The 115,343-nt window shown below is 35.9% G+C and carries 118 protein-coding genes and 1 tRNA gene (2 of these 119 only partly in view); 61 read left to right on the top strand and 58 right to left on the bottom strand.

The window, feature by feature from the left end; genetic code table 11:
* The 6 genes from AEQSU_RS11560 to AEQSU_RS11585 all read left to right on the top strand — a co-directional run.
* On the top strand, nucleotides 1-1,247 hold the 3' portion of the coding sequence (locus AEQSU_RS11560; protein WP_014783040.1) for a M1 family metallopeptidase. Its footprint begins 814 nt before the window's first position; only the last 1,247 of its 2,061 coding nucleotides appear in the window; its start codon lies beyond the left edge, outside the window; the stop codon is at nucleotides 1,245-1,247.
* Nucleotides 1,244-2,158, top strand: coding sequence for a patatin-like phospholipase family protein (locus AEQSU_RS11565; protein WP_014783041.1), 915 nt, complete (start codon nucleotides 1,244-1,246; stop codon nucleotides 2,156-2,158). The genes AEQSU_RS11560 and AEQSU_RS11565 overlap by 4 nt, the downstream gene beginning before the upstream one ends.
* 214 nt (nucleotides 2,159-2,372) lie before the next feature.
* Nucleotides 2,373-3,053 (top strand): hypothetical protein, encoded by a 681-nt coding sequence (locus AEQSU_RS11570; protein WP_014783042.1) that lies wholly within the window; start codon nucleotides 2,373-2,375, stop codon nucleotides 3,051-3,053.
* Between the two features lie 13 nt (nucleotides 3,054-3,066).
* Nucleotides 3,067-3,717: a hypothetical protein gene (locus AEQSU_RS11575; RefSeq protein ID WP_014783043.1), complete on the top strand. Its 651-nt coding sequence runs from the start codon at nucleotides 3,067-3,069 to the stop codon at nucleotides 3,715-3,717.
* The gene (locus AEQSU_RS11580; protein WP_042491965.1) at nucleotides 3,696-4,448 is read left to right on the top strand and encodes a sensor histidine kinase; all 753 of its coding nucleotides are present in this window, start codon (nucleotides 3,696-3,698) and stop codon (nucleotides 4,446-4,448) included. The genes AEQSU_RS11575 and AEQSU_RS11580 overlap by 22 nt, the downstream gene beginning before the upstream one ends.
* A gap of 37 nt (nucleotides 4,449-4,485) precedes the next feature.
* Nucleotides 4,486-5,118, top strand: a complete 633-nt coding sequence (locus AEQSU_RS11585) for a response regulator transcription factor (protein ID WP_014783045.1) — start codon at nucleotides 4,486-4,488, stop codon at nucleotides 5,116-5,118.
* A gap of 126 nt (nucleotides 5,119-5,244) precedes the next feature.
* Here the strand turns inward: AEQSU_RS11585 and AEQSU_RS11590 are convergent, their stop codons facing one another.
* Nucleotides 5,245-5,769: a DUF7935 family protein gene (locus AEQSU_RS11590; protein ID WP_014783046.1), complete on the bottom strand. Its 525-nt coding sequence runs from the start codon at nucleotides 5,767-5,769 to the stop codon at nucleotides 5,245-5,247.
* 316 nt (nucleotides 5,770-6,085) lie between these two features.
* Here AEQSU_RS11590 and AEQSU_RS11595 point away from each other — a divergent pair, with 316 nt between their 5' ends.
* Nucleotides 6,086-7,966, top strand: coding sequence for a T9SS type A sorting domain-containing protein (locus AEQSU_RS11595; RefSeq protein ID WP_014783047.1), 1,881 nt, complete (start codon nucleotides 6,086-6,088; stop codon nucleotides 7,964-7,966).
* A gap of 262 nt (nucleotides 7,967-8,228) precedes the next feature.
* Here AEQSU_RS11595 and AEQSU_RS11600 read toward each other — a convergent pair whose 3' ends face one another.
* The gene (locus AEQSU_RS11600; protein ID WP_014783048.1) at nucleotides 8,229-9,845 is read right to left on the bottom strand and encodes an FMN-binding glutamate synthase family protein; all 1,617 of its coding nucleotides are present in this window, start codon (nucleotides 9,843-9,845) and stop codon (nucleotides 8,229-8,231) included.
* 211 nt (nucleotides 9,846-10,056) lie between these two features.
* On the opposite strand from AEQSU_RS11600, the gene AEQSU_RS11605 reads away from it, so the two are divergent.
* Nucleotides 10,057-12,378 (top strand): ATP-dependent helicase, encoded by a 2,322-nt coding sequence (locus AEQSU_RS11605; RefSeq protein WP_014783049.1) that lies wholly within the window; start codon nucleotides 10,057-10,059, stop codon nucleotides 12,376-12,378.
* Nucleotides 12,379-12,437: 59 nt separating this feature from the next.
* Here AEQSU_RS11605 and AEQSU_RS11610 read toward each other — a convergent pair whose 3' ends face one another.
* Nucleotides 12,438-13,307, bottom strand: a complete 870-nt coding sequence (locus tag AEQSU_RS11610; RefSeq protein WP_014783050.1) for an alpha/beta hydrolase — start codon at nucleotides 13,305-13,307, stop codon at nucleotides 12,438-12,440.
* 113 nt (nucleotides 13,308-13,420) lie between these two features.
* Between AEQSU_RS11610 and AEQSU_RS11615 the strand changes: the two genes are divergently transcribed.
* Nucleotides 13,421-14,038 (top strand): L-threonylcarbamoyladenylate synthase, encoded by a 618-nt coding sequence (locus AEQSU_RS11615; protein ID WP_014783051.1) that lies wholly within the window; start codon nucleotides 13,421-13,423, stop codon nucleotides 14,036-14,038.
* On the opposite strand, the gene AEQSU_RS11620 is transcribed toward AEQSU_RS11615, so the two are convergent.
* The 5 genes from AEQSU_RS11620 to AEQSU_RS11640 all read right to left on the bottom strand — a co-directional run bounded on the left by AEQSU_RS11620 (nucleotide 14,035) and on the right by AEQSU_RS11640 (nucleotide 17,486).
* A complete protein-coding gene (locus AEQSU_RS11620; RefSeq protein ID WP_342626288.1) occupies nucleotides 14,035-14,526 on the bottom strand; it encodes a nuclear transport factor 2 family protein in 492 nt (163 codons plus the stop codon). The two genes, AEQSU_RS11615 and AEQSU_RS11620, sit on opposite strands and share 4 nt — an antisense overlap.
* A gap of 15 nt (nucleotides 14,527-14,541) precedes the next feature.
* Entirely contained in the window at nucleotides 14,542-14,880 is a 339-nt protein-coding gene (locus AEQSU_RS11625; RefSeq protein WP_014783053.1) for a hypothetical protein, read from the bottom strand.
* Between the two features lie 129 nt (nucleotides 14,881-15,009).
* Complete coding sequence (locus AEQSU_RS11630; protein WP_014783054.1) at nucleotides 15,010-15,873, bottom strand: OmpA/MotB family protein; 864 nt, start codon at nucleotides 15,871-15,873, stop codon at nucleotides 15,010-15,012.
* A 96-nt stretch (nucleotides 15,874-15,969) separates the two neighbouring features.
* The gene (locus AEQSU_RS11635) at nucleotides 15,970-16,962 is read right to left on the bottom strand and encodes a glycosyltransferase family 2 protein (RefSeq protein ID WP_014783055.1); all 993 of its coding nucleotides are present in this window, start codon (nucleotides 16,960-16,962) and stop codon (nucleotides 15,970-15,972) included.
* A gap of 80 nt (nucleotides 16,963-17,042) precedes the next feature.
* Entirely contained in the window at nucleotides 17,043-17,486 is a 444-nt protein-coding gene (locus AEQSU_RS11640) for a type I restriction enzyme HsdR N-terminal domain-containing protein (RefSeq protein ID WP_014783056.1), read from the bottom strand.
* A gap of 138 nt (nucleotides 17,487-17,624) precedes the next feature.
* Between AEQSU_RS11640 and holA the strand changes: the two genes are divergently transcribed.
* On the top strand, nucleotides 17,625-18,629 hold the full coding sequence (holA, locus tag AEQSU_RS11645; protein ID WP_014783057.1) for a DNA polymerase III subunit delta: 1,005 nt from the start codon (nucleotides 17,625-17,627) through the stop codon (nucleotides 18,627-18,629).
* Between the two features lie 45 nt (nucleotides 18,630-18,674).
* Here the strand turns inward: holA and AEQSU_RS11650 are convergent, their stop codons facing one another.
* Nucleotides 18,675-19,052 (bottom strand): DoxX family protein, encoded by a 378-nt coding sequence (locus AEQSU_RS11650; protein WP_014783058.1) that lies wholly within the window; start codon nucleotides 19,050-19,052, stop codon nucleotides 18,675-18,677.
* Between the two features lie 134 nt (nucleotides 19,053-19,186).
* On the opposite strand from AEQSU_RS11650, the gene menA reads away from it, so the two are divergent.
* From menA to AEQSU_RS11675, 5 genes are all read left to right on the top strand, one after another.
* Nucleotides 19,187-20,122 carry a 1,4-dihydroxy-2-naphthoate octaprenyltransferase gene (gene menA, locus AEQSU_RS11655; RefSeq protein WP_014783059.1) on the top strand — a complete coding sequence of 312 codons (936 nt, stop codon included), beginning with the start codon at nucleotides 19,187-19,189 and terminating at the stop codon, nucleotides 20,120-20,122.
* A 12-nt stretch (nucleotides 20,123-20,134) separates the two neighbouring features.
* Nucleotides 20,135-20,815, top strand: a complete 681-nt coding sequence (locus AEQSU_RS11660) for a metal-dependent hydrolase (protein ID WP_014783060.1) — start codon at nucleotides 20,135-20,137, stop codon at nucleotides 20,813-20,815.
* 79 nt (nucleotides 20,816-20,894) lie between these two features.
* Nucleotides 20,895-21,935 (top strand): o-succinylbenzoate synthase, encoded by a 1,041-nt coding sequence (locus AEQSU_RS11665; RefSeq protein ID WP_014783061.1) that lies wholly within the window; start codon nucleotides 20,895-20,897, stop codon nucleotides 21,933-21,935.
* A gap of 27 nt (nucleotides 21,936-21,962) precedes the next feature.
* Nucleotides 21,963-22,934 carry a CPBP family intramembrane glutamic endopeptidase gene (locus AEQSU_RS11670; protein WP_014783062.1) on the top strand — a complete coding sequence of 324 codons (972 nt, stop codon included), beginning with the start codon at nucleotides 21,963-21,965 and terminating at the stop codon, nucleotides 22,932-22,934.
* Nucleotides 22,934-24,001, top strand: coding sequence for an AMP-binding protein (locus AEQSU_RS11675; RefSeq protein ID WP_014783063.1), 1,068 nt, complete (start codon nucleotides 22,934-22,936; stop codon nucleotides 23,999-24,001). The genes AEQSU_RS11670 and AEQSU_RS11675 overlap by 1 nt, the downstream gene beginning before the upstream one ends.
* A 28-nt stretch (nucleotides 24,002-24,029) precedes the next feature.
* Here AEQSU_RS11675 and AEQSU_RS11680 read toward each other — a convergent pair whose 3' ends face one another.
* From AEQSU_RS11680 to AEQSU_RS11690, 3 genes are read right to left on the bottom strand one after another with little or no spacing between them, the layout of a single operon-like run.
* Nucleotides 24,030-24,527, bottom strand: a complete 498-nt coding sequence (locus tag AEQSU_RS11680) for a hypothetical protein (RefSeq protein ID WP_014783064.1) — start codon at nucleotides 24,525-24,527, stop codon at nucleotides 24,030-24,032.
* Nucleotides 24,528-24,565: 38 nt separating this feature from the next.
* Complete coding sequence (locus AEQSU_RS11685) at nucleotides 24,566-25,321, bottom strand: glycosyltransferase (protein ID WP_014783065.1); 756 nt, start codon at nucleotides 25,319-25,321, stop codon at nucleotides 24,566-24,568.
* Between the two features lie 29 nt (nucleotides 25,322-25,350).
* A complete protein-coding gene (locus AEQSU_RS11690; RefSeq protein WP_014783066.1) occupies nucleotides 25,351-26,994 on the bottom strand; it encodes an acyl-CoA carboxylase subunit beta in 1,644 nt (547 codons plus the stop codon).
* A gap of 237 nt (nucleotides 26,995-27,231) precedes the next feature.
* Here AEQSU_RS11690 and AEQSU_RS11695 point away from each other — a divergent pair, with 237 nt between their 5' ends.
* The 3 genes from AEQSU_RS11695 to AEQSU_RS11705 all read left to right on the top strand — a co-directional run bounded on the left by AEQSU_RS11695 (nucleotide 27,232) and on the right by AEQSU_RS11705 (nucleotide 29,651).
* Nucleotides 27,232-27,414, top strand: coding sequence for a CAL67264 family membrane protein (locus AEQSU_RS11695; protein WP_014783067.1), 183 nt, complete (start codon nucleotides 27,232-27,234; stop codon nucleotides 27,412-27,414).
* 92 nt (nucleotides 27,415-27,506) lie between these two features.
* On the top strand, nucleotides 27,507-29,198 hold the full coding sequence (ettA, locus tag AEQSU_RS11700; protein WP_014783068.1) for an energy-dependent translational throttle protein EttA: 1,692 nt from the start codon (nucleotides 27,507-27,509) through the stop codon (nucleotides 29,196-29,198).
* Between the two features lie 3 nt (nucleotides 29,199-29,201).
* On the top strand, nucleotides 29,202-29,651 hold the full coding sequence (locus AEQSU_RS11705) for a hypothetical protein (protein WP_014783069.1): 450 nt from the start codon (nucleotides 29,202-29,204) through the stop codon (nucleotides 29,649-29,651).
* A 116-nt stretch (nucleotides 29,652-29,767) separates the two neighbouring features.
* Here AEQSU_RS11705 and AEQSU_RS11710 read toward each other — a convergent pair whose 3' ends face one another.
* From AEQSU_RS11710 to AEQSU_RS11750, 9 genes are all read right to left on the bottom strand, one after another.
* Nucleotides 29,768-30,742, bottom strand: coding sequence for an NAD(P)H-quinone oxidoreductase (locus AEQSU_RS11710; protein ID WP_014783070.1), 975 nt, complete (start codon nucleotides 30,740-30,742; stop codon nucleotides 29,768-29,770).
* Between the two features lie 8 nt (nucleotides 30,743-30,750).
* A complete protein-coding gene (locus tag AEQSU_RS11715) occupies nucleotides 30,751-33,303 on the bottom strand; it encodes a T9SS type A sorting domain-containing protein (protein WP_014783071.1) in 2,553 nt (850 codons plus the stop codon).
* A 67-nt stretch (nucleotides 33,304-33,370) separates the two neighbouring features.
* On the bottom strand, nucleotides 33,371-34,171 hold the full coding sequence (locus AEQSU_RS11720) for an MBL fold metallo-hydrolase (protein ID WP_014783072.1): 801 nt from the start codon (nucleotides 34,169-34,171) through the stop codon (nucleotides 33,371-33,373).
* A gap of 61 nt (nucleotides 34,172-34,232) precedes the next feature.
* The gene (locus AEQSU_RS11725; protein ID WP_014783073.1) at nucleotides 34,233-35,234 is read right to left on the bottom strand and encodes a formimidoylglutamase; all 1,002 of its coding nucleotides are present in this window, start codon (nucleotides 35,232-35,234) and stop codon (nucleotides 34,233-34,235) included.
* Complete coding sequence (gene hutI, locus AEQSU_RS11730) at nucleotides 35,231-36,469, bottom strand: imidazolonepropionase (protein ID WP_014783074.1); 1,239 nt, start codon at nucleotides 36,467-36,469, stop codon at nucleotides 35,231-35,233. Before hutI ends, AEQSU_RS11725 begins: the two co-directional genes overlap by 4 nt.
* Nucleotides 36,470-36,551: 82 nt before the next feature.
* Entirely contained in the window at nucleotides 36,552-37,979 is a 1,428-nt protein-coding gene (locus AEQSU_RS11735) for a cadherin repeat domain-containing protein (protein WP_014783075.1), read from the bottom strand.
* 19 nt (nucleotides 37,980-37,998) lie between these two features.
* Nucleotides 37,999-39,210 carry a hypothetical protein gene (locus AEQSU_RS11740; RefSeq protein ID WP_014783076.1) on the bottom strand — a complete coding sequence of 404 codons (1,212 nt, stop codon included), beginning with the start codon at nucleotides 39,208-39,210 and terminating at the stop codon, nucleotides 37,999-38,001.
* Between the two features lie 97 nt (nucleotides 39,211-39,307).
* Nucleotides 39,308-40,756, bottom strand: a complete 1,449-nt coding sequence (locus AEQSU_RS11745; RefSeq protein ID WP_014783077.1) for a glyceraldehyde-3-phosphate dehydrogenase — start codon at nucleotides 40,754-40,756, stop codon at nucleotides 39,308-39,310.
* Nucleotides 40,757-40,972: 216 nt separating this feature from the next.
* Complete coding sequence (locus tag AEQSU_RS11750) at nucleotides 40,973-42,361, bottom strand: trypsin-like peptidase domain-containing protein (protein ID WP_014783078.1); 1,389 nt, start codon at nucleotides 42,359-42,361, stop codon at nucleotides 40,973-40,975.
* Nucleotides 42,362-42,624: 263 nt separating this feature from the next.
* On the opposite strand from AEQSU_RS11750, the gene dapF reads away from it, so the two are divergent.
* The 4 genes from dapF to AEQSU_RS11770 all read left to right on the top strand — a co-directional run bounded on the left by dapF (nucleotide 42,625) and on the right by AEQSU_RS11770 (nucleotide 45,791).
* Nucleotides 42,625-43,398, top strand: coding sequence for a diaminopimelate epimerase (gene dapF, locus AEQSU_RS11755; RefSeq protein ID WP_014783079.1), 774 nt, complete (start codon nucleotides 42,625-42,627; stop codon nucleotides 43,396-43,398).
* Nucleotides 43,395-43,925 carry a GNAT family N-acetyltransferase gene (locus tag AEQSU_RS11760; RefSeq protein WP_014783080.1) on the top strand — a complete coding sequence of 177 codons (531 nt, stop codon included), beginning with the start codon at nucleotides 43,395-43,397 and terminating at the stop codon, nucleotides 43,923-43,925. The genes dapF and AEQSU_RS11760 overlap by 4 nt, the downstream gene beginning before the upstream one ends.
* 14 nt (nucleotides 43,926-43,939) lie before the next feature.
* Nucleotides 43,940-44,983: an endolytic transglycosylase MltG gene (gene mltG / locus AEQSU_RS11765; protein ID WP_014783081.1), complete on the top strand. Its 1,044-nt coding sequence runs from the start codon at nucleotides 43,940-43,942 to the stop codon at nucleotides 44,981-44,983.
* Between the two features lie 160 nt (nucleotides 44,984-45,143).
* Nucleotides 45,144-45,791, top strand: a complete 648-nt coding sequence (locus tag AEQSU_RS11770; RefSeq protein ID WP_014783082.1) for a hypothetical protein — start codon at nucleotides 45,144-45,146, stop codon at nucleotides 45,789-45,791.
* A gap of 3 nt (nucleotides 45,792-45,794) precedes the next feature.
* On the opposite strand, the gene AEQSU_RS11775 is transcribed toward AEQSU_RS11770, so the two are convergent.
* From AEQSU_RS11775 to AEQSU_RS11785, 3 genes are read right to left on the bottom strand one after another with little or no spacing between them, the layout of a single operon-like run.
* A complete protein-coding gene (locus AEQSU_RS11775) occupies nucleotides 45,795-46,508 on the bottom strand; it encodes an SAM-dependent methyltransferase (protein ID WP_014783083.1) in 714 nt (237 codons plus the stop codon).
* Between the two features lie 7 nt (nucleotides 46,509-46,515).
* On the bottom strand, nucleotides 46,516-47,898 hold the full coding sequence (locus AEQSU_RS11780; RefSeq protein ID WP_014783084.1) for a PQQ-dependent sugar dehydrogenase: 1,383 nt from the start codon (nucleotides 47,896-47,898) through the stop codon (nucleotides 46,516-46,518).
* Nucleotides 47,899-47,951: 53 nt separating this feature from the next.
* A complete protein-coding gene (locus tag AEQSU_RS11785; protein WP_014783085.1) occupies nucleotides 47,952-48,386 on the bottom strand; it encodes a low molecular weight protein-tyrosine-phosphatase in 435 nt (144 codons plus the stop codon).
* A gap of 374 nt (nucleotides 48,387-48,760) precedes the next feature.
* Between AEQSU_RS11785 and AEQSU_RS11790 the strand changes: the two genes are divergently transcribed.
* Complete coding sequence (locus AEQSU_RS11790) at nucleotides 48,761-49,207, top strand: cold-shock protein (RefSeq protein ID WP_014783086.1); 447 nt, start codon at nucleotides 48,761-48,763, stop codon at nucleotides 49,205-49,207.
* A 66-nt stretch (nucleotides 49,208-49,273) separates the two neighbouring features.
* Here AEQSU_RS11790 and AEQSU_RS11795 read toward each other — a convergent pair whose 3' ends face one another.
* Complete coding sequence (locus tag AEQSU_RS11795; protein WP_014783087.1) at nucleotides 49,274-49,507, bottom strand: YtxH domain-containing protein; 234 nt, start codon at nucleotides 49,505-49,507, stop codon at nucleotides 49,274-49,276.
* Nucleotides 49,508-49,735: 228 nt separating this feature from the next.
* Here AEQSU_RS11795 and AEQSU_RS11800 point away from each other — a divergent pair, with 228 nt between their 5' ends.
* The 12 genes from AEQSU_RS11800 (at nucleotide 49,736) to AEQSU_RS11855 (ending at nucleotide 62,585) form a co-directional block, all read left to right on the top strand.
* A complete protein-coding gene (locus tag AEQSU_RS11800; RefSeq protein WP_042492465.1) occupies nucleotides 49,736-51,307 on the top strand; it encodes an SDR family NAD(P)-dependent oxidoreductase in 1,572 nt (523 codons plus the stop codon).
* A 55-nt stretch (nucleotides 51,308-51,362) separates the two neighbouring features.
* The gene (locus AEQSU_RS11805) at nucleotides 51,363-51,593 is read left to right on the top strand and encodes a VF530 family protein (protein ID WP_014783089.1); all 231 of its coding nucleotides are present in this window, start codon (nucleotides 51,363-51,365) and stop codon (nucleotides 51,591-51,593) included.
* A 203-nt stretch (nucleotides 51,594-51,796) separates the two neighbouring features.
* Entirely contained in the window at nucleotides 51,797-53,350 is a 1,554-nt protein-coding gene (locus AEQSU_RS11810) for a DEAD/DEAH box helicase (RefSeq protein WP_014783090.1), read from the top strand.
* A gap of 235 nt (nucleotides 53,351-53,585) precedes the next feature.
* The gene (locus AEQSU_RS11815) at nucleotides 53,586-54,818 is read left to right on the top strand and encodes a peptidoglycan-binding domain-containing protein (RefSeq protein ID WP_014783091.1); all 1,233 of its coding nucleotides are present in this window, start codon (nucleotides 53,586-53,588) and stop codon (nucleotides 54,816-54,818) included.
* Between the two features lie 86 nt (nucleotides 54,819-54,904).
* On the top strand, nucleotides 54,905-56,248 hold the full coding sequence (locus tag AEQSU_RS11820) for a DEAD/DEAH box helicase (RefSeq protein WP_014783092.1): 1,344 nt from the start codon (nucleotides 54,905-54,907) through the stop codon (nucleotides 56,246-56,248).
* Nucleotides 56,249-56,284: 36 nt separating this feature from the next.
* A complete protein-coding gene (locus AEQSU_RS11825) occupies nucleotides 56,285-57,190 on the top strand; it encodes a ribonuclease Z (protein WP_014783093.1) in 906 nt (301 codons plus the stop codon).
* 155 nt (nucleotides 57,191-57,345) lie between these two features.
* Nucleotides 57,346-57,990 carry a pyridoxamine 5'-phosphate oxidase gene (pdxH, locus tag AEQSU_RS11830; protein ID WP_014783094.1) on the top strand — a complete coding sequence of 215 codons (645 nt, stop codon included), beginning with the start codon at nucleotides 57,346-57,348 and terminating at the stop codon, nucleotides 57,988-57,990.
* A gap of 61 nt (nucleotides 57,991-58,051) precedes the next feature.
* Complete coding sequence (locus AEQSU_RS11835; RefSeq protein WP_014783095.1) at nucleotides 58,052-58,537, top strand: SixA phosphatase family protein; 486 nt, start codon at nucleotides 58,052-58,054, stop codon at nucleotides 58,535-58,537.
* A complete protein-coding gene (gene ppk1, locus AEQSU_RS11840; protein WP_014783096.1) occupies nucleotides 58,537-60,633 on the top strand; it encodes a polyphosphate kinase 1 in 2,097 nt (698 codons plus the stop codon). Before AEQSU_RS11835 ends, ppk1 begins: the two co-directional genes overlap by 1 nt.
* Before the next feature lies 1 nt (nucleotide 60,634).
* Entirely contained in the window at nucleotides 60,635-61,546 is a 912-nt protein-coding gene (locus AEQSU_RS11845) for a Ppx/GppA phosphatase family protein (RefSeq protein ID WP_014783097.1), read from the top strand.
* A gap of 251 nt (nucleotides 61,547-61,797) precedes the next feature.
* Nucleotides 61,798-62,262, top strand: coding sequence for a DinB family protein (locus AEQSU_RS11850; RefSeq protein ID WP_014783098.1), 465 nt, complete (start codon nucleotides 61,798-61,800; stop codon nucleotides 62,260-62,262).
* Nucleotides 62,263-62,270: 8 nt separating this feature from the next.
* Complete coding sequence (locus AEQSU_RS11855) at nucleotides 62,271-62,585, top strand: DUF6122 family protein (RefSeq protein WP_014783099.1); 315 nt, start codon at nucleotides 62,271-62,273, stop codon at nucleotides 62,583-62,585.
* A gap of 92 nt (nucleotides 62,586-62,677) precedes the next feature.
* Here the strand turns inward: AEQSU_RS11855 and rlmH are convergent, their stop codons facing one another.
* Nucleotides 62,678-63,151, bottom strand: coding sequence for a 23S rRNA (pseudouridine(1915)-N(3))-methyltransferase RlmH (rlmH, locus tag AEQSU_RS11860; protein WP_014783100.1), 474 nt, complete (start codon nucleotides 63,149-63,151; stop codon nucleotides 62,678-62,680).
* 97 nt (nucleotides 63,152-63,248) lie between these two features.
* On the opposite strand from rlmH, the gene nadC reads away from it, so the two are divergent.
* The 4 genes from nadC (at nucleotide 63,249) to priA (ending at nucleotide 68,055) form a co-directional block, all read left to right on the top strand.
* Nucleotides 63,249-64,109: a carboxylating nicotinate-nucleotide diphosphorylase gene (gene nadC / locus AEQSU_RS11865; protein ID WP_014783101.1), complete on the top strand. Its 861-nt coding sequence runs from the start codon at nucleotides 63,249-63,251 to the stop codon at nucleotides 64,107-64,109.
* Nucleotides 64,106-65,023: a YihY/virulence factor BrkB family protein gene (locus AEQSU_RS11870; protein WP_014783102.1), complete on the top strand. Its 918-nt coding sequence runs from the start codon at nucleotides 64,106-64,108 to the stop codon at nucleotides 65,021-65,023. The genes nadC and AEQSU_RS11870 overlap by 4 nt, the downstream gene beginning before the upstream one ends.
* Nucleotides 65,024-65,040: 17 nt before the next feature.
* A complete protein-coding gene (locus tag AEQSU_RS11875; protein ID WP_014783103.1) occupies nucleotides 65,041-65,469 on the top strand; it encodes a DUF2147 domain-containing protein in 429 nt (142 codons plus the stop codon).
* 135 nt (nucleotides 65,470-65,604) lie between these two features.
* On the top strand, nucleotides 65,605-68,055 hold the full coding sequence (priA, locus tag AEQSU_RS11880) for a replication restart helicase PriA (RefSeq protein WP_014783104.1): 2,451 nt from the start codon (nucleotides 65,605-65,607) through the stop codon (nucleotides 68,053-68,055).
* Here the strand turns inward: priA and AEQSU_RS11885 are convergent.
* The gene (locus tag AEQSU_RS11885; protein ID WP_014783105.1) at nucleotides 68,052-68,765 is read right to left on the bottom strand and encodes a LytR/AlgR family response regulator transcription factor; all 714 of its coding nucleotides are present in this window, start codon (nucleotides 68,763-68,765) and stop codon (nucleotides 68,052-68,054) included. The two genes, priA and AEQSU_RS11885, sit on opposite strands and share 4 nt — an antisense overlap.
* A 213-nt stretch (nucleotides 68,766-68,978) precedes the next feature.
* On the opposite strand from AEQSU_RS11885, the gene rpsF reads away from it, so the two are divergent.
* The 4 genes from rpsF (at nucleotide 68,979) to AEQSU_RS11905 (ending at nucleotide 70,796) form a co-directional block, all read left to right on the top strand.
* A complete protein-coding gene (rpsF, locus tag AEQSU_RS11890; protein ID WP_014783106.1) occupies nucleotides 68,979-69,317 on the top strand; it encodes a 30S ribosomal protein S6 in 339 nt (112 codons plus the stop codon).
* Between the two features lie 3 nt (nucleotides 69,318-69,320).
* Nucleotides 69,321-69,617: a 30S ribosomal protein S18 gene (gene rpsR / locus AEQSU_RS11895; protein WP_014783107.1), complete on the top strand. Its 297-nt coding sequence runs from the start codon at nucleotides 69,321-69,323 to the stop codon at nucleotides 69,615-69,617.
* A gap of 16 nt (nucleotides 69,618-69,633) precedes the next feature.
* Nucleotides 69,634-70,176 (top strand): 50S ribosomal protein L9, encoded by a 543-nt coding sequence (gene rplI, locus AEQSU_RS11900; RefSeq protein ID WP_014783108.1) that lies wholly within the window; start codon nucleotides 69,634-69,636, stop codon nucleotides 70,174-70,176.
* A gap of 146 nt (nucleotides 70,177-70,322) precedes the next feature.
* On the top strand, nucleotides 70,323-70,796 hold the full coding sequence (locus AEQSU_RS11905; RefSeq protein ID WP_014783109.1) for a DUF6495 family protein: 474 nt from the start codon (nucleotides 70,323-70,325) through the stop codon (nucleotides 70,794-70,796).
* Between the two features lie 118 nt (nucleotides 70,797-70,914).
* On the opposite strand, the gene AEQSU_RS11910 is transcribed toward AEQSU_RS11905, so the two are convergent.
* The gene (locus AEQSU_RS11910) at nucleotides 70,915-72,156 is read right to left on the bottom strand and encodes an ABC transporter permease (protein WP_014783110.1); all 1,242 of its coding nucleotides are present in this window, start codon (nucleotides 72,154-72,156) and stop codon (nucleotides 70,915-70,917) included.
* Between the two features lie 162 nt (nucleotides 72,157-72,318).
* Here AEQSU_RS11910 and hisS point away from each other — a divergent pair, with 162 nt between their 5' ends.
* A complete protein-coding gene (gene hisS, locus AEQSU_RS11915; RefSeq protein WP_042491978.1) occupies nucleotides 72,319-73,692 on the top strand; it encodes a histidine--tRNA ligase in 1,374 nt (457 codons plus the stop codon).
* A 13-nt stretch (nucleotides 73,693-73,705) separates the two neighbouring features.
* Here hisS and AEQSU_RS16650 read toward each other — a convergent pair whose 3' ends face one another.
* From AEQSU_RS16650 to AEQSU_RS11925, 4 genes are all read right to left on the bottom strand, one after another.
* The gene (locus AEQSU_RS16650; protein ID WP_014783112.1) at nucleotides 73,706-73,849 is read right to left on the bottom strand and encodes a hypothetical protein; all 144 of its coding nucleotides are present in this window, start codon (nucleotides 73,847-73,849) and stop codon (nucleotides 73,706-73,708) included.
* Nucleotides 73,849-74,112 carry a hypothetical protein gene (locus AEQSU_RS11920; protein ID WP_157429279.1) on the bottom strand — a complete coding sequence of 88 codons (264 nt, stop codon included), beginning with the start codon at nucleotides 74,110-74,112 and terminating at the stop codon, nucleotides 73,849-73,851. Before AEQSU_RS11920 ends, AEQSU_RS16650 begins: the two co-directional genes overlap by 1 nt.
* A gap of 259 nt (nucleotides 74,113-74,371) precedes the next feature.
* Nucleotides 74,372-74,527, bottom strand: coding sequence for a hypothetical protein (locus tag AEQSU_RS16655; RefSeq protein ID WP_014783114.1), 156 nt, complete (start codon nucleotides 74,525-74,527; stop codon nucleotides 74,372-74,374).
* A 191-nt stretch (nucleotides 74,528-74,718) separates the two neighbouring features.
* Nucleotides 74,719-74,792: transfer RNA gene (locus tag AEQSU_RS11925), tRNA-Met, on the bottom strand.
* Between the two features lie 252 nt (nucleotides 74,793-75,044).
* Here AEQSU_RS11925 and AEQSU_RS11930 point away from each other — a divergent pair.
* Together AEQSU_RS11930 and AEQSU_RS11935 are read left to right on the top strand one after the other, a co-directional pair.
* Nucleotides 75,045-75,431, top strand: a complete 387-nt coding sequence (locus AEQSU_RS11930; protein ID WP_014783115.1) for an START-like domain-containing protein — start codon at nucleotides 75,045-75,047, stop codon at nucleotides 75,429-75,431.
* A gap of 57 nt (nucleotides 75,432-75,488) precedes the next feature.
* Nucleotides 75,489-76,334: an aminotransferase class IV gene (locus AEQSU_RS11935; RefSeq protein ID WP_014783116.1), complete on the top strand. Its 846-nt coding sequence runs from the start codon at nucleotides 75,489-75,491 to the stop codon at nucleotides 76,332-76,334.
* On the opposite strand, the gene AEQSU_RS11940 is transcribed toward AEQSU_RS11935, so the two are convergent.
* From AEQSU_RS11940 to AEQSU_RS11960, 5 genes are all read right to left on the bottom strand, one after another.
* Nucleotides 76,331-76,891 carry a YqgE/AlgH family protein gene (locus tag AEQSU_RS11940; RefSeq protein ID WP_014783117.1) on the bottom strand — a complete coding sequence of 187 codons (561 nt, stop codon included), beginning with the start codon at nucleotides 76,889-76,891 and terminating at the stop codon, nucleotides 76,331-76,333. The two genes, AEQSU_RS11935 and AEQSU_RS11940, sit on opposite strands and share 4 nt — an antisense overlap.
* A gap of 207 nt (nucleotides 76,892-77,098) precedes the next feature.
* Complete coding sequence (locus AEQSU_RS11945; protein WP_014783118.1) at nucleotides 77,099-77,371, bottom strand: HU family DNA-binding protein; 273 nt, start codon at nucleotides 77,369-77,371, stop codon at nucleotides 77,099-77,101.
* A gap of 181 nt (nucleotides 77,372-77,552) precedes the next feature.
* Nucleotides 77,553-78,503 carry a methionyl-tRNA formyltransferase gene (fmt, locus tag AEQSU_RS11950; RefSeq protein ID WP_014783119.1) on the bottom strand — a complete coding sequence of 317 codons (951 nt, stop codon included), beginning with the start codon at nucleotides 78,501-78,503 and terminating at the stop codon, nucleotides 77,553-77,555.
* Nucleotides 78,504-78,507: 4 nt separating this feature from the next.
* On the bottom strand, nucleotides 78,508-80,406 hold the full coding sequence (locus tag AEQSU_RS11955) for a RecQ family ATP-dependent DNA helicase (RefSeq protein ID WP_014783120.1): 1,899 nt from the start codon (nucleotides 80,404-80,406) through the stop codon (nucleotides 78,508-78,510).
* An 84-nt stretch (nucleotides 80,407-80,490) separates the two neighbouring features.
* Nucleotides 80,491-81,024, bottom strand: coding sequence for an AAA family ATPase (locus AEQSU_RS11960; protein WP_014783121.1), 534 nt, complete (start codon nucleotides 81,022-81,024; stop codon nucleotides 80,491-80,493).
* Nucleotides 81,025-81,107: 83 nt separating this feature from the next.
* Here AEQSU_RS11960 and AEQSU_RS11965 point away from each other — a divergent pair, with 83 nt between their 5' ends.
* The 4 genes from AEQSU_RS11965 to AEQSU_RS11980 all read left to right on the top strand — a co-directional run bounded on the left by AEQSU_RS11965 (nucleotide 81,108) and on the right by AEQSU_RS11980 (nucleotide 83,932).
* Complete coding sequence (locus AEQSU_RS11965; protein ID WP_014783122.1) at nucleotides 81,108-81,398, top strand: DUF493 family protein; 291 nt, start codon at nucleotides 81,108-81,110, stop codon at nucleotides 81,396-81,398.
* Nucleotides 81,399-81,471: 73 nt separating this feature from the next.
* Nucleotides 81,472-82,143: a DUF4290 domain-containing protein gene (locus tag AEQSU_RS11970; RefSeq protein WP_014783123.1), complete on the top strand. Its 672-nt coding sequence runs from the start codon at nucleotides 81,472-81,474 to the stop codon at nucleotides 82,141-82,143.
* 23 nt (nucleotides 82,144-82,166) lie between these two features.
* The gene (gene murA, locus AEQSU_RS11975) at nucleotides 82,167-83,480 is read left to right on the top strand and encodes a UDP-N-acetylglucosamine 1-carboxyvinyltransferase (RefSeq protein ID WP_014783124.1); all 1,314 of its coding nucleotides are present in this window, start codon (nucleotides 82,167-82,169) and stop codon (nucleotides 83,478-83,480) included.
* A gap of 113 nt (nucleotides 83,481-83,593) precedes the next feature.
* Entirely contained in the window at nucleotides 83,594-83,932 is a 339-nt protein-coding gene (locus tag AEQSU_RS11980) for a hypothetical protein (RefSeq protein ID WP_014783125.1), read from the top strand.
* Between the two features lie 53 nt (nucleotides 83,933-83,985).
* On the opposite strand, the gene AEQSU_RS11985 is transcribed toward AEQSU_RS11980, so the two are convergent.
* The 4 genes from AEQSU_RS11985 to AEQSU_RS12000 form a co-directional block, all read right to left on the bottom strand.
* The gene (locus tag AEQSU_RS11985; protein WP_042491982.1) at nucleotides 83,986-84,573 is read right to left on the bottom strand and encodes a hypothetical protein; all 588 of its coding nucleotides are present in this window, start codon (nucleotides 84,571-84,573) and stop codon (nucleotides 83,986-83,988) included.
* 126 nt (nucleotides 84,574-84,699) lie between these two features.
* Nucleotides 84,700-86,004: a cryptochrome/photolyase family protein gene (locus tag AEQSU_RS11990; RefSeq protein WP_014783127.1), complete on the bottom strand. Its 1,305-nt coding sequence runs from the start codon at nucleotides 86,002-86,004 to the stop codon at nucleotides 84,700-84,702.
* Nucleotides 86,005-86,007: 3 nt separating this feature from the next.
* Nucleotides 86,008-86,703 carry an SDR family NAD(P)-dependent oxidoreductase gene (locus tag AEQSU_RS11995; protein ID WP_014783128.1) on the bottom strand — a complete coding sequence of 232 codons (696 nt, stop codon included), beginning with the start codon at nucleotides 86,701-86,703 and terminating at the stop codon, nucleotides 86,008-86,010.
* A gap of 18 nt (nucleotides 86,704-86,721) precedes the next feature.
* A complete protein-coding gene (locus AEQSU_RS12000; protein WP_014783129.1) occupies nucleotides 86,722-87,183 on the bottom strand; it encodes an SRPBCC family protein in 462 nt (153 codons plus the stop codon).
* A gap of 563 nt (nucleotides 87,184-87,746) precedes the next feature.
* Between AEQSU_RS12000 and AEQSU_RS12005 the strand changes: the two genes are divergently transcribed.
* From AEQSU_RS12005 to AEQSU_RS12035, 7 genes are all read left to right on the top strand, one after another.
* A complete protein-coding gene (locus tag AEQSU_RS12005) occupies nucleotides 87,747-88,076 on the top strand; it encodes a hypothetical protein (protein ID WP_042491985.1) in 330 nt (109 codons plus the stop codon).
* A 276-nt stretch (nucleotides 88,077-88,352) separates the two neighbouring features.
* Complete coding sequence (locus tag AEQSU_RS12010; protein WP_014783132.1) at nucleotides 88,353-88,700, top strand: hypothetical protein; 348 nt, start codon at nucleotides 88,353-88,355, stop codon at nucleotides 88,698-88,700.
* 142 nt (nucleotides 88,701-88,842) lie between these two features.
* Nucleotides 88,843-89,865 (top strand): hypothetical protein, encoded by a 1,023-nt coding sequence (locus AEQSU_RS12015; protein ID WP_014783133.1) that lies wholly within the window; start codon nucleotides 88,843-88,845, stop codon nucleotides 89,863-89,865.
* Nucleotides 89,858-90,763: a hypothetical protein gene (locus AEQSU_RS12020; protein ID WP_014783134.1), complete on the top strand. Its 906-nt coding sequence runs from the start codon at nucleotides 89,858-89,860 to the stop codon at nucleotides 90,761-90,763. The genes AEQSU_RS12015 and AEQSU_RS12020 overlap by 8 nt, the downstream gene beginning before the upstream one ends.
* Nucleotides 90,764-90,769: 6 nt before the next feature.
* Nucleotides 90,770-91,075 (top strand): hypothetical protein, encoded by a 306-nt coding sequence (locus AEQSU_RS12025; RefSeq protein ID WP_014783135.1) that lies wholly within the window; start codon nucleotides 90,770-90,772, stop codon nucleotides 91,073-91,075.
* A 66-nt stretch (nucleotides 91,076-91,141) separates the two neighbouring features.
* Nucleotides 91,142-91,486: a hypothetical protein gene (locus AEQSU_RS12030; protein WP_014783136.1), complete on the top strand. Its 345-nt coding sequence runs from the start codon at nucleotides 91,142-91,144 to the stop codon at nucleotides 91,484-91,486.
* Between the two features lie 385 nt (nucleotides 91,487-91,871).
* Nucleotides 91,872-92,717, top strand: coding sequence for a DUF2911 domain-containing protein (locus tag AEQSU_RS12035; RefSeq protein ID WP_014783137.1), 846 nt, complete (start codon nucleotides 91,872-91,874; stop codon nucleotides 92,715-92,717).
* Nucleotides 92,718-92,768: 51 nt separating this feature from the next.
* Here AEQSU_RS12035 and AEQSU_RS12040 read toward each other — a convergent pair whose 3' ends face one another.
* From AEQSU_RS12040 to AEQSU_RS12070, 7 genes are all read right to left on the bottom strand, one after another.
* A complete protein-coding gene (locus tag AEQSU_RS12040) occupies nucleotides 92,769-93,212 on the bottom strand; it encodes a hypothetical protein (RefSeq protein ID WP_014783138.1) in 444 nt (147 codons plus the stop codon).
* Nucleotides 93,209-93,706, bottom strand: coding sequence for a hypothetical protein (locus AEQSU_RS12045; RefSeq protein WP_014783139.1), 498 nt, complete (start codon nucleotides 93,704-93,706; stop codon nucleotides 93,209-93,211). Before AEQSU_RS12045 ends, AEQSU_RS12040 begins: the two co-directional genes overlap by 4 nt.
* Before the next feature lie 24 nt (nucleotides 93,707-93,730).
* Nucleotides 93,731-94,285 carry an RNA polymerase sigma factor gene (locus AEQSU_RS12050; RefSeq protein WP_014783140.1) on the bottom strand — a complete coding sequence of 185 codons (555 nt, stop codon included), beginning with the start codon at nucleotides 94,283-94,285 and terminating at the stop codon, nucleotides 93,731-93,733.
* A 135-nt stretch (nucleotides 94,286-94,420) separates the two neighbouring features.
* A complete protein-coding gene (locus AEQSU_RS12055) occupies nucleotides 94,421-96,247 on the bottom strand; it encodes an ABC transporter ATP-binding protein (protein WP_014783141.1) in 1,827 nt (608 codons plus the stop codon).
* Complete coding sequence (locus AEQSU_RS12060; protein WP_014783142.1) at nucleotides 96,247-97,962, bottom strand: phospho-sugar mutase; 1,716 nt, start codon at nucleotides 97,960-97,962, stop codon at nucleotides 96,247-96,249. The genes AEQSU_RS12055 and AEQSU_RS12060 overlap by 1 nt, the downstream gene beginning before the upstream one ends.
* A 128-nt stretch (nucleotides 97,963-98,090) precedes the next feature.
* The gene (locus tag AEQSU_RS12065; protein ID WP_014783143.1) at nucleotides 98,091-99,032 is read right to left on the bottom strand and encodes a glycosyltransferase family 2 protein; all 942 of its coding nucleotides are present in this window, start codon (nucleotides 99,030-99,032) and stop codon (nucleotides 98,091-98,093) included.
* Nucleotides 99,033-99,040: 8 nt separating this feature from the next.
* Complete coding sequence (locus AEQSU_RS12070; RefSeq protein ID WP_014783144.1) at nucleotides 99,041-99,574, bottom strand: DUF4199 domain-containing protein; 534 nt, start codon at nucleotides 99,572-99,574, stop codon at nucleotides 99,041-99,043.
* A 191-nt stretch (nucleotides 99,575-99,765) separates the two neighbouring features.
* Between AEQSU_RS12070 and AEQSU_RS12075 the strand changes: the two genes are divergently transcribed.
* The 3 genes from AEQSU_RS12075 (at nucleotide 99,766) to AEQSU_RS12085 (ending at nucleotide 101,678) form a co-directional block, all read left to right on the top strand.
* On the top strand, nucleotides 99,766-100,047 hold the full coding sequence (locus AEQSU_RS12075; RefSeq protein ID WP_014783145.1) for a type B 50S ribosomal protein L31: 282 nt from the start codon (nucleotides 99,766-99,768) through the stop codon (nucleotides 100,045-100,047).
* Nucleotides 100,048-100,157: 110 nt separating this feature from the next.
* Nucleotides 100,158-100,475: a hypothetical protein gene (locus tag AEQSU_RS12080; protein WP_014783146.1), complete on the top strand. Its 318-nt coding sequence runs from the start codon at nucleotides 100,158-100,160 to the stop codon at nucleotides 100,473-100,475.
* Between the two features lie 27 nt (nucleotides 100,476-100,502).
* Nucleotides 100,503-101,678 carry a GlmU family protein gene (locus tag AEQSU_RS12085; protein WP_014783147.1) on the top strand — a complete coding sequence of 392 codons (1,176 nt, stop codon included), beginning with the start codon at nucleotides 100,503-100,505 and terminating at the stop codon, nucleotides 101,676-101,678.
* Here AEQSU_RS12085 and AEQSU_RS12090 read toward each other — a convergent pair.
* The 9 genes from AEQSU_RS12090 to AEQSU_RS16660 form a co-directional block, all read right to left on the bottom strand.
* Nucleotides 101,675-101,956, bottom strand: a complete 282-nt coding sequence (locus tag AEQSU_RS12090) for a hypothetical protein (RefSeq protein ID WP_014783148.1) — start codon at nucleotides 101,954-101,956, stop codon at nucleotides 101,675-101,677. The two genes, AEQSU_RS12085 and AEQSU_RS12090, sit on opposite strands and share 4 nt — an antisense overlap.
* Before the next feature lie 71 nt (nucleotides 101,957-102,027).
* Nucleotides 102,028-103,608, bottom strand: coding sequence for a DHA2 family efflux MFS transporter permease subunit (locus AEQSU_RS12095; protein WP_014783149.1), 1,581 nt, complete (start codon nucleotides 103,606-103,608; stop codon nucleotides 102,028-102,030).
* 49 nt (nucleotides 103,609-103,657) lie between these two features.
* Nucleotides 103,658-104,740 carry an HlyD family secretion protein gene (locus tag AEQSU_RS12100; RefSeq protein WP_014783150.1) on the bottom strand — a complete coding sequence of 361 codons (1,083 nt, stop codon included), beginning with the start codon at nucleotides 104,738-104,740 and terminating at the stop codon, nucleotides 103,658-103,660.
* Between the two features lie 5 nt (nucleotides 104,741-104,745).
* Nucleotides 104,746-106,011: a TolC family protein gene (locus AEQSU_RS12105; protein WP_245529073.1), complete on the bottom strand. Its 1,266-nt coding sequence runs from the start codon at nucleotides 106,009-106,011 to the stop codon at nucleotides 104,746-104,748.
* Between the two features lie 37 nt (nucleotides 106,012-106,048).
* A complete protein-coding gene (locus AEQSU_RS12110; RefSeq protein WP_042491990.1) occupies nucleotides 106,049-106,669 on the bottom strand; it encodes a TetR/AcrR family transcriptional regulator in 621 nt (206 codons plus the stop codon).
* Nucleotides 106,670-106,790: 121 nt separating this feature from the next.
* The gene (locus AEQSU_RS12115) at nucleotides 106,791-108,410 is read right to left on the bottom strand and encodes an ABC transporter substrate-binding protein (protein ID WP_014783153.1); all 1,620 of its coding nucleotides are present in this window, start codon (nucleotides 108,408-108,410) and stop codon (nucleotides 106,791-106,793) included.
* A 165-nt stretch (nucleotides 108,411-108,575) separates the two neighbouring features.
* Nucleotides 108,576-109,919 (bottom strand): adenylosuccinate lyase, encoded by a 1,344-nt coding sequence (purB, locus tag AEQSU_RS12120; RefSeq protein ID WP_014783154.1) that lies wholly within the window; start codon nucleotides 109,917-109,919, stop codon nucleotides 108,576-108,578.
* Nucleotides 109,920-110,786: 867 nt separating this feature from the next.
* The gene (locus AEQSU_RS12125; protein ID WP_014783156.1) at nucleotides 110,787-111,806 is read right to left on the bottom strand and encodes a helix-turn-helix domain-containing protein; all 1,020 of its coding nucleotides are present in this window, start codon (nucleotides 111,804-111,806) and stop codon (nucleotides 110,787-110,789) included.
* 194 nt (nucleotides 111,807-112,000) lie between these two features.
* Nucleotides 112,001-112,177, bottom strand: a complete 177-nt coding sequence (locus AEQSU_RS16660) for a hypothetical protein (protein ID WP_014783157.1) — start codon at nucleotides 112,175-112,177, stop codon at nucleotides 112,001-112,003.
* 261 nt (nucleotides 112,178-112,438) lie between these two features.
* Between AEQSU_RS16660 and AEQSU_RS12130 the strand changes: the two genes are divergently transcribed.
* The gene (locus tag AEQSU_RS12130; RefSeq protein WP_014783158.1) at nucleotides 112,439-113,191 is read left to right on the top strand and encodes a hypothetical protein; all 753 of its coding nucleotides are present in this window, start codon (nucleotides 112,439-112,441) and stop codon (nucleotides 113,189-113,191) included.
* Between the two features lie 146 nt (nucleotides 113,192-113,337).
* Here the strand turns inward: AEQSU_RS12130 and clpB are convergent, their stop codons facing one another.
* A protein-coding gene (gene clpB, locus AEQSU_RS12135; RefSeq protein WP_014783159.1) for an ATP-dependent chaperone ClpB crosses the window boundary here: on the bottom strand, nucleotides 113,338-115,343 show its 3' portion. Its footprint extends 595 nt past the window's final position; 2,006 of the gene's 2,601 nt are visible here — the last part of the coding sequence; its start codon lies off the right edge, out of view; the stop codon is at nucleotides 113,338-113,340.

Genomic DNA, 115,343 nt, shown 5'->3' on the forward strand with positions numbered 1-115,343 from the left:
TGGTTGATTCCACAGGTTTTAACGATAGAAATTACGTAAACGTAAACGCCCACGAACTCGCACATCAATGGTTTGGAGATATGGTTACGGAAAAATCTAGTGAAGACCATTGGCTACAGGAAGGGTTTGCAACTTATTACGCTTTGCTTGCCGAAAAAGAAATTTTCGGCGATGATTATTATTACTGGCAGTTATACCAAACTGCTGAACAGTTAAAGACTGCGAGCGATGAAGGGAAGGGAGAATCACTTTTAAACCCTAAGGCTAGTTCGCTTACATTTTACCAAAAAGGTGCTTGGGCGCTTCATATTTTAAGGGAGAAAATAGGGGATGAGGCTTTTAAAACTGCTATCAAGAATTATTTAGAAAAATATAAATTCAAAAACGTTTCCACCGAAGATTTTTTGAATGAAGTGAAAGCGGTTGCACAAGCAGATATTTCAGCTTTTGAAAGGGATTGGTTGCAACAGACTGCTTTTCAAAGTGAAGAAGCCTATCAATCTTTGCTGAAATCTTCCTTCGTAAATAAATATTTTGAAGTTGCTGCTCTTCGCGCTGTTCCAATTTCTGATAAAAAGCTTCAGTTGAAGACGGCGCTCACGTTTCCGAATGATTTTATTGGCCAGGAAGCCGTTTATCAGTTGGTGGATGAACCGCTTTCTGAAACGCTCCCGCTGTACAAAACTGCTTTTGAAAGTAATAATCTCTATGTTCGGCAGGCTGTAGCACTTTCGTTACAAACCATTCCGAAGGAACTTCAAAAGGAATATGAAACTTTGTTAAATGACGAATCTTATGTAACGATGGAAGCTGCATTGTATCAAACATGGACACAGTTTCCAGAAAGAAAATCGGAATATCTCAACAAAACAAAAGCTGTTGAAGGTTTTCAGAATAAAAACATAAGGCAATTGTGGCTCGCTTTGGCACTAATTACTGAAGATTATAACAATACTGAGAAGGAAAATTATTTAAAGGAACTGAAAAATTACACATCAACCGAATATAGTTTCGAAATTCGTGAGAAATCTTTCGAATACGTAAATGAGCTTCAACTTTGGGATTTGGAAACGATTAAAAATCTTGCAGAAGCCTGTGTGCATCCCACTTGGCGATTTTCTAAGCCTTCAAAAGAAATGTTGAACAAGCTGCTTCAGGAGAAAAAACACTATGAACAAATTAAGGTTTTGGGGAGACAAGTTTCAGACAAGGCAGCGAATTATTTGAATTCAATAATAAAGGAATGAGAGCATTAGTAATATCTGGAGGTGGTAGTAAAGGCGCGTTTGCGGGCGGTGTGGCGCAATATTTAATGGATGAGCTGCATCACGAGTACGACCTTTTTGTGGGCACATCTACTGGAAGTTTGCTCATTTCGCATTTGGCGTTAGATAAGATTGCCGATATTAAAGATGTTTTTACTTCGGTGAACCAAAAGAGTATTTTTAACAGCTGTCCGTTTGTTATTAAGGAAGATAAATTTGGCGGAAAGCAAATAGCAATAAACCATTACACGGTTCTAAAGAATTTTTTTAAAGGAAAAAAAACCTTCGGCGAAAGCCTGAATTTGCGAAAACTCATTGAAAAAACCTTTACCGAAAATGAATTTAATACGCTTAAAGCTTCAGAAAAAGAAGTAGTGGTTACGGTTTCAAACCTTTCGCTAAACCAAGTGGAATACAAATCTGTAAATGATTTTGAATATCAGGATTTTCTGGATTGGATTTGGATTTCTTCGAACTACACTCCATTTATGAGTCTAGCTAAAAAAGATGGTTGCGAATATGCCGATGGTGGTTTTGGAAGTATGGTTCCTATTGAAGAAGCCATAAACCGAGGTGCCACAACGGTCGACGTGATTATACTTGAAACAGAAGTGATGTATTACAATAGGCTCCCTTCAAAAAATGTGTTTTCGTTGCTGACCAATATGCATAGTTATATGGCAGACCGTATTGAAAAACAAAACATTCGCATTGGTAAGTTTGTGGCTGCCAATAAGGACGTTATTATCAATCTTTACTACACACCTACGGTGTTAACCACCAATTCCTTAATTTTTGATAAGGAAATGATGAAAAAATGGTGGGAACGTGGCTATGAATATGCATACCAAAAAAACGAAGAGCTGAACGAGATTCGGGTTATGGAGGATTGATTTTATACTTTTTCTTGTCCAAAAAGCATAGTAAAAGCTTAGGGGGAAATCCCCCAGGTTTTAAGTGTTTTCCCTGTATTTTTTTTGAAACTTGATATTAATTGGCTAATTATCAGTTGTTATGACGTATCTTTCCTTTAAGATTATGAATGTCCATTTTTAAATTAGCGCATTTGTAATTACATTTATACCTCAACCCTAAAATCTTTTAGTTATGACAACAAAAATGACCAACCGATTCTTGTTACTGATTTTTACTAGCTTGTTGTTTATTGCTTGTGAAAACCCAACTCACACCGAGCCACCTTATGAAGGCCCACCAAAGGACAATATAATTTCTGTTGAGCAAGCTCAGGAAATGTATGATGCTTATTCAGAAAGACGTTCTGGCATTATTCAAAAATACGAGGACAGCGTACTTCCAAGCCCAGAGAAATTTACACCCACACGTTACGCAGAGTATGACTTAAAAACCATAAAACAATACATTGCATACATAGAACACGAAGCAAAAGAAGCCAATGTAGATATTAACACATTGCGCTTTTATCTTTCCAATTACCCAAATAGCGATAAATTTCCGAATGGCGATGTAGTAAAATATCCAAGAAGAAATAGCTTTTTTGTAGTTCCTACAATGTCTTATAAAGGTGAAAACGTTGGGTTTTCAATTGAAGATATTGATGGAAAATATACAGCTGTACCATTAAAAGGGCGCAACTCGAATGAAGAAAGAACCCAAGATAATGATCAAACGGATTCTACTGGCCAAATGAATGAGGCTGGATTTTTTATGTCTAATAATGCTACAGTTGGTGAAACTACTAGTTTGATTTTAAATGATGGAACTATCACACCACCACCAGGAAATAATCCTTTTGATCATGGAAATTAAATACTAATCATTCTTGGAAACAATTTTATCTAATCTACAAACCATCTTTTTGGCTTTATATGTTATTGTATTTATTTTGTCGATTTTTAAATATCCGCTTTATAAAAACACACCTTTAAAGTTATTGCCGATAATTTTGTTTTTAAGCTTATTTGCAGAATTTTTCGGAAAGTTCATTAGCGAGACATATGATGTGCCAAATATTGTGATATTCAACATATATTACTTTTTTTATTTTACGTTGTTTTTTTACCTTTTTATGAAGGCTATTGAAGAAGTGAAATTCAAAAATTATATTAAAATAGGTATTGGAATTTTTTGGATATTTTATTTAGGTGATTTAATATTTACCGATATTATTAATGAATCTTTTACAAAATCCTACATTGCTGGTGCAGGAGTATTAATATTCAGTATAACACTTTATTATATAAGTATTTTGCAGTCATCATTAGTTCTGGTGGTTAGAAACGACCTATTGTTTTGGATAAGTGTTGGTTTGTTTTTGTTTTATATTGGGTATCTTCCAATCAAAATAATTCGTTCTTGGTATTATAATTTCAATAGTTTTTTTGAGCTTTTACAGCTTATTCAGTTTTCGCTCATTATCATTATGTATTTGTGCTTTTTGACAGGGTTTTTATGGATGAAAAAGAGGTCATAATAATAATGGCGATAGCCATTCCGGTAACGTTGGTTATTATTGTTATCGTTCTGTTCAGCGTTTTTTCCCGCAGGAAAAACCGGTTGCTTCGGGAACAAGCAGAGACCAAAAAAGCGTATGATCGGGAACTTGCAGAATCGCAAATAGAGATAAGAGAAGAAACCCTGAGAAACATAAGCTGGGAATTGCACGACAATATTGGTCAGCTAATGACCTTGGCAAAAATACAAGCCCAAATGTCATTAGAAAAACCAGAAATGATGCCAGAGGTTTGTGAAACTATTGGCTCAGGAATTGATGAGCTAAGGGCGCTTTCAAAATTGATAAATCCAGAAGCACTGAAAAGCCTTAGTTTAAAAGAAGCAGTGAGTCTGGAAATTGAACGGTTTAATAGATTGAAATTTATAGCGGCAAAATTAAAAGTTGTTGGAACTATAGCGCCAATAGAAGGAAATACCCAAATTATACTTTTTAGAATTTTGCAGGAGTTTTTTTCAAACACTATAAAGCATTCCAAAGCGGCATCTTTAAATGTTGTTCTTGATTATTCTGAAAAGCACCTAACCATATCAGCAATTGACGATGGAGTAGGGTTTTCAAAAGATGACGATTTTATGGGAATTGGTTTGAAAAATATGAAAACAAGAGCAAAACTTATCAATTCAACCTTAAGGATAGAGTCAACTAAAGGAGAAGGAACGTCGTTGCACTTAAAATATAACATGGTTTAATATATAAGCTTTCAATAATTTTAAATAGAAGATTCTAATGAAATATACAGTAGTAGTAGTTGACGATCATTTTTTACTCTCTCAGGCCATAGGGGGTTTGGTTCAGGATTTTGAAAACTTTGAAGTGCTTTATCTATGTAAAAATGGACAGGATCTTCTAGATAGATTGAAAGAGCCAAAAAACATCCCAGATTTGGTACTTATGGATATTAAAATGCCCATTTTGAACGGAATAGAAACCACAGAAAAACTTAGAACGCAATATCCAAAGATAAAGGTACTCGCGCTTTCAATTGAAGAAGATGAATACACAATACTAAAAATGCTTCGCGCTGGTGCCAAAGGTTATTTAATGAAGGATACCAAAAAAGAAATCCTTAAAGAAGCATTGCAAAAAGTAATGGAAAGTGGTCATTACTATACAAGCACCGTTTCGCAAATACTTATGGAGTCTTTGGAAAAAAACATTCAAACCGAAATAAAAGATAAAGAATTGGAATTCATAAAACTAGCTTGTACAGATATGAGCTATAAAGAAATTGCCGAAGCCATGATCTGTAGTTACAAAACCGTAGAAGGTTACAGGGATTCCCTCTATAAAAAACTCGGGCTAAAAAACAGAATTGGTCTTATGCTTTTTGCGATTCGAAATAATCTATTTACTACTTAAAAAGAGACTAAGGACGAAAGGATGTATGACTTAAGACTAAAAAAATAATTTATACATCTAAAAAATCTTTTGAATCATTAGGCCATCACCTGCCTTACGTCCTGATTCTTTTGGTCATAAGTCATTCTAAAAAAGCTCACTCACTTCTTTTTTTATGTATGCCAAAGCCTTTTGTGAAGGTGTAATTTCTTCCATAAAATTTTGTAAAAGCCACTCTCGCATTTTATCTACATTGCCTTCCTTTTCGTGCATAGCACCTTGTCTAATGATATGAATTGTAGCGTTTTTGGCCGCACTCACCAAATTCCAACATTCTGGAGTAACATATATTTGTTGCGTAAGATTGTGCTCAAACTCCTGCTCAATATTCTTTACTAATAAGTTTTCATAATCGTCTTTTGAGTCTGAAAACGGTTTTACCCGAATCAATAATTTATTCAAATCTATTCGCTCTAAAAGAAGCGTGATGCGTTCATAAGCTTGCAAACGAAGCGGTAATACTTGTTTTTGTGCTTCCTTCTGAATTAAATATCTTCTACGACCTTCTTCATTTGCAGTGTGGCCTTTAAAGAAAAAATATGCTACAAGACCTACCACAATTGCAGGTAATAAATAAGCTACATAACTAATAATTTGGGTTGCTTCTTCCATAGAATTTTTAATAGTGAACAAACTTAAGCTCTTTTTGGTTTATGAACAAAAAAACTCCTCCATATCCCCCTATTTCAAAAGATTTTTACATTTATATCTTATCCTTTGAAATCCCTTTGTTTTAATTCTAAAAGGATTTTTTTGATAAAATCATAATAAAATTTTTAAAAATTCCGAAAATTAGGTAACAAAAGTTGAATCCGGTTGATATAAGCATAGAAGACAATAATTATATGTCTTTTAAAATATTGAAAACACTAAGGAGGAAACTGAAAATCCTATAATAAATAGAGTAGGTAAACTAAATAACTTTATTATGAAAACAATTAGACACACAATTGTAATGTTTTGCTTACTTATGATAGGTCTATCTTATGGGCAAAATGAAATCTGCACTAACTTTGAAAGTGGTTCATTTGATGGATGGCAAAACAGATATTCGACCTCATCAATCAATAGCCCAGCTCTTGACGGCACCAATTATCTCAGGGTAAGAGATGGATCTGGAGGTTCATGGGTTTATAATAGTACTTCCTATCCCAAAGATTGGAAACGGTTTATAGACCATTGCCTGTGCTTTGATTACAAGGTATTTAATGATGGTATTGCGAGTTCTTCAGCTAACATCAATCCAAAAATAGTTTTGTATGACGGTGCTTCCCCGCAAGCTTCAACTGTTTATGCAGTATTTGTGGCTACTAACACGGTTACGGAAAATGACGATTGGGTGCATGTTTGCGCACCTATTTTGCCAAGTGACGGCGTAACTTTGCCAGGAAATGGTGATGGTCAATGGACCAATGTTACGCCTGCTCAGTGGAATGCTTTACTCTCGAATGTAGGCGGAGTTGCATTTGCTATAGATATTGCAGGATCAAGTGCCCAAACTGAAATTATTGGAGTAGATAATATCTGTATTCAAGATTGTAACAATGTAGAACCGCCAAGTAATGAAGGTTCATACTGCTGCGATGGGGAAAACCTTGTGGTAAACGGTAACTTTGAGTTTGGTAATAGCGGCTTTAATAGTAGTTATTCTAACAATCCAGCGGTATATCCTGGCCAATATGATGTTACAAATTCTGCAAGTGCCTTTGGAGCTACTGTAACAGATCATTCTTTCTGTGCAGATCCAATAGCCTACGCAACAAATGATGATTTTATGATTGTAAATGGAAAAACCCAACAATCTGGAAATGCTGTAATTTGGCAGCAAACAATCTCTGGTCTTGAAAGAGGCGCTAGATATAAATTTTGTGCAAACTTCAAAAACATGCCTCAATGTACTTTTGATATTCTTCCGAGAATTAACATGATAGTATCTGGCTCTGGCGCTACCGGCTTTAGTGCTGTATCTGTAAATCCAGCAGATCCATGTGATTGGGATAGTAGAGAGTATAACTTTACGGCTTCCAGCAGTTCAGTATCTTTGAGAATTGTACTTGATCAAACTGGAAACGGAGATGGTAATGATTTAGCAATAGATGATATTGCGGTAACTAAATTGATTGATCCAAATCTTAGTATCACCGTGCAGCACCAAGGTAATCCACAAGAGATAACAGGTTCTATTAATACAATAAGTCCTTCGGATGATTCTTTACACGGATCAGATTGTGAATACTATTGGTTTGTTTCTGAAGTAACAAGCTATCCTCCAATTGTAGTATCAGGACCAGCTTTCGCTTCTGGAAATGCCTCTGGGAATAGCCTTGGTGCCTCTCCGTGGAATTTAACAACTACTTTCCCTGATTATAATTTCAACCAAAATACAATGTATATTGTTGGAATGTACACACCAGAATGTGGCTGTTATGATGAAGGTTTTACTTATCAATTAACCTACAACAATCGTCCAATGGGAGACGATATGACCGAAGAGCAAAAACAGTTAATTATATATTGGATTCTCAATGGTTACAAAGGGCCTGCCAATACCAGTCAAGATGTAGGTTCAAATAATCTATTAATTTACCCTAACCCAGTTGAAAATAGTTTTAATGTTTCATTGATAGGTGATAGCCTGAAAAGTGTAGAGATTTTATCACTAACTGGTCAATCTATCCTGTCCAAAAAATTTAAGGATGGAAAAACTGAAGAAACTTTGGACATCTCTTCGTTTGCAGCGGGTATTTATCTCGTAAAAGCTTACGGATTAGATAATAAACAGTTTACTGCCAAGTTGGTTAAAAAGTAGAATTTTTTATAATATCTGAAATTATTAGGCTCTTCAAATTTCTTGAAGAGCCTAATTTTTTTCAGAAAAGGTATTATAATTTTAAGAGGAAATATTATAAGAAGAATATCTTCTCAATATTTGATAAAGAGATAAAATTAACGTTCTTACAATTAAAATTTCCGAATTGAAAGTTGAAACTATTTATTGTAAATATTCTGGAACGAGGGCACGCAATAAACTGCGAGCTGACTGAAAACTGAGACTAAATACTGAACACTAATTAATACCTCACCTTATTCTCCTTCTTCATTGCTTTAACTTCCTTTTTAGCCTCTTTCTCGTGAAAGTTTCCACCTAAATGCTCACAGTGCAATAATGCTTTCATGCTTTCAAAAGGAACTTCGTGTTTATGATACATAAAAGATTCCGCCAAGGTTTTGATTAGGTTTTTATCGCCCACCGTTAAATCTACATCGTCCATCGTAAACTGGCATGGATGTTCATAACCACATGCGTGTGTCATTTCTAACAATTCTTTTCTAAAGTTTTTAAAGTAAAAATGTGCTCTAACAGATTTATCCTGAATATCTATTCCTCTTTGGAGCCATTTACTTTGTGTTGCAACACCACTAGGGCAACGGTTGGTATGACATAATTGTGCTTGTATACAACCAATGCTCATCATTGCTTCGCGCGCAACATTCACCAAATCTGCGCCCATAGAAAATGCCATTGCAGCTTTTGCAGGAAAACCTAATTTTCCACTACCAATAAAAACAATTTGATCGCAGATGTCGTGTTTTTTAAAGATTTTATAAACCGCTGCAAAACCGAAAAGCCAAGGCAATGAAACGTGGTCTGCAAAACTTGGAGGGGATGCTCCAGTTCCACCTTCACCACCATCTATAGTAACAAAGTCAGGACCTTTACCGGTTTCCTTCATTATTTTGGCCAACTGTTCCCATTCACCCAAACGACCAACAGCAGATTTAATTCCAACAGGAAGTCCAGTTGCTTCAGCAATACTTTCTACAAATTCAACCATACCTTTAACGCCTTCAAAAGCAGAATGGTTTGGTGGTGAAAGCACATCTTGGCCCAAAGGTACGTGGCGAATTTCAGCAATTTCAGATGTAATTTTAGCTCCTGGAAGAACTCCTCCTTTTCCTGGTTTAGCACCTTGCGAAAGCTTCACTTCAATTGCGCGTACTTGTGGATTGTCTTTAACAAGCTGCACGATTTTCTCCATTGAAAAATTTCCGTGTTCATCGCGAACTCCGAAATATCCAGTTCCAAAGTGAAAAACAACATCAGCACCAGTTTTATGATAGGGTGAAAGCCCGCCCTCACCTGTATTATGGTAGCAATAAGCAAGCCCGCAACCTTTGTTCAAAGATTCCACAGCTCTTGCAGAAAGCGACCCGAAACTCATTGCCGAGACATTTATAACGGAAGTGGGACGATACGGACGACGACGTTTGTGAAAATCGCCCATCAATTTTGCACAAGGCAAGAAATAAGGATTTTTATAATTTGGATTATCCTTTTCTACTTTAAAAGGAAGCATCGCATTATTTATGAAAATATAGTTAGGTTCATAAATATCGCGGTCTGTTCCAAAACCTTCATAATTGTTTTCGTTCTTAGCGGATGCATATATCCAACCTCGCTCAATTCGATTAAAAGGAAGCTCTTCACGGTTGTTGGCTACAATATATTGCCTTATTTCTGGCCCAATACTTTCCAACATATACCGAATGTGACCAACAATAGGAAAGTTATGGCTAACGGCGTGATGCTTGTTGAAAAAGATGTCGCGAATGGCAACAAGTAATAGAAAAATGAGGATCCAGGCCCACCAAGGGATTGCTGAAATAAAGTTTATAATTCCATCCATAATGTGTAGGCGCGCGATTCATCACGCGCATTTTTTTAATGTTTAAGAATTGAATTTAAGTTAGATATTATCTATCCATTATTCAACATCAGACTTTAAAGATATTTATTTTCAGTCAATCAAAAATGAAAAGATGTTTATAATTTGCCAAAAATCTATTTAAATATTCCTTTCATAATAACTATTTTCACAGCTTGAAGAAAATGAAGTTTTGGAAACATATTTAGAACAACTTAACGATGCTCAGCGTGCACCAGTGCTGCAAAAAGATGGCGCGATGATAGTTATAGCTGGAGCTGGTTCGGGCAAGACACGCGTGCTTACATTTCGTATTGCATACTTAATGTCGCAAGGTGTTGACCCATTTAATATTTTGTCGCTGACCTTTACCAACAAGGCGGCACGTGAAATGAAAAACCGTATTTCAAAGATTGTAGGTTCTAGTGAAGCCAAAAATCTTTGGATGGGAACTTTCCACAGTATTTTTGCGAAAATCCTTCGGTTTGAAGCTGATAAGTTGGGCTATCCTTCAAATTTTACAATTTATGATACTCAAGATTCCCAAAGTGTGATACGTGCAGTCATCAAGGAAATGCACTTAGACAAAGATGTATATAAATACAAGCAGGTTTATTCGCGGATTTCTTCCTATAAAAATAGCTTGATTACCGTAAAGGCATATTTCAGCAATTCAGATTTAATGGAAGCCGATGCAATGGCAAAAATGCCACGTTTGGGCGATATTTATAAATCTTACGTTGACAAATGCTTCAAAGCTGGGGCTATGGATTTTGATGATTTACTTTTGAAAACCAACGAACTTTTAACTCGTTTTCCAGAAGTCTTAGCAAAATATCAAAACCGTTTCCGCTACATTTTGGTGGACGAGTACCAAGATACAAATCACAGTCAGTATTTGATAGTAAGAGCACTTTCAGATAAGTTTCAAAATATATGTGTTGTAGGCGATGATGCGCAGAGTATCTATGCTTTCCGAGGCGCGAACATCAACAATATCCTGAATTTTCAGAAGGATTATGATGAAGTAAAAGTATTTCGATTGGAACAGAATTACCGTTCCACAAAAAACATCGTAAATGCCGCAAACAATATTATTGAAAAGAATAAAACCAGACTCGAAAAAGTAGTTTGGACGGCGAATGACGAAGGCGCTAAAATTCTCGTAAACCGAACAATGACTGATGGTGACGAAGGTCGTTTTGTTGCGAGTTCCATTTTTGAAAACAAAATGAACCATCAAATGAAAGATGGTGATTTTGCAATTTTATATAGAACAAACGCCCAAAGTCGTGCAATGGAAGATGCCCTTCGGAAGAAAGACATTCCATACAGAATTTACGGCGGACTCAGTTTTTATCAACGAAAGGAAATAAAGGATGTCCTGTCTTATTTACGATTGGTTTTAAACCCGAAAGACGAAGAAGCCCTTAAACGCGTAATCAATTATCCCGCACGTGGAATTGGAGGAACTACAATTGATAAATTGATTGTTGCTGCAAATCATTACAATCGTTCAATTTTTGAAGTGATGAAAAACATAGATAAAATTGATTTGAAGATAAATTCTGGAACCAAAACCAAGTTACAGGATTTCGTGACGATGATTGAAAGTTTTCAGGTTTTGAATCAAAATTATGATGCTTTTACAATTACTGAGCACGTTTCCAAAAAAACTGGTTTACTTCAAGAACTGAAGAAAGACGGCACGCCAGAAGGAATCGCTCGCATTGAAAATATTGAGGAATTATTAAACGGAATGCGCGATTTTGTTGAAGAACAAAAAGAAATCGCCGATGCCACAGGCTCGCTTTCAGAATTTATGGAAGATGTTGCCCTCGCCACAGATGCAGACAGTGATAAAGGCGATAGCGACCGTGTAGCACTGATGACCGTCCATTTGGCGAAAGGTTTGGAATTTCCGTACGTTTATATCGTTGGGATGGAAGAAGATCTTTTCCCAAGCGGGATGAGTATGAATACCCGCAGCGAACTTGAAGAAGAACGAAGACTTTTCTACGTTGCCGTAACTCGTGCCGAAAAGCAAGCCTATTTAACTTACACCCAATCCCGCTATCGTTGGGGAAAATTGATAGATGCCGAACCCAGCCGTTTTATTGAAGAAATTGATGAGAGTTTTTTGGAGTATTTAACGCCAATCACTGAAAATCGTTACAAACCATTACTTGATGCGGACATTTTTGACGATGTGGACCACAGCAAACTCAGATTGAAAAAACCAGTTTCAAGCAAAGCGCCGATGGGACCGACGGAAGATCAGCTTCGGAAACTGCGAAGATTAAAACCCGTAACTAGTGACACCGACAAAAATTTCAATGCCGAAGATGCAAATCTAAATGTTGGAACAATAGTGGAACACGTTCGTTTCGGAAAAGGAAAAATTAAAAGTATAGAAGGCCTAGGCGCAGACACAAAAGCTGAAATAGATTTCGAAAATGGTGGTTTAAAGAAATTACTGCTTCGTTTCGCGAAGCTAAAGGTTGTTAATTCGTGATCCGTTAATTCGGGATTCGTTACATCCAATTAACAAATCCCGAATTAACGGATCACGATTCAGTTCACTCCCAAATAAGTATCAACAAAAGCACTCAATTGCGCTTTTACATCTTCAATATCATTTGGAGCCCAATCTCCGTGACCACCATTGTAAACCGTGAAATTATGGTCTATTCCCGCATTGTTTAACTTTGAGTTTAGCGTAGTTGCATTGGAAAGCGGCACCAATGGATCCGCATTTCCGTAGAAAAGTAGGGTAGGACTGCTAGCATTTGAAACTCGAAATGCAGGGCTCAAAACAGTTGCATAATCTGTTCCAGTAGGGTAAGCACTCTCATCAACCAAAGCCGCCATATAAGCTGGAAACGCAGGATTTTCACTATAAAATGGATCCGTAAAATCTGAAGGTCCCACAATATCACCCACCATTTTTACTTGGTCGTCTGGATCATAGGCATAATCATACATTAAAGAAATATGTGCGCCAGCACTCACGCCAATTAGTCCAAATTGTGGTAAAATGTTTAATTCATTTTTTTCAGTAGTCAGTTTGTTTATTACCGCATCCAAATTTAAAAATTGGTTAGGGAATGCAGGGGTATTTGCATCAGCTAAAACATAGTTGATGTTAACTATTGCGTGGTTCGGGTGTCTCAGTTTTATATAAGGAATAAAAAATTCCATTTCCGCTTTGTCGCCTTCAACCCAACCACCACCGTGAACCAAGACGATAACCTTCGTTTTTTCAGTGGATCGATCTGCGGGTAAATAAAGATCGTATTTTTGTTGCGCATTACTTCCGTAGGAAACATTCATAAATGTTTCAGCCATTAAAATTTGTTCATTGATAGAATCGCTGTCTTTTGAACAGGAAACGAAAGAAAATTGAATTCCGAAGAAAAGAACAATTACGAGGATTTTTTTCATAAAAAAGATTTGTTGTTACCCATAACGATGAAAAACTATTTTTATGTTATAACAATTTGTGTGAAGTTGTTAATTTCTATAAATTCATTTATATTTAAAACAAAAAGAGTGCGATGGCTGAATTCATAAAAATTTACGAAGAAAACCCGAATCCGAAAGAAATTAAACGTGTAGTAAAAATCCTTCGCGATGGCGGCGTCATAATTTATCCAAGCGATACCGTTTATGCCTTGGGTTGCGATATAAAAAGTAATCGAGCAATGGAACGGGTTGCGCAACTTCGGGGCGTAAAACTTGAAAAGGCTAATTTCTCTTTTGTTTGTGAAGATTTAAGCAATTTAAGCGATTATGTAAAGCAAATTGATACACCTACTTTTAAATTATTAAAACGAAATTTGCCAGGACCTTATACCTTTATCCTTCCAGGAAACAACAATCTTCCCTCCGTATTTAAGAAAAAAAAGGAAGTGGGAATTCGGGTTCCAGATAACTCCATAACACGTGCCATTGTTCAGGAATTGGGCAATCCCATTATTTCAACTTCTATAAAAGATGAAGATGAAGTGATAGAGTACACCACAGATCCAGAACTTATTTTGGAGAAATGGGACAACTTAGTGGATCTTGTAATTGACGGTGGTTATGGTGGAAATATACCTTCAACGGTAATTGATCTTACTGGTGATGAACCAATTGTAGTAAGAGAAGGGAAGGGGAGCTTGGAGCTTTAATTTTTAGGAATTTGTTTTTTGTGAAATTCAGAAAGTAAAAATCTTGTTTGAGAATTCATCTTTTTTCTGAAGAATGCTGTCCAACCCACCAAAAATCCTTTGAATCCTATTGCTTGTTTAGACCATTTGTAAAGGCTGAATTTATCAATATGGTTAATGATTTTTCCATCTTTAAATTTGAAAGTAGCATTAATCACGTTATGAATCTTTCTACCTGTTTTGGAAAAAGTGTAGTAAGCTTCCCAACGCGCTTTTCCGGCTTCGGGAGTATATTCTATTTTTGAAGTAATAACTTTAAAATCCTTTCCTTGCTGGGTTTCGCAAAGCATGCGCCACATGTTTTTAGCTTCTTCACCTTTTAAAACTCCGAAAGCGGGATCTTCAAAAGTAACATCGTCGTGGTACCATTCTAACATTCGCTCTGCATCCAAGTCTGCAAAGGCTTCGTAGAAATTTTCGATGATATTAATTTCTTCTTTTTCGATGATTTTAGTGTTTTCGAATTATTTCTTCAGTAAATGTTTTAATCCACGATACAGATTTTGTTCCAAAATATCCATTTCGCCATCTGCTAAAAATAACTTTTTTATGCTTTGGAAAGCTTCGTCTATTTCTTCCTTGGAATATTCAAATCTTTCGATAGCGGCATTTATTTTTTGAATTTGTTGATAGTCATTATCCTCATCAAATTCCTTACGAATTTTACGGTATTTTTCTTCTCCTACTCTAGATTTTATATATTCTTTTTCTTCGTGAGAAACATTAAAATCTGCGTGGGCGCAATATAATAACATATAACCTTTTAATTCTTCGTGGCTCCAATTGGTGGTGAATTCTTCCATTTTACTAAAATTTTGGGTTGGTTTAATCGCTATACAAGATACAAAAAGCTTGGTGATAACCTTATAAATTGTGAAAACAAAAAACCCGGCCTTGTGGGGCCGGGTTTAAGAATTATAAGCTTTCAGAAATTATTTTCCGCCAGTTTCAAGGTTTTTCATTTCCTTTTCAATCATATCATAGAATTGATCGATTTTTGGAAGAACCAAGATACGTGTACGTCTGTTGGTAGCTCTGTTTTCAGCAGTAGTATTCGGTACTAATGGTACATATTCTGAACGACCTGCAGCAACCAAACGTGATGGCGCAACACCAAGGTTTTGAAGTTCTCTAACAATTGCAGTGGCTCGTTTTACACTCAAATCCCAGTTGTCTAACAATTCTCCTCTTTTTCCGTAAGGAACGTTGTCGGTGTGACCTTCAACCATTGCTTCAAAATCAGGCTTACCGTTGATTACTTTAGCAACTTTAGTTAATATTTCGGTAGCTCTGTTTGAAATTTGGTAACTTCCGCTCTTGAAGATTACTTTATCTGAAAGAGAAATATAAACAACTCCTTTTTCAACATTTACTTCAATATCTGGATCGTTCATCCCAACTTCTCTTTTGAGACTTGTAACAAGTGCAAGTGTAACGCTATCTTTTTTGGTAAGCGCATCCTGCAAGCGTGTAATCTTCAAATCTTTTTCTTTTAAACTTTCCAAAGACTTTTCAAGATTAGTTGCTCCTTTAGAGGTTAACATTGTAAGGTCTTTTGAACTTTGAATCAAGTCTGAATTTGTCTTTTTCATATCTGCTAGACGCTCTTCAAGTTCTTTAGCACGTGCCATAGAGGCTGCTCTATCAGAAAGACAATCGTTAAGTTTAACGGTTGCCGTGTTCAATAAATCTTGTGTATTTTTTTGTTTTGTTTCCAACTCGGTATATTTTTTCTTGGACACGCAAGAAGTAAATACCAAACCAGAGCACATTGCAAGAATCAATAGTTTCTTCATAATTTGTAAGTTTTATATTAGATTGTTTGTTTCAATAATTCCGACCAAAATTATAAAATTGGCTATGAGCCAAGAAACGATTAACAATACTTTATGTTATAGTTTGTTAAAATATTTCTTTTTTCGCATAAAATATTGAAATACAATAGATTTGATCTTGAAATATTTAAAATTTGAAGAATATTTCTTTCTTTTCTTTAGAAATTTGGGAAACAAGCCATAAAAACTAAAGTGTGCTTTTAGAATAGCAACGAAGTGTTTGGGTTTTCCTTGAATTAAAAATTGAAATGCTGCAATTCCATCCAATAGCATTCGTGCAAAAATAGAGCTGAAAGTGCTGAATCCACTTGTGTTTTTTAAAATATTTAAAAGTGAATTTCGGAAGTTGAAGAAGGTTTTTTGAGGATTTAAAGCTGCTAAAGTAGCACCGCCAACATGATACACTTTTGAGGTTCCGATATAAAATATTTTTCCACCTTTAGATTGCAAACGCCAGCAAAGATCGATTTCCTCTTGATGAGCGAAGTAGTCTTCATCCAGTCCGCCAGCTTTCCAAAAAGCTTGAGCTTTCACAAAAAGACAGGCTCCCGAAGCCCAAAAGATTTCAGAAATATCATTGTATTGACCTTCATCTTTTTCCAAAGTATCAAAAATGCGTCCACGGCAATAAGGGTAGCCGTATTTGTCAATGAATCCGCCAGCTGCTCCTGCATATTCAAAATATTCCTTGTTTTTATAATCAAGGATTTTTGGTTGAGCGGCAACTACCGAGTTATCTTTTTCGAATTCTGAAATGATTGGTTGTAACCAGTTTTTAGTTACTTCAACATCACTGTTAAGAAGAACGAAGATTTCTTCGGAAAGATTTTTTAGTGCATCGTTATAACCTTTCGCATAGCCGCCATTCACTCTGTTTTGAATGATTTGTACCGTCGGAAAAAATTCTGAAATAAAAGAAACGGAATCATCTGTAGAATCATTATCTGCAACATAAATGGTAGCTTCGGAAGAAAAATTTACCACTGAGGGTAGGAATTTTTCGAGCAAATCCTTTCCGTTCCAATTGAGTATGACCACTGCTACTTTCACGCTGCAAACTTAATCAAAAGTAGTTAATTCGGGATTTGGGATTTGGGATTTGTTAAGCCGAATCCCAAATCCCGAATTACCTAATCCCTAACCGGAATATCTTTCAGAAAATTATAGCGTTTATTTTCAAAATCTATTTGACAATAAAAGTGTTCCAAGCCGTTGGTAACCATTAGATATTCAGCATCTAACGCAAGGTTGTATCTGGCAATTTGATCAAAAGTGAGCTGGGTAATCGGTATTGACGGCGCTTTGCATTCCACAATCAAAAATATACTGCCGTCGTTGTTGAAAACCACAACGTCATATCTTTTTATTGTGTTGTTAAGTTTCAATTGTTTTTCAACGTTTATAAGGCTTTTGGGATATTTTTTTTCTTTCAAAAGAAATTGAACAACGTGCAATCGAACCCATTCCTCTGGTGCGAGTACCACGAATTTTTTTCGAATTTCATCAAAAACCAACGTTTTATTTTCGCTACTTTTGAAGCGGAAGGAATATTTGGGGAAGTTGAGGTTTTGCATCGAGTAAAAGTAATAAATTCCGAATTTCAAGTGCCAAATCCTAAATAAATCTCAAAAATTCAAAATTTAAAAATAACTCAGAAACTAGAAACCAAAAACATTTTCTTTTTCTAAACTCATAAACTTTTAAACCTTTTCATGCCTTTAGACAAAGTTAAATCCATCATCAACGATATTAAAAACGGAAACACTAAACCAATCTACTTTTTGATGGGTGAGGAGCCGTATTATATTGATGGCATTTCAAAATACATTGAACAGCAGGTTTTGTCTGAAGAAGAAAAGGGTTTCAACCAGATGGTGCTTTACGGTCGTGATGTTACTATTGAAGATATTATCAGCAACGCCAAGCGCTACCCTATGATGGCTGAAAAACAAGTTGTGATTGTTAAAGAGGCGCAAGACCTTTCCAGAACTATAGAAAATTTGGTGAGTTATGCCGCTAATCCGCAACCTACAACCATTTTAGTGCTTTGCTACAAATATAAAACCTTAGATAAGCGAAAGAAACTTGCTAAAACAGCCGCCAAAACAGGTGTTCTTTTTGAAAGCAAAAAATTATACGACAATCAAGTTCCAGATTGGATAAAGCGAGTTTTGGCGGGTAAAGGATATACAATCACTCCAAAAGCCGCGCAAATGTTGGTGGAGTTTCTAGGGAATGATTTAGGAAAAGTAAACAATGAGCTTGAAAAGTTGCAGCTAATTTTAAAACCTGGAGAGCAAATCACACCACAAATAATTGAAGAAAATATTGGAATCAGCAAGGATTTCAACAACTTTGAATTACAGAATGCCATTGGTGCAAAGGATATAAAAAAGGCATTTGCCATTATTCAATATTTTTCGCAGAACCCAAAAAACAATCCGTTGGTGGTGACGGTATCTTTGCTTTACAGTTTCTTTTCAAAATTGTTGAAATATCACGCACTAACCAACAAAGGCGATGCAGCAAAAGCATTGGGAGTTCATCCTTTCTTTATAAAAGATTACCAAACTGCAGCCCGCAATTATCCTATGAAAAAAGTTAGTGCGATTATATCTGCAATTCGTGAAGTAGATATGAAAAGTAAAGGAGTAGGCGCTGCTAACCTTCCACAAGGCGATTTGTTGAAAGAATTGTTGGTTAATATTTTTAATTAATATCATTACAATTTGTACTGCCAACTGCAACTGCCAACTAAAAACTTATTTCCTATCAACCGAATACTTTCCAGGACCCAAAAACGCAATTGCAAGAAAGCCGACTAAAAACAGTATTGCTTTTTCTTTTGTTCCCAAAGGATCAGCGGCATGAACTATAAAAGCAGCAACTGCCATTGTAATTATTACGGGAATTGAAGTTAATCGAGTTTTGAATCCAACAATAACAAGTATAGGAAAAAGAACTTCACCCATATTGACCAAAATTAAGGATGCGGTAGCTCCAATACCAATAGGATCGCCAAAAGATAAATCGCCAGAAAGCAATTTCAACAGTTTTGGTATTCCGTGAGTTAGCATCATTCCACCAAAACCTATGCGAAGTAATAGTAATCCTAAGTTATGACTAGATGTGTTGTTCATAATTATTTATATTTTGAAAATTTTAAAAAACGAATATAATAAAACTAAACTTTCAAATTAAAAAATAACCGATTTTCAAAAAATTGGAACAGCCCTTTTTTAAATGTATTTTTGCAGCTTCAAAGAAATCTTGAATGAAAAAAATTACAGCTTGGTTTGCCGCGGCTAGATTGCGAACATTACCGCTTTCGGTTTCGGGGATTATTGTGGGAGCGTCTTTTGGCAATGAGCATTCGCTAATTGAAAGACCTTTGGCTTTCGGTTTTGGAGGTTCATCTGTTTGGCAATCTGGTCTTTTCTGGTTGGCAATATTCGTTACTGTTGGCTTCCAAGTACTTTCAAATTTCGCAAACGATTATGGCGATGGCATCCGTGGAACCGATACTATAAGACACGGAGAAAAACGAATGGTCGCTTCGGGAATTATTTCACCCAAAGAAATGAAAATCGGGATGTTCATTATAGGAATCATCACTTTCATTCTAGCTTCAATTTTAATCTTTATGGCTTTTGGAAATGAAAGTCTTATAATTTCATTTATATTTTTCAATCTTGCTATTGTTTCAATAATTGCCGCCGTAAAATATACTGTTGGTAAAAAAGCATACGGCTACTCTGGCTTGGGCGATGTTTTCGTGTTTCTGTTTTTTGGATTGGTAAGTGTTTTGGGAAGTTATTATTTATTTACACATTTCATCAATTGGCAACTCATTTTACCGGCAATTGCAATTGGATGTTTTAGTGCTGCTGTATTAAATCTTAACAATATGCGCGATATCGAAAATGACGCGGCTGCCGGAAAAAACACGTTAGTTGTAAAATTGGGAAGTGAAAAGTCAAAACGATATCACACTTTTCTATTAATTTTTGGGATGTTGAGCGCTGTTTTATTCACATTCCTAAACTATGTTGAGCCATTGCAATTTGTATATCTCATTGCTTTTGTTCCGTTCTTATTAAACATTAAAACAGTATTCAAAAATAAAGAACCTAAATTGTTAGATGCAGAATTGAAAAAGGTTGCCTTGAGCACTTTTTTGTTTGCAATCTTGTTTAGTATATTTATGTAATAAAAAAAAGCTATGAAAATTACATTCTACGGTCAAAATTGCCTCGGTATTGAAATAAAAGGAAAACACATTATAGTAGATCCTTTCATTTCCGGAAATGACTTGGCAAAAGACAAAATAGACGTTGACAGTCTGAAAGCCGATTATATTCTGCTAACGCACGCACATCAAGATCATACCTTAGATGCTGCAAGAATAGCGAGAAGAACTGGTGCTATTATTGTTAGCAATTTTGAAATTGCAAATCATTATGAAGCAAAAGGCATTGAGGTTCATCCAATGAATCACGGTGGAAGCTGGAAGTTTGAGTTTGGAAAGGTGAAGTTTGTAAACGCCATTCACACCAGCAGTTTTCCTGATGGCAGTTACGGCGGCCAGCCTGGCGGTTTTGTAATTGAAGGCGAACACAAAAACATCTACATTGCAGGCGATACTGCCTTAACGATGGATATGAAATTAATCCCAATGCATACAAAACTGGATTTGGCGATTCTTCCCATCGGCGATAACTTTACTATGGGAATAGACGACGCGATTATTGCCAGCGATTTTGTGCAGTGCGATAAAGTGCTAGGCGTACATTATGATACGTTCGGTTATATAGAAATTGACCACGAAGAAGCAAAGCGTAAGTTTTATGATGCCAATAAGGATTTGATGTTATTAGAAATAGGAGAGTCTATTGAACTATAAATAAACAATCAATTTGTAGGCTCGCGATTTATCGCGTGCCAAACAGAATACAGCAACTTTGCGTCTTTGTGAGAAAAAAATGAAAGCTGAATTTCAAAAACATATCCTAATCTTCAAACGTCCCAGCGGAACTTCTCGAGGGGTTTTGAACACGAAAGAAACGTATTTTCTTGTTCTTAAAAACGAAGAAAGTTTTGGAGTGGGAGAGTGTGGCTTGCTTCGCGGACTGAGCATAGATGATCTTCCAGAATATGAAGAAGAGTTGAAAGGAGTATGCGAGAATATTGATTTAGGCGTAAATGAAGCAAATTTATACGAAGCCTTACAAGAATTTCCATCAATTCAGTTTGGCTTGGAAACCGCCTTCAAATCTTTAAATTCAAAAAACCCGTTTGAAATTTTTTCTTCGGAATTTACGCGTGGCGAAGCTTCAATCCCAATAAATGGTTTGGTTTGGATGGGTGATAAAGTTTTTATGAAGGAACAGATTTCAGAAAAACTGAAACAAGGTTTCACTTGCATCAAAATGAAGATCGGCGCGATTGATTTCAAAACCGAATTGGAGCTTTTAAAATCAATACGCAAAGAATTTTCAGCTTCAGAAGTAGAATTACGCGCAGATGCAAACGGTGCTTTTTCACCCAAAGAAGCGCTAGAGAAATTGAAAGTACTTTCAGATTTACAACTTCATTCCATAGAACAACCCATAAAACAAGGACAATGGCAAGAAATGGCGCGACTTTGTGAAGAAACGCCACTTGCAATAGCATTGGATGAGGAACTTATCGGCGTTTTTTCAGAAGAAGAAAAAAACAACTTGCTCAACACTATAAAACCACAATTCATCATCTTAAAACCCTCGTTAATTGGCGGTTTTCGCGGAAGCGATAGGTGGATAAACCTCGCAGAAAAGCACAATGCCGGTTGGTGGATTACTTCGGCCTTGGAAAGCAATGTAGGTTTGAGTGCTATTTCGCAATATACCTTCACAAAAAACAGTAAATTGCCGCAAGGTTTGGGCACGGGTAGCCTTTACACAAATAATATTGAAAGTCCACTGAGAGTTTCCAATGGAGCACTACATTATAATCAAAATGCTAATTGGAATTTTCAGTTTTAAATTTTATCTCATAACTAAAATCAAAAAATGTACATAAAACAAGCCTTTAAATCCCTGCACGAATGGTGGCGCTATCTAGTAGGTTTTATTGTAATTTTTCTTGCTAGTCAGTTTGGGTCTATTCCATTACTTATGGCAGTTATGTTTAAAGTGATGGCTGATGGTGGAGACATAGAATCCATTCAAGATCCGAATGTAATGATGACAGTTTTGGATTCTAACCTCACGCTGTTTTTGATGTTGCTCAGTTTTGCAGTTGGTTTATTAGGCGTTTATTTTGTGGTTCGCTACCTTCATAGACAACCATTTGTTGAACTAACAACCTCACGAAAAAAAACCGATTGGGGCCGTATTTTTTTCGGTTTTGGACTTATAACAATAACCACACTTGTGGTAACTGGTTTAGATTATTATAGCAATCCAGAAGATTACGTTTTGCAATTCGATTTGGTTCCTTTTGTAATTCTAGCGGTTATTGCTGTAATTATGATTCCATTGCAAACAAGTTTTGAGGAATATCTCTTTAGGGGTTATTTAATGCAAGGAATTGGTGTAATGGCAAAAAATAAATGGTTGCCTTTAATTATTACATCAGTAGTTTTTGGTGGACTGCACCTCGCTAATCCAGAGGTGGATAAGTTTGGAAACATAATAATGATTTATTACATAGGTACAGGTTTTTTCTTAGGAATAATGACTTTGATGGACGAAGGAATGGAACTAGCGCTAGGTTTCCACGCTGGAAATAACTTGATTACGGCGCTTTTGGTAACTGCGGATTGGACCGTTTTTAAGACTAATTCAGTTCTTAAAGATATTTCAGATCCTTCTGCAGGATTTGATGTAATTGCTCCGGTGCTAATTCTATATCCAATTTTCTTACTCCTTATGGCTTGGCGCTACAAATGGTGTGATTGGGGTGGGAAACTCTTTGGGAAAGTGGAAGAACCAGTTGTTATTGTAGAAGAAAACAATCCGAATTCAACATTTATTGAATAGTGAAACAGTTGTTGCATCCAAATTTTAAATTAAACAGCGAGGCTTTTTCTTCTTCGGAAGCGTTAAAGAAACATGCGAAATTTCTATGCGAAAAAGGGAAGAATGATGAAACCACCATTGGGAAATTTATTTCTGAATGGTTAGATGAAAATGATTTCATTACTGTAAAAACCTCAGGTTCTACAGGAGTTCCAAAAGAAATTAAACTTCAAAAAAACCACGTTTTTAACAGTGCAGAAGCTACGACAACTTACTTCGATTTAAAGGAAGAAACTAAAGCATTACTATGCCTTCCTTCAGAATATATTGCTGGAAAGATGATGTTAGTCCGTGCAATGACGGGGGGTTGGGATTTACACACGGGGGCGCCAGATAAGAATCCTTTGGAAAATGCTAACGACGATTTTGATTTTACGGCAATGGTTCCATACCAAGTTTTTCATTCTTTATCAGATTTACATAATGTGAAAAAACTTATTGTTGGTGGAGGAGCAATTCCGTGGAAGTTGGAGGAACAACTACAAAAAATCAAAACGCAAGTTTTTGCAACCTACGGAATGACTGAAACCATCAGTCATATCGCGGTTCGACCTGTTAATGGAGTTGGTAAATCTGTTGTTTTTTCGGCACTTCCGAAAGTGAATTTTTCACAAACTGAAAATGGTTGTTTGCAGATTCACGCTTCAGAAATCTCGGAAGAAATGGTTGTTACCAATGATGTAGTTGAATTAATTTCTTCAACTTCATTCAAGTTTTTAGGAAGAATTGATAATGTGATAAATACTGGCGGCGTAAAAGTGCATCCCGAAACAGTTGAAGAAAAGCTTTCTCAACACATAAATCAGCAATTTTTTATCGCTTCAGAAAAAGATGATGCTTTAGGAGAACAAGTAATTTTAATTGTTGAAACGGATGAAAATATATCGCTAGAAAACTTTTACGAAGCATTCCAAAACATTTCTAATTTCGAAAAACCTCGAAAAATCTACACTTTGTCTAAATTTCATTACACTGAAACTGGTAAAATAAAACGGGCGGAAGTATTGAAAACTCTTTTCGGAAATTAGTTTTTCAGAAATTTCTCAAAGCCCAACTTTAAACTAAAGGGTGGTCTCCTTGTTGAAATTCATATTTTAAACTTCCTTCCAACTTTAAATCGCTTTCAACTTTGTCTTTAGTAGGTCTTTGCATAATGAGCCAGCCTAGAAGTAGTACGGAAAAAATTAAGTAGTACTGATTCCCTTCATTCATAAATGCCACAATTCCCAAGAAAGCGGGGCCTTCTAAAAGCGCATACCTTATGACGGAAGCAGATTGAAAACCGTTGAGTTTTTCCCTTAACGTTTTCATTGAGGCTAATCCTTTAAGCATATTTCCGTAAAGATAATTGCCCGCCAATATTCCTGCAACGGCCATAAATGGAACTACAAAATACATTACATCGCCAGTATAATTCAAATTCAATTGTTGGTTTTTGGTTTGTAAAAACATCATTACACCAAACACTAGCACTCCAGCGGTCAAGGCGGTATGAATAAGTTTAAAAGTTCTTAAAAATGATTTTGGGGTAATTGAAGGTGTATCTTTTTCCATGCTTTTTATAGAATATAATATTGCTGAAAAGTTTCCTATTAAAGTTTCCTATATTTATTCCAAATTATAAACAACTCAATCGGAGCGTATAAAAAATTCCCTAGTTTTAATTTTGAACCAGGAATATCAGTCCATTTAGATAATGGATGTTCGTAAATCATATTTACATTATTTGGGAAGTACGCTTTCCATCTAAAAAGCAATTCTACATCAAAAAGCCATTTACTTATAAACTCTTCTTTGAAAAGCTCAAAAACCACAGATTTATGAATTAATTTAATTCCGCATTGGGTGTCGTACACAGGCTCATTGAGTAAGGAACTTACAAATGTTGCGAAAATTCTTCCTAAATAATGTCTTCTTTTTTTCCGCTTAATATTCGCTCCCAAACGCGCAAGTCTAGCACCCATCAAAAATTTGATGTTTTTATTTTTTTGAAGAATGCTTAAAAAATCAGATATTTCAGCAAGTGGAACGGACAGATCTGCGTCCAAATAACCTATAAACTCATAATTTTCTGTATTGCCTTTGTTTGCTAGTACGCCACTTCTTATAGCTTCAGCTTTGCCAACATTTTTTTCAAGAGAAAGAAAAGAAAAGTGTTGCATTTTCTTAGAAAGCTCTTCAATCACTTTTATCGTCTGATCTTGACTTCCGTCATTTACAAATAGAAAATGCACATTTGGGTTGTCCTTTCCGAATTGTAAAAATGCTTCCGATTTTAACCTGAATTCTTCATTATAACAGGGTATAACGAGTAAAACCTTTATTGTTGACAGATAGCTATTATCCAATACTTTGTTATTTATTGATTTGGATGATTTTAAACCTGAATAACCCCCATATTAAATGGCTTTTCAATAGGTGCGTGATTAGCGGCTTCAATACCCATAGAAATCCATTTTCTAGTGTCCAAAGGATCAATTACTGCATCAGTCCAAATTCTAGAAGCTGCGTAATAAGGGGAAATTTGCCTGTCGTAGCGCGCTTTAATTTCTTCGAACATTGCTTTTTCAACTTCGGGAGTGATTGTTTCACCTTTCTTTTTAAGCGAAGCAGTTTCTATTTGAAGCAAAACTTTGGCAGCGCTGTTTCCGCTCATTACGGCAAGTTCAGCACTTGGCCAAGCTACAATTAATCGTGGGTCGTAAGCTTTTCCACACATTGCATAATTACCTGCACCGTAACTGTTTCCTAGTATAACTGTGAATTTTGGAACCACACTGTTACTAACGGCATTCACCATTTTAGCACCGTCTTTTATAATTCCGCCGTGCTCGCTTTTACTGCCCACCATAAATCCAGTAACATCTTGCAAAAAGACAAGTGGAATTTTCTTTTGATTACAATTTGCTATAAAACGAGTGGCTTTGTCCGCACTGTCGCTATATATAACTCCGCCAAACTGCATTTCGCTAGGTTTGGTTTTTGCCTTTGTGGTTTTTACCAAAGTACGTTGATTAGCTACAATTCCCACAGCCCAACCGTCAATACGAGCGTAACCTGTTAAGATTGTTTGTCCATATCCTTCCTTGTATTCTTCAAAATCACTATCGTCAACGAGGCGTTTTATAATTTCACGCATATCGTATTGTTCGGCTCTAGACTTTGGCAGAATTCCGTATATGTCATCTTGTTTTTCTTTTGGCTTTAAAGCTTTTTCACGGTTGAAGCCAGCTTTGTCATAATCTCCAATTTTAGAAATAATATTTTTTATTTTGTCGAGTGCATCTTTATCGTCCTTTGCTTTGTAATCCGTAACGCCACTTACTTCGCAATGAGTTGTTGCGCCGCCAAGTGTTTCGTTATCGATGGTTTCACCTATTGCTGCTTTTACTAGATAGCTTCCTGCAAGGAAAATACTTCCGGTTTTATCAACGATTAAAGCTTCATCACTCATAATTGGTAGATATGCACCACCAGCAACACAACTGCCCATAACGGCGGCAATTTGGGTGATTCCCATACTGCTCATCACGGCGTTATTTCTAAAAATTCTTCCGAAGTGTTCCTTATCGGGGAAAATTTCGTCTTGCATAGGAAGGTAAACTCCAGCACTATCCACCAAATAAATAATTGGCAAACGGTTTTCAATTGAAATTTCCTGCGCACGAAGATTTTTTTTCGCAGTAATAGGAAACCAAGCGCCTGCTTTTACAGTGGCATCATTAGCAACAACAATACATTGCTTTCCTTTCACATAACCAATTTTCACAACCACGCCGCCACCTGGTGCGCCGCCGTGTTCTTCATACATTCCGTCGCCAGCAAAAGCGCCGATTTCTATACTCGGTTTCTTTTCGTCGAGCAAATATGCAATGCGTTCACGGGCCGTTAATTTGCCTTGAGAATGCTGTTTGTCAATTCTTTTCTGACCTCCGCCAAGTTTTACTTTGGCCAGTCTGTTTCGCAAATCGGAAACTAAAAGTTTATTGTGATCTTCGTTTTTGTTAAAGTTTAAATCCATTGAAAATATATATTTAGGCTAAAATACGAAATGCAACAAAGTTTTAAGTTTAAAGTTCAAAGTTTTAAGTTTAAAGTTATAAGTCAACCATATCAAGGGCATACGACTTCCGTCACCCGTCACCTAACACCCGTCAAAAAACTATGACATTTTGTTAACGAAAATCCATTATATATTGCCGATATTTGTTTTTGCACTTAAATTTGCACCGTAAAATCAACTAAAGAATATTAGACTATGGGAATGAATAAAAATACTGTACTGGCTTGGGCCACTTTTATAATGATGGTTGTTGGCGTAGTCCTGATTGCCTTGGGAGCTTTCCGATATGACGATGTTGCAGGTTGGGGTTTTGCCGCCGTAGGCATTGGTTTCTTCGCTATCGCTTGGGTTTTTAACGCATTAAAAGGCAGGGTATGAGCAAGATAACTGCCATTAATCACATATAAATATGATTTATTTGGCTTCCTCACAAACTAATAGATTCACAAACTCACAAATTACCACATAAAATGTCCGACGATAAAAAAGTAATTTTCTCAATGTCTGGGTTGACTAAAACCTATCAGAATGCCCAGACTCCAGTACTTAAAAATATATATTTAAGCTTCTTCTACGGTGCCAAAATTGGTATTCTCGGTCTTAACGGAAGTGGTAAATCCACGTTATTGCGAATCATTGCAGGCGAAGAAAAAAACTATCAAGGTGATGTGGTTTTCGCTCCGGGATATACAGTTGGTTATCTAGAACAGGAGCCAAAGTTGGACGAAACTAAAACAGTTCTTGAAGTTGTAAAAGAAGGCGTACAGGAAGTGGTTGATATTCTTGATGAATACAACAAGATAAACGATATGTTCGGCTTGCCAGAAGTTTATGAAAATCCAGCAAAGATGGATGAACTTATGGAAAAACAAGCGAAACTTCAAGATAAAATTGATGCCACAAACGCTTGGGAACTTGACACTAAACTAGAAATAGCTATGGATGCCTTGCGAACTCCAGAACCTGATAAACTTATTAGCGTTCTTTCAGGAGGAGAAAAACGTCGTGTTGCACTTTGTAGACTTCTTCTAAAAGAACCAGACGTACTATTATTAGATGAGCCAACAAACCACTTGGATGCTGAAAGTGTTCATTGGTTGGAACACCACCTTTCCGAATATAAAGGAACCGTGATTGCTGTAACCCACGATAGATATTTTCTAGATAATGTGGCAGGTTGGATTTTGGAATTGGACAGGGGAGAAGGCATTCCTTGGAAAGGGAATTATTCTTCTTGGTTAGATCAAAAATCGAAAAGATTAGCACAAGAATCCAAAATAGCTGGAAAACGTCAAAAGACATTAGAGCGAGAGTTGGAATGGGTTCGTCAAGGTGCGAAAGGTCGTCAAACAAAACAAAAGGCGCGTTTACAGAATTACGACAAACTTTTAAGCCAAGACCAAAAACAATTGGACGAAAAGCTGGAAATATACATTCCGAATGGACCACGTTTGGGAACCAATGTTATTGAAGCCAAAGGCGTTTCAAAGGCATTTGGAGATAAACTACTTTATGAAGATTTGAATTTCAAACTTCCGCAAGCAGGAATTGTTGGAATTATTGGACCAAATGGTGCTGGTAAAACCACCATTTTCAAAATGATTATGGGTGAAGAAGCACCTGATAAAGGAACTTTTGAAATGGGTGAAACTGCCCAAATAGCCTACGTTGACCAAGCACATTCAAATATTAATCCTGATAAAACTATTTGGGAAAACTTCAGCGATAGCCAGGAATTGATTATGATGGGAGGTCGTCAAGTTAATTCACGCGCATATTTAAGTCGATTTAATTTCAGCGGAAGTGAGCAGAACAAAAAAGTTTCTATGCTTTCGGGTGGGGAACGAAATCGTTTGCATTTGGCGATGACTTTAAAAGAAGAAGGAAACGTGCTTTTATTGGATGAGCCAACAAACGATTTGGACGTAAACACGCTTCGTGCTTTGGAAGAAGGTCTTGAAAACTTCGCAGGTTGTGCAGTTGTTATTAGCCACGACCGTTGGTTTTTAGACAGAATTTGTACACACATTCTTGCTTTTGAAGGCAATAGTGAAGTATATTATTTTGAAGGAGGTTTTAGCGAGTATGAAGAAAATAAAAAGAAACGTTTGGGCGGAGATTTAATGCCAAAACGAATTAAATACAAAAAATTGATACGTTAAATTATGTGGAAAAATATTGCAATTTTATCTTTATTAATCATAGTTTCTTCCTGCGGAAGTAAAAAAACATTGGTTAATTCTGAAAAAAATAAAACTGATAACGTAACCACCCTTGAAGGTGTTAACATGGCTTACAAAAGTCTAGGAAATGATATGGGTTCAATACATCTTCAGCTTTTCGAAAACAATACTTTCAAATTCAACATGAAAGTATTTGCTTCTGAAGATGACGATGATGGAAAATCTACCAACATTGATACCAAAGGGACCTATACAAATGATGGCGATTGGAAAATACTGAGCTTTAAAAATCCTAAATTTTCACTTGCCGCAATTTTTGATTCCCAATATGGAGATGCTTCATATTTTAAAGTTTTAGACAACCAAACTGTTAAGATAAATACTTCGAAAGAAGCGCTGCCGGTTTGGGGTATAGTTTGTGAAAAACAATAAAATGTATTTTTAACAAAGTACTTTTTTTCGATCTTAAAGCTATTTGGCATTTTAGTTTCTCTAATTTAGAGAAGATTAAAATGCCAAATTTTTTTTCTACTATAACTTAAAATAGACTAATCCATCGTTAATAAAATTTTCCCGATGTGCTCGCTGCTTTCCATTAATTTATGTGCTTCTGAAGCATCTTCCAAAGGGAATTTTTTATAAATAATAGGTCGTATTTTTTCTGAATGAAAAAGTGGCCAAATGTTTTTTTCAACTTCTTTGGCAATTTGTGTCTTTACTTGCGCTGATTGAGGTTTTAGAAAACTTCCGGTTAGGATTAGATTTTTTGCCATAATGGTGCGCAGGTTTATATTTACCTCATTACTTTTCATTCCATTTATATTAATGAGGCGTCCTTTTGTGTTCAGGATTTCGAGATTTTTTTGAGTATAGTCTCCACCCACCATATCTAAAATGACATCAATTTTCTCGTCTTTTAAAACATCCTCAAAAGCTTCTTTTTTGTAGTTTATTACACTTCCAAGATCCATATTATTTAGAAAATCAACTTTCTTGTCCGTTCCTGCGGTGGTATAAATTTTTGAACCCATTGCTTTTGCCATTTGCAAACCCATAGTGCCAATGCCACTAGTGCCACCGTGAATTAGCAGTTTTTCACCTGGCTGAAGTTTACCCAACTGAAATACATTAAACCAAACAGTGAAAACGGTTTCAGGAAGTGCAGCTGCATCCGTGAGACTTATTCCTTCAGGTATAGTAAGGCAGTGCGAGCTTTCTACGGCAACATATTCAGCATAGCCGCCCCTTGTGATGAGTGCGCAGACTTTATCACCAATTTTTTTATCTGAAACGTCCTCGCCAATTTCTATAATTTCTCCTGAAACTTCCAGCCCTGGAATTATTGTTCCATTAATTTCTTTGCCGTATGTACTCGTATTTTTGCGCGTTATAACATCGCTCCGATTAACTCCTGCTGCTTTTACCTTAATAAGAACCTCGCTTTTCTGTGGTTTTGGCCGAGGTGATTCCTTGATTTGCAACACTTCGGGTCCACCGGATTTTGTAATGTGAATGGCTTTCATAAGTGTATTTATCTTGCGATAATAAGTTTTTTGGTTATAGATTGATTGCCAAGATTTACTTTTACTAAATAAACTCCCGCGGGAATCCCTTCAGTTTTTACAATAATATTTTTATCGTTACTGAAATTTCCACTGAACAAATCCTTTATCTTTTTTCCTGAAATATCAAACAATTGAACCGTTCCTTCCGAAGAAAGACTTTGCGAAATAGTAAATTCTGAAGTCGCTGGATTCGGATAAATTTTAATTGAATTTGAAGCCAATTCATTTTCGCCAATATCTAAAATATCGCTTACATCATAACTGTGCATTGCTCTTCCGAAAGTTCCTGCAAAAAGTGTTTTGGTAGGTTCGTGGAATTTTAAATCCATCACGACAGTAAGAGGAAGATTATTTCCTAAGATTGTCCAATTCGCCCCATCGTCTTTGGAATACCAAACGTTTAGATCAGTTGCAACGAAAAGAATATTTTCTGCTGGATAGGTAATAATATCATTCACAGGAATGTTTGGTAAGTTTGATGAAATATCTGTCCAATTCTGTCCGCCATCGGTCGTTTTGAAAATATGCGGAGTATAATCCAAATATTTAAAGCCCGAAACAGCTACGTAAGCAATCATATCATCACTCGGCACCATCGCGATGGAAGTGATGTATTGATCAGGCAAACCAGCGCTTACGTCCGTCCAAGTTGCGCCGCCGTCAAAGGTTACGTTTACGTTCCCATCGTCACTTCCTGTGTAAATTACATCAAGATTATTATATGAAGCTGCAATCGCAGTAAGTGTTCCAAAAGCCAAAGAACCACTTGGGTGAAGACCATCCGTTAAATCTGGGCTAATGGCTGTCCAAGAAACTGCGCGAGTAGATGTGTATAGTTTATTGCTACCATAAAACATTTTTTCTGGACTAAAAGGCGAAAGAATTACGGGAGTATTCCAGTTTACACGGTCGCTACCATTAATTCCATTCGTTCCATTTTGAAAAGAATTTCCGCCGTTGGTTGACCGTCTTAGGTTTCCGTATTGTGATTCCGCATAAACATATTTATTATCAATTGGATCCACATTTACGTGAAATCCATCACCACCAATAATTGATTGCCAATCGCTCAAACCGCCCGTTAATGTGCGAATGGTGTTGTTATCTTGGGTTCCACCATAAAGTCTTTCTGGGTGCTGATAATCAACTTCAATATTATAAAATTGAGTAATAGGAAGATTTTCAAAATGCGTCCAACTATTTCCGCCATTTTCAGAAAAATAGGCGCCACCATCATTTCCGGCGAGCATAAAATTGCTGTTTGTTCTAGAAAAATCCAATGCATGATGGTCAACGTGCATTCCGCCCAAGGTGCTCCAGGACGAACCGCTATTAGTAGATTTTGCTATATCAAAACCTATAATATAAACTTCGGAAGAATTTGTAGGGTTTACCCGAACATTGCCAAAATACCAACCAAAATTAGCATCTATTCCGCTCAGTGCTCCGGCTGAAGTTACTAAAGTCCAATTGTCACCATTATTAGTAGACTTATAAAGCCCGTCGAATTCATTAGTGATTTGATTTGTTGTAAAACGTGCATAAACAGTAGCAGGATCTGATTCTGAAACTGCAATACCAATTCTTCCAGTTTGTGCATTTGGAGCAGGTAATCCGTTGGCAGTTCCTAATTCAGACCAAGTAGTTCCACCATCCATAGAACGATGAATTGCTGAAGATAGTCCGCCATAATCGCGTTCCCAAGGTTTGCGGGTGCGTTCCCACATTGCAGCATAAATAATGTTTGTGTTGGATACATTCATTGCTACATCTATTGCGGCTGTAGAGTCGGTTACAAAAAGAACTTGTTCCCAGTTTGTGCCGCCGTTTGTGGTTCTATAAACTCCACGCTCGTTGTTTTTTCCGTAGAGCTGTCCCGTTGCTGCTACAAAAACGCGGTCTGGATTTGTAGGATCAACTACAATTCGGCCAATATGATTACTTTCTGGTAAGCCTACGTTTGTCCATGTATCTCCAGCATTATTACTTTTGTATATTCCATCGCCAAAATAGGCTCCGTCTGTTGCGCTTCCGTTGGCTTCTCCGGTTCCTGCATAAATTATTTGTGGATTTGATTGCGCAATTGCAATATCGCCAATGGAAAGTTTGGATTCGTTGTCAAAAATTGGAGTCCAATTGACGCCGCGATCGTAGCTTCTAAAAATCCCGCCAGTTGCAGTCGCCAAATAGAGATGGTCGTCGTTATCTGGAGCTATTGCCGCATCGGTAATCCGTCCACCAGTATTTAATGGACCAACAAAAGTCCATTCTCCAGCAGCTTCTGGAGATCTGTTGGCAAGAATCTGTTTGGACTGCGCAATAGCTTCCTTATAAGCATCCTTATTGATGTAATTGTTTGGATAGGCGCGTTGGTTGTACATCCACTCTGCGGGATATTCCATTTTTCCAGTTTCCTTTTCAGCTACTTTTTCTTCTGAAGAGTTTTTACAATTTATAAAAAGAAGTGCTGAAAAGAATGAAAGCACAATTAAGTTGAAGGGGAGTTTGTAGTTTTTCATCACGGACGGTTTAGAGTTTGTTTTTTTGAAGACGTTTTATATAATTCATTGATTGTAAATGTCGTAATTATTTTTTTGGATACCAATCCAATTGGATTACCTTAATATTAGGATCTCCAGCTTCCACCAGAGATTTAAACTTTGAAACATCGCTCAAACCCTCCGTTCCTCTATAGTGATAAGGGTAAACGGTTTTTGGTTTGAAAGCCAAAACTGCTTCTGCAGCTTTTTCAACGGTCATTGTGTAGGGTAAATTCATACAGACAAAGGCGATATCAATATTTTTCAGATTGCGCATTTCTGGAATATCTTCTGTGTCGCTAGAAATATAGATTCGCTCACCATTTTTCTCAAGCACATAACCATTTCCTCTTCCTTTTTCGTGAAATTTTAAAGCTTCTGGTCGTAGATTATACATTGGTATGGCTTCAAAAGCAATGTCAAAATCTGAAATTTTTTCGCCATTGCTCATTACTTTCGATTTGCTTTGTAGGTTTTTTGGTAATTTGTCAAAGACCGCTTTGGGAGCAATCAATTTTGTTTTAGCTACCACAATAGATTCAAGCGTTGGAATGTCCATATGGTCGCGGTGAATGTCAGTAATCAAAACAAGATCGGGCTCGCGGAATTTTGAAAATAGATCTTTTCCGCCTACTGGATCAACATAAATGGTTGTTTCGCCCCAGTTCAGAACCATTGATGCGTGTTCTACAGGGTTGATTGCGAGTTCTTTATTTGTTACGACTTCCTCATCATCCAAATCAGTTGCAGGAGCTATTACAGATGCCTCGGATTCGGTTTTTTCTGTTGTGTTTTTGCAACTAATTAGTGCAACGGAAAAGAAAATGGTAAGAGCAATACCTTTCATAAAAAATAATTTTGAATGAAGATACTAAGAAAGAAATGTTTAGAAAGGTATTTTTAAGATTTTATGAAATAGAATCACTTACTAAATAAGTAATTGCCTTCCCAACTTGATTCGGAAACACTCCCGCCGATGGCGAACCTTCACAAATATGAAGGTAACTAGCATTTTCGTTTTTTGTGAAATAGGAAACAAATTGTCGAGCTTCATTTAAAGAAAATCCACTTGGCGAAATGGCGCTACTTCCCATCATTTCAATTGCATCCATATCTAGCTCAATTCCGAAGTTTTCGTTGCAGCAGAAGTTTTCAGCATCTTTTAAAGCTACAGAAAAGGACAGTTTTTGGTTTACTGAAATATCTTCAAAAAGATTGAAGTTTACTCTGTGTGAATTTTTTTCCATTGAATTGAAAACCGCTGCAGAAGAATAATTTCTATGAAGTCCGAAGATGAAATATTTCGCCAAAAAACCATCCACAAAAGCATACGAAAATCCGTTGCCACTATGACGATGTTCCAAACTCCGGAAATCTGTATGCGCATCAAAATTGATGCAGTTTATGGGTTTTTTTAATGCTTGCGAAGTTCCTTTTAAATTTCCAAAACTGTTGTTATGACCGCCACCAATGATAATGGGAAACTTACCAGCTTCAACAATTGCTTTTATAACTAAAGAAATTTTATCATCAATCTGACTCACCAAACCGCCTAGTTCTTCGGCATAATGAATTTCTTCTTTTGAAATACTTTCGGCCTGCTTCATTTGGGTTTCGCAATCAATTTCGCCTAAAAGAATTACATTTTCAGCATTCGTTAAATGATTATGCTGAATATTCAAAAGGCTTCCTAGCGCGGCTTCCCAAGCTTTTGAAGTTCCGGGATTACCAAAATTTGCCCGAACGCCAATATCTTCGGGTATTCCTAAAAGCACATATTTTGCAGCATGGTTTTTTAAATCTTCTAGCGATTTAACAAAGGACACTTTTTCGCCAAACTTGGTTTCTCCAGCTCTCTTTTTTAGGAAGGAAGTACTATTTTTTTCAGAATAAATTTTCAGTAGGCTCATTTCACTTCTTTTCCGCCAATAATCACTGAATCAATCAAATTACTTCCAAAAGCGTATGGTAAATAACCATACGATGGAATTGGTTTTGTGATAATGAGATTTGCTACTTTTCCTCTGCATATACTGCCGTGAGTTTCGCTCAATCCCATTGCGTATGCACCGTTGATGGTTGCGGCATTTATTGCTTCTTCGGGAGTTAAGCGCATTTTTATACAGGCTGTAGCAACTACAAAATTCATATTTCCACTTGGTGTGGAACCTGGATTGTAATCTGTGGCTAGTGCCAAAGGTAATCCGGCATCAATTATTTTTCTTCCTGGAGTATAGGGAATACTCAAAAAGTATGAGCAGGAGGGAAGTGCCACAGGCATTGTTTCGCTGTTTTTTAAAGCTGCCAAGTCTTCATCTGTAAAAACTTCCAAATGATCCACGCTCAGGGCTTTGTGCTTGACGGCAGAGGCAATCCCGCCAATACTGTTGAATTGATTTACGTGTACTTTTGGGATGAGGTTGTATTTTTTTCCTTCAGAAAGAACGCGATCCATATCTGCCACAGAAAAATAACCTTCTTCACAGAAAATATCTATGTATTCCGCTAAACTTTCTTCAGCAACTTTTGGAAGCATTTCGTTGCAGAGCAAATCTAAATAACCGTCTTTATTTCCTTTGTATTCCGTGGGAATTGCGTGCGCGCCTAAAAATGTTGTTTTAATGGTAATAGGATATTCTTCAGCAAGTTTTTTTGCAACGCGGAGCATTTTCAGTTCGGCATCTGTAGTGAGACCGTAGCCGCTTTTAATTTCTATTGCACCAGTGCCAAGTTTCATTACTTCTTCTAGGCGTGCAGCAGATTGATGGTACAAATCTTCTTCCGAAGTTTCTTGTAGTTTTTTTGCACTGTTTACGATCCCACCCCCTTTTTCGGCGATTTCTTGATAACTAAGACCGTTGATTCTATCTACAAATTCCTGCTCACGATTGCCTGCGTAAACGATATGGCTGTGGCTATCGCACCAAGCGGGAAGAACCGTTTTTCCGCTGCAATCTATGGTTTTGAAACCTTGGTGTGGGCCCATTTTGGCCATAATTCCGTAATCTTCAATAATTCCGTGGTTGATATATAACCATGCGTTTTTGAGTGTTGGGAGTTCTGCCATTTCTTTTCCGCTGAGTTTTGTTGGGAAGTTTTCGCGGACTTGGAGTAGTTCTTTTATGTTAGTGAGTAGTAGTTTCATTGTAATTGTGTTTTAAAACTCAATTAGTTTCAGTGGTTTTTTTGTATTCGAGTTGTTTTTTAGTCTTGTTTATTCTGAAAAATTACAAACTGCAATTGCCGTCTATGATGTCTTGTTTTGTTGGGTTGTAGGCGTTGCTAAAAATTGATAAACCGATTATGCTTCCATTGGTGACTAAATTTCGAATAGCACATAGATCGGTAAGATTTTTATTCGTAGAAATTTCTAAATGTTTCACGTCTGTTAGATTCTCAAAACCATTTAAACTCATTAAATTATTATTTTGAGAAATTTTGATAGGATACCCAACAATCGTCAAATTATTAAGACCACTTAAATCGGTTAAAGAACTGTTGTTACTAATTTCTAAATAAGAGGTCAAGGTTGTTACTTTCAAAAGACCATTTAAATTTACTAATTGAGAATTATTACTTATAACAATACTGCCAGTAACGTTCATATTTTCAAGACCTATTAAATTTTTTAAAGAATTATTTTTTCCAATTTTTAAAAACTCTATGCTTTCTTTTAAGTTCTGAAGGCCATCGAAATTTTTTAAAGAAGGATTGTTATTCACAATCAATTCCTTGATTGTTTCAAGTTTAGCTAAAGAATTAAAATTTTGAATATCTGCTAAATTTGAAAGAGTAAGCGTTCTTTCTATAGAAACAAGATTGCCTAAAAAGTCTAAGTTTGGAATTTTCACGTTGGAGGTTATAAACAACTGTCCACCAACGGTAGTTACATTATTGATTCCATCCAAATTGTTTAAAACAGGATTGTAATTAATTATTAAATTCCCGACAATTCCCGATGCTATATTATTAAATCCTTCAATTTTTAGCAATGATGCATTATCTATAAATGCGAGATCATTTCCCAAAGAAGTAAGATTATTAAGACCTGCTGTAGTGTTTAAAATTTCATTGTATTGAATATAAAGATGTCCGCCAATACGCTCTAAAGTAAGTAGAGGTGATAAATCTGTAATATCACTATAGCCACTATTTGGTAATTTACCAATTATTAAATCTCCAGTAATTTCAACATAATTGTGGGTTCCAAAATCATTAACTTCTGCTTGAGAAGATAACACTACATTTCCCTGAAATATATTTTCTTCAACCACATCATTCAAATTAATAGTAACCGAAGCGTTTTTAGAAATAATTCCATTATATACTTTTATAGTTCCAGTGATGGTTGGATTTTTCTCAAAATCGAATAGAATTGCATTCAACACCTTCAATTCGCCCGTAGTTTCATTAATTGTGAATGCATTTGCCGGAGTTTGTTCCAGTAATAAAAATGTAACTGATCCTGAACTTGTACTTCCAGAGACAGTGCCAATAACTTGTCCATTCACTGGATTCTCGTCCATCATTTTTGAGAAATTTGTAGTTGTTACCGTTATTTCAAAAGGATTAGGATCATTACTTTCTTTTGAGCAGGAAACCAAGCCTAAAATAACAAGTGCTAATACTATTCTGGATTGGAGGATCATTTTCATTTTTTTCATTTTTCACGAATTATAAACGGCAATTTCCGTCTTTAATATCTTGTACTGTTGGATTGTAAGCGTTAAAGTTTACAGTGTATGAACCTTCTAATCCATTCCCTAATAGTAAGTTTTTTAATCCACAAAAATCAGTTAAGGCATTGTTAGAACTGATTATTAAATTATCTATAACGATTGAAAGATTACTTAAACCGTCGAGATTCATTAATGCCTCATTATTTTGAATTTTTATTCTTCCTAAAACGCTTTGGAGGGATTGTAAACCACTTATTGTTTCCAACAAAGGATTATAGTCAATCGTTAAAGCTTCTTCAACATTAGTAATATTACTCAGTCCATCTATATTTTTTAAAGAATTGTTTTTAGAAACTTTTAGTTGGGTAACTGTAGTTATATTACTAAGCGCATTTATATTAGTTAATGAATTATTCTGTGCAACTGTCAAATATTTGCAAGTTTTTATATCGTTTAATCCTTCAAGGTTTACTAAAGATTCGTTATCAGTAATAAGTAGTGTATTAAGGTCAATATTTGTTAAATTAATTAGACCTTCAATATTTAAAAGAGATTTATTAAAATTTATCCATAACTCTTCTTGTATAGTTGTTAATCCACTAATACCATCCAGATTTTCTAAGGCATCATTTTCACTAATATATAAACTACGACCTATAATTTTTAGATTTTGAAGCGCATTAATATTTTTTAATAAAGGACTTCCTACAATCGCAAAATCTCCATCTAAACTTACCAAATTTTCTAATCCATTTAAATTCAGTAAAGAAATATTACCTGAAATTTCTAAAGTTGCCGAAATAGTAGTTAAACCATTTAACCCTTCCAAATTTTGAAGAAGATAATTATCCCAGATAGATAAGAGCCCTGTTACTTCTTTAATATTCTCTAATCCTGTGAGTTTTGGAAGATTTTCATTATTAATAACTTGTAAAATACCTCCAACACTTGTAACGGTGTTTAGAACGCTTAAGTTAGAAATTTCGCCATTCATAATTACTTGATCTCCAATGATTAAGTTGCCAGTTATTGCTGTGTACTTATTACTGCCAAAGGTTTCAACTTCTTGTTGTGTACGTAATTGAACATCTCCAACAAAAATTTTATCTACAACGGGATCATCAATGTCGTCTTCGGAACAGGAGCTAAAAGTAAAAACTGAAAAAAGAAACAGAATTAAAAAGCGATGGTTGAGTGAGAATTTCATAATTGATACATTTTAATGGATAATGCTTTTCAAATATAAAGAAAAAATCCCGCCGCTTTGGCGACAGGATTTTCTATAATTGAAGTATTACCAATTATTAATAGTAAGTAAATCTTCTAACTTGTGCAATATATTTCGCCAAGCGTATTACTTGATGGCTATAACCATATTCATTATCATACCAAATATAAAGTACTATGTTTTTGCCGTCTTCTGTTACGATGGTAGCATTGCTATCATAAATTGCTGGAGCAGAAGAGCCAACAATGTCACTAGAAACTAATTCATTGCTTAAGGAATATTTAATTTGTTCAACCAAATCGCCTTCCAAAGCATATTTTTTCATTGTAGCGTTAATGTCTTCAATAGAAGTTGGTTTTGCAACTTCAAGACTCAAAACTACCAATGAACCGTTTGGAACAGGAACGCGAATTGCGTTGCTCGTAAGTTTGCCAGCCAAAACAGGCAATGCTTTTGCAACGGCACTTCCGGCGCCAGTTTCAGTAATAACCATGTTCAAAGCTGCAGCGCGACCACGACGGTATTTGCTGTGCATATTATCTACCAAATTCTGGTCGTTTGTATATGCGTGAATGGTTTCCAAATGCCCACGAACTACACCAAAAGAGTCTTCAACTGCTTTCAAAATAGGAGTGATGGCATTGGTAGTACAGGATGCTGCTGAAAAAATATCAACCGTGTTTGGGTCGTAATCGTTTTGGTTTACACCGTGAACGATGTTTGGAACCCCTTTTCCAGGAGCCGTAAGCAATACTTTTGAAGCGCCTTTAGACTGTAAATGTCTGCTCAATTCTTTATCATCGCGGAAAGCGCCTGTGTTGTCTATTACCAAGGCATCTTCAATTCCGTATTGCGTGTAATCAATATCTTCAGGATTGTTTGCAGAAATTATATGAACGGTAGTTCCGTTAATAATCAATGCGCTATTTTCAATGTCTGTACGTACAGTTCCTGGGAAATCGCCGTGAACAGAATCATACTGTAGCAAGGATGCTCTTTTGTCCAAAACTGTTTGGTCCATTTTTCCGCGAACCACGATAGCGCGAAGACGAAGCTGATTGCCCTGTCCTGTTCTGGTCATAAGCTCACGAGCCAATAAACGCCCAATACGTCCAAAACCATAAAGAACTACATCTTTAGGAACTACTGTTTTTGCCTCTTTGGCGTTTTTCAATTTATCTGAAACAAAAGCCAAAGCGTTTGAATATTTATCGTCTTCTAAATGAAACTCATAGGTAAGTTTACCGATGTCCAACTTTGCTGGTGGAAGATCTAAGGTTTTGATAGCCTGCGCAATTTCAACAGAGTCGAAAATTGAGATTGGTTTGTTTACAAATTCGCCTGCATATTCGTGAAGGTTTAAGATTTCACTCACGTTGCGATCTATAAGTTGGTTGCGGAAAAGCACCAATTCAATAGACTTGTCGTACCAAAGGTCACTAATGATTTTAATAAATTCTACTGAAGCTTTACGGCGGTCAGTTTGAAAAGACAGTTCTTTTTCATAAACGTCATCTAAACTCATAAGGAAGTATGTTTAAGGGTTTTAAATTTGGTGCAAAAGTAGTCCTTTTCATCCTTGTAATGAAATATATAATGAAAATTAAAGTGCTTTCTTAGATGCAAAAAAAGGAACCGAATAGATATTTGGGAATATTTAAAAACTAAACCACAAACACACGATTGTTTAAGTTTTAAAACATTCGTGTATTCGTGGTTAAAAAATAGATAAGAAAAATTTCTACCTAAATATAAATGAATTGATATTTCCTGCGCCATCCATAAACGTCATTTTTATAGGTGTGCGGTAATCGCGTTGCGACATTATTCTTTTTACATCTTCAGTGTCTTTAACGGATTCATCGTTAATTTTGGTAATGATTATCCCTTCCAATTTATACTGAGCCATATCTGGCGTAAGAGCGCGAGTAACGGTGACACCATTTTTAAGACCACGTTGTTTTAGTTCTTCGGAAGAGGTGTTTTTTACTTCCAGCCCCAAATCGTCAATAGAAAATGTCTCTAATTTTTCAAGTGTAACGGGAATTTTCTTTTCGCTGCCTTCACGAAGCACGGTAACTTCAACTACATCTTTCGGTCTCTTAGAGCCTAAATATCCTGAAAGATCTGCAAATTTTGAAACTTTGTATCCGTCAAGTTGTTTGATGATGTCGCCTTCTTTTATTCCAGCTTTATCTGCGCCGCTTCCTTTTTCAATTCCGCCAACAAAAACGCCTTCAGTATCATTGATTCCGTATTTTTCAACAACTTGCTGATTTATGTTACCTACTTGAATCCCTAAAATTCCGCGTTGCACGTTTCCGTATTCCATAATGTCTTCAATCACTTTTCTGGCATTGTTTGAAGGAACTGCGAAGGAATAACCCACATAACTTCCAGTTTCCGAAGTAATCGCAGTATTAATACCAATCAATTCGCCTCGGGTGTTTACCAAAGCGCCGCCACTATTTCCACGGTTTACGGCTGCATCAGTTTGGATAAAAGATTGTGGGTTGCCATCAAATTGGTTTAAATCCCGCGCTTTCGCACTAATAATTCCCGCGGTTACGGTGGAAGTTAAATTGAAAGGATTCCCCACTGCAAGCACCCATTCGCCAATTTTCACATTGTTTGAATCGCCAAAGGGTATAAATGCGAAGTCGTCATCTCCGTCAATTTTTATCAAAGCGATGTCAGTGGCTGGGTCGGTGCCAATCAATTTGGCGGTGTACGTTTTGTTATTATTTAAGGTAACTTCAAGGTTTGAAGCATTCGCAATAACGTGGTTGTTGGTCACTATATAACCATCTGGCGAAATAATCACGCCACTCCCACTACCAACCATTTCCCGAGGTTGGCCGCCACCTTGAAAATATTCCATAATATTTGAAGGTTTTCTGCTGACGGTCGTATTTTTTACGTGAACCACAGCGTGCACCGTTTTTTCAGCGGCTTGGGTGAAATCTGTATTCATTTCAGCACCCGTCGAAGAAAAACTAGTGGGTATAAAATTTGAGTTTTGTTGAGGGGCAAAAGAAGTAAATTCTTTTTTTTCTAAATACTTGTAGCCTCCAAGTGTAACTGCTCCGGCAAACAATGCTACCAGAAATAAACGGACTGTTTGTTTCATTGTGTTGAAATTTTAATTAATGATACTTTAGAATAATTCAAAAACGTTGTACTCAATTTTTGCATTTTTAATGTGTTTTAAGCATTTCGTTTCAGAGAAGAACAGAGAAAGGAAACACTTTTTTGAAGAAACATTATTTCAATACTTCTACAAATTTAACAACGATAGCCTTAAAAAAGTATGCCATAAAGTGGTATTTAACTTGTATTTAACGTGAAAACAATCCTGAAACCTGTTACGGCTTTTTATATCTTTGCGCACGTATGGAATTCACTTTTTATAAATATCAAGGCACGGGCAACGATTTTGTAATAATCGACAATCGGGAAAATTTTTTTCCGAAGGAAAATACAGAACTCGTAGCCAAAATTTGCGACCGTCGTTTTGGCGTGGGTGCAGATGGATTGTTATTGCTAGAAAACCATCCTTCTGCAGATTTCAGGATGGTATATTACAATAGTGATGGCAATTTGAGCTCTATGTGCGGAAATGGTGGAAGATGCATTTCACATTTTGCAAAATTTCTGGGAATTATTTCAGAAAAAACAACTTTTGAAGCGGTGGACGGAATGCACGAAGCTACAGTTGAAAAAGACTGGGTTTCCCTAAAAATGAACGATGTTGAAAGAGTAAACGTTTCTGAAAGTCACACTTTTTTAAATACAGGTTCACCACATCACGTTCAAATGGTTACACAACTTCAGGATTTTGATGTTTTTGCAAATGGAAGGAATATTCGCAATAAAATCTACGGAAAAGAAGGCGCGAACGTGAATTTTGTAGAACAACAAGACGACGCGACATTTTCAGTAAGAACATACGAACGCGGTGTAGAAGACGAAACCCTTTCCTGCGGAACTGGCGTTACTGCCGTTGCAATCGCGATGTTTGAAACTGGTAAAACCTCTGAGAATAAGGTAACACTTAAAACACCAGGCGGACAATTACAAGTCCGTTTTGAAAAAGATGACTCAGCATATAAAGATGTATATTTGGAAGGACCAGCAACCCTTGTCTTTAAAGGAATTTGGAAATGAAAACACTAAAAGGAGAACAATTATTTTTACGCGCTTTAGAACCTTCCGATTTGGATTTTCTTTATAATTTGGAAAATTTTGAAAAGCTTTGGGAAGTAAGTAACACTACAACACCTTTTTCAAAATATATCTTGAAAAAATATTTGAGTAACAGCCATCGCGATATCTACGACGTAAAGCAATTAAGACTTGTAATCTGTAAAAACGAAGATGAAAGTCAGGTAGGGTTTATCGATTTATTCGACTTTGATCCAAAGCACAAAAGAGTAGGAGTGGGCATCGTTATTTTTTCTGAGGAAGATAAAAGAAAAGGTTTTGCATTAGAAGCATTAAATCTAACCTGTAATTACGCTTTCACACATCTAAACGTGCATCAAATTTTTGCAGGAATTACTGAAGATAACCAAGGAAGCATAAATTTATTCGAAAAAGCTGGCTTCGAAAAAAGCGGCGTTAAAAAGGACTGGATTTTTTCCGAAGGAAATTTTAAAAACGAATACTTCTACCAATTAATTCCCAATTCCTAATCCCTAAATTCAAAATGTACATTAAAAAAATATTGCTAATTATTGTTTTACTTGGCGCCGTTGGGATGGGCGCTTTTGCTTGGTATGTTTACAATACAGCCTTTTCTGGAAACACAGCCTTCAACAATAATGAAGCACATGTTTATATTCCTAGCAATGCCTCAATAGATGCCGTCGTCGCTGAGTTGGAGCCACTTTTGAAAGACACGGAAACGTTTTATGCAGTTGCAAATCAGAAGAAATATACTTCGAATTTAAAGCCGGGACATTTCATAATTACGAAAGGAATGACTAATAATGATATCATAAATACATTGCGAAGCAGAAATATTCCAATTGACATAAAATTCAACAATCAAGAACGTTTAGAGGATTTGGCAGGTCATATTTCTAAACAAATTGAAGCGGATAGCACTTCTCTTATAAAAGCAATGCGCGACCCAGAATTTTTGAAGGAAGTTGGTTTAGACGAAGAAACCGCGCTTTCATTATACATTCCAAATACGTACGAATTTTATTGGAACAGTTCTGCAGAAACTTTCCGAAATAGAATGAAAACCGAATACGAACGTTTTTGGAACGAGTCAAGAACCAAAAAAGCAAAAAACCTAAACCTTACCAAAGAACAGATTATGTCTTTGGCGGCAATAGTTCAAAAGGAAACGGCGAAAGTTGATGAAAGGTCAAGAGTTGCAGGCGTTTATATTAACCGATTAAAAGTTGGAATGCTACTTCAAGCAGACCCAACGGTTATTTATGCCCTAAAACGCGAAAGTGGCGATTACAACCAAATAATTAAAAGAGTTCTCTATGTAGATTTGGAGTTGGATTCGCCATACAACACTTATAAGTATGCAGGTGTTCCACCAGGACCAATCACGATGCCCGATATTTCTTCAATAGATGCCGTTCTAAATCCTGAAAAGCACGATTATTACTACTTTGTGGCGGATGTTACCAACTTTGGGTATCATAAATTCGCTAAAAACTTGGCGCAGCACAATTCAAATAAAGTGGAATATGTGCGTTGGGTAAATAGTCAGGGATTAAATCGTTGATATTTTAAAAATGAATTGAACTCTCTTGTAACTCCTATGAATAAAGGGGCGTTTTTGTTTTCACATTAATTTAACAGCCTATAAATCAGATTTTTAAAAAAAGCTGTATCTTTGCGCGCTGAAACTAAGATGTAATTATACATCCGAATTTTAAAAATTGATGAAAAAAAACATATATCTAATTGCAGTATTACTTGTTGTTACCTTACTGGTAGGGACGGGTTTCATTACAAAAGATGGCTTCGACTTCTCTGATTTTAGTACAGAAGGGTTGGAGTTAGATTACAACGTTCCCACAGAAGCTGAATTTACTCCTTTATTGGCTCCTGTGACCCCGAAATTTTATTTGTTTTTGGGGAAATCCTATGTTGGATTTAAAGAGGCCCTTGGTTTTAAAGAGTCAAGAGGTAATTATCATATCGTGAATGATTATGGTTATATGGGTAAATATCAGTTTTCTGCTGCTACCCTTAGAATGATGGGACTTAAGGATACAGATAATTTTCTTTACAATACACGTCAACAAGAATCGGCTTTTTTGGCTTACACTTCTTTAAACAAGTGGGTTCTTAGAAAAGACATTAAGCGTTCTGTTGGAAAAACGATTGGTGGTGTAAAAATTACCGAATCTGGAATTTTAGCTGCTGCGCATCTTGCGGGAGCAGGAAATGTTCAAAAATTTCTTAGAAGTGGTGGTGAAAATGGTTTCGAAGATGCCAATGGCGCTTCAATCCGTTATTACTTGAAAAAGTTTTCGGGTTATGACACTTCGCACATTATTCCAAACAAGAAACCGAGGATAATGTAAATTTTATCCTTGAATGATAAATAAGGTGGGTCTTTTATGAAGGTCCACCTTTATTTTTTTCCATAGTTCCGCTGGCGCCGTTTTTATGTATTCTGTTGGCAGGGTTATATCACAAGCCACGCAGATTCTTGTTTTAGCGTTTAGGTTTTCCGTTAAGCTTTGCAGCATTTGGTTGTTTCTATATGGCGTTTCAATAAACAATTGCGATTGGTCAAAGTCTTTTGATAGTTTTTCCAAACGTTTCAATTCTGATTTTCTTTCGCCTTTATCAATCGGCAAATAACCGTTAAACGAAAAATTCTGACCATTAAAACCGCTGGCCATCATAGCCAACAAAATCGATGACGGCCCAACCAAGGGAATTACTTTAATTCCAGATTCGTGCGCATAATGTACAGCACGAGCACCAGGATCCGCAATTCCGGGGCAACCGGCATCGCTAATTATACCTACATCAAAACCTTCAAGACACGGATTTAGCATTGGTGGAATTTCTTCCGGCTTGGTAAACTTATTTATTTCTTGAATATTCAGATCAGCTTGACTTTTTTCAGGAATAATACTTTTTATAAATCGACGTGCATTTTTTTCGTGCTCTACAATATAATGGTCAATTTTTTCAACCGCATTTTTTACTGAAATTGGTAATACGACCAATGGCGACACATCTCCCAACGGACAAGGGATTAGGTATAGGTTTCCTTTCTGAACAGTCATTGCTTAATTATTGAACGATTAATTTTTTAACTGCGGTTTGTCCTTTTTCTGAAGTTACTTTTGTGAAATAGATTCCTGAATTCAATATTTCAATTGAAATTGTTTTTTCGTTGCTGGAAATATTTTCCTCGGAAAAAACCAAACTGCCTCGAATATCAAAAATCTGAATATTTTGAAGATTTTCATCTTTCAAGCTGAAAACAACATTACCCGAAGCTGGATTTGGATGCATCCGAAGCGAATTTTCAATAGAAAAATCTTCAATACGTACTATTTGCCCTCCTTTAACCTTGTAAATGTCACCGCCATTTATGTCTATTATATAAAGTTCCTTGTTTATGTCTTCACCAAAAGAAACCCATCTTGCTGAAAAATTACCGTGTTCCATTATATTGCCAGCACTATCCACCGTTCCAATCAAACCGCTGCAATAATCGGCAAAAAAGTAAAATCCTGCAATATCTGAATATTTTGAACCTCTGTAAACAAAGCCGCCCGTTATGGAGCAATTTCCGTTAGCGTGTGTATATTCTGCAATAGGAAAGGTTAATTCGGACTGTGGCGGACAATTTTCTGTGTTAAAGGGTTGTGAGCCTTCGTAACAGCGCCAGCCATAATTTAGTCCTGCATTACCAATATCAACTCGATTTATTTCCTCCAAATTTCCTTGACCAACATCAGCAATCCAAAGTTTATTACCAATAAAATCAAAAGAGAAACGCCAAGGGTTTCTTAAACCGTAAGCATAAATTTCTTGTTTTGCATTTACATTTCCAAAAAAAGGATTGTCTGTTGGAATACCATAATTATTCCCTCCACTTGGGTTGTTTATATCAATCCTCAATAATTTACCTAAGAGCGTATTTATATTTTGAGCCCGATTTCCTGGGTCGCCGCCGCTACCGCCATCACCAGAAGATATGTATAAATAGCCTTCTGGGCCAAAAACCAGATTGCCTCCATTGTGGTTTGCAAATGGCTGTGAATAGCCGATAATAGGTAATTCAGAGTTAGGGTTTGCTAAATCTGGGTTTGTGGGATCTACAGAAAAGCGCGAGATTTGTGTATCACCGTTAGGTTTTACGTAATTCACAAAAAAATAGCCGTTATTGGCATAATCTGGGTGAAAAGCCAAACCTAGCAATCCTTGCTCATTTCCATTGGCAATCTGTCCAGAAATGTTTAAAAAGGGCGTAGCATTTACAGTTCCATCAGCCTGAATTATTTTTATTTTTCCGCCTTGTTCAACAATAAAAAGACGGTCATCATTAGCATTTTGTAAACTTAAGGGATCTGAAAATCCACTTTTAAAAAGTTCAATAGATACATTCTGAGCCAAAACAAATCCTGACAGAAATAGAAATAAAAGTGAAGGTAGAAATTTTTTCATAACATTTTTTTTAGGGAAAGCACTAATGTAAAGAAATCAGTCGGATAACTTAGTTAAAGTCGTTTCGCAATTTCATCACAAGCTTCGTCCAGCATTTTAAAAACATTTTCGAAACCTTTATCTCCACCAAAATAAGGATCTGGCACATCTACGTTTTCTCCTGGAAAAATTTCATCTAGAATCAATTTCACTTTTATTCTTTGTGAATCTTTTTCTGCAAGCGCCAACACATTTTCCTTGTTGCTATTATCCATTACGTAAATCCAATCAAAATCATCAAAATCTTTTTTACTGAATTGTCTTCCGCGTTGTTGAGTGATGTCTATATTATATTTTTTTCCAACGGCAATACTTCTTTTATCTGGTTCGTCACCAACGTGCCAATCACCAGTTCCGGCGGAATCCACAACTATTTTAGACGGATCAATCTTAGATTTTAATATTCCTTCTGCCAAAGGAGAACGACAAATATTGCCAAGGCAGACCATTAATATTTTTTGTTTCTGCAAAATGAAATGTATTAGAGTTTTATAGGAATTATGGTTTCTGAGAAATATTAAAGCGAAACATTTAGTCACTCCATTCTCAAAAAGCAGTATATTTTAAGTTTCGATAAAAATAATGAAAATTGACAAACTTGGAAGGTTTATGTTTGGATTTAGGAACGCTCTAGCCGAATACAAATAAAACCTTTTAACCGTTTTTTATGACTTTAGGAAGATAAATTACTGTATCTTTGTACCATCAGGGCAGAAAACACTAAAACCCCAGTAAAGTAAAACAATAACAACATTAGAATCATATAACTCATTTAAAAGTCATCTGCCTATCGTGGATGGCTTTTTTTATTTAAAAAACACAAATGGCAAAATCGCAACAAACGTATAGTAAAAAAGAAAAAGAAAAAGCAAAACTGAAAAAACGGGAAGACAAGCAAAAGAAAAAAGAGGCCCGCAAATCGGAAAAAACTCCTGGTATAGATTTCGTTTACGTAGATTACAATGGAAATTTGGTGGATACTCCGCCAGATCCTTCTATGAAAGTTGAAATTGAAGCTGAAGATATTATATTAGGTATTCCTCCAAAAGAAGAAGGCGACCGCGAAGCTTTTGATCCTGTAAGAAAAGGAAAAGTATCATTTTATGACTCTTCCAAAGGTTTTGGTTTTATTATAGACAATGAAAACAACGAAAAATATTTTACTCACGTAAGTGGTATTATTGACGAAATCACCGAAAATGATAATGTTTCCTTTGAACTTGAAAAAGGCCAAAGAGGAATGAATGCAGTGAAGGTTACGAAAATTTAATTCTTTCTTACACTCATGAAAAAATCCCGCAATTTGCGGGATTTTTCATTTTTAATAACGAAAATATTAATTTGCAAGATCGTTTGCTTCTCTTTTAGCAGCATTTTTAAGCTGATCATATTTTTCAGAGATGGTATCTTCAACTTCCCCAGCTTTTTCTTTAATTTTTCTGCCAGTTTCGTTTGCTTTATCTTTAAGATTTTGTTTTTCTTCGGGTGTCATGTTTTTGTATTTCCAAAATGCAAATGCACCACCTGCTAAACCTAGCAATGCTAATAATCCTTTTCCTTTATTGTTCATGATTGTTTTTTTTTGTTTGTGTGAAGATACGCCTTTGTTGTATTCCCGAAGAATTTTGAAATGACTTTAGTATATATTTAATACTTAACAGGTTAATTTTTTAAAAACCTTCACAGTTTTCTTGAAGAAAAACAAATTTAGCTACAAACTAAAACTGTGACTATATTTGCCGAAAATTAAAATATGTCACAAAAGGTTTCTGAAAAAGAAACTTCAAAGAAGGAAGAAATGGAGAATCTGAACAAAACTGTGTCGATAGATGAAGCCCACCAAGAAATTAGCGCTGAAGAAATAGCGAAGTGTATCGCCATTCTTGAACATCTAAACAACAATACAGACCATATTTTTGAAATACCAAAAAACCAGCGCACCGCTTTAATAAAAGCTTCAGGCCAATTTTCGCGACCAAATCGTGAAGAGTTTTCCCGAAGAAAAAAGGATGCCAAAAAAGCTAAAAAACGCAAGCAAGCCAATAAAGACAGAACCGCTAGAAAAGAAACTGGCATCAGAAGCGCTAGAGAAAACGTGGTGTTCGTAGCTCCAAAACTATTACAAGTAGCAGATTTGTCTTCAGAAGAAATGCAAGAGTTAGAAACCCCACGCAATTGCTACGTCTGCAAAACGCTATTTACTAAAATGCATCATTTTTATGATACAATGTGTACGGAATGTGGTGATTTTAACTACGCAAAACGTTTTCAAACTACTGATTTAACTGGCCAAGTTGCTGTAATGACTGGTTCTCGCCTAAAAATCGGATATCATATTTCACTAATGTTGCTTAGGGCGGGAGCGACTGTTGTGGCTACTACAAGGTTTCCGGCAGACTCTGCTTACCGTTTTGCGCAAGAAGAAGATTTCCATCAATGGGAAGATCGCTTGAAAATTCACGGTTTAGATCTTCGCCATATTCCGAGTGTTGAAATTTTCTGCAACTACATTGAGCAAAAATATGAAAACCTCGACATCCTCATCAACAACGCCGCACAAACCGTTCGCAGACCCGCAGGTTTTTACCAACATTTAATGGCGAAAGAGGAAATGCCTTTTGAAGAGCATCCGCAATTCGTAAAACATTTGTTGCACGATCACATGAATTGCTTGCAAGAACTAAAAACCCTAACCGCGGATATTGGCAAAAACCCAAACAAAAATCTTCCAGTTACTTGGCACGGTTCTGAACCTGGAATTGGAATACGCGCTTCAGCGAAACTTTCGCAGATTCCATATAGTTTTGACAATTCTTTAAGTGCGAAAGAAGTGTTCCCCGAAGGAAAATTAGATGCAGATTTACAACAAGTAGATCTCAGAAAAACAAATAGTTGGCGTTTAAGGCTTGGTGAAATTGAGACTACTGAAATGATTGAAGTTCAGTTAGTAAATTCAATCGCGCCATTTGTTCTTTGCAATCGTTTAGGCGAAATTATGAAGAAGGAAAACACAGGTAAAAAACACATTATAAACGTTTCGGCAATGGAAGGAAAGTTCCATCGTTTTTTTAAGGAAGACCGTCATCCGCATACCAATATGGCCAAAGCTGCGCTAAACATGTTGACACATACAGCCGCAGGAAGTTTAGCCAAAGAAGGGATTTATATAAACGCCGTGGATACAGGTTGGGTGACTGATGAAGATCCCGTAGAACTAGCAAAGCGCAAAATGGAACTACACGATTTTCAACCGCCATTGGATATTGTTGATGGCGCCGCTCGTGTTATGGATCCATTGATTGATGGTATAAATACGGGAAAACATTGGAGCGGTAAGTTTTTGAAGGATTATAGACCGATTGATTGGTAGGTTTTTTTTAGAAGAAAGAAGAGAGAATAAAGAGAAAAGACTTTAAAGTTAAATTATGAACAACGAACAACCCAACAACCCACTACATGGAATAAAACTAGCAGATATTCTGGAATATATTGTGGAATATTACGGATGGGAAACTTTGGGAGAAAAAATTAAAATCAATTCCTTTAACAGCAATCCTTCCATAAAATCGAGCCTTACTTTTCTTCGGAAAACACCTTGGGCACGTGAAAAAGTGGAACAACTTTATTTGAAAACAAAATCAAAACAAAACCCATAAAACAAACCCGCTGCGCCCTTTGTGTATCCCGATAGCTATCGGGATTGTGCCCTTTGTAGTTAAAATCCAGAACTTTTCATCGTTTTCGAGATATACAACACATTAAAAGTTAAAGTTTTTTCCAAAATAAATAAATCAGCCAATTCTTCGTCCAAAACCTAGAAAAGGACGTAGTTTTGCAAACCTACACAAATGGGGATTTTATGGCTGAGATTCAAGACGCAATTCAAGAGAAAAAGACTGACAAAGAACTATATAGCTACCAAAAAGGCGCTATTGACATCATATTTGACAAGTTTGAAACTGCTCCCGATGATTTTCATTTACTATATCAACTCCCAACTGGTGGTGGAAAAACGGTTATTTTTTCTGAAATAGTTCGCCAATATCTTAGAAACCACAACAAAAAAGTACTTGTAATGACCCACCGCGTGGAACTTTGCAAGCAAACTTCAGATATGCTTACCAGTTTTGGCGTGGTGAACAAAGTGGTTAACAGCACTGCAAACCTTGCCGATCAAGCCAAATATAGCTGCTTTGTGGCGATGGTTGAAACTTTGAACAATCGTTTGAACGACGATAAGTTGGATATTTCAGACATTGGTTTGGTTATTATTGATGAAGCGCATTACAATTCTTTCACCAAACTTTTCAAATTCTTCGAAAAATCGTTCATTCTTGGAGTTACTGCAACACCATTAAGCTCCAACCGAAACCTTCCTATGAAGGATAATTACCAAGAATTGATTGTTGGCGAAAGCATAGAATCGTTGATTGAAAACGAATTTTTGGCGGAAGTTGAAGTTTTCCAATATAATATGGGTCTTACTTCCCTGGAAATTGGTTCCAATGGCGATTATACCGTAAAATCTTCTGATGATCTATATTCCGCAGTTGGAATGTTGGATCAATTGTATCAGGCCTATTTGAATCATTCAAAAGGAAAGAAAACCTTGATTTTCAACAATGGTATAAACACTTCCATTCAAGTGTATTATCATTTAAAAGCCGAAGGTTTGCCCGTAGCACATTTGGACAATACCGCAACAAAAAAGCAACGGAAACAGATTTTGAAATGGTTTCGCGAAACGCCAGATGCAATTTTAACCTCGGTAAGTATCCTAACTACTGGTTTTGACGAACCTACCATAGATACCATAATCCTAAACAGAGCAACCCGTTCCTTAACGCTCTACTTCCAAATGATTGGTCGTGGTTCACGAATTTTGAACAACAAATCTAGATTCTCGGTTATCGATCTTGGTAACAACTATCAACGTTTTGGTCCTTGGGAAGCACCGCTAGATTGGCAGGCAATTTTCCGTTCGCCAGACTATTATATGGATCGCCTAATTAGCGATGATGAGTTGGAAAGTAATTTCCGTTATGAAATGCCTGAAGAGCTTCGGGCTGAATTTTCAAAAAGTAAAGAAGTGTTTTTTAATATAAAAACTACTTATCAAGATGCAACTTTTAAAGGTGAATCTTCAAAAGTAGTTTTGGAGCGTTCCATTGCGCAACACGCTTACATTTGTGTAGAAAATAGCGAAGATGTTTATGACGCTTTAGGTCTGGCAAAAATGTTGGGTGACGACATAGATTACCGTATTGAAAGGTACTCACAATGCATCAGCAAAAGCACCCACAACTTTATAAGTTGGCTAAAAGATGATTACCGACTAAAACTTCGCAGTTATCTACGTGATAACTTTGATACTGTTTTTGAAGAAATTAATGGTTTTCCACCAGAAGATTAATTTTATTTTCAGCTTAGAGAATCAATTTTTTAAATTTTAATACTTACATTTATAGTTGAATACTTTGTCTATAACAAAATAACTTTCAGAAGTTGAAAGTGTTTTGTTTGTAAAACTTAGTTTTTATCCTCACTAGATTATCCTCATTATTAGTATTCGTTTAATCGAATTTATTTATGCTAAAGCTTCTAGGCTAGGCATTATTTATATTTAATTTAACTTAAAACGAATAATTATGAGCACTCTTTTTCTTGGAAGTTGCGACACGGGCAAAGTTCCCGCAGATCGCAAAAGATTTTTATCACCTTATCACAAAGATGGATTAACAGCAAACGCCGTTTCCTTTCGCGATGATGACCGAACCACTTGGCGTTCCTTTAGAGAAGGAACGACAAAAGAAGTAGCGGAACTTCAGCAATTTCTTTATAAAGCAGGCTTTATGCCAAGAGGTGTAATTGATGGAATTTTTGATTATGTAACCCAAGCCGCGGCTAGATTGTTTCAAGAGTATATCCGTACCATGGATCCAGAGGGCGATAAAACAATGGTGCCAGACGGTATTGTGGGTAACGGAACGATGCAACATGTGCAGCGCTGGAAAAGCCAAGGCAAAGTTGCAGATTGGGGCAAAGCGGCTATAAACCCTTCTAAAGAATACAATGATTGGATAAAGCTTCTCAATGAATCCAAAGCGCATTACATAAGTAATCCAGGACCTATTATGCAGGCTGTAAACAGCTTGAACAAAACCTATTCAACCGTTAAAGCGAAGGATTGGAATGTTTCTACAGATGAAGTTCACTTAATTGGAATCCGTCGAAAACAAGACAATGCAGCTGCCGTTTCTCGTGCAAATGATGACTTTTTTGTTCTTCTCGTTAACGGAATGGTTTTTAAGTTTTGGGGCTCTACAGATCCCAATAAGAAAATGGTAAGTGTTTCAAATGCTCCATCTTTAGTTGAAGGACAACATAAATACAGATTCGGTTGGCATAAAGTTTCCGTGGAAACGAAGATTTATCGTGCCCTAAAACCGTATGATCCTTCCGGAGTAATCATCCTTCGCGACTTGAATAAGGATAGTTCCATGACAGCTGCAGATCTTGTAAGAGGAAGCAATAGTCTAGAAGTAAATAATAGCATCAACATTCACTGGTCTGGAGTTGGATCGTCCAATTGGTCTGCAGGTTGCCAAGTTATTGCAGGTAAAAATTACATCAACAGCCGCGATGAATTGGTAGATTGTTCCAAATTCGCATCTTCGGCATATAGCCAATTAAACAGTAATTCCAAAATGACCAAAGGAGCCTACAACGTACTTGCAGATTTGATAGTTTGCTATTCAAAAGCAGGAATAGATCACGTTTATTACACTTTGGGTCGCGAAGAATCACTAAATCTTGATGCCAACTTTGGAGCAAATTATGCAATAAATGCCTTAAAAAAGATGAATCCTAGCGTAATTTGAGTTTGAGACGGGCTTTCAAAAGTCAATAAATCTATATTAGTGAATTATTTGCGCTTGAAAGCCTATTTTTGCAGCAAATAGAAGATATGGAATCATTTGACGAGCTTAACATTTCCAAACAACTGCAATACGCCGTTGCCGATTTAGGTTTTGAAAAACCTACGCCCATACAGGCGCAGTCGTTTTCGGTAATTATGTCTGGAACAGATATGGTTGGGATTGCCCAAACGGGAACTGGAAAGACATTTGCCTATATGCTTCCAATTCTTCAGGATTTGAAGTTTTCAAAGCAAGTCCATCCGCGCGTTATGGTTTTGGTGCCAACGCGCGAATTAGTGCTGCAAGTAGTTGAAGAGATTGAAAAGTTCGGAAAATATTCGTCCATTCGTGTTGTGGGTATTTATGGTGGCACAAACATCAACAATCAAAAAGAAGCCGTTGCACAAGGAACCGACATACTTGTAGCAACTCCAGGGCGTTTGTATGATCTGATTATTAGCCGCGCCATTCAGTTGAAATCTATCAAAAAAGTGGTGATAGATGAAGTAGATGTAATGCTCGATCTGGGTTTCCGTTTTCAGCTCACAAACATTTTAGAACTGCTTCCTACAAAACGACAAAACATTATGTTTTCCGCAACAATGACGGATGATGTTAATGTTTTTATCCACGATTTTTTTATTGCTCCAGCCACGGTTTCGGTTGCAGTTAGTGGAACACCTTTGGAAAATATTTCACAATTTGCGTATGCTGTTCCCAATTTTTATACTAAAGCAAATCTTTTAAAAGAGCTTCTTCAGAATGAAGACGACTTCAAAAAAGTGCTCGTTTTTGTTCCAAATAAAAAACACGCCGATTTACTTTTTGATATTCTAGATGAATTTTTTGGAAGTGAAGTAGCCGTTATCCATTCAAACAAAACCCAGAATTATAGAATTCGTTCCATAGAAAATTTCAATGCCGAAAAAACACGCATTCTTGTAACTACAGATGTTATGGCGCGTGGATTGGATTTAGATCGAATAAGTCACGTAATAAATTACGACACGCCAAATTTTCCCGAAAACTATATGCACCGCATTGGTAGAACGGGAAGAGCGGAGCAGGAGGGAACTTCAATTCTGTTTTATACTGAAAAAGAAGCCGAAGCCAAAGAAGCTATTGAAGCCTTGATGGATCTAAAACTTGAAGAACTTGCTTTTCCAATAGAAGTTGAAATTTCTAAAGAATTAACTTTTGAAGAGCAACCTCAAGTTATAGAAATCAACAATCCTGGCAATGTTGATGAAGTTGGTCCAGCCTTTCACGACAAGAAAGAAAAAAACAGAAAGGAAAATCAAGGTGGCTCTTACAAACGCATTATAAAGCAGAAATACAAAAAGCCAAAAACCCGCGGCGACAAGAATTATAACAAAAAGAAGAAGAGATAATTGAAATGAACCGCCAAATTTTTAAATCTTAAATTTTTGAAATTAACAATTTTAGGCTGTCACGCTGCAACGCCAACCGCTTCAACCCATCCAACTTCACAGGTTTTGGAAATGAAGGGACATCTTTTTTTGATAGATTGTGGAGAGGGCACACAGGTTCAATTGCGGAAATGTAAAGTAAAGTTTTCGCGCATCAAACACATTTTTATTTCACATTTGCACGGCGATCATTTTTTTGGGTTGGTGGGTTTAATTTCTACTTTTTTACTTTTGGGAAGAGAAGCAGAACTTCACGTTTACGGACCTAAAGGTATAAAGGAAGCTATTTTACTACTTCTAAAACTTGGAAAAGCATACACCAATTATCCGCTCTATTTTCATGAGTTAACGGAAAATACGCCACAGATTATTTTTGAAGATGATAAAGTTTCAGTAGAAACTATTCCGTTGGATCACAGAGTTTATACCAACGGGTTTCTTTTCAAAGAAAAGCCAGATGATCGTAAACTGAATGTTGAAGCCGCTCGCGATCTCAACATAGATATGAGTTATTACAACAAAATAAAACAAGGTTTTGATGTTGAAAATAAAGCTGGCAAGTTAATTTCCAACAGCGAAATCACTTTTGATCCACCGCCACCAAAATCCTATGCTTTTTGCAGTGACACGGCCTACAATCCTACAATGGTTCCACAACTTGAGGGCACTACGGTTTTGTACCACGAATCTACTTTTTTGGAGGAACACTATAATCTCTGCGAAAAAACAAAACACAGTACAGCCAAAGAAGCTGCCGCAATCGCTAAAAAAGCAAATGTTGAAACCTTAATTCTTGGCCATTATTCAAGCCGCTATGGCAATTTGGAACTCTTCAGAAAAGAAGCCCAAGAAATATTTGAAAATGTGGAATTAGCCGAAGACGGAAAAATATTTTCTTTCTGAAGGTTTACTTATAATTAAATTCCACCGCCAACTTTTGGTTTTTTCGACTAACCAGATATTTAGGCTTAAGTCATTCTGAAAATTTAATAGATATTTAATGTTACACTGTTTTAAACAAGTATTAAAACTGCTAACTTGCAATTCAATTTTAGATTATGGACGAAAATCTTGAATCATACCGTAAATCCTACGAAAAAGGAATACTTTCAGAAGAAACCGTGGCTGAAAACCCGATGCAACAATTTCGCACTTGGTTTTTTGAAGTGAAAGATAATGGCGGGGTTGATGAGGTAAATGCAATGACTATTTCCACAATCGGCACTGATGGTTTTCCGAAAGGAAGAGTAGTGCTGCTGAAAAAATATGACGAATACGGTTTTTATTTTTACACTAATTACACTAGTGAAAAAGGGAAATCTTTGGCGAATAATAACAAAGTTTCGTTGTCATTTTTTTGGCCAAATATGGAACGGCAAATTATTATAAAGGGAAGTGCTGAGAAAACATCTGAAGCAGATTCTACAAACTATTTTCATTCAAGACCGAAGGGAAGTCAGTTGGGCGCTTCGGTTTCCCATCAAAGTAGCGTAGTAGAATCACGCGAATTTTTAGAAAAAAATCTTGCAGAACTCGAAAAGAAATATGAAAACCAAGAAGTACCAAAACCAAAAGAATGGGGCGGTTTTCTTGTAAAACCAGTGTCTATTGAATTCTGGCAAGGCAGACCAAACCGTTTGCACGACAGGATTCGTTATACTTTAAATAATGACGATTGGGTAATTGAACGTTTAGCTCCTTAACCTTTAAATACACCGAAACTAGGAACTATAAACCAGAAATTAGAAACCAGAAACCTTTTTTATGAAAACACTATATTTAGTAAGACACGCAAAATCATCTTGGAAACACGATGTAGACGACCATAAACGTCCGTTGAAGGAGAGAGGAGAAAAAGACGGTCGGTTGGTTTCAAAAAAAGTTAATGAAGAAATCGAACCACCACAAAAAATTATAAGCAGCGATGCAACCCGTGCGTTTTCAACAGCGCAGTTTTTTAAAGATGCTTTGAAAATTAGTGATTCAAATTTTGAAACAAATCACGATCTCTATGATTTTAGCGGTCAAAACGCCTTACGAATCATAAAGTCTCTTGAACATGATTTAGATACCATAATGATTGTTGGTCACAACCACGCTTTTACTTCTATTGCAAATATGCTTGGAAACCGCTATATTGAAAACGTTCCAACCTGCGGCTTTGTGATGTTGCAGTTCGACGAAGAAAAATGGAGCACAATAACTACGGGCAAAACCGTTAAAACAATTTTCCCACGGGATCTTAAATAATGACTGAAAAAGTTGTCACACAAAATTACGTTCGTAATCAGTACAATAACAGGGAATTAAGCTGGCTTCAGTTTAATGCCCGAGTTTTGCAGGAAGCGAATGATAAAAAAATACCTTTGCTGGAACGACTTCGTTTTTTGGGTATTTTTTCAAACAATCTGGACGAATTTTTTAAAGTGCGCTATGCCACAATCAGGCGCATCGTGGAAGCCGGAAAAGCGGGTCGTAACTTTCTTGGAGGTATTTCTGCAAAAGATCTTTTAGAGGAAATAACCCAAACTGTAATAGACCAACAAGCTCACAGTTTGAACATTTTGAGCGATATTCAAAAGGAACTTCGGAAGGAGAACATCTTCATTATTAACGAAGCAGAAATTTCTCCGATACAGAGCAAATTTATTTCAGAATATTTTGCCAGGTTCGTAAGTCCCGCCATGATGACCATTATGATTGGGGAATTAGATGAATTTCCAAACCTCCGAGACAGCGCCGCATACCTTGCTATAACTATGGAAATGAGTAAGGATGACGATACTTTTGAAACAAAACATAATTACGCCCTTATAGAAATTCCACGTACCATAGATCGGTTTGTGGTGCTTCCACAGGAAGGCAATAAGCAGTATGTTATTATTCTAGACGATCTTATTCGTCATTGTTTACACAGTATTTTCAGCATTTTTAAATATGAAAGCATTTCTGCACATATGATAAAAATTACTCGCGACGCAGAGTTGGATATTGATAGTGATTTAAGTAAAAGTTTTATTGATAAAATTTCTAAAAGTGTAAAAAATAGAAGCTCGGGCGATCCTGTTCGTTTTGTTTATGACAAAAGCATCGACAAAAAAACGCTTCAATTTCTGTTGAACAAAATGGGCATAGACAAAACCGATAGTCTTATTCCCGGAGGCCGTTACCACAACCGCCGCGATTACATGAATTTTCCGCGCTTAGGAAGACCAGATCTTCAATATGAGCGCACGGAACCTTTGCCAATTCCCGGTTTGAGTCCTCAAGGAAGTTTGTTTGAAAAAATTATTGAGAAGGATTATTTGTTGCACGCTCCCTACCAAACATTTATGTATGTGGTGAAATTTTTAAGGGAAGCCGCGCTAGATCCAAAGGTGAAATCTATCAAAATTACGATTTACCGCTTGGCGGAAGTATCTAATATTGCTAGTTCGCTGATAAATGCGAAGAAGAATGGAAAAGACGTTACCGTTCAGATAGAACTTCAAGCTCGTTTTGACGAAGAGGCGAACATACGATATGCAGAATTGCTTCAAAGTGAAGATGTCCGTCTTATTTTTGGCGTAAAAGGTCTGAAAGTACACTGCAAAACTTGCGTTGTAGAAAGATTGGAAAACGACAAATTGGTGCGATACGGAATTATAAGCACTGGTAATTTCAATGAGTCAACTGCGCGACTTTACACAGATTACACCCTTTTCACTGCCGACCAAAGGATTTGTAAGGAGCTAAACAAGGTGTTTGATTTTTTTGAGGTGAATTATCAAGTAAAAAAATACAATCATTTAATAGTTTCGCCACACTACACCCGAAAAGCTCTATATCATTTAATAGATACGGAGATAAAGAATAAAAAAGCAGGTTTGCCCAACGGAATTAAACTTAAACTGAACAGTCTGTCCGATTTTAAAATGATTGACAAACTTTATGATGCCAGCCGAGCAGGAGTAAAAATAAAAATGATTGTTCGCGGCATTTGTTGTTTAATTCCTGGAGTGAAAGGAATGAGCGAGAACATTGAAGCCATCAGTATTGTCGGAAAATTTTTAGAGCATCCGCGACTTTTCATTTTTGAAAATGCTGGCGATACAAAGGTGTATATTTCTTCCGCAGATTTTATGGGAAGAAATCTTGATAACCGAGTAGAAATTACCTGTCCTATTTATGATGAAACCATAAAACAGGAAATTCTTGAAAACTTTGGAATAGGATGGAGCGATAACGTGAAGGCACGTGTTTTCAGCATAAAAAAGGATAATGCTTATTTGAAAAACAACAAGCCGCCAGTGCGTTCACAATTTAAAATGTATGATTATTATTTAAATAAACTTGAAGTAAACTGATTTGTTAAACATTGAAAAATACGGAGCGGTAGATATTGGTAGTAATGCCATTCGGCTACTTGTGGTTACTGTAATTGAGCAAAAGGGAAAAGACACACTTTTCAAAAAAACCTCTTTGGTTCGGGTTCCAATACGTTTGGGTGCCGAAGTTTTTCTTGAAGGAAGAATTTCTGATAAGAATGCAAAACGTATGATGGATGCTATGCTTGCCTTTAGGCTTTTAATGAAAACCCACGGAATTAAGCGTTTTCGAGCATGTGCCACTTCGGCGATGCGAGAAGCTTCCAACGGACCTGAAATTGCAGAAAATATAGAAAAGTCAACAGGAATCTCAATTAATATTATTGATGGCGAAGATGAAGCTGCAATAATTGCTTCCACAGATTTAAAGACTTTAATTCAAGACGATAAAGTGTTTCTATATGTAGATGTTGGTGGCGGTAGCACGGAGCTTACAATCTTTGCAAATGGTAAAAATATTACTTCCCAAAGTTTTAAATTAGGAACTGTTCGTTTATTGGAAAACCGTGTAGATGAAGACATCTGGAACCAAATGGAAACTTGGATTAAAAAAGAAACAAAAGAATTTCACAGAATTTCATTAATCGGAAGTGGTGGAAACATAAATACAATCTACAAAAAGAGCGGCAAGAAAATAGGCAAGCCGTTGAGTTATTTATATCTATCGTCATATTACGAACAACTAAAATCCCTTTCTTTTGAAGAACGAATCACCGAAATGGATATGAACCCAGACCGTGCAGATGTTGTGATTCCCGCCACCCGCATCTATCTTTCAGCAATGAAATGGAGTAAGTCTAAAAATGTATATGTTCCGAAAATTGGGTTAAGTGATGGAATAATTAGAAGTCTTTACAACGAGAAAATTGCTGCGGAAATGGAGGTTAAATAATAGCCTAAAAATTTTCTAAATTTGACTTAGGACGATAAGACATAGGATGTAAGACTAAATAACGAGTGCCAAATACTTTATATTATATCTTTTTTTCGAAAGAGAATTAGTCCTATGTCCTACGTCCTTTCGTCTTAAGTCAAATCTATTCATATACTTTCTTATTCTGCAAAGCATCATTTCAACAGTTCTGAAAACTTAGACTTTTCCATCTTGGAAATTGTTATATTTGAAGTAACAATAACCTCCCAATGAACGAAGCCCACCGAATACAGGCCCTTTTCACAGATTTATACCACGGCCATCCGTGGCTAGACGTAACTTTACAAGACACCTTAAGCCGCATTACGCCAGAACTTGCCGCCCAACACCCCATTAAAGATGGAAACACCATTTGGGAAATAGTAAACCACATAATCGCTTGGCGCGAAGATGTGCTAAAACGTGTTCAAGGTGAAGTGCTCCAAAACCCAACAAACAACTACATTGAAAAGATAAATGACCCATCTCATGAAGCTTGGCAACAAACCCTTGAAGCCTTAGAAACCTCTCAAAAAGAATGGTTGTATTTCCTAAACACTTTCAATGAGGCCGATTTCATCAATGAATATCCTGTAAATAAACTCACTTATTACCAGCATATCCACGGTGTTATTCAACATGACTCTTATCATTTAGGACAGATAGTGCTTTTGGCAAAAATGGTTAAATCTTAAACCTATCTATGCTCCAAACTTTGGTTCATTATAGCCTGCATTTTTTGGTTCCTGGGCTTATTGCATTTATATTCTTCAGAAAAGAGTGGAAAAAAGCTTGGCTTATTATGCTTGCAACTATGTTAGTAGATTTAGATCACCTCGTTGCAAGTCCAATTTTTGACGCAAATCGTTGCAGTATTAACTTTCACCCGTTGCATACCTATTGGGCGATGGCGGTTTACACAGTCTTATTATTTTTCAAAAAAACCAGAATCATCGCAGTAGGTCTGTTATTTCACTTGTTTACTGACTATTTAGATTGCGAGTTATTCAAAATCTAGAGAAACAAACCATTTAGCTCTGTGTTCTCTGTGCCTCTGTTGTTTTTTATCACCACAAAGGCACAGAGTACACAGAGATGAATCCCGAATCCCTATCTATGATGATAAGGCTCATTTCTGAGAATCGTAAAGCCTCTATAAAGCTGTTCAATAAAGAAAAGCCGAACCATTTGATGCGAAAAAGTCATTGACGAAAGTGAAACTTTTCCATTAGCGCGTTCATAAACAGTTTCGCTAAAGCCATAAGGTCCGCCAATTATGAAGATGAGGTTTTTCAAACCGCTATTCATTCTCTTCTGAAGAAACTCCGAGAAGCCTTCCGAAGTGAACGTTCTTCCCTTTTCATCAAGTAAAATCAGAACATCTGCTGTAGTAGTTCGCTTTAAAATTTCTTCGCCTTCCGCTTGTTTTTGAAGGGTTTCAGAAAGATTTTTAGCATTCTTAATATCTGGAATCACTTCTAATTCAAAAGAAATATAAAACCCCAATCGCTTGGTGTAATCATCCATCAAGGATTGCAATTGCTTATTATCGGTTTTGCCAATGGCGAGTAGTGTGATTTTCATATTTCAAAAGTAATAGATTTTTAAGGTTTTTACATAACTGCGCACTGAAACTGAATACTGCCAACTCTTTTTGTATTTTAGCTGAAATTTCCGCGCAATGATTTCAGAAAAACAATTCAACAAAGAAATAGACATCATCCTCGCTAACGCGATTAGAGAAGATGTGGGCGATGGCGATCACAGTTCCCTCGCTTGCATACCAGAAGACGCCCGAGGAACAGCAAAACTTTTGGTAAAAGACGAAGGTATTATTGCTGGAATTGAGTTTGCCAAGCTAGTTTTTGAATATGTAGATCCAGGTCTTGAGCTTGACATTAAAATAAAAGACGGCAGCCCGGTAAAGTATGGAGACATCTGTTTTTACGTTTCGGGTCTTTCGCAATCTATATTAAAATCTGAACGATTGGTGCTAAATGCAATGCAGCGTATGAGTGCCATTGCCACTAAAACGCATCAATACGTGAAATTATTGGAAGGTACCAACACCAAAATTCTAGACACCCGCAAAACCACACCTGGGATCCGTGCGTTGGAAAAGTGGGCCGTAAAAATCGGTGGCGGCGAAAACCATCGTTTTGCCCTTTACGATATGATTATGTTGAAGGATAATCACATAGACTTCTGTGGCGGAATTACCAAAGCCGTTGAAAAAACAAAGCGCTATCTAGAAAATAATCTATTAGACCTTAAAATTATTGTTGAAGCCAGAAACCTCGATGAAATCGAAGAAATTCTAAAAACCGATGGTGTTTACAGAATCTTGATAGATAACTTTAATTATGAAGATACGCGTAAAGCCGTAAAAATGATAAACGGTAAATGTCTTACCGAATCAAGTGGAGGTATCACTATAGAAACCGCCAGAAAATATGCAGAATGTGGCGTGGATTATATTTCTAGCGGCGCGTTAACACATTCGGTTTACAATATGGATCTTAGCCTAAAAGCTGTTAAATGAGCGACGAAGAAGAAAAGGAAATCAATATCCCAGTCATTAGGGATTTAATAAGGCTTAGCAAAAAAATAAAACTTCCCGGTTTGGGTGAGTTTTCGCTTTATCATTTGCTAGAAATTTATGGCACAGGAATTTTGAAAGGAACTTTTTCCTTTCGCGCCAGTGCCATTGCCTATAGTTTTTTTCTTGCGCTGTTTCCGTTTCTTCTTTTTCTACTAAACTTAATTCCATACATTCCTATTGATGGATTTCAGACGCGTTTTTTAATTTTTATTGAGGCGCTACTTCCCGCCCAAACTACGCAATTCTTTTATCCTATAATCGCAGATATAGCTGTAAACCCGCGAGCGGGTTTATTGTCTGTCGTTTTTTTTCTATCACTATTTCTATCTGCCAACGGTGTAAATGCTATTTTCAGTGGATTTGAATATTCCTATCACGTAAAAATAAACAGAACTTTTTTTAGACAATATTTTGTAGCATTAGCTGTTTCCATTTTCGTGGCATTGTTGTTGTTAACTTCAGTTGGGGTCATCCTTTATGGAGAATTTGTTATTCACGATCTTCAGTCCAGAGCTTATATTGACAATGATTTATTCTGGATTTCGTTCTTTCAATTTATTGTTTTTTTAGTAATGATTTACGTGGTTATTGCCACATTTTATTATTTCGGCACTAAGGAAGGAAAGTCATCCAGCTTTTTTTCAATCGGGGCGGTAACAACTACAGTTTTGTTTTTACTTACTACCTATTTTTTTGGGGTCTATATAAATAACTTTTCAAATTATAACGAGTTATACGGCTCTATTGGTGCACTATTAATTTTGATGTTATATATTTGGATAAACTCAAACCTCTTGCTGCTAGGTTTTGAATTGAACATCTCAATAAAGCGGCTTAAAGAAAAATGTAATTAAACCTTAACTTATTAACTATGAAAAAAATACTTTTAACTATCTCCCTAGTAGCCTTAACCGTTATGACGGCTGTAGCCCAAGACGTAACCGGAAAATGGAAAACCATAGATGACGAAACTGGCGAAGCAAAGTCAGTTGTTGAAATCTATAAAGAAAACGGAAAAATTTACGGTAAAGTAGTAGAGATTTTTGATGCTTCAAAACGTGATAGAACCTGTACTGAATGTTCTGGAAGTGATAAAAACAAATCAATTATGGGTCTTGTAATTATTAAAGGCCTTGAAAAAGATGGCGATGAATACAATGACGGAACCATTACAGACCCAACAAATGGAAAAGTTTATAAATGCTACATAGAACTGGACGGCCCTAATACATTGGACGTTCGCGGCTATATTGGTTTTTCACTTTTAGGAAGAACACAAACTTGGAAGCGCGTTAATTAAAAAGAAAATATTAAAAATAGTATCTTTAGGCCACCAATTTCGGTGGCCTTTTTTATTGTGAATAAAATAAAACTTTGGTTGAAAAATCATAACTATAAACTCATAACTCATAACTCATAACCCATAACTCAGAAAGTGTACTTCATAGACGTCATTCTACCAATTCCTTTAAAGCAAACCTTCACCTATAGCGTGAACAAGGATGAAGCAGCCTTTTTAAAACCTGGGATGCGCGTGGCTATTCCGTTTGGAAAATCGAAGGTTTACACAGGAATCGTCTTTCAAGTTCACGACTTGCCACCAGTGGGTTACGAAACTAAATCCATAGACCATATTTTAGATGAAACGCCCATCATCACAAGCCAACAATTAAATCATTGGGAATGGATTGCCAAATATTACATGTGTTCTTTAGGCGAAGTGATTAAAGCAGCCCTTCCAAGTGCATTTTTGCTAGAAAGCGAAACAATAATAAAACTTTCATCCGAAAAGGAAAGTGATGAAAGTAGCTTGACTGACGAAGAATTCCTTGTTTTTGAAGCGCTTCAGCACCAATCTTCACTTCACATTAATGACGTACGTTCCATTCTTGATAAAAAGAATGTAGTTTCTGTAATTCAGAAGTTAATAGAAAAAGGAATCGTAACCGTTGAAGAAACCGTTTACGAGCAATACACGCCAAAACTAAAACGCTACATAAAACTTTCACAGCAATATACTTCAGAAGAAAACCTTCGAGAACTACTAGAAACATTAACACGTGCGCCAAAACAGCGTGACGTACTTATGAATCTTTTTATGCTGAATAGTCAGACTAAAAAGCCTATCAGTTCCACAGAACTTCAAAAAAAGAGTGAAGCGTCCGCAGCAACTTTGAAATCACTTATAGATAAAGGTATTTTGGAAGAATATTTCATTCAGCACGATCGGGTGGAGTTTTCTGGCGAAGCTTCTTCAGAAATAAAAACCTTGAATGAAGCACAGACAAAGGCTTACGAAGAAATAAAAATTTCCTTTGCTGAAAAAGATGTGGTTCTGCTTCACGGCGTAACTTCCAGCGGAAAAACCGAAATATATGTTCGCCTCATTGAAAAAATGATCGCTTCAGGCAAGCAGGTTTTATATATGTTGCCGGAAATTGCCTTAACAACCCAATTGATTAGCCGACTTCAAAAATATTTCGGCGAAAAAATCTCTGTTTATCACTCCAAATTTTCTGTAAATGAAAGAGTTGAGGTTTGGAAAAACGTGCTTGCTGAAAAAGCGAAAGCACAAATAGTTATTGGCGCGCGTTCGTCATTATTTCTTCCTTTTAAAAATCTCGGATTTATTATTGTAGATGAAGAGCACGAACCGAGTTTTAAACAATACAGCCCATCGCCACGATACAATGCTCGCGATAGTGCTATTGTTTTAGCAAACTTGCATAATGCAAAGCTGCTAATGGGTTCTGCAACGCCTTCCTTAGAAAGTTATCACAACGCAAAAACCGGAAAATTTGGGTTAGTTACTTTAAAAAAACGCTTCGGAAACGTAATGATGCCAGAAATTGAGTTGGTAGATATAAAGGAGAAAGGACGCAAAAAACAAATGACTGGACATTTCAGCGATCGCTTGCTGGAGGAAATGTACGAGGTTTTAAGGAATGGCGAACAAATTATTCTTTTTCAAAATAGAAGAGGTTTCTCACCCGTTGTGGAATGTACAACCTGCGGCGTATCGCCCCAATGTCCAAACTGTGATGTTAGTCTGACCTTCCATCAACACAAAAACCAGTTGCGCTGTCATTACTGCGGATACAATATGGCAATGATGCAAAGCTGTATTGCTTGTGGCAGTGAAACTCTGGACACCAAAGGGTTCGGGACTGAGCAGATTGAAACAGAATTGAAATCACTGTTTCCAAACCAAAAAATTGCCCGAATGGATCAAGACACTACAAAAGGCAAACATTCATATTCAAAACTTATTGATGCTTTAGAAAACGAAGAGATAGATATTTTGGTAGGAACACAAATGCTCGCCAAAGGTTTGGATTTTAGAAACATCAGCTTAGTAGGCGTTATGAATGCGGACAATCTTCTAAATTTCCCTGATTTTAGGGCACACGAGCGTAGTTTTCAATTGTTGCAACAAGTGTCGGGTAGGGCAGGACGTACCAAAAAACGTGGTAAGGTTTTAATACAAACCTACAATCCGTATCACCAAATCTTGAAACAAGTGAGCGTTAATGATTATGAAGAAATGTATAAGGAACAGCTGGAAGAACGCTACAATTATAAATATCCACCATTTTACAAAACGATAAAAATTATTTTTAAGGATAAGAATTTAAATCGAGTTCAAAAGGCTTCAACTTGGTTTGGACAAGCTTTGGAAATGCAGTTCAAAGAAAATATTCTAGGTCCAGAACCGCCGCCCATTGGTAGAATAAAAAATAAATATATTATTAATCTGCTAATAAAGATTCCTAAAAAACAATCTTTAGATAAAACAAAACGGTATATAGAAAACGTACAGCGCAGTTTTAATGCCATTAAAGAATTTTCAAGTGTTCGTGTAAATTTAGATGTGGATAATTATTAGACGTTTTGGGATGCAGCCAAAGCCTCAGATAAATCGGTTTTTCTATTACGGCTCAAGGGAAGTTTGTCCCCACCTAATTCAATTGTCTTACTGTCATAGCGACTCACTTTTTCCAAATTTACAATATAGGATTTGTGAATTCTAATAAATCTATCCGCTGGCAGTAGAGATTCAAATGCTTTCATGGTAGAAAGTACTACAAGAGAATCGTATTCGGTTACAAGTTTCACATAATCGCCTAAAGCTTCCACATATTTAAGCTCACTTAGAAAAACTTTTCGTTTTTTTAGATTACTTTTCACAAAAATGAAGTCATCCTCGTCAAAGCTATCGTTGTCTTTTAACTTATAATTGGTTATAGCTTTGTGAACAGCATTCACAAAACGATCCTTAGAAATTGGTTTGCATAAATAGTCTACCGCGTCATATTCAAATGCTTTAAAGGCATATTTGGTTTGTCCTGTAACAAAAATAATTTGTGAGCTTCTGTTAATATCATCCAAAAAGTCAAAACCAGACTGGATTGGCATTTCTACATCTAGAAAAATTAAATCTATTTTCTGGGAAGTTAAGCCCATTTTGGCCTCAATAGCGTTTTTATATTCTCCAACAAGTTGAAGAGCAGGGTGTAAATTAATCAGCCTGACTATGGAAAGTCGTTGGAGCGCAGAATCATCGACAATTACACATTTCAGAATTGTTTTTTCCACAATATTAGATTTATAGATTAAACAATGATATAAAAATAATCGATGAAATGCAATTATTTATACTTTAATCGATGGAATTAGATAATATTATCTTAAATATTTAAATTTGAAGTATACTTACATTTCGGTTTGTTAATACGAAATAAAGTATTATTTTTGCACCCTCTTTGGCACAAGGCCAAGAGTTTAATCATTAATTTTAATAGATTTTTTATGAATCATTACGAAACTGTTTTCATCTTAAATCCCGTTTTATCTGAAGATCAGATAAAGGAAACAGTAAAGAAATACGAAGATTTTCTTGTTTCTAAAGGTGCTAAGATGATATCCAAAGAAAATTGGGGCTTGAAAAAACTTGCATACCCAATTCAAAACAAAAAAAGTGGTTTTTATCACTTGTTCGAGTACACTGTAGAAGGTGATACCGTTCATGAACTTGAAACTGAGTTTAAAAGGGACGAACGTTTCATGCGTTACCTTTCAGTGAGCCTTGACAAGCACGCAATTGCTTGGGCAGAAAAAAGAAGAAACCGAACAAAAAAATCAGCTTAAATTATGGCAACATTACAACAACAAGCAAAAGGAAAAAAAGACGGAGAGATCAGATATCTTACTCCGCTTAACATAGAGACCAACAAGACCAAGAAATATTGCATGTTCAAAAGGTCTGGTATTAAGTATGTTGACTATAAAGATGCAGATTTCTTATTGAGATTTGTAAATGAGCAAGGTAAAATTCTTCCAAGAAGACTTACTGGAACTTCTTTAAAATATCAAAGAAAAGTAGCCGTTGCAGTTAAAAGAGCACGCCATTTGGCACTTATGCCTTACGTAGCCGATTTATTAAAATAAAAAACCAGAAACTATTATGGAACTTATATTAAAGAAAGACGTAGAAAATCTGGGATTTGCAGATGATCTTGTATCCGTGAAAAACGGTTTCGGAAGAAACTTTTTGATACCACAAGGGCATGCTGTTCTTGCAACTCCTTCAGCTAAAAAAGTATTGGCTGAAACTTTGAAGCAACGCGCTTTTAAAGAAAAGAAGGTGGTTGACGCTGCTAATAAAGAAGCAGAAAAATTGAATGGACTTGAAGTAAAAATCACTGCCAAAACAGGCGAAGGTGATAAATTATTTGGTTCTGTAACGAATGGAGATCTTGCGGAAGCCCTTGAAAAAGAAGGCGTTTCTATCGAGAAAAAGTATATCATTATTGCTGGTGGCGCCATTAAGCGTACTGGTCCTTATGATGCTACAATCCGTTTCCACAGAGATGTGGTAAGCAATTTTACTTTTGAAGTGATTGCTGAAGCTAAGCCAGAAAGCAAATCTAAAGCCGTGGCTAAACCTGAGGTGAAAGAGGAAGTTAAAGTCGAAACTCAAGAAGCAGATACAACGGAAGAAAATTAATTAATACGATTAATTGTAATAAAACCTTTCCCGTTTTCGGGAAGGGTTTTTTGTTTTAAGCTAAGAAACAGAAAACAATTCCCGCCCAAGCTTATTGACTGAAGAACGATTAACAATTAACAGATAACCCAGAACAGACAGCTGCTATGAAATACGCCAGACTAACAAAAGAACAATTTGAAGAACTGCACCAGGAATTTATAAACTTTCTTGCAACGCAATCCATAACAGGTGAGGAATGGAAAAAACTAAAAGCTGAAAAACCCGAAGTAGCGGAACAAGAATTGGATATTTTCAGCGATCTTATTTGGGAAGGAGTTTTGAATAAAGTAAGCTATTTGGAACATATTTCTCCCAAGCAATTAATGCTTTTCCATATTTCAGAAGCCTTTATGGAACTCATCGCCATAAAAGTTGAAGATGATAATGTGGATATTACAACGGCTTATGGCTACAAATGGCTTCAACAAAACTTACACGACGATACGGTAAGTCTTTACACTTCCACAAAAGCGATAAAGGATGATCGCAATATTGATGTTTTTGCTATAATTCAGCAAGGATCCCTTATTACTAAAGGGGAACTTTATACTTATTTTAGTGAACTACTTAAGGATTAAATTCCAAATTTCAAGCACCACATTTCAAATAAAATATCAAATCTGAAAAATTCAGAAACCAAACTTTTGATTTTTGATTTTTTTGGAATTTGGGACTTATGATTTGAGATTTCCCTATCTATTCGTATCTCAAACTCTCAATAGGATCTAACCCTGCCGCTTTTGAAGCAGGATAAGAACCTGCAATTATCGCAACAATAAAAGTGATTATGGTAGCCCAAATCATTGCCGTCCATGGCAATGTAAAGTCAAATTCGAAAGCTTTTGCGAAACCAAAACCGGTAAGCACGCCTAGAATAATTCCTAAAATACTTCCAAACTGGCCAATAACAATAGTTTCAATAAAAAACTGAGTTGAAATTGTAGAACGTTTTGCACCTAGCGCTTTCCGAACTCCAATTTCACGTGTACGTTCGCTTACTGAAACTAACATAATGTTCATCAGGGCAATGGAAGAGCCTAGAATCGTGATGATACTTATAATCCACGCAGCAACTTCTAAGTATTGCGTTATGGATGCGATACGGTTTATTAAATCCTCACTGCGCTCAATCCCGAAGTTATTTTTTTCCACAGGATTCAAACCGCGAATATTTCGAAACGTAATAATAGCCTCGTCTTGCGCGGCTTCCATCATTTGTTTATCACCTACTTTAATACTTATGTTGTAGTTTATATTGGGTTCAGTATAGATTCCGCGTGCTACTTGAACTGGGATGAGCACTTTTAAATCTTGGTTGTTTCCAAATGTAGAGCCTTTCGATTCCAACAAACCAACAACCTTAAATTTTACTCCGCGAATACTGATTGTTTTGTTGATTGGACTTTCATTTTTAAATATATTTTTCACAAAATCTGAACCAATCAAACATACCTTATTGTTATTTTGAATATCGAAAATGGTGAAATTTCTTCCTTGTTCAATTTCCGTTCCCGTGTTTTCCAAATAATTTTCGTTTACGCCATAAACTTGTACTTCCGGATCTGTTTTTTCGGAGCCGTATTTTACTTCGGCAACGGAAGTTCCACGAAAAGAAAGAGAGGTTTTGGTTGAAGGAAATTCATATTTTGCCAAAAATTCACGTACATTATTATAGCTAATTACTGGGTTTATTTTTTCCTTTTCGCCACTATTGTTCGTTTGAACGGTAAATTCATATTGCTGAATATTAAACGTATTGGCGCCCATCGAAGCAAAATTCCCAGAGATAGTAGTCTCCAAAGCCTTCACAGCACTCAAAATGCCAACTAGCGCCCAAATACCAATCCCAATAATTACAATAGTTAAGATGGTCCTCAGTAACTGACTTTTAATAGAATCCAGTGCTATACGGACATTTTCCCAGAAAAGTGAAAACATATTTTTAGTTTGTGTTTCTCATTAGACTATAAAAGTTGGATAAAGTTACTATTATTTAAGATATTTGCTGTTGAAATTCAAGGTTCAAAATTTAAGATTCAAGATTAACGAGCCTTTCCAACCAGAACTTTGAATTTTAAATTTTGAACCTTGAATTAAAAAATTTTGAAAAAACCATCTATTCCCAAAGGCACACGCGATTTTAATCCACAGGAAGTCTCCAAACGCAATTATATTTTTAGTGTAATTAGAGAAACGTTTTCGTTATACGGTTTTCAGCCTATTGAAACGCCATCTTTCGAAAATAGTGAAACTTTAATGGGAAAATATGGTGAAGAAGGGGATCGGTTGATTTTTAAGATTTTGAATAGTGGAGACTATTTGGCGAAAGTTGATGATGTTCTTTATGCAGAAAAAGATAGTAATAAAATTACTTCAAATATTTCAGAAAAAGCCCTCCGCTACGACCTCACTGTTCCTTTTGCACGATATGTGGTGCAACATCAAAACGAAATCACTTTTCCTTTTAAACGTTACCAAATCCAACCCGTTTGGCGCGCTGATAGACCTCAAAAAGGGCGTTTCCGTGAATTTTTTCAATGTGATGCAGATGTAGTTGGTTCAACTTCACTTTGGCAAGAAGTGGAATTTGTGCAACTTTATGATGCCGTTTTTAGCAAACTTGTCTTAAAAGGAGTAACCATAAAAATCAATAACAGAAAAGTATTAAGTGGTATTGCTGAAAGCATTGGTGCGGAAGACAAACTCATAGATTTCACCGTAGCACTTGATAAACTCGATAAAATAGGGGAGGAAGGTGTTAAAAAAGAAATGCGTGAAAAAGGTATTTCTGAAGAAGCTTTGCAGAAATTACAACCGCTATTTTCATTCAAAGGCAGTAACGAAGAAAGATTGAATTCTTTAAAAGGAATGCTTCAAACATCGGAATTAGGAATGAAAGGTGTTAATGAACTTGAATTTATTGTTGAAAACATTAAAACGCTAGGCTTGCAAACATCCTCATTACAAATTGATGTAACCCTTGCTCGCGGTTTAAATTATTATACAGGGGCAATTCTTGAAGTCTCTGCTCCCGAAGAAGTGAATATGGGCAGCATTGGCGGTGGTGGAAGATATGATGATCTTACTGGAATATTTGGGTTAAAAGATATGAGCGGAATGGGTATTTCTTTCGGTTTAGACAGGATTTATCTTGTGCTGGAAGAATTGAATCTCTTCCCAGAAACTATTTCAGAAAATAGTAAAGCTCTCTTTATAAATTTTGGAGAAAAGGAGGCTCTTTATGCAATGAGGGCAATCGCGAAATTGCGAATTGCAGGAATTAAAGCTGAACTCTATCCTGATGCCACAAAGATGGGCAAGCAGATAGGCTATGCAGATAAACGGAACATACCTTTTACAGTATTGGCTGGAGAAAAAGAAATGGAATCCCAAGTTTTTACACTTAAGAATATGAAAAGCGGCGAACAATTCCAAGTAAATCTCTTAGAATTGGAGGCGTTTCTTGATACCTAATATGCTTTCTGTTTTAACCAAAACTTATACGAGAGTTTCCCTCCGAAGCGTAAGTTTCGAGTCTTTCTTTTAATCTTTTTTCAACTTCAAGTTTTGCATCTTTAGAAAGCATTCCAAGTATATGCAGTTTCTTTAAGTTTTTTAATGTTTGATTCATTACTCATCTCCTATTTCGTTAATAATCTTCTCATAGGAAATAACATATTCTATTTGTTTTTCCTCTGAAACATGTTTGCGGGGAGTTTCAAGTATGATAAAATCGAAAAGTTTTGATATAATCTGTTTAAGGCGTTGCTCTGTGGTAAGTACTGCTCTGTGTAAAAAATGAGCCATAAAAGTTAAAATTACAGAAAGAACTAATAAGGTTATAAAGTAAACTGAAGTAGAAAAGTCTGAAATTGGCAAAAAAGTATATATCATAAAAAAGAAGCCAACAAAAAGAAATGAATGACTTACAAGCCTAAAGAAAACACTAAATTGAGACAGCTGTCCAGCTACAAATTTTAACAATAAACCCGAACAAACTGCCATTAAAGGTAAGCTTAACGAATACATAAAAGAGGACATATATGAAAAACCAAATATGCCCTCTTTGTCATTTATAAGATAAAAAACATGCAGGAACGGTGATAAAACCGCTACGATAGCGAGAAAAAGTATGTAAAAACTTGTACTTTTATTATTCTTGATTGTCGAGAACGCCGTTGCAATTTCGGTCTCCCGGTGGGCAAACTTTGTGTTTGTCGATTTGTTGCTCATCACTAATTTGGTTTTCTGGGGTACAGCTAATGATTACACTGGCTAGCATTAAAAATGCGAAAAAATAATTCTTCATAATATAGAGTTTTAAGGTTTAACGATAAAATTAAACCTTTAATCGATCTATACCAAGTTGAAATCCAATATTTTATTAACTTATTTTAACTTTTATCAACAAATTTAAGAATATTTTAGAAATGCACAAGAAATTCTTGATTAAATAGATAACAAAAAACCCTCTCAGTTTTGAAAGGGTTTTACTGTAAGTAGCGAGAGCGGGACTTGAACCCGCGGCCTCCGGGTTATGAATCCGACGCTCTAACCAGCTGAGCTACCTCGCCATAACAAGAAAAATTTAAAATCTTCCTCTTCACTCTAGACGCTCTAACCTCCCGATAGCTATCGGGAGTGCTATCTCGCCGTATTTTTGAGTTTGCAAAGATAGAAACAAAATTAGCTGTCGCAAATATTAGGTTCTATTTTTATGTAATTTATTTCATCTTTTTATTAATCTTTTTAAATGAAAAATTTTCAGTGTTTCATTTGAGGTTAAAATTAATATCTATATATTGGGCATCAACTAACAGAAAGCTATGGAAGATAAAATAAAATATGAAATGGAATTTCCAATTCAGGTTTCCCCTTCACTTTTATACCAATATATTTCAACACCTTCGGGACTTTCCGAATGGTATGCAGACAATGTAAACTCGCGTGGAGAATTCTACACTTTCATTTGGTCTGGAAGTGAGGAGCGCGCCAAGTTGTTAAGCAAAAAGAGCCCGGAACGCATCAAATTTAGATGGATTGAGGATGAAGGCGAAGAGTTTTATTTTGAACTTCGCATTCAAGTTGATGAAATAACAAAAGACGTATCTTTGATGGTAACAGATTTTGCCGAAGATGACGAAGTGGAAGAAGGAAAAATGCTTTGGGAAAATATGGTTTCCAACCTAAAGTCAATCTTAGGTTCCTCATAAAATCCTTTTAAAAAATAATACCTTTGTACCGTCCACCAAAAATGGACGGTTTTTTTTATGGTAAACTTGAATGGAGTAATAGTAGAAACCCAAAAGGCAGTAATTTCTATAGACAATCGAGGCTTTAATTATGGCGATGCTGTTTTTGAAACACTTCGATCTTCAGGAGGAAAAATATATTTTTGGGAAGATCATTATTTTCGTCTGATGGCTTCTATGCGGATTCTGAGGATGGAAATTCCAATGAATTTCACAATGGAATTTTTAGAAGAAGAAATTAAGCGAACCATAACTTCATCAGAAAGAGAAGCGGGATATCTTCGTATTAAGCTGCTTGTTTACCGTAAAACCGGAGGTAAATACACTCCTAATACCAATGACATTGAATATGTGATTTCTTTTGAAAAATTAGAAACTCCATTTTATACTTTAAACGAAACCGATTATGAAGTTGAACTTTTTAAGGACCATTACATTACCTCAGGGCTACTTTCAACTCTAAAAACAAATAATAGACTCATAAATATTATAGGAAGCATTTTTGCAAAAGAAAATGATTTTCAAAACTGTTTGTTGTTGAATGAAAACAAACAAGTTGTGGAAGCGCTAAACGGCAATATATTTCTGGTTTCGGGCGAAAATATCAAAACGCCGCCACTTTCAGACGGGTGTTTAAATGGAATTTTAAGAAAACAGCTTCTTTCAATTCTAAAAAGAATTCCAGATTTTACGGTGGAAGTAGCTTCCATTTCTCCCTTTGAACTTCAAAAGGCCGATGAAATATTTATTACCAACACCATACAAGGCATTGTTCCAATAACGAAATATCGCAAGAAGATTTATAGAAATGAGGTTGCAATGCAACTGTTGCCAAAACTGAATTTAAAGGCAAGAACAGATTAGTTGAAACTCGGATTTTCTGGTGCGTTGGACCATAAAACATAGTCTCCACCAAATTCAAGCATTTTTTCCTTCCAAAAGTTTATATTGCTTTTCCCAATAATTGTATCGTTATAGCTGTTTGGTGCCACAACCCAACTGTTTACTTCTAATTCCTGATCCAATTGTTCACTTTCCCAACCAGAATATCCGAGGAAAAAGCGGATTTGTTCTTTTTTCAGCTTGTCTTCCTTCAACAAATCTATAATAGCATTAAAATCACCGCCCCAATAAATTCCGTTGGATATTTCTATACTGTTGGGAATGATGTCTGGAATGCAATGAATAAAGTAAAGATTATCCTGCTCCACGGGACCGCCATTATAAACGGGAAGCTTTGAATTTACTTCGGGAACATAGTCGCGCAGCTTCAGTTCTAAGGGTTTGTTTAGAATAAATCCTACTGAACCGCTTTCATTATATTCAGCTAAAAGTACTACGGAACGGTTAAAAGAAACGTCCCCTATAATGGATGGTTCAGCAACCAATAATAGTCCCTTGGCTGGTTTTAAGGTGGTCATATTGTTTTTTTGGTTAAATAAATCTAAGGATTTAATTTTACATTACCAAAAATTTACTAAAATGATGTTTAAAGTAAATTATATTTACTAAAATCAATGAAAGCTTACCTTTTCACAAATACCTCGGTGTCAATACCCTATAAAAAAACCTTCTTTCCCAATTAATTGGTAAGAAGGTTTTTTAAATATTTGTAAAATATTTTACAATTAGTTTACGCTGTTTTGTAAATCTGAACCAGCTTTGAACTTCACTACATTTTTAGCAGCGATTTTAATTGTTTTACCAGTTTGAGGATTTCTTCCTTCTCTGGCGGCTCTTTTTGATACTGACCATGATCCGAAACCTACTAGGGATACTCTATTTCCTTGTTTAAGGGACTTTTCTACGTTACCTAAGAATGACTCTAAAGATTTCTTGGCAGCAGCCTTTGTAATTCCGGCATCAGCTGCCATTGCATCGATTAAATCTGATTTGTTCATAATTTTTTTAAATTAAATTGTTGGTTAAACTTCGATTAATTGCTTTACAAATTTAGCAGGAATATCCGTTCAAGCAAGTAACCACGCAGTAAATCCCTATTTTTGTTGATAACTTGGACTGTTTGTTAATAAACATGAACACTTTTTGTGCTTTTTTAACGAAATCAGCACTGACAAGGGTTTACGATAGTTTGGAATCATCGTCAAATGAATATCCGTTTAGAAGTGAAGAAACATCCATTTTTCGTTTTCCAGGGAGTTGTATTTCTTTAATATAAATGAATCCGTCACTACACGCCACTTTCAGTTCTTTTTTTGAAGTTTGAATGTTTCCCGAAACTAAATTATGATTAGTTTGCTCAAAACTGGAAGCATAAATTTTCACTTTCAATTCCTCCTTATTATTATAAAGGACAGACCAAGCTACAGGATAAGGAGAAAGCCCGCGGATAAAAGCATCAATATCTTTTCCAGAATTTGTCCAGTCTATCTGTGTATTTTCTGGAGTAAGTTTTGGAGCGTCTTTTAAGTCAACACTTTCGGGTTGTGGTTTTGGGTCTGCTTTTCCTTTTTCTATAAGGTTTAGAGTTTCCAAAACTAATTGGCTTCCCTTCAACATCAATTTATCGTGAAGAGTTTCTGCAGTTTCATTTTTTTCAATAATTACTTCTTTATTGGAGATAATAGAACCTGTATCAATTTTTTCATCAATAAAAAAGGTAGTTACGCCAGTTTTTTCTTCCTTATTAATAATGGCCCAATTAATAGGCGCGGCACCTCTATATTGTGGCAATAGTGAGGCGTGAAGATTGAAAGTTCCTAATTGTGGCATTTGCCAAACTGCCTTTGGAAGCATCCGGAACGCCACCACAACTTGAAGATTGGCGTTTAAACTTTTTAGTTCTTTCAGAAAGGATTCATCTTTTAGATTTGTAGGCTGTAGAATTTTTAAATTTTTAGAAAGCGCATATTCCTTTCCAGCCGAGGTCATTAATTTTCTCCCACGACCTGCAGGTTTATCTGGTGCAGTGATTACTCCTACAATATTTCTGCCGGCTTCAATCATTTCTTTTAGAATACCCACCGCAAAATCTGGGGTTCCCATAAACACTATTCTTAAATCTTTTGGCATTTTTTCAGTTTAGGTTATATTGATTTCTCGAATTGATTTTTATCTTTTCAGCATCCATCAAAAGTCGGACTACTTTTAAAATATGATCTTCCGTAAAAGTAAGTTTTTCTGAAATTTCTCGTGATGTTAAATCGCCTCCTTCTAATAAAGCTAGAATTTTCTTTGCAATGTCTTGAATTTCTCTTTTTGATAAATTAGCCGACTTTGGGTTGCAAACAGAACAAATGCCGCATTTTGAAGCTGTTGTTTCGCCAAAATACGAAACCAATTGCATGCTTCTGCAGGTTTTGGTGTTTTCAATATAGCGCAATACAGAATTTACCTGCGCAATTTTTTTGTTGTTAAGTGCTTCAACTTCGCGTGAAATAACGTTTATAGTTTTGTCATCTTCCCGCGGCACGAGAAAGGTGAGCGTGGCATCGGTAATTTGGATAGTAGCTTCAACAACTTGGTCTCGCTCCATTTTTTTAAGAATGGCAATAATGGTTTCAACGGTTTGTCCGGTTTTTGAAGCAATTAAATCTAGGTTTATTGAAGTGGGCATTTCAAAAATACCGCCATAAATTCGTAAAATCGTTTTTCCAATTACGGATGTGGTTATATCCTTTTCAAAATAATGAAGCACTTTTTCAGAAGAAATTAGAAACTGAACAATGGATTTTCGGCCAAATTCCTGAGAAAGTTGTATAATTCCCAAACGGTCTAAACTGTTCAAGGCATTATAAGCTAATAGGCTGCTAAGATTATAGGTTTTGCAAAATTCTGCAAAACCAAAATTGTGTTTGCTGAATTCGCCTTCGCCGTAGGGAATTTGGAAATAATTGTTCAGCGTTCTGTATATTTTTTTAAGTTCTGAAGTGTTGGGAAGTGATTCAACAAATTGTTGCTTTACATATATTTTGTCGTATTCATTATAAAAAAGCACAGCGGAAGCATACTCCCCATCACGTCCAGCACGCCCGGCTTCTTGAAAATAACTTTCAAGACTTTCGGGAATTTGAAGATGAATAACGAACCGAACATTTGGATGGTCAATCCCCATTCCAAAAGCGTTTGTGGCAACCATAGTTGAAACTGCTCCATTTCGCCACGTTTGCAGTTTCTGCGCTTTATCTTTTGCTGAAATTCCGCCGTGATAAAAGGTTGCCGAAATGCCCAAACTATTAAGTTGTTCACTAATTTCAATGGTACTTTTTCGGTTTCGCACATAGACAATTGCAGACCCGCTATTATTCTTCAGCAATTGCTCTGCTTTATAAAGTTTGTCTTCCTCTTTATAAACCTGATAAGAAAGATTTTCGCGAACAAATGAATTTTGAAATACTGCAGGAAGTTCCATTTTTAATTCTGAAATGGTATCCTCCAAAACTTCGGGAGTTGCAGTGGCAGTAAGTGCTATTATTGGAACCAGCGGATGTATTTCGCGAAGCAAGGTAATGTTTTTATATGCAGGTCGAAAATCATTTCCCCATTGCGAGATGCAGTGCGCTTCATCAACCGCAATCAAATTCACATTCATTTGTTTGATGTAATTTTGAACAATTTCTTGCTGCAACCTTTCCGGAGAGAGGTAGAGAAATTTATAATTTCCGTAAAGGGAGTTGTCCAACAAAGCGTTTAGTTCGTTAAACGAAATTCCACCAGTAATTTTTAAAGCCTTTATGCCACTTTCCTTCAATGCGTTCACTTGGTCGCCCATCAAAGCCACCAAAGGAGAAACCACAATACAAATACCATCTATTGCCATAGCTGGAACCTGAAAACATAAAGATTTTCCACCGCCCGTTGGCAAAAGCGCAACGGTATCCTTTCCATTCAATACGGAATTGATTATTTCTTCCTGCATCGGTTTGAAGGAAGTATAACCCCAGTATTGGTTTAGGATGTCGCGGATGTTCTTCAAGTTGATTTGATTATTATTTAAAAGGTTAAAGCGTTATTCCGATATGCAATACTAACATATTAAGGTAACTCAAATATTCAATAGCTATATTTTCTTCAATATAAAATCTACACGTTCCTTAATGGAGCCCACAGGAACTTCAATCACTTTATAACCATAGTTTTCATACCCATTTTTCAAAAAATGAAATATCTTTTCAGCCTGCTCAAAAGATTCGTAACGTTCGTTGTCCTGTTCATAAATTTCTTCCCAAGGTGGGAGGACGAAGATTTCATCGTATTTATATTGAAGACAAGCTTTGTTGAAATTTTCAGAATAATGAGTTCCCAAATAATCCATATACGCTGTTACGTCTGGCATTCCGCGATCATAAAATAGAATTGGTGCAGCGCAATTTTCGCCTTCATGGAATTGTTTTAATCTTCCTTCCAGTAATTTTTCACTAAAGAGAATCGGGTTATCTAAAAACAATTGGTCAATTCCTTCTTTTTTAGCCTCTAGGATTACGTCGCGCGAAATTTCGTGCATTACTTGATAACCTTCATTTTCCAAATACTTAATTAATGAAGTTTTCCCAGAGCTCGGTCCGCCAGTTATTACAATTCTTTTCGTTTTCAAAAGCTACAATTTTATACAAAGTAAGTAAATAAATATTTGTGGCGAAAACGTATCTTTGTTGTTCACACTTTAAAAATTATTTGATGGCCGAAGACAAAAATACCGCGGAATTTTATGAACGTTTAAAAAAGCAACTTGAAGACTATACAACTTGGCCATCACCCTATTTATATAAATTCATAATACCCGCAAATCTTGAAAAAATTGCCGAAATAGAGGCGATATTTGACGGCACCGATGCCGAAATAACCACCAGAGATTCTTCAAAAGGCGCCTATTCAAGTGTATCTATTAGAGTAACAATGGATTCACCAGAAGCTGTGGTGAAAAAATATCTTGAAGTTTCCAATGTTGAAGGCGTTATTTCACTATAATTTTTAGTATTTTGCGAGTGAAACGATTTTCAATCTTTCCGAATACATTAATTCTTTCCTTAACAAACACATTTTGATACAAGAAGTAGCCCAAATAGAATATAACACCGAGCGCCCAAAATTGATTATTCCTGAATACGGACGCCATATGCAAAAGATGGTAGATCAAGCCATTGCAACAGAAGACAGACAAGAGCGCAATAAAATTGCGAAAGGAATTATAGCAGTTATGGGGAACCTAAACCCTCACCTTCGTGATGTGCCAGACTTTCAACCGATGCTTTGGGATCAATTATTTATTATCTCAGATTTTAAATTGGACGTTGATTCGCCATATCCAATTCCTACAAGGGAAGAGCTTATGGAGCGACCAGAACCCTTAAAATATCCTCAAAATTTCCCAAAATATCGTTTTTATGGCAACAACATAAAACGAATGATTGACGTAGCCGTAAGTTGGGAAGAAGGTGATAAAAAAGAAGGACTTATCCTTACCATCGCCAACCACATGAAAAAATGTTTCCTAAACTGGAACAAAGACACAGTGGAAGATGATGTGATTTTCGGGCACTTGTTTGAGCTTTCAGAAGGAAAAATAAATCTTAAGAATAGCGATGAAGATTTAAGCGATGCTTCAAACTTGCTAAAAAACAAAAAACGTTACAGCACCAGCAATTCTGGGAAGAAAAACTACAAATCCAACAGTAACAGTAACAGTAACAATCGCAACCGTAAACGTTATTAAAATTTCAACCATTATTTTTATTTATGGGAACTTTCCAAATAGAAGGCGGGCATAAACTGAAAGGCGAAATTACACCTCAGGGTGCCAAAAACGAAGCCTTACAGATTCTTTGTGCAGTATTATTAACATCTGAAAAGGTTATTATTGAGAACATTCCAGATATTCTTGACGTTAATAAACTGATTAATATTTTAGAAAATCTAGGCGTTAAGATCCAAAAACTTGGAAAAGGCAAATATGCTTTTATTGCAGATGATATTAATCTAGGGTATCTTGAATCTGAACTTTTTAAGCAGGAGGGAAGCTCCCTTCGTGGTTCTATAATGATTGTTGGTCCTTTGTTGGCAAGGTTTGGCAAAGGTTATATTCCAAGACCTGGAGGAGATAAAATAGGAAGAAGAAGACTAGACACACACTTTGAAGGTTTTATAAAACTCGGTGCGAAATTCCGTTATAATAAGGAAGAACGTTTTTACGGAGTGGAAGCTCCTAAAGGTTTAAAGGGTACTTATATGCTTTTGGACCAAGCTTCGGTTACTGGAACAGCCAATATTGTGATGGCTGCTGTTTTAGCTAAAGGAAAAACTACAATATACAACGCGGCTTGCGAACCTTACATTCAACAACTATGCAAAATGTTGAATTCAATGGGAGCTAATATTACAGGTGTTGGCTCAAATTTATTAGTTATTGAAGGTGTTGAAAAGCTTGGTGGTTGCAATCACCGTGTTTTGCCAGATATGATTGAAATTGGCAGCTGGATAGGTCTTGCTGCAATGACTCATAGCGAAATCACTATTAAAAATGTGAGTTGGGAAAATTTAGGATTGATTCCAGAAACCTTTAGAAAGCTTGGTATTAAACTGAACAAAAAAGGTGATGATATTCATATTCCTTCTCAAAAGGAATACGAAATACAAGGTTATATTGATGGGTCTATTCTTACCGTGGCAGATGCTCCGTGGCCTGGATTTACGCCAGATTTACTAAGTATTGTTCTCGTTGTTTGTACTCAGGCTAAAGGAAGTGTACTTATTCATCAAAAAATGTTTGAAAGCCGTTTGTTCTTCGTGGATAAATTGATTGATATGGGCGCGAAAATAATTCTTTGTGATCCGCACCGTGCCACAGTAATTGGTCATAATTTTCAGTCGAATCTAAAAGCTACCACAATGGTTTCTCCAGATATTCGGGCAGGAATTTCATTGTTAATTGCTGCGCTTTCCGCTGAAGGCACAAGTACTATTCACAATATTGAACAGATTGATAGAGGTTATGAAAATATTGATGAAAGGCTTAGAGCTATTGGGGCGAAGATTACTAGGACTGAGCCTTAGAGCAAGTTATCCACCGCATAAAAAATTGAGAGAATCTAGATTATATATCGATTTTAATGAAATGATAGAAGAAAATCTTGTTGTCCTGTCAAAACTGATTTAAAGTTAATCTGATGCTTTGGAGAAAAAAAGTGAATGATAAAGTTGAGTTGACAGAATCTGGTTTTCTAATAACATGTGATGAAGATATTTCTGAATTTAATTGGAATGAAATTGACAAATTAATTGGTTTTAAAATTGATAGATTTACAATTGATGGTATTTGCCTCAAAATAGAATCAGAAGATAAAATAGCATTTATAACTGAGGAATCTGAAGGCTGGAGAAATTTCATGAATGAATTGTTAAAAATATTTCCAGAAATAGAAAAAAATTGGGAAGCTATTATAGCTAAACCCGCTTTTGAAAGAAAGGAAACTGAATTATATTGTCGAACTAGAAATGTTCATTAAAAATGGATTAGAACTGTTCGAGCCAAGACACTTCTCAGTTATACACAAAACCGTTACGCCTTTCGATTCTTATTAATCTCATCCTGCAACTTTCTGCGTAGCTTTTGCTCACGCTCCAAACTATTTCGACGGTAATCTTCCAGTTCAATTTCCATTTCGGCCATTTTCAGTTGAGTCGCATTGGTTGTTTTGTGGCTGTTCAGAAATCTATAGAACAGAAATCCACTAATAAATAGCAGAATTATTATAATACTCCACATTAGGGTATTGTAGGTAGCTTTTGAAGTTAGAATTCCAAAAACTTTAATTCCGTCTTCTTTTTCTTTAGAATTGGAAAGATTTTGCTGTGTGCTCTTTAAATTTTGTAAAAGCGAATCAATTTCACTTTTTTGAAGAGACAATTCGCTATTCTGACCATTTATCTTCTTTTCTAGAGTAGATACGGAGTCTATAATATTTCGCTTTAGGGTAGCAAGCTGCGTCTTTTTAATGACCTTATATTCTTGATAGCTATTGCTTTTGTCAAAAGCGTCGATCATTTGGTCGTTCAGTGTATTTTTTCGGACTTGAATGGAGTCCTGAGCGGTTGCACTCAGAGCAAACAGAAATAGGGGAAAGGTTAGTAATAAAATCTTCTTCATGGTTTCAGGTTTGTTGTAGTGCTTTATTAAACTGTGCAAGAGTAGCAAAATTGTGCTGATTGGCATAAAATTCCAAGTCCTTTACATTTTTTTTAACAACAATCTTTACCCTAGTAAACAGATTTTTTATGAAACAGCCGTTTTGTAAACCTTTAAACAACGCTCTCTTGCCTCTTTGTGATCTACCATTTTTTGAGGATATTTATCTGTTCCAAATTCTGGAACGTGCTTTTTAATATATTTATAGTCTTTGTCAAATTTTTCAATCTGGGTGGTTGGATTGAAAATCCTAAAGTAGGGCGCAGCGTCTACGCCACTGCCCGCAGCCCATTGCCAGTTGCCTATGTTGCTGGACATTTCATAATCTAGTAGTTTTTCAGCAAAATAAGCTTCGCCCCAGCGCCAATCAATCAACAAATGTTTGCATAAAAAACTAGCAACAACCATCCGTACACGATTGTGCATATAGCCGGTTTCATTCAATTCACGCATTCCAGCATCAACAAGTGGATAGCCGGTTTTTCCTTCTTTCCACTTTTTAAATTCTTCTTCGTTGTTCCGCCATTCAATTCGATCATATTTTTTTTTGAAGGCGTTTTCAACGGTTTCGGGGAAATGCCAAAGAATTTGCATAAAAAATTCCCGCCAAATTAGTTCTTGCCAAAAAACTTCGTTTTGTTCAGCAGTTGCTTTTTTAATCATTTTTCGAATACTGACAGTCCCAAACCGAAGATGAGGCCCCAAATGTGAAGTAGCATCTTCGGCGGGAAAATTTCTGCGTTTTTCATATTCCTGAATGGTTGAAGGCGTAACGTCATATTCTGGAATTTCTATTTTCGACTTTTTGAAGCCAATATCGTTCATCGAAAGATTTGGAAGTCGCGAATTTTGATACAGGTTTTTTAGAAATTCATTGGTGTAATAAATCTTCGAGTCATATTCTTTTTTATATTTTTCCTTCCAGATTTTCATGTAAGGAGTGTAGACAATGTAAGGATCTCCATCATTTTTAACAACTTCATCCTTTTCAAAAATCACTTGATCTTTGAAGGTGTAAAAACCTATTTCTTTTTCGGCTAATAATGTTTCAATCTGCGCATCACGTTTTTTGGCATAGGGTTCATAATCGCGATTGGTTATTACATTTTGAACATCAAATTCTGAAATTATTTGTTTGAAAATCTGTTCTGGTTTGCCGTGATAGAGCGCGATGCTACTTCCTTGCTCCTGCAATTCAGTGCGCATTTTTTGAAGTGTTTCAAAAATAAAAGTTAAGCGAGCATCGTCTTTCGGAAGCTCGTTCAATATTTCTGAATCGAATATGAATATTGGAATTACTGGAAATTTTCCGTGAAGCGCCTTGTAAAAACCTACGTTGTCATCCAGACGTAAATCTCTTCTAAACCAAACTATATTTACTTTTTCTGCCAAATCTTAATGTGTGTTTAATGTTGAAAGACCACCGTCAACGCCGAAAACTTGGCCAGTAATCCATTTTGAATCATCGTTTAAAAGAAATGCTGCCATTGCCGCAATGTCTTCCGTTGTTCCTACTTTTTTTAACGGATGCCGTTCTGCCATTTTTTCCTTTTTAGAATCACTATTCAATAACTTTGAAGCTAATGAAGTATCTGTCAATGAAGGAGCTATCACATTTACTCTGAAATTTGGAGCATATTCAGCAGCCAAAGCTTTTGCAAAGCCTTCAATAGCACCTTTTGCTGCTGCAACACTTGTGTGAAAAGGCATACCCACTTTAACTGCAACGGTGCTAAAAAAAATAAGACTAGCCTGTTCCGAATTTTTCAGTTTTGGAAGCAGACCGTGAACTACTCGCACAAGGGAGTGGAAATTGACATCCATATCTTCACTGAAAATTTCTGGGCTCATCATTTTAAATGGTTTTAAGTTGATACTCCCAGGACAATAAACCAAACCGTCAATGTTTTCGGGTAAGTCGAGTGTTGAAATATCCTCATTAAGCGCATCGAAAGTATGATGCGTTATTCCTTTAGGAATATTTTCATTGCTTCGTGATGCAATAATTACATTATTGTTTTCTTTAAGTTTATTAGCAATTGAAGCCCCAATTCCGTAGGAACCACCAATGAGAAGTATATTTTTTTGCATTGTTTTGTTTTTTTGAAATTATATTGTTCCAAAGAGTTCTACCAATTTGTTTTTGCGATATTCAAATATTTCATCCAATTTCGGTTTCACCAAAAAGGGATGTACTAATTGTCCTAAAATTCCGAAAGGAAGTTTGTAATGAAGCAAATCTTCCATTGCTACACCGCCTTCAATTTCTTTTATAAAATGTTTGTGGTGCCAAAGTTCATAAGGACCGAAGCGTTGCTCATCAACAAAATATTCTCTATCAACCGAATGTGTAATTTCTGTAACCCATTTGGTTTTAATGCCAAGAATCGGGGTCACAATATATTCAATAATTTGTCCAGCAAACATCGGTCTGTCTGCTCCAGATTGGATATTAAAACCCATATATTCTGGTGTTATTACTTTTAAGTTTTTAGGATTGGATAAAAAATTCCAAGCCTCGTCTAAGGAAATAGGTAAATTTTGTGTTGCGTGGAGCGTGTATATTTTCATTTAAGGCTTATTTGGTTCTCTTGAAAGTAAGGTTTTTATTCATTCGTAAAAGCCTATAGCTATTAGTGTCAGCAGATTTGTTGCTATCTCCTATTCTGAAAATTTTTTGTATTAATTTCAACATGATGTTTTTGTTTAAAAATACTTTGTTTTAGCAAATCAAAAAAAGATTAAACAAAAGATTAACAATTTATGCACACTACTGCATTGTTTTCTGAAATTTTCTTTGAAATGGAGGGAACTATTTATACTTCACCTAAAAGAAGAAAGCAAGTGAAAGGATCGTTCTTTTTTTCAAAATAATTTTTTAAATTTATAATCCTCCCCGTTTGCGGTTCCTACCGCTCCTTAACTGATTGTATAAAAATTTTCTAAAACTGAAAAGCTATGGCAAACATAAGTTACAACCAAATTCACGAAACGCTGGACGAGGCCAAGATGGCGCTTATTCTTCAAAAAATTCAAGAGATTGCAGACCTACTGCCCAAAGGAACATTAACTGATGCCGAACGCAAAAGCTACCATGCGCTGGACGTGCGCAATCTAATTTTTTTGTGGAAAAGGTGGTACAGCTCAAGAGCAGCTTTGGCGCCAGCGTCTTGCCGCCAGTGTTGCTCAACGATAACGCAGACACAGATTTGAAACTCTTTAAACAGCTAAAAAACCTGCGCAGTCGCTTGCAGGGACTGGACTATTTGCTAAAAGATGTGGAGCGCATTGTGGGTCACGAGGCCTTTAGCACGGGGTTAGCACACTACGGAATGTATAAAATTTCTGCCAAAGTAGGAATAGCCAGCGCACAGAGCGCTTTGGAAACATTAGCGTGGCGGTTTGAAAAGCAAGGCCCCAACAAAGGAGAGAAACCTGGCGCTTTAGGAAGGAATAAGGGATAGTGATTAATGAATACTATTTGATGAAATCCAACTTAAGTAAGATAGAATCCAACTCAAGTAAGATGAAATCCAACTCAAGTAAGATGAAATCCAACTCAAGTAAGATAGAATCCAACTTAAGTAAGATGAAATCCAACTCAAGTAAGATAGAATCCAACTCGAGTAGGATAAAACCCAACTCAAGTAGGATAAAATCCTACTCGAGTAGGATAAAACCAAACTTTGGTTGGATAAAACCCAACTTATTTAAGAAAAAATGTAATAAACCTTTCAATTATGAAAAAACAGAAGAAACTACAACCGCCACATATAGGCAATATGCTTAAAAAGTTTTATGTAGCAAGAAAAGTGAACAAAGCAGGATTGGCTAGAGATATACTGAAAGATAAATCTACCGTACAAACCTATGAAACTCGCGCTAGTCTTCCGTGCCATGTACTTTGGGATATCTCCGTGGCAGTAGAGCACAACTTTTTTGCAGACCTAGCCTCGCAGCTACCGCAAACCTACACCACAAACATCCCTGAAGACACCACCCAAGCCCAACGCATAGCCCAACTGGAAGCAGAAAATAATATACTGGTGGGACAGTTGGAGTTGCTGAAAGGGGTAATGGGGAAGTGAGGGAGTATTTTGTTATATTTGATACCTATGCGAACTAAAAAATAGTAAAACATGGGTATAGCCAAACTGATTGGAGGGATGAATCCAATAGAGTTGGGAGTATAAATAAGTTGTAAAACATTTGAAAAAAACAAAATAGAATATGAATATATACGAAATTGATTCGGATGAAGTGATTGACGCAATTGTCGTTAGTGGCTCAATAACATATAAAGAAGCGATTGAAAAATTGGTTCCTTTAATTAATAAGACCGAATTTCAAAGAAAATTACAAGACAAAAAATTCTATGAAAAGCTGGAAAGAGATATTGTAGAGGGATGTATAATGCCATCAATAACAATTGCATTTGTAGATAAAACAATATCTGCGAATTCGAAAAAAGATGATATTGTTAAATTTTTTGAAAAAAATTATTCAAAATCATTCGTGTTAGACGGTATTCAAAGATTAAATACACTTTCAAGAGTAAGTAATTCCAAAGAAATTAATTTAGACAGAAAACTATACTTAAACATTGTCTACAGTGATTCTGTGGATAAGTTACTATACAGAATGATAACTCTGAATAATGGACAGAAGCCAATGACACCTAGACATCAAGTAGAAGTTATGATGGCTAATGTTTTTGACTTTAATGAACTTGGTATTCAAGTTCAAACGGAAAAAGAAAGAGCTGTCAAAATTAAAATGAATTCATTTAACAAATCGGATCTGGTTCAAGCTTATTTAGCATATATGGCTAACAGCCCTATGGTGGATAACAAAAAAATCATCCAGGATAAAATGGATGAACTGATAGTTAATAAAATAGTTTCTGCAGAAAAGGTTGAGAAAGACTCTACTTTCGAAAATGTAATTAAATCTCTTGCAAAATTTCAAAAAAGCCCTGTTTCATTGAAATGGCTGAAACAAGCTAATAATCTAGTTGGATTTGCAGTTGGAATGAAAACGTCCTCCAAAGACATCAAAGAATTAAGTGTTGAGGAGTTTGAGAATGCTATTAAAACTTTCGATCAAGCCTTTTCTGATTTTAATCCTTCAAAAATAAAACTAGGGAAATTGAGACGTGAACTTTCTTATGATTACTTCAAGAATTTCGCTAAACTTAAGGATTTTGATAGTTTAGAATTATTAGAATATTTCAGCGAATTGACGAATGATTAGTCGTTATACATACGAAGACCCAATTTTTAAAGCTTCTACTAAAAATCAGAATTTAAGAATTGAGAGCTCAAATAAAATATTGAATATTTTTCGATTAATATCTGGTACAATTAATTGTACTGACACTTATGATAACAAGGTTTATAAGTTTAGAGAAAATTATTCAAATTTTCCGTTTTCAACTAACGGAAAAATTAATCAATCTGTAGTTCTAAACAATTTCCCAGATGAAGTTAAATTAAAAGACCTAAACGAATATTTTAAGCGTTCAAGATTTAATTCAAAGTTCTATGGTTCAATAGAACCGGAAATAATTAAATGTCTAATAGCTGTAAACAAAAACAACCATTTAGAAGCATTCTTTTATTTATATAGAATTTTTGAAGGAATTTCATATTCAATTCCACTAATTTACGTTTCGAAGCACAAAAACTACGATAAAACATATAAGCAATTACAGTCCTTTTTTAACAATGAACAAGATGGAGAGCTAGCATTTTTTAAACGATTTATATCTGAAACATTTAAAGATGAAGATTTTTTTAAATCAACGATTGATATAGACTTCAACACAATTGATAAAACAGACCTGCGTGAGGCGTACTATAAAATATACTTAGACAAAATAACTAACAAACCAATGAATAGTAAAGGTTTAAAAGGTCAAACTTTAAACCAAGAAATCAAACTATCTTTTATCGGATTTTATGATTTCATCATAATTATCAGAAATAGATTCTTTCATTTAACGAAAGGAACTTGGCAAGACAATTTGAGCTCGACTGAAATTTTGTTTCCCGATTATTTTTTCAAACCTATTGTAAATCACGGATTAAATTGGGTTGCATTAATAATTTTTGAAATAATAAAAGTTGATTTTGAAAAAGGAATAAAATAAAAAAAAATGAACAGAACATTTTATAGAGTTGGAATTTATAATGAAAATGATATTCTTTTAAATTCAAAAACATATAATTATGGAAGAAGTTTTGGTAAAGAATATGACCATTTAATGCAATCTTACTTTTCAATTGCTGATAAAATTGATTTACCAATAGATTTTCTTATTTACATAAATGATGAAACAGCCAAAGATGGAGACGTATTTTTGAGTAAAGTCAAGCTTGCTATTGTAAATGAATTTTATATTGATTTATTCAAAGTAACTGCTAACGCAAAACACAAAGGAATTGTAATTCCTATAGGTTAACTGAATGAATTTATACAAAGCTTTGACGAAATAAATCCTTTCAAAATTTTCGCTGAAGGCAAATATTTGTGGGAAATATATTTTGAAAAGGTTAGAAAAAAAGTGTTTAATGAATTACCTTCCCGGAAAGAATCTATATTTTTATTTGACAACATTGACGATTGTAATTACTATATTAAAACTCATAAAAATGGAATTGGTCATATTTACGAAATAGAGATTACTAGACAAGAAACTCTTTTTAAAGCGGATATGAACATTTTCGATGAAATTGATTTAAGTATTACGCAAAATAATTTATTGGTTGAATTATATAAATATTGGGATAAACAATCATCAAAGACACCTCGATACGAATATCTATTTCAAGGAGAATGTCGCGTAAAAAACGTTTTACAACAGCGTATATAAAAAATAGCGCGAGTCGTTGCTAACACAAAGGTTCGGGCATTTTTAGGAAGTCGCCAAATTTTTAAATTTGACAAATTCCCAAAAATAAAATAGTTAGTGAAATTTAAAAATTAGGCTTGTGTTCAACCGAATGATAGTCGCCTTTTTTCCGCCCTACTATTCTTTTACAAAACCGTTGGCAACACGAGTATAAACTCAATAGCGGAATTAGTGCTTAACCAAAAGTAATTTAGAAAACAAAAATGTTCACCGCCATTCAAATTCTCTAACGTTGTTCCATCGTTTCTAACCCCCAAAACAAACCTTTATTTAGGCTTTTCTTAACTATTTAAAAATTTTCAAAGAGTAACTTCGTGAAATATATAAAAACCTTAAAACCATTACAATGAAAAGAATTATTTTACTTTTTTCTGCTTTGATGTTAACAGTTAGCATTCAGGCACAAATACAAACTCCACAACCAAGTCCGTTTCAAAAAATTGAACAAAAAGTAGGGCTTACAGATGTAACTTTAGAATATTCAAGACCTTCAATGAAAGGGCGTACTATTTTTGGTAATTTGGTTCCATACAATGAAGTATGGCGCACAGGAGCCAATGATTGTACAAAAATCACTTTCAATAATGGAGTGGAAATTGGCGGGAAAACATTAATGCCTGGAACTTATGCTGTTTACACAAAACCAGGAGATTCTAATTGGGAAGTTTACTTCTATAGCGATGCATCTAGCTGGGGAACACCAGAAAAATGGGACGATAGTAAAGTTGCAGCGCAAATATCTGTGCCAGTTTATCCTTTGCCAATGAATATTGAAACTTTTACAATGGGTTTTGATGATTTAACAAATGAAACCGTAGTATTAGGTATGATGTGGGAAAAAACATATGTAGGCGTACCTATAAATGTTTTTACGGATAAAATGGTTTCTAAAAATATTGAACGTGCTATGAATGGTCCGGAATCAAGTGATTATTACGCTGCTGCAGTGTATTATTTGGAATCTGGAAAAGACATTAAAAAGGCAAAAACTTGGATGGATAAATCTTTTGAGATGAATAAAGATCCTAAGTTTTATCAATTTCGTCAAAAATCATTGATTTACGCAAAAGCTGGCGACAAAAAAGGAGCTATTGAAGCGGCGAAAAAATCTTTAGAAGGAGCGAAAGCTGCTGGAAATAATGACTATGTGTCTATGAATGAAAAGTCTTTGAAAGAATGGGGCGCAATGTAATGTGAACCAATATTATACTAAAAGAAAAGCCCCGAAATTTCGGGGCTTTTTTTATTTTGGATCTTTGTCATCTTTCCCGTGTTTGTAACGGCTCAAAAGTTCTCTTTTAAAATCGTCTTCCGTTTTCTTAAGAATGATTATTTTTTTTGGAGAAATAACATTGCGAAGTTCAGCAATCATTTGCTTTTTTTGTTCCAATTGGCTGGACTCAATTGAAAGGTTTTTGTCTATCAGTTCATTTGCTTCAGCGTCTGTTAAATCATCCAAACCTCCTCTTAGCTTTTGAAAAATTTCATTGCGTTCCTTTTTCCGAAGCTCATGAAATTTATCGTCATAGTTGTTATAGATTGGCCAGAATTTTTCTGCTTCGGTAGAAGTTAGCGCCAGTTTTTCAGTAATATAAGCTGTCTTTAAAGCTTTAATCTTCTCGTGCCTTTTATCCTGAGCGTGCATCGATATTGAGGCAAGTAGGAATATAAAAATCAATTTTTTCATTTTTCGTTTATTAAGAATTCTTCATCAAAATTTTCTAAAATATAGCTTTCTAAAGCTTTATCTGAAAATTGTTTGTTTTCAAAATTCAAATTGGTAATATCTTCATCGTCTATATATGAAGTAAGTTCATAAAGATCTAGATTCAAATTACCTTCTTCAATATAGGTGTCAATAGCTGCCATCTCCAATGAATCTAAGGAGTTGTCAGTTTTGTTGCTGAAAACCATAAAAGCAACAATTAAGCAAGCTGCAATAGTTGCTGCATAGCCAAAATATTTTTTCGGATAAAGCGAGATTACTGTTTTAGGTTCTTCTGAATGGATTATCGTCTTTAAAACACGCTCTTCCAGGGCATCAAAATAACCGTCAGGTGCTTTGAAACCAGCCGAGCTTGAGAAATTTTCTTCTGAAATCTTGCTGAACAAGCGCTCTTCGAAACTCTCGAAATAGTTTTCAGGAGTTGTAAAACCAGATATGTTTTTGTCTTTTTTCATTATATACTTATGACTCTTAAAACGTTAAAGAGTTTCATCTTGTGCTTTTATGAATTCTGTAATTTTCTTTACGGCAATGTGATAGCTGCTTTTCAAACCGCCTGTTGTAGTTTCCAAAATCTCTGAAAGCTGTTCAAATGTATGATCTTCAAAATATTTCATTGTAAAAATCAATCGTTGTCTTTCCGGAAGCGTTGCTATTGCCTTTTGAAATTGTAACTGAATAGCATCGCCTTCAAAATAAACATCACTTTCTAGATTTCGCAAGGCATTATCTTTCACTTTTTCAATAGAAACATTGTTGCGTTTCGCTTTTTTATTTAAAAATGTGATGGATTCGTTGGCAGCAATTCTATACATCCAAGTGTGCAACTTGCTGTCGCCTTTAAAAGAATTAATGTTTCTGAAGGTTTTGATAAACGTATTCTGAAGCACATCATCAGCATCATCATGGTCTAAAACCATATTCCTGATTTGCCAGTAAAGACGTTCCTTATACTGCGAAACAAGTTCCCGAAAGGCGGATTCTCTTTCCGCTTCGGTTTGTAATGCCGTAACCAGTTCTTGTTCTTCAACCACGTTCGTGTAATTGTATTTAAGACTAAAGGTAAACGAAAAGGTTTAATTTTGAAGTTTGTTTTCTCTGTGTATGTCCGTGGCACTCCGTGAAACTCTGTGTAATAGCTATATCACAGAGGTTCGCAGAGATTTTTGTTATGCTAAAGACTGCATTTCCACTAAACTATAATAAACCCCTTTTTTCTCTAGAAGTTCTTGATGTTTACCTTGTTCTACAATTTTTCCTTTGGAAAGAACCACGATATTGTCCGCATTTTGAATAGTGGAAAGTCTGTGCGCAATAACGATGGAAGTTCTGTTTTTCATCATTTTTTCCAAAGCATCCTGCACTAAACGTTCACTTTCAGTATCTAAAGCAGAAGTTGCTTCGTCCAAAATCATAATCGGTGGATTTTTAAGAACTGCGCGCGCAATGCTTAAACGTTGTTTTTGGCCGCCGCTCAGTTTATTTCCGCTGTCGCCAATATTGGTTTCAAAACCTTCGGGTAGGTCTTTTATGAATTCATAAGAATTGCTAATTTCTGCTGCTTCCATCAATTCTACATCAGAAGCCAAAGGTTTTCCGAGTTTTAAATTATTCCCCACAGTATCATTAAAAAGAATAGAATCTTGAGAAACGATGCCCATTAAGCCGCGTAATGACCTTTTTGAAATATCTTTTATATCAACACCATCAATCTGTATACTACCTTGATTTACATCGTAAAAACGTGTCAATAGGTTTGCAATCGTACTTTTTCCGCTACCAGATTGGCCAACTAGCGCGACAGTTTTACCCTTCGGAATTTCCAAAGAAAAATCTTTCAAAACGTATTGGTCTTCGTATTTAAAGGAAATATTTTTGATTGAAATAACACCGTCAAAACCTTCTTTTTGAACAGGATTTTCAATATCTGTAATGGTGTTTTCGGCTTCTAATAATTCTAAAATACGTTGTGCAGAACCATCTGCTCGTTTTATGGAATAGCTCGCTTTTGCAATTGCTTTGGCGGGAGTAAGAATATTATAAGCCAACGAAATATAACCAATAAAGAAACTCGCTTCTAGTGTTTTATCTATAAAAACCAAATACCCTCCAAAAACTAAAAGAACACCAATTGTAATGATACCTAAAAGTTCACTTACAGGTGAAGCTAGGTTTTGTTTGTTCATTACCTTATTGGAATGCGTATAAAACCGTTGGTTACTATCCTCAAATTTCTTTTGAAAAATATTTTCAGCGTGAAACGCTTTAATAATGCGCAATCCTCCCATTGTTTCTTCTAAAATGGAAAGAAAAACACCTTGTTCTTGTTGCACTTTTAACGAGCCTCTTTTAAGTGACTTCCCAATTTTCGAAATTATAAAACCTGAAATTGGCAAAAACAAAAACACAAAAAGTGTAAGTTTTGCACTTATAAGAAGCATAGCAATCAACGTAAATATAATTGTCAACGGTTCGCGAACAATCATTTCCAAAACTGAAAGCACTGAGTTTTTAACTTCATCCACATCACCACTCAAACGGGAGATTGTATCTCCTTTTCTTTTTTCTGAATAAAATGCTAAAGGAAACTGAACTACCTTTCTATAAAGATCATTCCGAAGATCCCTTAAAACCCCATTTCGCATATATGTGGAATAAAACATCGCCAAATAATTGCTCAAGTTTTTCAATAAAAAGAGAGAGATTATGATAGCCACCATATACATAAGCACTTTAAACTCCCCGTATTTATTGATGTTTTCAATAATGAAGTAGTTAAAATAGTCTTGTAAATAGTCTTTTATTTTTGAAATTCCTTCATAAACTGGTTGAACCGCAGACTTGCGTTTATCATTAAAAATAACCTCGAAAATAGGAATTAGCGCCACAAAAGAAAGTGTACCGAACAAAGCATAAAGAATGTTGAAAAATATATTTAGGTAAGCAAACCTTTTATAGGGGATGACGTAACGCAGTATTTTTTTGAAATAATTCATTAACTAATGTTTAGTTGTGCGGCAATGGCGTCAATTTTTTTCTGAAGAATTTCTTCAAAATTTTCTTTTTCCAAAGTGTTCACGCTAATGTAGAACTTTATTTTCGGTTCTGTGCCGCTTGGTCGCGCTGCAATTTTGCTACCATCCTCAGTATAATAGATTAAAACGTTGGATTTTGGCAGATTTAATGACAAAGTTTCCTGTTTTATAAAATCTGTGGTTTCGTTTTTTGAGACATCGTCCATTCGCACCACTTTACTTCCTGCAATTTCCTTAAAAGGATTTTCACGAAGGTTTTTCATTATTGCTGAAATCTCCTCAGCTCCCTGTTTTCCTTTCTTTGTAACCGAAATCAGATGTTCACGATAGTTCCCTAATTGTTCGTAAACATCATTCAAATATTGAAACATACTGCTACCAGAATCTTTTTTCTGTGCGGCAATCTCGCAAGCGAGTAGGGTGGCGGTAACGGCGTCTTTATCGCGGACGAAATCGCCCACTAAATAACCGAAACTTTCTTCGCCACCACCAATAAATTCAAGCTCTGGGAAATCCTTTACCATTTTAGCAATCCACTTAAAACCAGTAAGTCCGTCAATATATTTTACGTTGAAATGTTTCGCAACCTTTTCAACCATTGGTGTTGAAACGATTGTAGAAGCTACGAATTGTTTTCCATTAAGTTTTCCAGCTTTTTGCCATTGTTCTAAAAGGAAATGCGTCATTAAAACCATTGTTTGGTTTCCGTTTAGCAAAACCATTTCATTTTTATCATTTCGAACTGCAACGCCTAATCTGTCGCAGTCTGGGTCAGTTCCAATAACGATATCTGCATTTGTTTTTTCAGCAAGTTCCAAAGCCATTTTTAAAGCGGCTGGCTCTTCTGGGTTTGGTGATTTTACGGTTGGAAAATCGCCATCAGGTTCAGCTTGCTCTCCAACAATCAATACATTATCATAACCAGCTTGCTCCAAAACCTTCGGAATCATTGTGATTGATGTTCCGTGAAGCGAAGTGAAAACAATTTTCAAGTTGTCTTTTGCCTCTTTTGAAGTATTAAAAGTTCCATTTTTAACTGAAGCCTTTGCGAAAGCTTCATCAACTTCAGTATCTATATATTGAATCAAACTTTGATTTGCTTCAAATTTTATGTCTTCGTATTTAAGGGAATTTATTTCAGCAATTATTTCGCCATCTTGCGGTGGAACCAGTTGTCCACCATCTTCCCAATAGACTTTAAAGCCGTTGTACTCAGGCGGATTGTGCGATGCCGTTAAAACAATTCCCGCTTGGCAATCCAAATATTTCACAGCGAAGGAAAGCTCTGGAGTAGGTCGCAATTCTGAAAAAAGAAAGACTTTTATTCCGTTAGCTGAAAAAACATCTGCCACCAATTTTGCAAATTTCTTGCTGTTGTGGCGACAATCGTAAGCTATTGCGACTTTGATTTCTTTATTTGGAAATTGTACTTTTAAATAATTTGAAAGTCCCTGAGTGTTTTTTCCAAGGGTATATTTGTTGATTCGATTATCGCCGAGTCCCATAATACCTCGCATACCGCCAGTTCCGAATTCCAGGTTTTTATAGAAACTATCCTCCAATCCTTCTGGATCGTTGGCAATCATTTCTTTAATGTCGTGTTTAGTTTTTTCGTCGAAAAAAGGAGTGAGCCATTGGTTTGCTTTGGCAAGAGTCTTCGGATCTACGTAAATCATTCGCTTAAATTAATTTGCAAAAATAGGTATTTATAAAGTGCTTTTTTTAAAAAGCTAAAAAACTCTGTGTTCTCTGTGCCTTTGTGGTGAAATAAATAGTAACCACGGAGGCACAGAGGACACAGAGATTAGATTCGTTCTTTGATAATATAGTTTTGAGAATCTTTTTTACTCCTAAGAATCAATTCGCCTAAAAACCCAGCAAGAAAAAGTTGGGATCCCAGAATCATTGCCGTAAGGGCTATAAAAAACTCCGGACGGTCGGTAATTAGCCTCGCGGAAGGATTGATAAATAACTTGTCAATACCAAGAAATAAAGCAAAACAGAACCCAATAAATAACATTACCGCGCCCCAAGCACCAAAAAGGTGCATTGGCCGTTTCCCGAAACGAGAGAGAAACCAAATGGTTATTAAATCTAAAAAGCCTCGAATAAAGCGCTCTGCCCCAAATTTTGTGGTTCCGTATTTTCGGGCTTGATGCAAAACAGTTTTTTCAGAAATCTTACTAAAGCCTGCATTTTTGGCCAATACTGGAATGTAACGATGCATTTCACCAGTTACTTCAATGGATTTTACAACTTCATTTTTATAAGCTTTTAACCCGCAATTGAAATCGTGCAATTTCACACCAGAAGTTTTTCGAGCTGCATAATTGAACAATTTTGAAGGCATGTTTTTGCTCAGAACAGAATCGTACCGTTTCTTTTTCCAACCTGAAACAAGATCGAAACCTTCTTCGGTTATCATTTTATAGAGTTCGGGAATTTCCTCTGGATTGTCCTGTAAATCGGCATCCATTGTGATAATCACTTCGCCTTTGGCCATTGCGAAACCAGCATGCAAGGCTTGCGATTTTCCGTAGTTTTTCTGAAAACGAATTCCTTTTACGTTTTGATTATTTTCGGAAAGCTTCTCAATAATCTTCCAGGAATCGTCTATACTGCCATCGTCTATAAATATGAGCTCATATAAAAAACCATTGGATTGCATAACAGATGCAATCCAACGATATAATTCATTAAGTGATTCTTCTTCGTTAAGAAGTGGGATAACGATGGATATATTCATTCAATTGATTAAAGTTGTTGTTGCGGCGGGTTGTTTTTCATTACAAAACCTGCGATCAATGAAATTATAAATCCAAAAAATAATGTGGCAAGTATTGCAATTGCAGACATGATTAAAGGCGACATAAATTTGGCAGAAATTTCTAGACTATTATCAATTTGTTCCTGAGTCATGTTTGGATAACTTTCAATCATCTGTTCTCGAGAAAAATCTAAAGTTTTTTGAATGAAGTCAGGATCAATATAATTCATAAAAATATAATTGAAAACAACACCGATTACACCCGCTATCAAACTTATTGCTAAACCAGTTTTTAAAGATTGACTAATAGTTAGAAAACCTGCGTTACCAGTTTTAAAGGCTTTTATACCATAAACGATAACACCCACAGAAATAAATAATTGTAAGACGGTTAGCCACCAAGGACGATCAATATGAACATCCAACACATAAGAAATTACTTGTAATACAATTGAAAGCAAGGCTAGAAGCACTCCATAATTAAGCGCTATTTTTTTTAAGGAGTCTGTTTGAGTTTCCATTTATTAAACGTTTTTTGGTTCGGATTGTTAGTAAACAAAGATAGCAAAACGTTACATTTGCAGACGATTTTATGTTGAATTAAAAAAGTGCATAATTTTGTTGCTAATTTCCAATTAATAACTAAATTTGCAAACTCAATTCCGAAAGGTCGGAAGCGTGCATTTTAAATAATAATATTACAATTACAGAGATGAAAAAAGGTATCCACCCAGAAAATTATAGATTGATTGCTTTTAAGGACATGAGTAATGATGAAGTTTTCCTTACTAAGTCAACAGCAGATACTAAAGAAACTATCGAGGTTGATGGTGTTGAGTATCCTTTAGTGAAAATGGAAATTTCACGTACTTCTCATCCTTTCTATACTGGAAAAGCAAAACTTATAGATACTGCAGGACGTATTGACAAATTCAAAAACAAATACGACAAGTTTAAAAAACCTGCCAAAACAGAAGCTAAAACTGAAGAATAGTCTTTTGGTTTTACAACTTATACAAAAGCCTTCGAGAAATCGAGGGCTTTTTTTTTGGTGTTGAGCACACCTTTATTATCTTTATTACATAATATATAGATACTTAATAAATGATTATACCTTGGACAAAATTGTTACCTACTGCTATCTCCGTGGTCGAAGTGGCTGGTAAGTTGCTTTCTTCCAACAAAAAAGAAGTAGCAAAAGCAGAGAAAAATCACAGCCTGGATCCCGAAGGTTTATTAATGCGTATAGAAGTGCTAGAAAAGAGCGAGGTCAAACAGGCGGAACTCATTCAGCAAATGGCACTCCAAAATCTTAGTCTTATTAAAAAAGCAGATAGTAATTATAGACTTGCAATAATTGGCTTCTTTACCTCTTTAATATCGATAGCTTTATTTTGTGTACTTTACTTTCTAAAATTTTAAAATCACTCATTACAAGCAGTAAATAAGATGAATTATATACTATTTGACGGCAACGTCCGCAATCAATTGTTACCCTTCACATTTACACGTCCAGTAGCCGATATACGCGTTGGGATCTTGACCATTCGTGAAAAATGGGAACATCATTTAGGCTTTACTACAACAACGGTGACGGAAGATTATCTTTCTGAAAAATATCCTTTTTTAGAATTGGAGCGAAATATTTTGATAAACGCATCCTTTCTTCCTTCAGAGAATTTGGTGAATATAATTAAAGGATTGGAAGAAAATCAAGCTGTGTTTTTTGATGATGAACCTATAGCTTTTTTCACAACGGAAGAACAGGAAGTAGATTTTGAAACATTCGATATTATTCAATACGAACACGATGACGTTTTGCGAATCGAGTACACTTGGGATATCTTCTCAAAAAACGGCGAAGCAATAAAGCGAGATTTTGAAATGCTTACCAAAGACAGAAAATCACAGCCAATTCCTAAAGGGGTTTGGACAAAAAATCCTGAAAATATTTTTATTGAAGAAGGCGCAATCATTGAATTCTGTACTTTGAACGCTTCCGAAGGACCAATATATATAGGTAAAGATGCCGAAATTATGGAAGGCGCTTTAGTTCGTGGGCCATTTGCACTTTGCGAACATTCCACTTTGAAAATGGGAGCTAAGATCTACAGTAATACAACCATTGGTCCGCACAGTAAAGTTGGGGGGGAAGTGAACAATTCGGTGATCTTTGGATATTCCAACAAAGGCCACGATGGATTTTTAGGGAATTCTGTTTTGGGCGAATGGTGTAATTTGGGAGCAGACACTAATAATTCAAACTTAAAGAACAATTATGCCGAAGTTCGTCTTTGGGATTATGAAACTGAAGGATTCGCAAGAACAGGACTTCAATTTTGCGGCCTGATGATGGGCGACCATAGCAAATGTGGAATTAATACAATGTTCAATACGGGAACCGTTGTAGGCGTAAGCGCCAATATCTTCGGAAGTGGTTTTCCTCGTAATTTCGTTCCAAGCTTCAGTTGGGGCGGAAGTTGTGGATTTACAACCTACAAAACCGACAAAGCTTTTGAAGTTGCAAAAGTGGTGATGAGCCGAAGAAACATTGAATTTTCAGAAGCGGACGCCAAGATTATGCAACACGTTTATGACGAAACCGCGAAGTGGCGCAAAGGCTAATGGTAGAATAAAAAGTAAATTATTATTGCTAATATCACAAGCATAATGCTTCCGAAAACAAAGACTAAGTTTTTTTGGCGGCGCAATTCGTTTTCTTTCAATTTTTGTTTAAAAGCCACGAACTGTGCTGGCGACATTTTTTTATAATCAACAACTTTTGTGGAAGTTCCATATTTCGAAGAAACATCTTTTTCAAAATAATTCTTTCGATTGGCAAGTTGCTTCGCATTATTGCGAATTGATTGAATCATAGCGGCAGCCGAACCTCCAAAACCCATAGCGTGTTTTTTTTAGTATATTTTGGTAATTTACAAAAAAAAGATAAACTAAAAAACTCACTAAAAAGCAATCAATGAACTGCCGAAGTATCAACCTTTCCGGCACCTTTTTTAATCAAAAGAACAAAAGGCACACATATTAAAAATGCAAATCCCATATAAAGGAAAATGTCCATATAGGTTAAAACCGTTCCTTGGATTCTAATTGTTCCTTCTAAAACCTGATATGCTCGCGCCAAAGCTTCATTGGCGCTAAAACCTTTTCCCATAAATAGTTGTTGTAAGCCTTGAATGCGGTTTTGAACAATTGGGTTTGTTGGATTTATATTCGGAATTAAATCCACACGATGCTGTTGGTTAAATCTGAAGATTAATGTAGTTATTATCGCGATTCCAAAGGAACCTCCTAGTTGGCGCATCATTCCAGTAAAAGCAGCGCCTTCGCCGATTTCTTTTCCTTTTAAAGTGGAAAGTGCTAAGGTTGTGATAGGTACGAACAAAAGTCCTAAACCAACTCCACGAATCACCAATGGCCAGAATAAATGTTCGCTTCCTGTATCTGGAGTCATCAAATTGTGCATCCAATAACTAAAAATGAAGAAAATGATAAAACCTGCTGCGACCAAATATTTCTGCGGTACGCCACGCTCAATCGCTTTTCCTATAAAAGGCATCATCAATCCAGTTGTAATTGAACTAGGGATGAGAAGCAAACCTGCATCAGTAGCTGTCCAACCTAGAATTGATTGGGTGTAAATAGGAATGATAAATGTGGTTCCGTAAAGACCAAAACCGAGGATGAAAGTATAAATGGTTCCAATGCGAAGGTTGTTGTTTTTCAAAACACGAAGATTCACAATTGGGTGTTCGTAAACCATTTCGCGCCAAATAAAGGCTATTAATCCGAAAACTGAGATGACACTTAATGCTGTAATCAAATTGTCGTTAAACCAATCGTCTTGCTGCCCGTGTTCCAAAACAAATTGTAGCGAACCAATAAACGAAGCCAAGAATAAAATGCCCCACCAATCCACTTGTTTTACACTCAATTTCTCTCCAAATTTTGGACTTCTTACGTAGGTAAGCGTCAAAATTGTTGCGATAATTCCGATTGGTATATTTATGTAAAATATATACGGCCACGAAAAATTATCAACCAAATAACCTCCCAAAGGTGGTCCCAAAGTTGGGCCAACAATTACGCCCATTCCATAAATAGCTTGCGCCATTCCACGTTTTGCGGCGGGATAACTTTCGGTAATAATGGTTTGTGCGGTTACTAAAAGGGCGCCACCACCTAAGCCTTGAATAAATCTGAAAGCGACCAATTCCCAAATGTTCGTCGCATTTCCGCAGAGAAAGGAAGCAACAGTAAAAATAACGATGGAAACCGCAAAGTAATTTCTTCTTCCAAATTGCTTTGAAAGCCAACTAGTCATTGGGATTACAATAACGTTTGCAATGGCGTACGCGGTAATTACCCACGCGATGTCTGTTAAAGTTGCTCCCAAACTTCCGCGCATATCATTCAATGCAACGTTTACAATTGTGGTGTCGATTATTTCTAAAAGCGCACACAAAACTGCGGTGATGGTTATAATGATTCTTCGCGTGCCGTATTCTACTAGACTGTCTTCTTCTTGCTCCTGCATATAATTTTTGATAGGTTATTGCTAACGTCTCAAGTCTAAATTCTGAAATCTATTTTAAATGCACATCCACATCTACGTTCATTCCGGAGCGTAAAAGGGCTAGTTTTTTGGCATCATTGTCCTTGGTGAATTCAATTTTAACGGGAAGTCTCTGAATCGTTTTCACGAAATTCCCAGTAGCATTATCGGGAGGTAATAATGAAAATTTTGATCCTGTTGCTGGTGAAAAGTTTGTAATTGTAGCGTCAAACTCTTCTCCCGGATAAGCATCGATTTCAACAATAACTTTTTGACCAACCCGCATCTTGTCAAGTTGAGTTTCTTTGAAATTAGCTACGATCCATTTGATTTCTGTATTTACTAAATAGAAAAGAGATTGCCCAGGTTGCACAAACTGTCCAGCTTGCAATGAAACATTGCTCAACTGGCCATCAATCGGCGCTAGAACTATTGTATAGTCAAGACTTAATTGTGCCGCATCAACCATTGCCTGCGCGCTTTTTACGTTTGCCTCAGCAACATTCACCTGTTTTTCTGAAATTGTAGTTTGTGAATTTGCAGCATTGCTCTGACTAGAAGCAGCTTTTTGCTGACTTTGAAGAATTTTCAAATGATTTTCAGCTTCTTCTTTTGTGGCAAGTGCCTGTTCATATTGCTGTGCAGTAATGGAATGGTTTAAATATAGATTTTCATAACGTTTAAAATCACTCGTAGCACGACCTAATTTTATTCGCGCCGTTTCAATATTTCCGCTCGCAGAAGAAACCTGCGCAGTTGAAGCAGCAGCATTTGCACGATAGGAACCTATGCTCGCTTCAGCTGCATTTACTTGACTTTCCGCACCAGCGAGTTGCGCTTTTGCTTGTTCTAGTTTCACCAAATAATCATTTTGATCTATTGTGAAAAGTGTGTCTCCTTTTTTCACTTTTTGATTATCACTAACGTAAACTTTCTGAACGTAACCACCAACGTGAGGAATAATTGAGTTCATATTCGCTTCAATTTGAGCATCGTCTGTACTTTCGTGCGAGAGGGAATGAATAAATTTATAACCTCCGTAAATCAATACCACAATTACTAAAGCGGAAATGATTATTATAAATTTCTTATTGGTTTTTTTCTTTTCTTCCATTGCAATTATTGATTATTTTGATTGAATTGGTTGGTTAAAATTCCTTCTGCGGTGAGCAATTCGTAATATTTTTGAGTGATGTTTGCTTGGGCGTAAGCCAAATCTATTTTAGCTTGAAGTTGCTGCACATCGGCTTCTAGCAAATCGTTGGTGTCTGAAAGTCCGTTGTCATACTTATCTTTTACGATGCGGTAATTTTCAATAGCTTGCTCTTCAGATTGTGTGTAAACTTCAAATTTTTTCTTTGAAAGTTCATAGTCCTGCTTGGCGTTTTCAATTTGTACTTTTATTTTATCTGAAGCCATGTTTACGGTGTATTCCAGTTCTTGCACTTTACTTTTTGCAAGTTTCACATCGCTTTTTGTCTTGAAAAGATTTGCTAGATTGTAAGAAACACCTACTCCAATATTCATTGCGTTTGTAACTGTTAGCGCGTCGTGAAGATCCAAAGCAATATAACCGCCCACTAAAGCTAAGGATGGATAGAAGGCACTTTGCGCAACTTTTATTTGATCTTTTGCAGCTTCTTTTTGAAATTCGATTGCCTGTAAATCATTTCGCGAAATTTCTGGAGAAGTAATTTCTGGCGTTATTCCGAAGTTAGAATCTGAGGTTTTTATTAAAGTATTTTCGGGAAGTTTAAGCATTACGGCTAATTTGAAATTCAAAATTCGCTCGTTCTTTTTTGCTTCTTCTAAACTTATTTCAATGTTTGATTGTTGAAGTTTTGCTTTCAATAAATCATTTCGCGCAAGCAACCCATTTTCTTCCATATTCGAAAAATCGGTTACTCGTCGTTGGGCGCTTTTCAAATTTTCTTGAACCAATTCAATGGTTTTCTTGGCTTTATAAAGATTCAAATAATCCTGAATCGTTTGCAGCGCAATCTGTTCCTTGTTATTTTTAGCGTTGAATTGTGCGGCATTATATAGATTTTCGCCTGCTTTTATGGTGTTTTTTAATTTGAAGCCAGAAAAAATAGGCATTGTAACATTTGCCTGCCCTAATAAAAGACTATTAACTTTTGGTTGTGCAGATCCACCACCGCCAACACTGTCTGAAGATTGAGTCCTCAGTTTAACGTCAGCACCGGTCAAATAACGGTATTGTCCAGAAATGTCAACATCAGGATATTGAAGGTTTTTGGTAACATTTAATTGCCCTTCAGCAGAGTTGACTTTGGCATCAGCAATTTTTGAAGCATCGCTGTTTGTAAGAGCAAAATTTACGGCATCTTCTAACGTGAGATTCTTTATTTCTTGAGCTTTCATAGTTGCTCCCGAAATCAACAGGACGAGCAATAACAATTTAATTCGCATAAGTAAGTAGCGCTTTTATAGTTTGTTGAATGTGTTTTGTGAGTGTTTTATGAACAAATTCATCCAGAGAAACGTCGTCCGGAAGGCTATGCAAAGCCATATAGAATTTTTTATTGTAATAGAAGTGGAAATAAGTACCAAGAATGGTTGGAACGATGAGTGGAATATTTAATTCTTTTGAAAACACGCCTTCACTTTGTCCTTTTTTCACAAAGGCTTCAATCACTTTGAAATTTTCGTTTTTTTGTTTGAGATAGTTTTCAAAACTAATATTTCGGGAGTCTTTGGAATATTCAAAGTTTACAATTTTATGAGTTCTACGGTTTTTATGAACTCGCATTACTACTAAAGCTACAATTTCATCTATTTTTTCTAAGTACTTTGTTTCTTTAGATAGAATAGACTCAATTTGAATCTTGAAATCTGCCAATCTATAATCTAACAGCGCTTCAAGCATTTTTTCTTTACTTCCGAAGTAATAAGAAATCATTGCAACGTTCACATCGGCCTCTTTCGAAATCTGACGGACGGAAGTACCGTCAAAGCCATTTTCCGCAAAAAGTTTCTCGGCAACTTCTAAAATCTGTATCTGTTTTTCGTTCCAATCCATAACCAAATTGGGTACGAAATTAAACAATTGTTTAAATTAAACGTTTGTTTAGTTTATTTTTTTTTGAAGTTTTATTCTATTCAAAATTTAAAAAATAGGAAGGGCTTAGGAATAATGTGGTTTAGCGGGATTTTTTAACATGCTTCAGTACCAAAAAATTTTGAGGATTTATACCAAGTCCTGAAACATCTTTGTTCACAAAACGCACAGCCATATCATAAAACAAAGGAACCACGGGTGCTTCTTCAATAACGATAGAATCCATTTTGGTGTAAAGAAGTTTTCGTTCTTCAATGTTAGAGATTGAAAGCGCTTTCACATAAAGACTATCAAAAAGTTGATTTTTGAAGTGCATATAGTTGGGACCATTCGGCGTAAAGTTTGGACTGTAAAATAACGAAAGATAGTTTTCAGCATCTGGATAATCTGCAATCCAGCTGGCGCGAAAAACATCTAGTTCACCACTACTTTTCATCTGCCTAAGTGTGGAAGGCGGCATCACGTCTATGATTACAGTAATTCCTAGCTTTTCAAGTTCGCGTTGCACATATTCACACAAATCCAAATATTGACTATTAGTACCGATTGTTATTTCGGGTTTTGCATCGCCCGTTTCGGTTTTGTATTGTTCAATTAGTTGCTTTGCTTTTTCGGGATCATAATTGTATCCTTCAATTTCAGCATAACCTGGCAATCCTTTTGGAATGAAACCGTGTACTGCTGGAATCCCCATTCCATTTCGTAAATAAGTGACCATTTTTTGACGGTCAAAACCGTAGTTTATGGCTTGTCGCAAAGTTTTGCTTTTTATTTCGGGAGTGTTCGCTCCTAGAAAAAAGCCTAGATATTCTGTATTCAAATAAGGGCCTGTAATCATATAGACCGAATCCTTGTATTTTGGTTGTAATTCTCCGCGCGTGGTTAACAATTCATCTTTGTAACTTCCGTCCAAACCAGAGATGAAATCTAACTTTCCTTGAGCAAATTGTAAAAATTCACTTTGCTTATCTGGTAGAAATGTGATTGAAACTGCTTCCAAATAAGGAAGTTTTTCTCCATTTTTATCACTTTCAAAATACAACGGATTTTTGCGAAGAACTAGTTTCACATTTTCTTCCCACATTTTAAACTGAAAAGGTCCTGTTCCCACAGGGTTTCTTCGGAATTCATTGCCGTAAAATTCCACCGCTTCTTTTGGAACAACCGAACAATAACGCATTGAAAGCAATCCCAGAAACGCTGGAAAGGGTTGTTTTAACTGAATAACTAGGGTAGAATCGTTTTCGGCTTTATAGCTTTCCACATAATTCATCACCCAACTACCAGAAGACGCAACTTTTTCATCAGTCAGCCTATCGAAACTATAAACGAAATCCTGTGCTACAACCTTTCTTGTATAGCGAGTTGGACTGTGAAGCCCTTCTTGTGCGAAAGCCTTATTTTGGTGAAAGAAAACATCATTCCTAAGAAAGAAAGTATAGGTGTAGGTTGAATCATTTATAATCCAACTTTTGGCGATATCGGGTTTGATATTTAGTGAATCGTCCAATTGTACCAAGCCATTATATAGTTGATTGTCTGGCCAAATTACTTGTGGATTTCGCGCAAATGCGGGATCGAGTGTGGGTATGTTTCCTTGTTCGTTATAGCGAAAAACAAGGTGATTGCGGTCTGTTTCAACGTTGTTTTCGCAAGAAAAGAGCGTGAAAATAAGACTGAAAATTAAAATGTTTTTAAGCATTGGGACTTTTTAGCGCGAGTACCTATATTTTAGATCGATAAAATATTTAATCATTTAATTTGAATCAACATTCGAGCAAAATCTAACCTAAAAAACGAATTTAAGTTTTTAAAAATTCGATTAGTGAACCTTTTCTCATTTGATTTGAAAAAATAATTCAGAATCTTAGATCCCAGTGTAATTTCCAGGGGTTATGTTTCGCATTTCTTGCTTCACACTTTCAGGCACTTCCAAAGATTCAATAAAGTTAGCGATTGATGTTTGGTTTATGCGCTCGTTGGTTCGCGTAAGTCCTTTTAGTGCTTCGTAAGGGTTTGGATACCCTTCACGACGCAAGATTGTCTGAATTGCTTCAGCAACTACTGCCCAGTTGTTTTCAAGATCTTCAGCAAATTTAGGCTCGTTCAATAATAATTTATTCAAACCTTTTAAAGTGGAATGGAAAGCAATAAGTGTATGCCCTATGGGAACGCCAATATTTCGTAAAACCGTACTATCCGTGAGGTCGCGTTGCAATCTGCTTATTGGAAGTTTAGCAGAAAGATGCTCAAAAATTGCATTTGCAATTCCTAAGTTTCCTTCACTATTTTCAAAATCTATCGGATTCACTTTGTGTGGCATAGCGCTAGAACCAACTTCACCAGCTTTAATTTTTTGTTTGAAATAATCCATAGAAACATACGTCCAAATGTCTCTGTCCAAGTCAATCAAAATAGTGTTTATACGCTTCATACAATCAAAAAGCGCAGCCATATGGTCGTAATGCTCAATCTGTGTAGTAGGGAAGGAGTGATGCAAACCTAAAGTGTCTTGCACAAACTTTTTCCCGAAAGCTCTCCAATCAATGTTTGGATAAGCAACTTTATGTGCGTTAAAATTTCCTGTTGCACCACCAAATTTTGCAGCACTTTTAATGTCGTTCATTAAATCGAATTGCTCTTCAATACGAACAACAAACACTTCAATTTCTTTACCCAAACGTGTTGGAGAAGCAGGTTGTCCGTGCGTTCTGGCTAGCATTGAAATATATGCCCAATCTTCAGAAAGAGATTTCAATTTGTTTTTCACTTCCATTAATAGTGGAACATAAACCGTGTTTATTGCATCCTTCAATGAAAGCGGAATCGCCGTGTTGTTTATATCTTGAGAAGTTAATCCGAAGTGAATAAACTCTTTGAATTTTTGAAGGTTTAAGTCATCAAACTTTTCCTTAATGAAATATTCAACTGCCTTAACATCGTGATTGGTAACCTTTTCGGTATCTTTTATTTTTATAGCATCTTGTACTGAAAAATCTAAATAAAGATTACGAAGTTCAGGGAAAAGATTTCTGTCAAAATCGCTTAACTGCGGCAAATCAAGTTCTACCAAAGCAATAAAATATTCAATTTCTACCTGCACGCGGTAACGAATGAGCGCTTCTTCAGAAAAGAAAGGAATCAGGCTTGCGGTTTTTGAGGCATATCTGCCATCAATCGGAGAAATAGCTTGTAAAGCGTTGGTGTACATAGGTTGAATTTTAAAAGCGCAAAGATACGAAACGCAGCGAGTTATGACGGAAGGTTTTGTCTCTTTAATTTGCTGGAATTTTAGCCTTCAAACTTAATGGAATGCCAACAAAAAGTGATTTTAAGATAATGCATGGTTAAATAATCAATTCATTTTAAAATTTTAGGATTTTATTGTGTGTAACTAGTTTAGGATGAGCGTAATTTTAATAGTGAAAAGAAAAATGAATTATTAATCTAAATAAAAAATGTTATGAGCACACAAAATCAAAATCAGCAAAAAAATCCTCAAGATCAACAACAAAATCAACAGAGGAATCCTCAAAACAAACCACAAGGTCAACGTAATCCTGAAGAGGAAGAAGAATAGTAGGTAAATTTTATGATTTTGTATCCTGTATGGATACTTCGAAACCCCTTAATCATCATAATGAGAAAGGGGTTTCTGATTATGGGGATATAAGAAAAAGCAGAATTGCGAATTTAGTGAAAATTATCGTTTTTTAAGCATTATCTTATTCTTATTTGTTAAATAAAAAGTGTTTTTTTAATTATTTGGTGAAATGATAGCCTTAATGTGAGATGCGTAAAAGAACAGATAATGATATTGTTAGAAAAGAGGAATGAATAAAAGAATGTAATTACAGTTAGAAACGTATAGTTTTTAACTGCAAAACCCCCTTGGAGCTCGCTGCGCCGGAGGGTTTTATTTTTATTGAAACTTTGAAAATTCTTGAAAAGAATATTTTGGGTTAAAGATTTGTGGTTTTGTGTTAATTAAAAGAATTCGATTTTAATACTTTAGCTGTCACAGAATTGCTATGAAGAAGAGAAAGCCTCGGTCAAAATTTATTTTGACTGAGGTTTTTTATTTGTCACGCTGTTTCTTACGAAATTCTGACGGCGATATGCCGTGTTTTTCCTTAAAGATTTTTGAGAAATAACTTTTGCTGGAAAGACCAATTGCATTTACAATTTCAGAAATACTTAAATCGGTTTTGGTTAGTAAGCTGTAAGCCGCGTCCAGCCTTGATTTTTGTACATAATTGTTTACAGTTGTACCGTACAATTTTTTGAAACCTTCCTGCAACTTGTTTACATTGAGTCCAGCTTCCCTCGCCAAATTTTCTACCGTTGGAATGTCTGTGATGTTGCTTTCAATTAGGTTAGCAATATGATTTATTTGTTTCAACTCTGCGGAGCGAAGTAGCGTGTGACTTCCTTCATCTTTTTTGTCATCCTGATATTGTAGAATTTGTTCTGTTAAAATTTGGTAGGCCATACCTTCTAAAAATAGTTTTCGCGTAAAGTTTTCTGCAGTAAATTCAAGCATCGCCGCCAAAATATCTGAGATTCCCAGACTGTAGTTTCCGCTGTAGTAAAAGGCTTTGTTGGCTTTAACATCTTTAAAAAGTGTTTCCAGTTCCTTGTCAAGACTTTTAATATCGCACTCCATTTTTGCTTGAAACTGCCCTCTTTCAATCTCTAAACTGTTCACTTTTATTCTCTGGCTCGCTTTAAAAAGTAGTACGTGACCATTCTGTTTGCTACTGGCCACAATTGCGTTTTGAAACTGCTCAATAGAATGTAAATCGGTTTCATTTTCAAAACGATGCAGTAAAACTCCTTCCACGGTATAAAGAAATTTTAAGGGATGAATGTTGCTTACCACAAAGCTAATTTCAAAATCCTCATTGAAAAGGCAATCATATTGTATAAGCCCCAAACCACCGTCAAAGTTGATTCCTCGGATGGTTCCTTTACCTACGGATGGAGGTAATTTTAGTAAATACTCCCCGCAATTTACCGAAAAAGGAATATCAAAAACTTTCGAAATGTCTCGAATTACATCCTTAAGGGGAAGTGAGTTTACTTGTATAGAATTCATGAAGAGGTTGTTTTATCGCGCCAAAATACTATTATGATACTAGATGCTTTAACACAGATCGTTCTAATAATTAACACATATACTTTTATGATTGTAAGGTATTACATAATAATACTTTGTGCAACTTGATTCAAATAAAAAACCGCCCAATAAAAAAATTGAGCGGTTTTGGTATGGAGATATTTGTAGTGTATTTATTCATAATATTTTTTGCTCTTATTGCGTCTTTCCATAAAAAAGGAGATTACTAAAAAGGCGGCTAAAATATAAAAACCAATTTTGGCGGGTTCAATTGGACCAAATCCTAAGCCAAGAAAGCCCAGAACGGCGGCCACTATTGTCAGGAAAAGGAGGAGGATTGTCCAGATCATAGCGAGGGAATTTTGAAGTTTGTAAACAGTTAATTATCAGTTCCCTAAAGATATGAAATCATTAATTTTTCAACTAATTTATTTCGAATTGTTTTTAACGCATTTCGAAAATTACCCAAGTTCAGCGCAATCCGCAACTTAAGAAGGAAAACAAAATACTTGCGGAGCAGTTGGAGTTGTTGAAGGGGTGATGGGGAAATAGGTATATTTGGGTAAAAATAATATAAGATTTAACAATAATTTTTAATTGTTTGTATTTTTATGGAAGAAAAAATAAAAGAGTGGTTACTTAAAGGAGGTTTTCCACTGGAAATGAAATTGGCAAATTCACTTATTAACCATGGATTTGAAGTAGCTCAATCTGTTTATTACCAAGATTTTGATACCGAAAAATATCGCGAAACTGATATTATAGCAAGCAAGTTTGAAAAAATTAATAATATATGGACCCATATTACTTTTGTAATTGAGTGCAAAAAATCTACAGATAAGCCTTGGATTGTTCTCAAAAATCATAAACTTATGAATCATCTTAGTGATGAACTTCCTGTTTATTTTACAAATCATACCTCAATATTTTTAAAAAACCTTAACGAGAATAAAAGCTTTAAATCCGACTTATTTTTTAAAAATTCACGGAATATTGGGTATTCTATTCAGACGGCTTTCAATAATGGTCCTGATAAATCTTATGAGGCCATACAGTCTGTAACAAAGGCTTGTGAATATTTTTCGCAAAAACTTAATGAAAGAAAAAATACAGCCGCATTTTATTTTCCTGTTATTTGTATTGACGGAAATTTATTTGAAGGTCAAATAGCTGAAAATGATATTAGCCTTAAAGAAGTTAAAAAGTCAGAAGTTCTTATAACTCGGTCATTTCATAAATACGGTAATTCACATATACTAATTTTCGAAAGTTCAGATCTCGATAAAATATCCAATGATCTTTATAAATTAGGAATAGAGTTTTTTAGAAAATATAAAAAACTTTTAGCGGAAAATATTAGTTGAACAAAGAAATTGTTATTTGGATAATAAAAGATTCTCTCTAATACCAAGTTTTGCAATGCGTAGCTTCCCAGAACACAAAACCCCCAAGCAAAAGCTCAAGGGTTTTATTAAATCGTAAATCTAGAATCGTAAATCTAAAATTCCTATTACTCAACCAAACTCTCCTGATTCCTAAAAACCAACGCATCATTAAAACTATCTAAAAGAATAATACTGTCCGTAGTTATTTTTCCTGCGAGTATTTCTTTTGAAAGCTCGTTAAGTACTTCACGCTGTATCACCCTTTTCACGGGTCTTGCACCAAACTGTGGATCGTACCCTTTTTCTGAAAGATAGGTTATGGCTTCTGGTGTGGCGTCTAAAACTATGTTTTGTTTCAACAACATTCTTGAAACACCTTTCAGTTGTAACTCCACAATTTTGTGAATATCCTTTTTAGACAGTGGCGTAAACATTATGATGTCGTCTATTCGGTTTAAGAACTCGGGGCGCACGGTTTGTTTTAAAAGTGCAAGCACTTCTACTTTGGCGCCTTCCATAGCGGTTTCGGGGTCTTTTACAGCTTCAAAACGTTGTTGGATTATATCGCTACCCATATTGCTGGTCATAATAATAATCGTGTTTTTGAAATCTGCCAAACGTCCTTTGTTATCTGTCAATCGGCCTTCATCCAAAACTTGAAGTAATATGTTGAAAGTATCGGGATGCGCTTTTTCAATTTCATCTAGAAGAACTACGCTATATGGTTTGCGGCGTACGGCTTCGGTAAGTTGCCCCCCTTCTTCATACCCCACATATCCTGGAGGCGCTCCCACCAAACGGCTCACGCTGTGGCGTTCTTGGTATTCGCTCATATCTATTCGCGTCATTGCGTTTTCGTCATCAAATAAATATTCTGCTAAGGCTTTTGCAAGTTCGGTTTTACCAACACCGGTTGTTCCTAGAAAAAGGAAACTACCAATTGGTTTCTTTTCATCTTGCAATCCCGCGCGACTTCGGCGAATGGCATCACTTACTGCAATAATAGCTTCTTCTTGTCCAACCACACGTTTATGCAATTGATCTTCCAGTGTCAACAGTTTTTCACGGTCGCTCTGAAGCATTTTGGTCACAGGAATGCCAGTCCATTTTGCAACAACTTCAGCAATATCCTCACGGGTTACTTCTTCTTTAATCATAGAAGTACCTTCGTCGTTTTCGGCGAGTTGGGTTTCCAATTCGCTTAAAGCAGCTTGCGCGTCTTTAATTTTTCCATATCGAAGTTCGGCTACTTTTCCAAAATCACCATCGCGTTCGGCTCGTTCGGCTTCTAGCTTGTAATCTTCAATCTGGGTTTTTAGGTTTTGCACATTGTCCACCACTTCTTTTTCGCTTTGCCATTTTGCGTTTAGTTCGTTGCGTTCTTCTTTTAAATTAGCAAGATCTGCGTGAAGTGATTTCAGCTTCGTTTCATCTTTTTCACGTTTTATTGCTTCAATTTCAATTTCAAGCTGCATAATCTTTCTATCCAAAACGTCCAGTTCTTCTGGTTTGGAGTTGATTTCCATCCGCAGTTTTGAAGCAGCTTCATCCATCAAATCAATTGCTTTATCCGGAAGAAAACGGTTTGTAATATATCTTTCTGAAAGCTCCACGGCAGCAATAATCGCTTCATCTTTAATACGAACTTTGTGGTGAGTTTCATATTTCTCTTTAATTCCTCGTAAAATTGAAATGGCGCTCTCAGTATCAGGTTCGTCCACGACCACTCTTTGGAAACGACGTTCCAGCGCTTTATCTTTTTCGAAATATTTTTGATATTCGTCCAAAGTAGTGGCACCAATCGCACGAAGTTCTCCACGAGCAAGTGCTGGTTTCAAAATATTTGCGGCATCCATTGCGCCTTGTCCGCCACCAGCTCCAATAAGTGTATGGATTTCGTCAATAAAAAGAACGATGTCGCCTTCACTAGAAGTTACTTCTTTAATTACTGCCTTTAGGCGTTCTTCAAATTCACCTTTGTATTTTGCGCCGGCAATCAGTGCTCCCATATCTAAGGAATAAATTTCTTTAGTTCGTAAATTTTCAGGTACATCGCCGTCAACAATTCTGTGGGCCAAACCTTCCGCAATGGCCGTTTTCCCCGTTCCTGGTTCCCCAACGAGCATCGGAT

This window comes from Aequorivita sublithincola DSM 14238 (genome assembly GCF_000265385.1).
Taxonomy (GTDB): domain Bacteria; phylum Bacteroidota; class Bacteroidia; order Flavobacteriales; family Flavobacteriaceae; genus Aequorivita; species Aequorivita sublithincola.

Coding starts and splice junctions, on each gene's coding strand:
- AEQSU_RS11565 (WP_014783041.1), top strand. CDS start 1,244: ATGAGAGCATTAGTAATATCTGGAGGTGGTAGTAAAGGCGCGTTTGCG.
- AEQSU_RS11570 (WP_014783042.1), top strand. CDS start 2,373: ATGACAACAAAAATGACCAACCGATTCTTGTTACTGATTTTTACTAGC.
- AEQSU_RS11580 (WP_042491965.1), top strand. CDS start 3,696: ATGGATGAAAAAGAGGTCATAATAATAATGGCGATAGCCATTCCGGTA.
- AEQSU_RS11585 (WP_014783045.1), top strand. CDS start 4,486: ATGAAATATACAGTAGTAGTAGTTGACGATCATTTTTTACTCTCTCAG.
- AEQSU_RS11590 (WP_014783046.1), bottom strand. CDS start 5,769: ATGGAAGAAGCAACCCAAATTATTAGTTATGTAGCTTATTTATTACCT.
- AEQSU_RS11595 (WP_014783047.1), top strand. CDS start 6,086: ATGAAAACAATTAGACACACAATTGTAATGTTTTGCTTACTTATGATA.
- AEQSU_RS11600 (WP_014783048.1), bottom strand. CDS start 9,845: ATGGATGGAATTATAAACTTTATTTCAGCAATCCCTTGGTGGGCCTGG.
- AEQSU_RS11610 (WP_014783050.1), bottom strand. CDS start 13,307: ATGAAAAAAATCCTCGTAATTGTTCTTTTCTTCGGAATTCAATTTTCT.
- AEQSU_RS11615 (WP_014783051.1), top strand. CDS start 13,421: ATGGCTGAATTCATAAAAATTTACGAAGAAAACCCGAATCCGAAAGAA.
- AEQSU_RS11625 (WP_014783053.1), bottom strand. CDS start 14,880: ATGGAAGAATTCACCACCAATTGGAGCCACGAAGAATTAAAAGGTTAT.
- AEQSU_RS11630 (WP_014783054.1), bottom strand. CDS start 15,873: ATGAAGAAACTATTGATTCTTGCAATGTGCTCTGGTTTGGTATTTACT.
- AEQSU_RS11640 (WP_014783056.1), bottom strand. CDS start 17,486: ATGCAAAACCTCAACTTCCCCAAATATTCCTTCCGCTTCAAAAGTAGC.
- holA (WP_014783057.1), top strand. CDS start 17,625: ATGCCTTTAGACAAAGTTAAATCCATCATCAACGATATTAAAAACGGA.
- AEQSU_RS11650 (WP_014783058.1), bottom strand. CDS start 19,052: ATGAACAACACATCTAGTCATAACTTAGGATTACTATTACTTCGCATA.
- menA (WP_014783059.1), top strand. CDS start 19,187: ATGAAAAAAATTACAGCTTGGTTTGCCGCGGCTAGATTGCGAACATTA.
- AEQSU_RS11660 (WP_014783060.1), top strand. CDS start 20,135: ATGAAAATTACATTCTACGGTCAAAATTGCCTCGGTATTGAAATAAAA.
- AEQSU_RS11665 (WP_014783061.1), top strand. CDS start 20,895: ATGAAAGCTGAATTTCAAAAACATATCCTAATCTTCAAACGTCCCAGC.
- AEQSU_RS11670 (WP_014783062.1), top strand. CDS start 21,963: ATGTACATAAAACAAGCCTTTAAATCCCTGCACGAATGGTGGCGCTAT.
- AEQSU_RS11680 (WP_014783064.1), bottom strand. CDS start 24,527: ATGGAAAAAGATACACCTTCAATTACCCCAAAATCATTTTTAAGAACT.
- AEQSU_RS11690 (WP_014783066.1), bottom strand. CDS start 26,994: ATGGATTTAAACTTTAACAAAAACGAAGATCACAATAAACTTTTAGTT.
- AEQSU_RS11695 (WP_014783067.1), top strand. CDS start 27,232: ATGGGAATGAATAAAAATACTGTACTGGCTTGGGCCACTTTTATAATG.
- ettA (WP_014783068.1), top strand. CDS start 27,507: ATGTCCGACGATAAAAAAGTAATTTTCTCAATGTCTGGGTTGACTAAA.
- AEQSU_RS11705 (WP_014783069.1), top strand. CDS start 29,202: ATGTGGAAAAATATTGCAATTTTATCTTTATTAATCATAGTTTCTTCC.
- AEQSU_RS11710 (WP_014783070.1), bottom strand. CDS start 30,742: ATGAAAGCCATTCACATTACAAAATCCGGTGGACCCGAAGTGTTGCAA.
- AEQSU_RS11715 (WP_014783071.1), bottom strand. CDS start 33,303: ATGAAAAACTACAAACTCCCCTTCAACTTAATTGTGCTTTCATTCTTT.
- AEQSU_RS11720 (WP_014783072.1), bottom strand. CDS start 34,171: ATGAAAGGTATTGCTCTTACCATTTTCTTTTCCGTTGCACTAATTAGT.
- AEQSU_RS11725 (WP_014783073.1), bottom strand. CDS start 35,234: ATGAGCCTACTGAAAATTTATTCTGAAAAAAATAGTACTTCCTTCCTA.
- hutI (WP_014783074.1), bottom strand. CDS start 36,469: ATGAAACTACTACTCACTAACATAAAAGAACTACTCCAAGTCCGCGAA.
- AEQSU_RS11735 (WP_014783075.1), bottom strand. CDS start 37,979: ATGAAAATGATCCTCCAATCCAGAATAGTATTAGCACTTGTTATTTTA.
- AEQSU_RS11740 (WP_014783076.1), bottom strand. CDS start 39,210: ATGAAATTCTCACTCAACCATCGCTTTTTAATTCTGTTTCTTTTTTCA.
- AEQSU_RS11745 (WP_014783077.1), bottom strand. CDS start 40,756: ATGAGTTTAGATGACGTTTATGAAAAAGAACTGTCTTTTCAAACTGAC.
- AEQSU_RS11750 (WP_014783078.1), bottom strand. CDS start 42,361: ATGAAACAAACAGTCCGTTTATTTCTGGTAGCATTGTTTGCCGGAGCA.
- dapF (WP_014783079.1), top strand. CDS start 42,625: ATGGAATTCACTTTTTATAAATATCAAGGCACGGGCAACGATTTTGTA.
- AEQSU_RS11760 (WP_014783080.1), top strand. CDS start 43,395: ATGAAAACACTAAAAGGAGAACAATTATTTTTACGCGCTTTAGAACCT.
- mltG (WP_014783081.1), top strand. CDS start 43,940: ATGTACATTAAAAAAATATTGCTAATTATTGTTTTACTTGGCGCCGTT.
- AEQSU_RS11770 (WP_014783082.1), top strand. CDS start 45,144: ATGAAAAAAAACATATATCTAATTGCAGTATTACTTGTTGTTACCTTA.
- AEQSU_RS11775 (WP_014783083.1), bottom strand. CDS start 46,508: ATGACTGTTCAGAAAGGAAACCTATACCTAATCCCTTGTCCGTTGGGA.
- AEQSU_RS11780 (WP_014783084.1), bottom strand. CDS start 47,898: ATGAAAAAATTTCTACCTTCACTTTTATTTCTATTTCTGTCAGGATTT.
- AEQSU_RS11785 (WP_014783085.1), bottom strand. CDS start 48,386: ATGGTCTGCCTTGGCAATATTTGTCGTTCTCCTTTGGCAGAAGGAATA.
- AEQSU_RS11790 (WP_014783086.1), top strand. CDS start 48,761: ATGGCAAAATCGCAACAAACGTATAGTAAAAAAGAAAAAGAAAAAGCA.
- AEQSU_RS11795 (WP_014783087.1), bottom strand. CDS start 49,507: ATGAACAATAAAGGAAAAGGATTATTAGCATTGCTAGGTTTAGCAGGT.
- AEQSU_RS11800 (WP_042492465.1), top strand. CDS start 49,736: ATGGAGAATCTGAACAAAACTGTGTCGATAGATGAAGCCCACCAAGAA.
- AEQSU_RS11805 (WP_014783089.1), top strand. CDS start 51,363: ATGAACAACGAACAACCCAACAACCCACTACATGGAATAAAACTAGCA.
- AEQSU_RS11810 (WP_014783090.1), top strand. CDS start 51,797: ATGGCTGAGATTCAAGACGCAATTCAAGAGAAAAAGACTGACAAAGAA.
- AEQSU_RS11815 (WP_014783091.1), top strand. CDS start 53,586: ATGAGCACTCTTTTTCTTGGAAGTTGCGACACGGGCAAAGTTCCCGCA.
- AEQSU_RS11820 (WP_014783092.1), top strand. CDS start 54,905: ATGGAATCATTTGACGAGCTTAACATTTCCAAACAACTGCAATACGCC.
- pdxH (WP_014783094.1), top strand. CDS start 57,346: ATGGACGAAAATCTTGAATCATACCGTAAATCCTACGAAAAAGGAATA.
- AEQSU_RS11835 (WP_014783095.1), top strand. CDS start 58,052: ATGAAAACACTATATTTAGTAAGACACGCAAAATCATCTTGGAAACAC.
- ppk1 (WP_014783096.1), top strand. CDS start 58,537: ATGACTGAAAAAGTTGTCACACAAAATTACGTTCGTAATCAGTACAAT.
- AEQSU_RS11850 (WP_014783098.1), top strand. CDS start 61,798: ATGAACGAAGCCCACCGAATACAGGCCCTTTTCACAGATTTATACCAC.
- AEQSU_RS11855 (WP_014783099.1), top strand. CDS start 62,271: ATGCTCCAAACTTTGGTTCATTATAGCCTGCATTTTTTGGTTCCTGGG.
- rlmH (WP_014783100.1), bottom strand. CDS start 63,151: ATGAAAATCACACTACTCGCCATTGGCAAAACCGATAATAAGCAATTG.
- nadC (WP_014783101.1), top strand. CDS start 63,249: ATGATTTCAGAAAAACAATTCAACAAAGAAATAGACATCATCCTCGCT.
- AEQSU_RS11870 (WP_014783102.1), top strand. CDS start 64,106: ATGAGCGACGAAGAAGAAAAGGAAATCAATATCCCAGTCATTAGGGAT.
- AEQSU_RS11875 (WP_014783103.1), top strand. CDS start 65,041: ATGAAAAAAATACTTTTAACTATCTCCCTAGTAGCCTTAACCGTTATG.
- rpsF (WP_014783106.1), top strand. CDS start 68,979: ATGAATCATTACGAAACTGTTTTCATCTTAAATCCCGTTTTATCTGAA.
- rpsR (WP_014783107.1), top strand. CDS start 69,321: ATGGCAACATTACAACAACAAGCAAAAGGAAAAAAAGACGGAGAGATC.
- rplI (WP_014783108.1), top strand. CDS start 69,634: ATGGAACTTATATTAAAGAAAGACGTAGAAAATCTGGGATTTGCAGAT.
- AEQSU_RS11905 (WP_014783109.1), top strand. CDS start 70,323: ATGAAATACGCCAGACTAACAAAAGAACAATTTGAAGAACTGCACCAG.
- AEQSU_RS11910 (WP_014783110.1), bottom strand. CDS start 72,156: ATGTTTTCACTTTTCTGGGAAAATGTCCGTATAGCACTGGATTCTATT.
- AEQSU_RS16650 (WP_014783112.1), bottom strand. CDS start 73,849: ATGAATCAAACATTAAAAAACTTAAAGAAACTGCATATACTTGGAATG.
- AEQSU_RS11920 (WP_157429279.1), bottom strand. CDS start 74,112: ATGATATATACTTTTTTGCCAATTTCAGACTTTTCTACTTCAGTTTAC.
- AEQSU_RS16655 (WP_014783114.1), bottom strand. CDS start 74,527: ATGAAGAATTATTTTTTCGCATTTTTAATGCTAGCCAGTGTAATCATT.
- AEQSU_RS11930 (WP_014783115.1), top strand. CDS start 75,045: ATGGAAGATAAAATAAAATATGAAATGGAATTTCCAATTCAGGTTTCC.
- AEQSU_RS11935 (WP_014783116.1), top strand. CDS start 75,489: ATGGTAAACTTGAATGGAGTAATAGTAGAAACCCAAAAGGCAGTAATT.
- AEQSU_RS11940 (WP_014783117.1), bottom strand. CDS start 76,891: ATGACCACCTTAAAACCAGCCAAGGGACTATTATTGGTTGCTGAACCA.
- AEQSU_RS11945 (WP_014783118.1), bottom strand. CDS start 77,371: ATGAACAAATCAGATTTAATCGATGCAATGGCAGCTGATGCCGGAATT.
- fmt (WP_014783119.1), bottom strand. CDS start 78,503: ATGCCAAAAGATTTAAGAATAGTGTTTATGGGAACCCCAGATTTTGCG.
- AEQSU_RS11965 (WP_014783122.1), top strand. CDS start 81,108: ATGGCCGAAGACAAAAATACCGCGGAATTTTATGAACGTTTAAAAAAG.
- murA (WP_014783124.1), top strand. CDS start 82,167: ATGGGAACTTTCCAAATAGAAGGCGGGCATAAACTGAAAGGCGAAATT.
- AEQSU_RS11980 (WP_014783125.1), top strand. CDS start 83,594: ATGCTTTGGAGAAAAAAAGTGAATGATAAAGTTGAGTTGACAGAATCT.
- AEQSU_RS11985 (WP_042491982.1), bottom strand. CDS start 84,573: ATGAAGAAGATTTTATTACTAACCTTTCCCCTATTTCTGTTTGCTCTG.
- AEQSU_RS11995 (WP_014783128.1), bottom strand. CDS start 86,703: ATGCAAAAAAATATACTTCTCATTGGTGGTTCCTACGGAATTGGGGCT.
- AEQSU_RS12000 (WP_014783129.1), bottom strand. CDS start 87,183: ATGAAAATATACACGCTCCACGCAACACAAAATTTACCTATTTCCTTA.
- AEQSU_RS12010 (WP_014783132.1), top strand. CDS start 88,353: ATGAAAAAACAGAAGAAACTACAACCGCCACATATAGGCAATATGCTT.
- AEQSU_RS12015 (WP_014783133.1), top strand. CDS start 88,843: ATGAATATATACGAAATTGATTCGGATGAAGTGATTGACGCAATTGTC.
- AEQSU_RS12020 (WP_014783134.1), top strand. CDS start 89,858: ATGATTAGTCGTTATACATACGAAGACCCAATTTTTAAAGCTTCTACT.
- AEQSU_RS12025 (WP_014783135.1), top strand. CDS start 90,770: ATGAACAGAACATTTTATAGAGTTGGAATTTATAATGAAAATGATATT.
- AEQSU_RS12035 (WP_014783137.1), top strand. CDS start 91,872: ATGAAAAGAATTATTTTACTTTTTTCTGCTTTGATGTTAACAGTTAGC.
- AEQSU_RS12040 (WP_014783138.1), bottom strand. CDS start 93,212: ATGAAAAAATTGATTTTTATATTCCTACTTGCCTCAATATCGATGCAC.
- AEQSU_RS12045 (WP_014783139.1), bottom strand. CDS start 93,706: ATGAAAAAAGACAAAAACATATCTGGTTTTACAACTCCTGAAAACTAT.
- AEQSU_RS12055 (WP_014783141.1), bottom strand. CDS start 96,247: ATGAATTATTTCAAAAAAATACTGCGTTACGTCATCCCCTATAAAAGG.
- AEQSU_RS12060 (WP_014783142.1), bottom strand. CDS start 97,962: ATGATTTACGTAGATCCGAAGACTCTTGCCAAAGCAAACCAATGGCTC.
- AEQSU_RS12065 (WP_014783143.1), bottom strand. CDS start 99,032: ATGAATATATCCATCGTTATCCCACTTCTTAACGAAGAAGAATCACTT.
- AEQSU_RS12070 (WP_014783144.1), bottom strand. CDS start 99,574: ATGGAAACTCAAACAGACTCCTTAAAAAAAATAGCGCTTAATTATGGA.
- AEQSU_RS12075 (WP_014783145.1), top strand. CDS start 99,766: ATGAAAAAAGGTATCCACCCAGAAAATTATAGATTGATTGCTTTTAAG.
- AEQSU_RS12080 (WP_014783146.1), top strand. CDS start 100,158: ATGATTATACCTTGGACAAAATTGTTACCTACTGCTATCTCCGTGGTC.
- AEQSU_RS12085 (WP_014783147.1), top strand. CDS start 100,503: ATGAATTATATACTATTTGACGGCAACGTCCGCAATCAATTGTTACCC.
- AEQSU_RS12090 (WP_014783148.1), bottom strand. CDS start 101,956: ATGGGTTTTGGAGGTTCGGCTGCCGCTATGATTCAATCAATTCGCAAT.
- AEQSU_RS12095 (WP_014783149.1), bottom strand. CDS start 103,608: ATGCAGGAGCAAGAAGAAGACAGTCTAGTAGAATACGGCACGCGAAGA.
- AEQSU_RS12100 (WP_014783150.1), bottom strand. CDS start 104,740: ATGGAAGAAAAGAAAAAAACCAATAAGAAATTTATAATAATCATTTCC.
- AEQSU_RS12105 (WP_245529073.1), bottom strand. CDS start 106,011: ATGAAAGCTCAAGAAATAAAGAATCTCACGTTAGAAGATGCCGTAAAT.
- AEQSU_RS12110 (WP_042491990.1), bottom strand. CDS start 106,669: ATGGATTGGAACGAAAAACAGATACAGATTTTAGAAGTTGCCGAGAAA.
- AEQSU_RS12115 (WP_014783153.1), bottom strand. CDS start 108,410: ATGCTTAAAAACATTTTAATTTTCAGTCTTATTTTCACGCTCTTTTCT.
- purB (WP_014783154.1), bottom strand. CDS start 109,919: ATGTACACCAACGCTTTACAAGCTATTTCTCCGATTGATGGCAGATAT.
- AEQSU_RS12125 (WP_014783156.1), bottom strand. CDS start 111,806: ATGAATTCTATACAAGTAAACTCACTTCCCCTTAAGGATGTAATTCGA.
- AEQSU_RS16660 (WP_014783157.1), bottom strand. CDS start 112,177: ATGATCTGGACAATCCTCCTCCTTTTCCTGACAATAGTGGCCGCCGTT.
- AEQSU_RS12130 (WP_014783158.1), top strand. CDS start 112,439: ATGGAAGAAAAAATAAAAGAGTGGTTACTTAAAGGAGGTTTTCCACTG.